The organism is Sphingomonas sp. PvP056, assembly GCF_040549155.1.
In the GTDB taxonomy this organism is placed as follows: Bacteria; Pseudomonadota; Alphaproteobacteria; order Sphingomonadales; family Sphingomonadaceae; genus Sphingomonas.
The window spans coordinates 57,672-159,979 of the sequence record NZ_JBEPST010000010.1; the positions used below are offsets into that span (position 1 = coordinate 57,672).

General features: G+C 66.7%; 92 protein-coding genes and 1 pseudogene (1 of these 93 only partly in view). 55 read left to right on the top strand and 38 right to left on the bottom strand.

Annotated elements, in window-relative coordinates; genetic code table 11:
• On the bottom strand, nucleotides 1-354 hold the start of the coding sequence (locus ABIC17_RS19290; RefSeq protein WP_354284679.1) for a diacylglycerol/lipid kinase family protein. It extends 543 nt beyond the left edge of the window; 354 of the gene's 897 nt are visible here — the first part of the coding sequence; its start codon is at nucleotides 352-354; its stop codon lies beyond the left edge, outside the window.
• 112 nt (nucleotides 355-466) lie between these two features.
• Here ABIC17_RS19290 and ABIC17_RS19295 point away from each other — a divergent pair, with 112 nt between their 5' ends.
• Nucleotides 467-1,834: an MFS transporter gene (locus tag ABIC17_RS19295; RefSeq protein WP_354284681.1), complete on the top strand. Its 1,368-nt coding sequence runs from the start codon at nucleotides 467-469 to the stop codon at nucleotides 1,832-1,834.
• 3 nt (nucleotides 1,835-1,837) lie between these two features.
• Here ABIC17_RS19295 and ABIC17_RS19300 read toward each other — a convergent pair whose 3' ends face one another.
• A complete protein-coding gene (locus ABIC17_RS19300; RefSeq protein ID WP_354284683.1) occupies nucleotides 1,838-4,132 on the bottom strand; it encodes a glycoside hydrolase family 3 N-terminal domain-containing protein in 2,295 nt (764 codons plus the stop codon).
• A gap of 193 nt (nucleotides 4,133-4,325) precedes the next feature.
• Here ABIC17_RS19300 and ABIC17_RS19305 point away from each other — a divergent pair, with 193 nt between their 5' ends.
• From ABIC17_RS19305 to ABIC17_RS19330, 6 genes are all read left to right on the top strand, one after another.
• Entirely contained in the window at nucleotides 4,326-5,318 is a 993-nt protein-coding gene (locus ABIC17_RS19305) for a LacI family DNA-binding transcriptional regulator (protein ID WP_354284685.1), read from the top strand.
• A 32-nt stretch (nucleotides 5,319-5,350) separates the two neighbouring features.
• On the top strand, nucleotides 5,351-8,293 hold the full coding sequence (locus ABIC17_RS19310) for a TonB-dependent receptor (RefSeq protein ID WP_502958510.1): 2,943 nt from the start codon (nucleotides 5,351-5,353) through the stop codon (nucleotides 8,291-8,293).
• Between the two features lie 77 nt (nucleotides 8,294-8,370).
• Entirely contained in the window at nucleotides 8,371-9,795 is a 1,425-nt protein-coding gene (locus ABIC17_RS19315; RefSeq protein ID WP_354284857.1) for a glucoamylase family protein, read from the top strand.
• Between the two features lie 185 nt (nucleotides 9,796-9,980).
• A complete protein-coding gene (locus ABIC17_RS19320) occupies nucleotides 9,981-10,583 on the top strand; it encodes an alpha/beta hydrolase (RefSeq protein ID WP_354284689.1) in 603 nt (200 codons plus the stop codon).
• Nucleotides 10,584-10,674: 91 nt separating this feature from the next.
• Nucleotides 10,675-13,782, top strand: coding sequence for a PAS domain-containing protein (locus ABIC17_RS19325; RefSeq protein ID WP_354284691.1), 3,108 nt, complete (start codon nucleotides 10,675-10,677; stop codon nucleotides 13,780-13,782).
• A gap of 93 nt (nucleotides 13,783-13,875) precedes the next feature.
• Complete coding sequence (locus ABIC17_RS19330) at nucleotides 13,876-15,327, top strand: carboxylesterase/lipase family protein (protein ID WP_354284693.1); 1,452 nt, start codon at nucleotides 13,876-13,878, stop codon at nucleotides 15,325-15,327.
• Here ABIC17_RS19330 and ABIC17_RS19335 read toward each other — a convergent pair.
• Nucleotides 15,324-15,884 carry a GNAT family N-acetyltransferase gene (locus tag ABIC17_RS19335; protein WP_354284695.1) on the bottom strand — a complete coding sequence of 187 codons (561 nt, stop codon included), beginning with the start codon at nucleotides 15,882-15,884 and terminating at the stop codon, nucleotides 15,324-15,326. The two genes, ABIC17_RS19330 and ABIC17_RS19335, sit on opposite strands and share 4 nt — an antisense overlap.
• A gap of 139 nt (nucleotides 15,885-16,023) precedes the next feature.
• Here ABIC17_RS19335 and ABIC17_RS19340 point away from each other — a divergent pair, with 139 nt between their 5' ends.
• Nucleotides 16,024-16,314, top strand: a complete 291-nt coding sequence (locus ABIC17_RS19340) for a DUF6916 family protein (RefSeq protein ID WP_354284697.1) — start codon at nucleotides 16,024-16,026, stop codon at nucleotides 16,312-16,314.
• Here the strand turns inward: ABIC17_RS19340 and ABIC17_RS19345 are convergent, their stop codons facing one another.
• The gene (locus ABIC17_RS19345; RefSeq protein WP_354284699.1) at nucleotides 16,315-16,950 is read right to left on the bottom strand and encodes a phage tail protein; all 636 of its coding nucleotides are present in this window, start codon (nucleotides 16,948-16,950) and stop codon (nucleotides 16,315-16,317) included.
• 285 nt (nucleotides 16,951-17,235) lie between these two features.
• Here ABIC17_RS19345 and ABIC17_RS19350 point away from each other — a divergent pair, with 285 nt between their 5' ends.
• Complete coding sequence (locus tag ABIC17_RS19350; RefSeq protein WP_354284701.1) at nucleotides 17,236-27,141, top strand: Ig-like domain-containing protein; 9,906 nt, start codon at nucleotides 17,236-17,238, stop codon at nucleotides 27,139-27,141.
• A gap of 11 nt (nucleotides 27,142-27,152) precedes the next feature.
• Here the strand turns inward: ABIC17_RS19350 and ABIC17_RS19355 are convergent, their stop codons facing one another.
• The 5 genes from ABIC17_RS19355 to ABIC17_RS19375 form a co-directional block, all read right to left on the bottom strand.
• The gene (locus ABIC17_RS19355) at nucleotides 27,153-27,941 is read right to left on the bottom strand and encodes an ABC transporter permease (protein WP_354284703.1); all 789 of its coding nucleotides are present in this window, start codon (nucleotides 27,939-27,941) and stop codon (nucleotides 27,153-27,155) included.
• Entirely contained in the window at nucleotides 27,938-28,870 is a 933-nt protein-coding gene (locus ABIC17_RS19360) for an ABC transporter ATP-binding protein (RefSeq protein WP_354284705.1), read from the bottom strand. The genes ABIC17_RS19355 and ABIC17_RS19360 overlap by 4 nt, the downstream gene beginning before the upstream one ends.
• Nucleotides 28,871-29,101: 231 nt before the next feature.
• Nucleotides 29,102-29,827: a DsbA family protein gene (locus tag ABIC17_RS19365; protein ID WP_354284707.1), complete on the bottom strand. Its 726-nt coding sequence runs from the start codon at nucleotides 29,825-29,827 to the stop codon at nucleotides 29,102-29,104.
• Nucleotides 29,827-31,182: a M48 family metalloprotease gene (locus ABIC17_RS19370; RefSeq protein WP_354284709.1), complete on the bottom strand. Its 1,356-nt coding sequence runs from the start codon at nucleotides 31,180-31,182 to the stop codon at nucleotides 29,827-29,829. Before ABIC17_RS19370 ends, ABIC17_RS19365 begins: the two co-directional genes overlap by 1 nt.
• Nucleotides 31,183-31,317: 135 nt before the next feature.
• Entirely contained in the window at nucleotides 31,318-34,218 is a 2,901-nt protein-coding gene (locus ABIC17_RS19375) for an Rne/Rng family ribonuclease (protein ID WP_502958511.1), read from the bottom strand.
• A 646-nt stretch (nucleotides 34,219-34,864) separates the two neighbouring features.
• Between ABIC17_RS19375 and ABIC17_RS19380 the strand changes: the two are divergent.
• The 4 genes and pseudogenes from ABIC17_RS19380 to ABIC17_RS19395 all read left to right on the top strand — a co-directional run.
• A pseudogene (locus ABIC17_RS19380) lies at nucleotides 34,865-35,680 on the top strand (N-acetylmuramoyl-L-alanine amidase family protein); the annotation flags it as partial.
• Between the two features lie 97 nt (nucleotides 35,681-35,777).
• Entirely contained in the window at nucleotides 35,778-38,312 is a 2,535-nt protein-coding gene (locus tag ABIC17_RS19385) for a penicillin-binding protein 1A (protein WP_354284713.1), read from the top strand.
• Nucleotides 38,313-38,438: 126 nt separating this feature from the next.
• Nucleotides 38,439-39,566, top strand: coding sequence for a peptide chain release factor 2 (gene prfB, locus ABIC17_RS19390; protein WP_354284715.1), 1,128 nt, complete (start codon nucleotides 38,439-38,441; stop codon nucleotides 39,564-39,566).
• Between the two features lie 146 nt (nucleotides 39,567-39,712).
• The gene (locus ABIC17_RS19395; protein WP_354284859.1) at nucleotides 39,713-40,432 is read left to right on the top strand and encodes a class I SAM-dependent methyltransferase; all 720 of its coding nucleotides are present in this window, start codon (nucleotides 39,713-39,715) and stop codon (nucleotides 40,430-40,432) included.
• Between the two features lie 12 nt (nucleotides 40,433-40,444).
• Here ABIC17_RS19395 and ABIC17_RS19400 read toward each other — a convergent pair whose 3' ends face one another.
• A complete protein-coding gene (locus tag ABIC17_RS19400) occupies nucleotides 40,445-40,861 on the bottom strand; it encodes a JAB domain-containing protein (protein ID WP_354284717.1) in 417 nt (138 codons plus the stop codon).
• Nucleotides 40,862-41,053: 192 nt separating this feature from the next.
• Here ABIC17_RS19400 and thyA point away from each other — a divergent pair, with 192 nt between their 5' ends.
• Both thyA and ABIC17_RS19410 read left to right on the top strand, forming a co-directional pair.
• Entirely contained in the window at nucleotides 41,054-41,950 is an 897-nt protein-coding gene (thyA, locus tag ABIC17_RS19405) for a thymidylate synthase (protein ID WP_354284861.1), read from the top strand.
• A gap of 167 nt (nucleotides 41,951-42,117) precedes the next feature.
• The gene (locus ABIC17_RS19410; protein ID WP_354284719.1) at nucleotides 42,118-42,642 is read left to right on the top strand and encodes a c-type cytochrome; all 525 of its coding nucleotides are present in this window, start codon (nucleotides 42,118-42,120) and stop codon (nucleotides 42,640-42,642) included.
• On the opposite strand, the gene ABIC17_RS19415 is transcribed toward ABIC17_RS19410, so the two are convergent.
• From ABIC17_RS19415 to ABIC17_RS19445, 7 genes are all read right to left on the bottom strand, one after another.
• Nucleotides 42,621-42,905, bottom strand: a complete 285-nt coding sequence (locus ABIC17_RS19415; protein WP_354284720.1) for a hypothetical protein — start codon at nucleotides 42,903-42,905, stop codon at nucleotides 42,621-42,623. The genes ABIC17_RS19410 and ABIC17_RS19415 overlap by 22 nt on opposite strands.
• A 56-nt stretch (nucleotides 42,906-42,961) precedes the next feature.
• Complete coding sequence (locus ABIC17_RS19420) at nucleotides 42,962-43,465, bottom strand: TspO/MBR family protein (RefSeq protein WP_354284722.1); 504 nt, start codon at nucleotides 43,463-43,465, stop codon at nucleotides 42,962-42,964.
• Nucleotides 43,462-44,646: a geranylgeranyl diphosphate reductase gene (locus ABIC17_RS19425; protein ID WP_354284724.1), complete on the bottom strand. Its 1,185-nt coding sequence runs from the start codon at nucleotides 44,644-44,646 to the stop codon at nucleotides 43,462-43,464. The genes ABIC17_RS19420 and ABIC17_RS19425 overlap by 4 nt, the downstream gene beginning before the upstream one ends.
• A complete protein-coding gene (locus ABIC17_RS19430; protein ID WP_354284726.1) occupies nucleotides 44,643-45,980 on the bottom strand; it encodes a BCD family MFS transporter in 1,338 nt (445 codons plus the stop codon). Before ABIC17_RS19430 ends, ABIC17_RS19425 begins: the two co-directional genes overlap by 4 nt.
• 2 nt (nucleotides 45,981-45,982) lie before the next feature.
• On the bottom strand, nucleotides 45,983-46,894 hold the full coding sequence (chlG, locus tag ABIC17_RS19435) for a chlorophyll synthase ChlG (RefSeq protein WP_354284728.1): 912 nt from the start codon (nucleotides 46,892-46,894) through the stop codon (nucleotides 45,983-45,985).
• 62 nt (nucleotides 46,895-46,956) lie between these two features.
• Nucleotides 46,957-48,381 (bottom strand): transcriptional regulator PpsR, encoded by a 1,425-nt coding sequence (gene ppsR, locus ABIC17_RS19440; RefSeq protein WP_354284730.1) that lies wholly within the window; start codon nucleotides 48,379-48,381, stop codon nucleotides 46,957-46,959.
• Between the two features lie 66 nt (nucleotides 48,382-48,447).
• Nucleotides 48,448-49,362, bottom strand: a complete 915-nt coding sequence (locus ABIC17_RS19445) for a cobalamin B12-binding domain-containing protein (protein WP_354284732.1) — start codon at nucleotides 49,360-49,362, stop codon at nucleotides 48,448-48,450.
• 211 nt (nucleotides 49,363-49,573) lie between these two features.
• Here ABIC17_RS19445 and bchF point away from each other — a divergent pair, with 211 nt between their 5' ends.
• Genes bchF through hemA form a run of 14 tightly spaced genes read left to right on the top strand, consistent with a single transcriptional unit; the run spans nucleotide 49,574 to nucleotide 65,371 of the window.
• The gene (gene bchF, locus ABIC17_RS19450; protein WP_354284734.1) at nucleotides 49,574-50,104 is read left to right on the top strand and encodes a 2-vinyl bacteriochlorophyllide hydratase; all 531 of its coding nucleotides are present in this window, start codon (nucleotides 49,574-49,576) and stop codon (nucleotides 50,102-50,104) included.
• Entirely contained in the window at nucleotides 50,101-51,399 is a 1,299-nt protein-coding gene (locus ABIC17_RS19455; RefSeq protein ID WP_354284736.1) for a ferredoxin:protochlorophyllide reductase (ATP-dependent) subunit N, read from the top strand. The genes bchF and ABIC17_RS19455 overlap by 4 nt, the downstream gene beginning before the upstream one ends.
• Nucleotides 51,400-51,439: 40 nt before the next feature.
• Nucleotides 51,440-53,239: a ferredoxin:protochlorophyllide reductase (ATP-dependent) subunit B gene (gene bchB, locus ABIC17_RS19460; protein ID WP_354284863.1), complete on the top strand. Its 1,800-nt coding sequence runs from the start codon at nucleotides 51,440-51,442 to the stop codon at nucleotides 53,237-53,239.
• Entirely contained in the window at nucleotides 53,229-56,930 is a 3,702-nt protein-coding gene (locus ABIC17_RS19465) for a magnesium chelatase subunit H (protein ID WP_354284738.1), read from the top strand. The genes bchB and ABIC17_RS19465 overlap by 11 nt, the downstream gene beginning before the upstream one ends.
• Nucleotides 56,931-56,941: 11 nt before the next feature.
• On the top strand, nucleotides 56,942-57,832 hold the full coding sequence (gene bchL, locus ABIC17_RS19470) for a ferredoxin:protochlorophyllide reductase (ATP-dependent) iron-sulfur ATP-binding protein (RefSeq protein WP_354284740.1): 891 nt from the start codon (nucleotides 56,942-56,944) through the stop codon (nucleotides 57,830-57,832).
• 55 nt (nucleotides 57,833-57,887) lie between these two features.
• Nucleotides 57,888-58,574: a magnesium protoporphyrin IX methyltransferase gene (gene bchM / locus ABIC17_RS19475; protein ID WP_354284742.1), complete on the top strand. Its 687-nt coding sequence runs from the start codon at nucleotides 57,888-57,890 to the stop codon at nucleotides 58,572-58,574.
• Nucleotides 58,571-60,082, top strand: a complete 1,512-nt coding sequence (locus ABIC17_RS19480) for a BCD family MFS transporter (RefSeq protein ID WP_354284744.1) — start codon at nucleotides 58,571-58,573, stop codon at nucleotides 60,080-60,082. The genes bchM and ABIC17_RS19480 overlap by 4 nt, the downstream gene beginning before the upstream one ends.
• Nucleotides 60,083-60,097: 15 nt before the next feature.
• Nucleotides 60,098-60,868 carry a photosynthetic reaction center subunit H gene (puhA, locus tag ABIC17_RS19485; RefSeq protein ID WP_354284746.1) on the top strand — a complete coding sequence of 257 codons (771 nt, stop codon included), beginning with the start codon at nucleotides 60,098-60,100 and terminating at the stop codon, nucleotides 60,866-60,868.
• Nucleotides 60,865-61,515: a photosynthetic complex putative assembly protein PuhB gene (puhB, locus tag ABIC17_RS19490; RefSeq protein WP_354284748.1), complete on the top strand. Its 651-nt coding sequence runs from the start codon at nucleotides 60,865-60,867 to the stop codon at nucleotides 61,513-61,515. The genes puhA and puhB overlap by 4 nt, the downstream gene beginning before the upstream one ends.
• A complete protein-coding gene (gene puhC, locus ABIC17_RS19495; protein ID WP_354284750.1) occupies nucleotides 61,512-61,991 on the top strand; it encodes a photosynthetic complex assembly protein PuhC in 480 nt (159 codons plus the stop codon). Before puhB ends, puhC begins: the two co-directional genes overlap by 4 nt.
• Nucleotides 61,988-62,284, top strand: a complete 297-nt coding sequence (locus ABIC17_RS19500) for an O2-dependent cyclase accessory protein (protein WP_354284752.1) — start codon at nucleotides 61,988-61,990, stop codon at nucleotides 62,282-62,284. The genes puhC and ABIC17_RS19500 overlap by 4 nt, the downstream gene beginning before the upstream one ends.
• A complete protein-coding gene (gene acsF / locus ABIC17_RS19505; RefSeq protein WP_354284754.1) occupies nucleotides 62,281-63,357 on the top strand; it encodes a magnesium-protoporphyrin IX monomethyl ester (oxidative) cyclase in 1,077 nt (358 codons plus the stop codon). The genes ABIC17_RS19500 and acsF overlap by 4 nt, the downstream gene beginning before the upstream one ends.
• A complete protein-coding gene (puhE, locus tag ABIC17_RS19510; RefSeq protein ID WP_354284757.1) occupies nucleotides 63,354-64,133 on the top strand; it encodes a putative photosynthetic complex assembly protein PuhE in 780 nt (259 codons plus the stop codon). The genes acsF and puhE overlap by 4 nt, the downstream gene beginning before the upstream one ends.
• A 17-nt stretch (nucleotides 64,134-64,150) precedes the next feature.
• Nucleotides 64,151-65,371, top strand: a complete 1,221-nt coding sequence (gene hemA / locus ABIC17_RS19515) for a 5-aminolevulinate synthase (protein ID WP_354284759.1) — start codon at nucleotides 64,151-64,153, stop codon at nucleotides 65,369-65,371.
• 96 nt (nucleotides 65,372-65,467) lie between these two features.
• Here hemA and ABIC17_RS19520 read toward each other — a convergent pair whose 3' ends face one another.
• The 6 genes from ABIC17_RS19520 to pufB form a co-directional block, all read right to left on the bottom strand.
• Entirely contained in the window at nucleotides 65,468-66,727 is a 1,260-nt protein-coding gene (locus ABIC17_RS19520) for a DUF3422 family protein (protein ID WP_354284761.1), read from the bottom strand.
• Between the two features lie 61 nt (nucleotides 66,728-66,788).
• Nucleotides 66,789-67,886 (bottom strand): photosynthetic reaction center cytochrome PufC, encoded by a 1,098-nt coding sequence (pufC, locus tag ABIC17_RS19525; protein ID WP_354284763.1) that lies wholly within the window; start codon nucleotides 67,884-67,886, stop codon nucleotides 66,789-66,791.
• Nucleotides 67,883-68,857, bottom strand: coding sequence for a photosynthetic reaction center subunit M (pufM, locus tag ABIC17_RS19530; protein ID WP_354284765.1), 975 nt, complete (start codon nucleotides 68,855-68,857; stop codon nucleotides 67,883-67,885). The genes pufC and pufM overlap by 4 nt, the downstream gene beginning before the upstream one ends.
• A gap of 12 nt (nucleotides 68,858-68,869) precedes the next feature.
• Nucleotides 68,870-69,709 (bottom strand): photosynthetic reaction center subunit L, encoded by an 840-nt coding sequence (gene pufL / locus ABIC17_RS19535; protein ID WP_354284767.1) that lies wholly within the window; start codon nucleotides 69,707-69,709, stop codon nucleotides 68,870-68,872.
• Between the two features lie 116 nt (nucleotides 69,710-69,825).
• Nucleotides 69,826-70,008: a light-harvesting antenna LH1, alpha subunit gene (pufA, locus tag ABIC17_RS19540; protein ID WP_354284769.1), complete on the bottom strand. Its 183-nt coding sequence runs from the start codon at nucleotides 70,006-70,008 to the stop codon at nucleotides 69,826-69,828.
• Nucleotides 70,009-70,039: 31 nt separating this feature from the next.
• On the bottom strand, nucleotides 70,040-70,201 hold the full coding sequence (gene pufB / locus ABIC17_RS19545; RefSeq protein WP_354284771.1) for a light-harvesting antenna LH1, beta subunit: 162 nt from the start codon (nucleotides 70,199-70,201) through the stop codon (nucleotides 70,040-70,042).
• A gap of 15 nt (nucleotides 70,202-70,216) precedes the next feature.
• Here pufB and ABIC17_RS19550 point away from each other — a divergent pair, with 15 nt between their 5' ends.
• Nucleotides 70,217-70,348 (top strand): hypothetical protein, encoded by a 132-nt coding sequence (locus tag ABIC17_RS19550; RefSeq protein WP_354284773.1) that lies wholly within the window; start codon nucleotides 70,217-70,219, stop codon nucleotides 70,346-70,348.
• On the opposite strand, the gene bchZ is transcribed toward ABIC17_RS19550, so the two are convergent.
• The 5 genes from bchZ to ABIC17_RS19575 form a co-directional block, all read right to left on the bottom strand.
• The gene (bchZ, locus tag ABIC17_RS19555; RefSeq protein WP_354284775.1) at nucleotides 70,326-71,771 is read right to left on the bottom strand and encodes a chlorophyllide a reductase subunit Z; all 1,446 of its coding nucleotides are present in this window, start codon (nucleotides 71,769-71,771) and stop codon (nucleotides 70,326-70,328) included. The genes ABIC17_RS19550 and bchZ overlap by 23 nt on opposite strands.
• 184 nt (nucleotides 71,772-71,955) lie before the next feature.
• Nucleotides 71,956-73,554 (bottom strand): chlorophyllide a reductase subunit Y, encoded by a 1,599-nt coding sequence (gene bchY, locus ABIC17_RS19560; protein ID WP_502958509.1) that lies wholly within the window; start codon nucleotides 73,552-73,554, stop codon nucleotides 71,956-71,958.
• Nucleotides 73,544-74,527 (bottom strand): chlorophyllide a reductase iron protein subunit X, encoded by a 984-nt coding sequence (locus ABIC17_RS19565; protein ID WP_354284777.1) that lies wholly within the window; start codon nucleotides 74,525-74,527, stop codon nucleotides 73,544-73,546. Before ABIC17_RS19565 ends, bchY begins: the two co-directional genes overlap by 11 nt.
• Nucleotides 74,524-75,450, bottom strand: a complete 927-nt coding sequence (bchC, locus tag ABIC17_RS19570) for a chlorophyll synthesis pathway protein BchC (RefSeq protein WP_354284779.1) — start codon at nucleotides 75,448-75,450, stop codon at nucleotides 74,524-74,526. The genes ABIC17_RS19565 and bchC overlap by 4 nt, the downstream gene beginning before the upstream one ends.
• Nucleotides 75,451-75,538: 88 nt before the next feature.
• Entirely contained in the window at nucleotides 75,539-76,684 is a 1,146-nt protein-coding gene (locus ABIC17_RS19575; protein WP_354284781.1) for a methyltransferase, read from the bottom strand.
• A gap of 56 nt (nucleotides 76,685-76,740) precedes the next feature.
• Here ABIC17_RS19575 and crtD point away from each other — a divergent pair, with 56 nt between their 5' ends.
• Nucleotides 76,741-78,333 carry a 1-hydroxycarotenoid 3,4-desaturase CrtD gene (gene crtD, locus ABIC17_RS19580; protein ID WP_354284783.1) on the top strand — a complete coding sequence of 531 codons (1,593 nt, stop codon included), beginning with the start codon at nucleotides 76,741-76,743 and terminating at the stop codon, nucleotides 78,331-78,333.
• Between the two features lie 44 nt (nucleotides 78,334-78,377).
• Nucleotides 78,378-79,166: a carotenoid 1,2-hydratase family protein gene (locus ABIC17_RS19585; RefSeq protein ID WP_502958512.1), complete on the top strand. Its 789-nt coding sequence runs from the start codon at nucleotides 78,378-78,380 to the stop codon at nucleotides 79,164-79,166.
• On the opposite strand, the gene ABIC17_RS19590 is transcribed toward ABIC17_RS19585, so the two are convergent.
• The 4 genes from ABIC17_RS19590 to ABIC17_RS19605 are packed head-to-tail and all read right to left on the bottom strand — an operon-like array spanning nucleotide 79,113 to nucleotide 82,952.
• Nucleotides 79,113-79,313, bottom strand: a complete 201-nt coding sequence (locus ABIC17_RS19590; protein ID WP_354284787.1) for a hypothetical protein — start codon at nucleotides 79,311-79,313, stop codon at nucleotides 79,113-79,115. The genes ABIC17_RS19585 and ABIC17_RS19590 overlap by 54 nt on opposite strands.
• The gene (gene bchO / locus ABIC17_RS19595; protein WP_354284789.1) at nucleotides 79,310-80,191 is read right to left on the bottom strand and encodes an alpha/beta fold hydrolase BchO; all 882 of its coding nucleotides are present in this window, start codon (nucleotides 80,189-80,191) and stop codon (nucleotides 79,310-79,312) included. Before bchO ends, ABIC17_RS19590 begins: the two co-directional genes overlap by 4 nt.
• On the bottom strand, nucleotides 80,188-81,975 hold the full coding sequence (locus tag ABIC17_RS19600; RefSeq protein ID WP_354284791.1) for a magnesium chelatase subunit D: 1,788 nt from the start codon (nucleotides 81,973-81,975) through the stop codon (nucleotides 80,188-80,190). Before ABIC17_RS19600 ends, bchO begins: the two co-directional genes overlap by 4 nt.
• Nucleotides 81,972-82,952, bottom strand: a complete 981-nt coding sequence (locus ABIC17_RS19605) for a magnesium chelatase ATPase subunit I (protein ID WP_354284793.1) — start codon at nucleotides 82,950-82,952, stop codon at nucleotides 81,972-81,974. The genes ABIC17_RS19600 and ABIC17_RS19605 overlap by 4 nt, the downstream gene beginning before the upstream one ends.
• A 77-nt stretch (nucleotides 82,953-83,029) precedes the next feature.
• Here ABIC17_RS19605 and ABIC17_RS19610 point away from each other — a divergent pair, with 77 nt between their 5' ends.
• Nucleotides 83,030-83,500 (top strand): TspO/MBR family protein, encoded by a 471-nt coding sequence (locus tag ABIC17_RS19610; protein WP_354284795.1) that lies wholly within the window; start codon nucleotides 83,030-83,032, stop codon nucleotides 83,498-83,500.
• Here the strand turns inward: ABIC17_RS19610 and ABIC17_RS19615 are convergent.
• Nucleotides 83,478-84,125, bottom strand: coding sequence for a tetratricopeptide repeat protein (locus ABIC17_RS19615; RefSeq protein WP_354284797.1), 648 nt, complete (start codon nucleotides 84,123-84,125; stop codon nucleotides 83,478-83,480). The genes ABIC17_RS19610 and ABIC17_RS19615 overlap by 23 nt on opposite strands.
• 107 nt (nucleotides 84,126-84,232) lie before the next feature.
• On the opposite strand from ABIC17_RS19615, the gene ABIC17_RS19620 reads away from it, so the two are divergent.
• The 7 genes from ABIC17_RS19620 to ABIC17_RS19650 all read left to right on the top strand — a co-directional run bounded on the left by ABIC17_RS19620 (nucleotide 84,233) and on the right by ABIC17_RS19650 (nucleotide 88,749).
• Nucleotides 84,233-84,358 (top strand): hypothetical protein, encoded by a 126-nt coding sequence (locus ABIC17_RS19620; protein ID WP_354284799.1) that lies wholly within the window; start codon nucleotides 84,233-84,235, stop codon nucleotides 84,356-84,358.
• Entirely contained in the window at nucleotides 84,355-84,825 is a 471-nt protein-coding gene (locus tag ABIC17_RS19625; protein WP_354284801.1) for a dihydrofolate reductase, read from the top strand. Before ABIC17_RS19620 ends, ABIC17_RS19625 begins: the two co-directional genes overlap by 4 nt.
• Before the next feature lie 107 nt (nucleotides 84,826-84,932).
• Entirely contained in the window at nucleotides 84,933-86,105 is a 1,173-nt protein-coding gene (locus ABIC17_RS19630) for a dipeptidase (RefSeq protein ID WP_354284867.1), read from the top strand.
• A 33-nt stretch (nucleotides 86,106-86,138) separates the two neighbouring features.
• The gene (locus tag ABIC17_RS19635) at nucleotides 86,139-87,071 is read left to right on the top strand and encodes a bifunctional riboflavin kinase/FAD synthetase (protein ID WP_354284803.1); all 933 of its coding nucleotides are present in this window, start codon (nucleotides 86,139-86,141) and stop codon (nucleotides 87,069-87,071) included.
• Nucleotides 87,072-87,240: 169 nt separating this feature from the next.
• Nucleotides 87,241-87,564, top strand: coding sequence for a glycine zipper 2TM domain-containing protein (locus ABIC17_RS19640; protein ID WP_354284805.1), 324 nt, complete (start codon nucleotides 87,241-87,243; stop codon nucleotides 87,562-87,564).
• 93 nt (nucleotides 87,565-87,657) lie between these two features.
• On the top strand, nucleotides 87,658-88,086 hold the full coding sequence (locus ABIC17_RS19645) for an OsmC family protein (protein WP_354284807.1): 429 nt from the start codon (nucleotides 87,658-87,660) through the stop codon (nucleotides 88,084-88,086).
• 114 nt (nucleotides 88,087-88,200) lie between these two features.
• Nucleotides 88,201-88,749, top strand: a complete 549-nt coding sequence (locus tag ABIC17_RS19650) for a glycine zipper 2TM domain-containing protein (protein WP_354284809.1) — start codon at nucleotides 88,201-88,203, stop codon at nucleotides 88,747-88,749.
• Between the two features lie 60 nt (nucleotides 88,750-88,809).
• On the opposite strand, the gene ABIC17_RS19655 is transcribed toward ABIC17_RS19650, so the two are convergent.
• A complete protein-coding gene (locus ABIC17_RS19655) occupies nucleotides 88,810-89,040 on the bottom strand; it encodes a hypothetical protein (RefSeq protein WP_354284811.1) in 231 nt (76 codons plus the stop codon).
• Between the two features lie 122 nt (nucleotides 89,041-89,162).
• Between ABIC17_RS19655 and crcB the strand changes: the two genes are divergently transcribed.
• From crcB to ABIC17_RS19685, 6 genes are all read left to right on the top strand, one after another.
• Complete coding sequence (gene crcB, locus ABIC17_RS19660; protein ID WP_354284813.1) at nucleotides 89,163-89,537, top strand: fluoride efflux transporter CrcB; 375 nt, start codon at nucleotides 89,163-89,165, stop codon at nucleotides 89,535-89,537.
• Entirely contained in the window at nucleotides 89,534-90,658 is a 1,125-nt protein-coding gene (locus ABIC17_RS19665; protein ID WP_354284815.1) for an RluA family pseudouridine synthase, read from the top strand. Before crcB ends, ABIC17_RS19665 begins: the two co-directional genes overlap by 4 nt.
• 40 nt (nucleotides 90,659-90,698) lie before the next feature.
• Nucleotides 90,699-91,298, top strand: a complete 600-nt coding sequence (locus tag ABIC17_RS19670; RefSeq protein ID WP_354284817.1) for an FMN-binding negative transcriptional regulator — start codon at nucleotides 90,699-90,701, stop codon at nucleotides 91,296-91,298.
• Between the two features lie 142 nt (nucleotides 91,299-91,440).
• Nucleotides 91,441-92,115, top strand: a complete 675-nt coding sequence (locus tag ABIC17_RS19675; protein WP_354284819.1) for an HAD-IA family hydrolase — start codon at nucleotides 91,441-91,443, stop codon at nucleotides 92,113-92,115.
• On the top strand, nucleotides 92,115-92,336 hold the full coding sequence (locus tag ABIC17_RS19680; protein WP_354284821.1) for a hypothetical protein: 222 nt from the start codon (nucleotides 92,115-92,117) through the stop codon (nucleotides 92,334-92,336). The genes ABIC17_RS19675 and ABIC17_RS19680 overlap by 1 nt, the downstream gene beginning before the upstream one ends.
• On the top strand, nucleotides 92,333-93,025 hold the full coding sequence (locus ABIC17_RS19685) for an ATP12 family chaperone protein (RefSeq protein WP_354284823.1): 693 nt from the start codon (nucleotides 92,333-92,335) through the stop codon (nucleotides 93,023-93,025). The genes ABIC17_RS19680 and ABIC17_RS19685 overlap by 4 nt, the downstream gene beginning before the upstream one ends.
• Nucleotides 93,026-93,175: 150 nt before the next feature.
• Here the strand turns inward: ABIC17_RS19685 and gmk are convergent, their stop codons facing one another.
• The 4 genes from gmk to ABIC17_RS19705 all read right to left on the bottom strand — a co-directional run bounded on the left by gmk (nucleotide 93,176) and on the right by ABIC17_RS19705 (nucleotide 96,085).
• Complete coding sequence (gene gmk, locus ABIC17_RS19690; protein WP_354284825.1) at nucleotides 93,176-93,832, bottom strand: guanylate kinase; 657 nt, start codon at nucleotides 93,830-93,832, stop codon at nucleotides 93,176-93,178.
• 46 nt (nucleotides 93,833-93,878) lie between these two features.
• Nucleotides 93,879-94,103 (bottom strand): hypothetical protein, encoded by a 225-nt coding sequence (locus ABIC17_RS19695; protein ID WP_354284827.1) that lies wholly within the window; start codon nucleotides 94,101-94,103, stop codon nucleotides 93,879-93,881.
• A 67-nt stretch (nucleotides 94,104-94,170) separates the two neighbouring features.
• Nucleotides 94,171-95,556: a class II fumarate hydratase gene (gene fumC / locus ABIC17_RS19700; protein WP_354284828.1), complete on the bottom strand. Its 1,386-nt coding sequence runs from the start codon at nucleotides 95,554-95,556 to the stop codon at nucleotides 94,171-94,173.
• A 46-nt stretch (nucleotides 95,557-95,602) separates the two neighbouring features.
• On the bottom strand, nucleotides 95,603-96,085 hold the full coding sequence (locus ABIC17_RS19705; protein WP_354284830.1) for an SspB family protein: 483 nt from the start codon (nucleotides 96,083-96,085) through the stop codon (nucleotides 95,603-95,605).
• Between the two features lie 71 nt (nucleotides 96,086-96,156).
• Between ABIC17_RS19705 and hisB the strand changes: the two genes are divergently transcribed.
• The 9 genes from hisB (at nucleotide 96,157) to ABIC17_RS19750 (ending at nucleotide 102,042) form a co-directional block, all read left to right on the top strand.
• The gene (gene hisB, locus ABIC17_RS19710; RefSeq protein WP_354284832.1) at nucleotides 96,157-96,744 is read left to right on the top strand and encodes an imidazoleglycerol-phosphate dehydratase HisB; all 588 of its coding nucleotides are present in this window, start codon (nucleotides 96,157-96,159) and stop codon (nucleotides 96,742-96,744) included.
• A gap of 1 nt (nucleotide 96,745) precedes the next feature.
• Entirely contained in the window at nucleotides 96,746-97,060 is a 315-nt protein-coding gene (locus ABIC17_RS19715; protein ID WP_354284834.1) for a YciI family protein, read from the top strand.
• On the top strand, nucleotides 97,057-97,662 hold the full coding sequence (hisH, locus tag ABIC17_RS19720) for an imidazole glycerol phosphate synthase subunit HisH (protein ID WP_354284836.1): 606 nt from the start codon (nucleotides 97,057-97,059) through the stop codon (nucleotides 97,660-97,662). Before ABIC17_RS19715 ends, hisH begins: the two co-directional genes overlap by 4 nt.
• Nucleotides 97,659-98,393: a 1-(5-phosphoribosyl)-5-[(5-phosphoribosylamino)methylideneamino]imidazole-4-carboxamide isomerase gene (gene hisA / locus ABIC17_RS19725; RefSeq protein ID WP_354284838.1), complete on the top strand. Its 735-nt coding sequence runs from the start codon at nucleotides 97,659-97,661 to the stop codon at nucleotides 98,391-98,393. The genes hisH and hisA overlap by 4 nt, the downstream gene beginning before the upstream one ends.
• Nucleotides 98,394-98,640: 247 nt before the next feature.
• Nucleotides 98,641-99,411 carry an imidazole glycerol phosphate synthase subunit HisF gene (hisF, locus tag ABIC17_RS19730; protein ID WP_354284839.1) on the top strand — a complete coding sequence of 257 codons (771 nt, stop codon included), beginning with the start codon at nucleotides 98,641-98,643 and terminating at the stop codon, nucleotides 99,409-99,411.
• A 23-nt stretch (nucleotides 99,412-99,434) separates the two neighbouring features.
• The gene (locus ABIC17_RS19735) at nucleotides 99,435-99,653 is read left to right on the top strand and encodes a hypothetical protein (RefSeq protein ID WP_354284841.1); all 219 of its coding nucleotides are present in this window, start codon (nucleotides 99,435-99,437) and stop codon (nucleotides 99,651-99,653) included.
• Between the two features lie 32 nt (nucleotides 99,654-99,685).
• Nucleotides 99,686-100,009 (top strand): phosphoribosyl-ATP diphosphatase, encoded by a 324-nt coding sequence (locus tag ABIC17_RS19740; protein ID WP_354284843.1) that lies wholly within the window; start codon nucleotides 99,686-99,688, stop codon nucleotides 100,007-100,009.
• A 12-nt stretch (nucleotides 100,010-100,021) separates the two neighbouring features.
• Nucleotides 100,022-100,399, top strand: coding sequence for a histidine triad nucleotide-binding protein (locus tag ABIC17_RS19745; protein ID WP_354284845.1), 378 nt, complete (start codon nucleotides 100,022-100,024; stop codon nucleotides 100,397-100,399).
• 89 nt (nucleotides 100,400-100,488) lie between these two features.
• On the top strand, nucleotides 100,489-102,042 hold the full coding sequence (locus ABIC17_RS19750; RefSeq protein ID WP_354284847.1) for an amino acid permease: 1,554 nt from the start codon (nucleotides 100,489-100,491) through the stop codon (nucleotides 102,040-102,042).
• Nucleotides 102,043-102,308 lie beyond the last annotated feature (266 nt).

Genomic DNA, 102,308 nt, shown 5'->3' on the forward strand with positions numbered 1-102,308 from the left:
GGCGATCACGTCGATCGCGCCGTCCAGATCCAGCGGCAGATGCAGCGACCGCGCAAAGCTGTTCGCAGTGCCGAGCGGGAGCACGGCGAAGACGCAATCCTTCCCCACCACCTCGTCGACGACGCCCGAAAGCGACCCGTCCCCACCGCCGACGATCACCATGGGCACACCGCTGGCGACGACAGTGCGCATCGTTGCTTCCATCTCGTCGGGATCCTTGACCGCATGGCAGGCGGTGAGGATGACGCCTGCAGCCACCAGCTTGTCGCGCGCGGTCTCGAACAGATCCTGGCCCTTGCGCGAATGCGCGTTGATGATCAGCGCAGCTTCGCGCGGCAGGGGCTTTGTTTCCATTTCGCAACAACACATGAACTGCGCGGTTGCTCCGGCATCGTGCAGTTAAACCGATCGGGCCTCCCGCACGGCACGGTTGACCGGCGCAACCGCAATCGTCAGGCGGACGATCATGCCACGCCCGCTTGAGAACCCGGCAATAGACCGCAGCCAGAACCGCCCCGGCGCGATGCAGTTCGTGGTGTTCGGCGCGGGGGATTTCGCGTGCAATCTCTACTGGCAGAGCGTCTCGCTGTACCTGTTGTTCTTCTACACCGACGTGCTCGGCGTGTCGGCAGCGCTAGGCGGGACGCTGTATATGATTGGCGCGTTGTGGGACGGGATTGCCGACCTGCTCGTCGGGATTGCGGCACAGCGGCCGGCGGTGCGGTATCGGCGGTTCATCGCTTGGGGGGCGGTGCCGTTGGGGATTGCGTTCGTACTGCTGTACTCTGCGCCGGACCTGACCGGAGCGTGGCTGGCGGGGGTGATCGGCGCGACGCAGATCCTGTTTCGCACGCTCTATGCGCTGGTCAACGTGCCGTATGCGGCCTGGACCGCGCGGTTCAGCCCCGACAGTCGCGATCGCACGATGCTCGCGGGGGTGCGGATGCTGTTCGGGACGATCGCGGCGCTGGTCGTGACAATGGGGACGCCGTGGATCGCGCTGCGCGTGACGGGCGATGCGACCAGTCAGGCGGGGTTCGCGAGCGCGGCGATCGTTTACGGCGTCGTTGGTGCGGGGCTGTTGCTGGTGCTCGCTTGTAGCGCACGGGAGGCTTTGCCAGCGGCGACGTCCCGGGCGCAGGTGCCGCTGCTGACGTGCCTGCGGTTGCTGCTCGCCAATCGGGCGTTCGTGACGCTCAATCTGGCGGCGATGGTCGCGGGGCTGGCGGCGGCGGTGCTGACGCAATCGGTGCTCTATTATTTCAAGCACGTAGCAGGGCAGCCCGCGCAGGGGCCGCAGACGCTTGCGCTGATGGCGGTTGCGGGGACGATCGCGGTGCCCGTTTGGTTGCTCGTGACGCGCTGGATCGGGTTGCGCGGGGTCTGGTTCGCGGCGGTCGGCTGGGGGCTGATTTGCCTCGCTATATTCGGCATTTCGCCGGGCGGCGCGGGGACGATCGCGGTGCTCGCCTTGCTGCAGGCGGCGTTTACCGGGTTCAATCTGGTGTTCTGGTCGATGCTGCCCAACACGGTCGAATATGGCGAAGATCGCACAGGCGCGCGGGTGGAGGCGCTGGCGTTCGGGGTCGCGGCCTTGTGGCAGAAGATCGGGCTTGCCGCAGCGGCGGGAGGACTTGGCTTGTTTTACAGACACATAGGCTATGTCGCAGGCGCAACCCAGAGCGCGGCCACCGCCGCCGGGATTCGCGACCTGATGCTGTATGCCTGTTCGGCGGGGTTGGTGGCGTCGGCGCTGGTCATGCTGGGCAATCCGCTCAAGCGCGGGGTCCATGCCGCGCTGGTCGAGGATTTGGCACGCCGCGCCGACGTCTGAAGATCAGGCCGCAACCAGTTCGAAGGTGGCGCTAACGCCTTCCGCTTGCGCCGAAGGGGCGACCCACAGGCGGAACTGGCCCGGCTCGACGGTCGGCTTGAGGTCGAGCCCGACGAACTGCAGGTCGCTGCGCTTGAGCGTGAACACCACCTCCTGCCGCGCGCCCGCAGCGAGGCGGACGCGGCGGAACGCCTTCAGTTCGCGCACCGGGCGCGTGATGCTGGCCGCAACGTCGTGAATATAAAGCTGAACGACTTCCTCCGCCGCGCGCGTGCCGCTGTTGGTGATCGTCGCGCGGACTTCGAGCGTTCCGTCCCACGCCAGCTTGCCGCCCGCCAGTTGCAGGTCGGAATAACCGATCTTGCCGTAGGTCAGCCCGTGCCCGAACGCGAAGCGCGCGGCGTTGGGAACCTCGCGATACTGCGCTTTATAGTCGACCCGCGGCCCGTCAGGGTTGGGACGACCAGTCGATTTGTGCGCATAATGGTACGGTTCCTGCCCGGTTGCATACGGAAAACTGACGGGTAGACGCGCAGATGGCGCAACGATTCCGAACAATATGTCGGCGATGGCCGGGCCGGATTGTGACCCGAGGAACCACGTTACCAGGATCGCGGGCGCATCGAGCACCGCACCCGACAAGGCCAAAGCGCGCCCGTTGCGCAAAGCGACGACGATCGGCTTGCCCGTCGCCGCAACCGCCGCGGCGAGCGCCATTTGCGCCGCCGGGACGACGATATCGGCCCGCGATTGCGCCTCGCCCGACATGTTTTGCGCCTCGCCGACCGCAAGAACGACGATATCGGCGGCATTTGCCGCCGCGACTGCCGCCTCGATCCCGCCGGGAAGCGGCGCATCGATCCCGGATCCGTCGGTCGCGGTGACCGAGGCGGGGTCAGCGACCAGCGCGCGAACCCCGCTCAACAGGTCGACCGCTTCCTTGTCCGATCCGTAGACGTTCCACGGGCCGATCAGTTCACGCTGGCCTTGCGCGAACGGCCCGATCAGCGCGATCCGCTTTCCCGACCGCGGCAGCGGCAACAGGTCGCCGTCGTTCTTGAGCAGCACGATCGAGCGCCGCCCCGCATCGCGTGCGAGCGCAAGATGCGCCTTGGTCCGCACGCGGGTGCGTTCGCGCTTGGGGTCGATGCGGCGGAACGGATCGTCGAACAGGCCGAGCGCCTGCTTCGCCAGCAACACCCGCCGCACCGCCTGGTCGATCCGTGCCATCGGCACCGCGCCCGATGCCACCAGCGCCGGCAGATGATCGCGGTAGAAGTTGCTTTGCATGCTCATGTCGACGCCAGCCATGAACGCCAGCCGCGTCGCCTCGCGGGCATCGGCGGCAAAACCGTGCGCGATCAATTCCTCGTCGCCGGTGTAATCCGACACGACCAGTCCGCCGAAGCCCCATTCCTTGCGCAAGACCGTGTCGAGCAGCCACGGGTTGGCGGTTGCGGGAACGCCCGAGATTTCGTTGAACGACGCCATCGTCGACCCCACGCCAGCGCCGAACGCCGCCTGGAACGGCGGAAAATAGACGTCGCGCAGCGTCCGTTCGGACACGTCGACCGAATTATAGTCGAGCCCCGCCTCTGCCGCACCGTAGGCCGCGAAGTGCTTGGCGCAGGCCATCACCGCGTCGTCGGCGGTGAGCCCCTTGGTCCCCTGGAACCCACGGACTCGCGCGGCGGCCATCATCCGGCCGAGGAATACGTCCTCGCCCGCACCCTCGACCGCCCGTCCCCAGCGCTGATCGCGCGCGATGTCGACCATCGGGGCGAAGGTCCAGTCGATCCCGGCGGCGGACGCCTCGACTGCAGCCGCGCGCGCGGTCTGTTCGGCGAGATCGGGGTCGAAGCTTCCCGCTTCGGCCAGGGGCACGGGGAAAACGGTGCGGAAGCCGTGGATGACGTCGGCGGCGAAGATCAGCGGGATCTTGAGCCGCGCCTCGCGTATCGCGACGGTCTGCATCCGCTGCGCCATGTCGGTGCCGTGGCCGTTGAACACGCCACCGAGCTGGCCGGCGCGGACTTCGCCCAGTTGCGCGTCGAACGTCGCACCAGCCTTGGTCGGGTTAAGCGCGTTGGCCGCGCCCCCCGCCCAGGCGGCGGCGTTGAGCGTCAATTGCCCCGCTTTCTCCGCAACTGTCATCCGCGCGAGTAACGACTCGATCATCGGAGACGCCGCCATCGCGTCGACTCCTGCCAAAAGCGCCCGCGCGGGACTCGCCGCCCACGCCGTCACGGCCCCTGCCCCCAGCAGCATTGCGCGGCGTGAAATGCCCGACGATTCCATTGCTTAACCTCCTGTTGGGGGGACCTTCCGCCGCCCTGCCCGTGCCCCGAAACGCCCGGTCTTGAACACGGTTAATGAATGATGTAACCGGTTACATCAAGCAGGGAGATCGGCAGGGCCACTGTCCCAGTCGGCGGAATGTGACGCGGGGGAGCATCCTTCGCATCGCTCAAAGGAAGGGTGTTCTCGAACAATGGCGCATGCCACGATCCGCGATGTTGCGCGCGAAGCCGACGTATCGGTCGCGAGCGTGTCGCGTGCGCTGAACGGGCACAGCAACGTCCGGCCCGAACTGCGCCGCCATGTCGAAACGGTTGCCGCCGCGCTCGGGTACGTGCCCCACGCCGGCGCGCGCAACCTCAGCATGGCGCGCGCGAATGCGATCGGCGTGGTCCTGCCCGACCTGCACGGCGAGTTCTTCTCGGAGACGCTGCGCGGGATCGACCGCGCCGCGTCCGAACGCGGGCTGCACCTGTTGCTGTCGAACCTGCACGACGGCGACCGCGCGGTCGGGATGCTGCACACGATGCGTGGGCGGGTCGACGGGCTGATCATCATGGCACCGCATATCGACCCCGCGCTGTTGCTGGCCGGTATCCCGCCGAGCATCCCCGCGGTGCTGGTCAATTGCGCTGCGCCGGGGAAGGATCGCCCGACGTTGCAGGTCGACAATGTCGCGGGTGCGCGCACGATGACCGAGCATCTGATCGCGACCGGGCGGCGTGCGATCGTCCATCTGTCCGGACCGGAGAGCAATGCCGAGGCGCGCGAGCGTATCGCCGGATACCGCACCGCGATGGATGCCGCCGGGCTGCCGCAGCGGATCATCGAGGGCGACTTCATGCAGGAGACCGGCGCCGCGCTGACGCCGCAGATCCTGCACGACCACCCCGACGCCGACGCGATCTTTGCCGCCAATGACATGATGGCGATCGGCGCGATGATCGCGCTTCGCGCGGCAGGCGTCGACGTGCCCGGGCGGATCGCGCTCGCTGGCTTCGACGACATTCCGCTGTCCCGCCTGATCTCGCCTTCGCTCACCACGATGCACGTCGACATCGCCGGGATCGGGGAGCGCGCGGTCGCGCGGCTGACCGAAGCGATCGCAGGATCAAAGGATCACCAGCTCGAGATGTCGTTGCCCGAGCTGATGTTGCGAGAAACGACACAAAAAAAGCCCGCGTAAGTCGGGCGTAAGCAGGGAACACGAGTATGAGTATGCGTAACCAGAAGTTTCTCCGGCTGTTGCTCGCAAGCGCAGCCGTCTCCGCCGCGAGCGTTGCCGCGGTCCCCGCCTTCGCACAGACCAGCACTGCCGCGATCCGCGGGCAGGTCACCGATGCGGCAGGCTCCCCCGTCGCGGGCGCGAGCGTCGCAGCCGTCAGCAGCGACACCAACCAGACGGTCCGCGCGACCACCGATGCCACCGGCAATTACAGCCTCAACGGCCTGCGTCCCGGATCGTATCAGGTCACCTCAACCGCGACCGACGGGCAGACCGCGACCCAGCTCATCACCGTCGCGATCGGCCAGACCGCCTCGCTCGACGCGACCGTCGCGCCCCCCGGCTCGACGCCGGATGCGGCAGGCGGCAGCGGCAAGGACATCGTCGTCACCGGCAGCCGCCTGACCGAGACGCGCACCAGCGAAATCGCGACCAACGTCAGTCAGGCGCAGATCCGCGCGCTGCCGCAGACCGACCGCAACTTCCTGTCGTTTGCCGCGCTCGCGCCGGGCGTGAAGTATAATGACGGCGAGACCGGCAAAGGGATCCAGTCGGGCGCATCGACCGCGAGCCAGGTCAACGTCTTCATCGACGGCGTCAGCCTGAAGAACAAGCTGAGCGAAGGCGGTATCGCCGGGCAGCAGAACAGCCGCGGCAATCCGTTCGGGCAGCTCGCGGTGCAGGAATTCCGCGTGCTGACGCAGAATTACAAGGCTGAGTATGAGCAAGCCGGGTCCGCGATCATCACCGCGGTGACCAAGTCGGGCACCAACGAGTTCCACGGCGAAGTGTTTGGCCAATATACCGGCAAGGGCCTGTCCGAGACGTCATTCATCGACAAGCGCGATGGCAACCCCAAGCCCGATTTCACGCGCAAACAGTACGGCATCGCGCTCGGCGGCCCGATCATCAAGGATCGCCTGTTCTTCTTCGGCACATACGAGGGCAACGACCAGAACCGTGCGCTCAACGTCAAGAGCACGGGTTCGGCGGATGCGGTCAACGAATTCAACCAGGTTTCGGGCCGCCGGCTCTCCGACTTCGAGGCCCCGTTCATCAGCCCGTTCCGCGGCGATTTCTACTTCGGCAAACTGACGCTGACCCCGGACGATCGCCAGACCTTCGACGCGTCGTTCAGCCGCCGCCAGGAAACCGATATCCAGAATTTCGGCGGCAACGTGTCGTTCGAGAACGCCGAGAACAAGCGCAACACGATCGACACCTATCAGTTCAAATGGGCGTATAAGGGCGACAAGTTCGTCAACGAATTCAACGCCAACTACCTGTCCTATACGTTCAACCCGACGTCGCTCAATCCCGATCTGCCGACCTATGACTATAGCGGCGTGATCATTTTCGGCGGCAAGGATGCGACCCGCAAGCAAGTCCAGCAAAGCTATACGCTGCGCGACGACTTCACCTATTCGGGGATCGACAGCCATACGTTCAAGGTCGGCGGCCGGGTCGAGATCACCGACATCACGTTCGACAACCGGCTGTATGTCCAGCCGCGCTACTCCTTCCTGCGCGAGCCGCAGAACAACCTCAATTTCACCTTCCCGGGCGAAGCGCGGCTTGGTCTCGGCAACGGGCTGATCCAGGGGTCGAACACGCAGATCGGCCTGTATGCGCAGGACGATTGGGACATTACCGGGCGGCTGCAGCTCAATCTCGGCGTGCGCTGGGATTATGAGACGAACGCGGTCAACAACGACTATGTCACGCCCGTCGCGGCGGCGGCGGCGTTGCGGTCGTTGCCGTCGACGTCCTACTTCAATCCCGAGAATTACATTTCGACTGGGACCAACCGCAAGCCGTTCGCCGGCGCGATCGCGCCGCGCGTCGGCTTCTCGTGGGACATCAAGGGCGACCGCACGACCGTGATCTTCGGCGGGTTCGGGCGCTATTACGATCGCAACAACTTCAACAACACCGTCGACGAGCTGTCGCGCGCGATCAATCCGGTCGGGATCTTCCGCTTCTCGGCGGACGGCCAACCGCGCAACGGCTTGCCGACGATCCAGTGGAATCCCGCTTATGGCACGCGGGAGGGCCTGCTCGCGCTGCGCGCGGCGTCGACCAGCGCGGGGGCACCGGAGCTGTTCGCGGTCCAGAACAACGCCAAGCCCCCGGTCAACGACCAGCTCAGCTTCGGCGTTCGCCAGCGGCTCGGGGTGTTCGAGGCGTCGATCACGGGGTCGTACCAGCGCGGGCGCAACGGTTACACCAACATCTTCGCGACCCGCAACAACGGCGGGTTCGGCACGTGCTGCAACACGTCGTCGCTTACCCAGTTCGGCTTCTCCAACGCGCTGATCGGGTTCGACGGGCTCGACACGCGCTACAAGGCGGTGTTCGTCACGCTCGACAAGAATTACACCAAGACCTCGGGCTGGGGCCTCAACATCGCCTATACGCTGTCGAAGGGCGAGCAGAACGGCGGCGACCTGTTCAGCCTCGATCAGGTCACGCCGGACGCCTATGGCTGGCGCCCGCGCGACGGCGACGAACGGCACCGTGTAGTGGTGTCGGGGATCGTCGACCTGCCGCTCGGCTTCCAGTTCGCCACGCTCACCACGCTCGGCAGCGGGCAGGCGTTCCGCGTGACCGACGGGACCAACGGCTCGACCTCGGGCTTCAACGATTTCAGCGCACGCTACCCGCAGAAGAACTGCATCGGCATGTTCGCCTTCTGCGAGGTCAACGTGACGCTGTCGAAGAAGATTCCGGTGTTTGGCAAGGATACGCTCGAGGCTGCGGTCGATGTGTTGAACGCGTTCAACAACAATAACTTCTCGGGCTTCGACGGCTTTTTCAACAACACCGTCAACCCTGCCACGGGCCGTGTCACCGACACGCTCGACCCGGCACGGATCGGCACGTCGCTGCTGACGCTGCCGCGGCGGATTCAGTTCCGGCTCGGGTATCGCTTCTAAGGCATCCCTGCCGAGCGGACGGCGTCGCAGCGCCGTCCGCTTCTTTTTGTCCGAATGTGTTGCGCGAGGCTCACCCGATGATCGACCGGCGGCATTTCCTCGGCTCCGGTGGGCTGGCGCTCGTCGGTCTGGCGAGCGGCGGGATCGCCGCGCCGCGGCGGCGGACGCGGCCCAAGGCGGTCATCGCGCCGCAGGAGCCGCTGATCGGCGACCTGCAACGCCGGACCTTCCAGTATTTCTGGGACACAACCGACGCCGCGACCGGGCTCGCGCCCGATCGCTGGCCGACGCCGTCCTTCGCGAGCATCGCGGCGACCGGCTTTGCGCTGACCGCTTATCCGATCGGGGTGGTCAACGGCTGGATCACCCGCGACCAGGCGCGCGCGCGGACGCTCGCCACGCTGCGCTTCTTCGCCAATGCGCCGCAAGGCCCTGCCCCCAGTGGTACTGCGGGGCACAAGGGGTTCTTCTACCATTTCCTCGACATGCAGAGCGGGACTCGCTTCCGCCAGACCGAGCTGTCGACGATCGATACCGCGTTGCTGCTCGGCGGGGTGCTGTTCGCGCAGAGCTGGTTCGACAGCGACCATCCGGGCGAAGCGCAGATTCGGGCGCTTGCCGAGCAAATTTATGCCGCGGTCGACTGGACGTGGTTCACCCCGCGCGCACCGTTCGTGTCGATGGGGTGGCACCCCGAACGCGGGTACATCCCGAGCGACTGGAACATCTACAATGAATCGCTGATGATGTACCTGCTAGCGCTCGGATCGCCGACGCATCCGCTGCCGGCCGACACTTGGAACGCGTGGACCGAGCGCTTCGCGCCGTCGTGGAGCGATCGCTGGGGGGAGCCGCACCTCGCCTTCCCGCCGATGTTCGGGCATCAATACAGCCAGACCTGGGTCGACTTTCGCGGCATCCGCGACCGCTTCATCGCGACCAAGGGCATCGATTATTTCGAGAACAGCCGCCGCGCGACCTACGGCCAGCGTGCCTATGCAATCGCCAATCCTGGCAAGTTCGCGGGCTATGGCGCGGACTGCTGGGGGCTGACCGCGTGCGATGGGCCGGGCGACTTCAAGCTGACGGTCGACGACGTTCCCCGCAGCTTCTTCAGTTACTCGGCGCGCGGCCCCGATGACCGCGACGACGGCACGATCGCGCCGACCGCTGCGCTCGGGTCGATCGCGTTCGCGCCCGAAATCGTCCTCCCCGCAGCGGGCGCGTTGCACGAGCGCTATGGCCGCGGAATCTACCAACGCTACGGCTTCATCGACTCCTTCAACCCGACGCTGACCACCGCGCGGCAGGACATGCGCCACGGCCACGTCGATCCCGGGATCGGCTGGGTCGACCGCGACTATATCGGGATCGATCAGGGGCCGATCGTCGCGATGATCGAAAACCGGCGGACTGGCTTGATCTGGCGGACGATGCATCGCAACCCGCATCTTCGGCGCGGACTCCAGCGTGCGGGGTTCACAGGTGGATGGCTCGCCTGAACAGAGCATTACGAAAGCGTTTCCCAACTGCGCGCGCCCTTTCGGTTCGGCGCAAATCGTCAGCATTTTGGCGCACGCCTATTGCCCATCGCCCGCGTAGGAATAGCCTCTGACATCCAAGCAGCGTTCGAGTCGGCCGCCATGCGACGGTCGATCGATATGCCGCGAGTGACAGGAGAGCGGTCATGGGCCTCGACGCCACGGAACATGCGGGAGAGCCACGCGCCATTCTGGTGAGCGTGGCAGGCGATCCGCCGGCGCAGGGCGGGATCGAGCAGGTGATGCTGGACCTCGCCAAATTTCATAACGGTCGCTGGGCTTTGCAACTGGACGCGGCATTCGCGCACCGCAAGACGCCGGTGGTGATCCTGGCACAGGGGCTGGCGTGTCTCGCCGTATCGTGGTGGGCGCAACTGTCGCCGCGCAGCTATCTGCGCTCTGTGCGGGGCGCGGTGTTCGATTCGCCGCTGTCGGTGGATTTCCCGCATGTCGCAGCGGCGGCGAGCTTTCGGACCGGCCCGACCTACCGCCTGCCCTTCCCCTCGGTGGTCGTCAGCGACGCGTCGTTCCAGATTGAGCAGGTTCTCGCGCTGGCCGACAAATGGGGCAGCCAGTTCGTCGCGCAGCCCTCAGACCTCGACGCGGATCATACCAACCGCCACGCCTCCTCGGACGGCGCCGCTGCGTTGCTGGCCCATGCCGGCTTGCTCGACCGTGCCGATACCGAATTGCAAGGACGCGCGAAGGGGCTCGGGCTGCGCCCGCTTCCCGCAGACGGCAGGGGGTGACATGATCCCGCCGTTCGGAGCCGCCACGTGCAAGGCAATCCTCACAAGCGGTTGATTGACAGCGGGTTTAACCTCACCCACACATTGTTCGATGCCCGCCTTGCCGCAGTCCACCCCCCTGGCGCTGCCGCCGGAATATGATCGCTTCGTCGAGGAGCAGATTGCCTCCGGTGCTTACCGCGATGCCGATGACGTCCTCGTGGCGGCAATGGCGTTGTTGCGGGCACGCGAGACGGCGAAACAGTCCGCCAGCCCGCATCCGCAATGGCCGCATGACGGTGGCACCTGCGGCAGCATCCTGCGCGCCCGCGACTGGAGCAAGACCGCGCTTGGCCCGATCGAGGATTGGCCGCCCGAACTGCGCACGACCGTCACCAACATCCTGCATTCTCCCGTCGCGAAGGTCCTGATGTGGGGGCCCGACCACGTCATGCTGTATAACGATCCCTATCGCGCGATTGCAGGGGATCGTCACCCGGCGGCGTTCGGGATGCCGGTGGCCACCGCCTTCCCCGACGTGTGGGACTGGAACCGTCCGATCCTCGAGGCCGGCTATCGCGGCGAACGTATGTCGCACCGCGACCAACCGATTGTATTCGACCGCCCCGACGGGCAGGAAACGATGGTCCTCGACATGTTCTATACCCCCGTTCACGATGCAGAGGGTCGCGTCGGCGGGATCATGTGCACGATGGTCGACAATAGTGCGCGGGTCGATGCCGAGCGCCTCGTTGCGGCGACGGCGGCGGAATTGCGCCGGATCACCGATGCGGTGCCGATGCTCGTCGCTTATGTCGATCGCGACCAGGTCTACCGGTTCGCCAACGGCTGCTACCGCGACTGGCTCGATATCGACCCCGACACGATGGTGGGAGAAACCGTCGAAACGGTACTGGGTTCGGATCTGTACGAACAGCGCCGTCCGTCGATCGAGCGTGCGCTGGCCGGCGAGCGTTTGTTCTCCGAAGCGATGCTGCAGCACCGCGACGGATCGTTCCGGCGCAGCGAGATCCGCTATATTCCGCATGTCGACCCCGACGGATCGATTCCCGGAGTCCATATCCTTGCGATCGACATTGAGGATCGCGCCCAGCGCGAAGACGCTCTGGCGGTCAGCAATGGCCGGTTTCGCACCGCGATGGATGCGATTCATGGAGTCCTCTGGACCAACAGCCCTGACGGACGGATGACCGGCGAACAGCCGGGCTGGGCTGCGCTGACCGGTCAGTTGACCGAAGCGTATCAGGACTATGGCTGGGCCGACGCGCTCCACCCGGACGACGTCACGCCGACCACACAGGCGTGGCGCGCTGCGCTCGCCGCCAAGGCGATGTTCGTGCACGAGCATCGCGTGCGGCATCATTCGGGCCAGTGGCGCAATTTCGTGGTGCGTGCGCTGCCGCTGCTCGACGATGCGGGCGAGATCCGCGAATGGGTCGGCGTCCATACCGACATCACGCACCAGCGCGCCGCCGAGGCGGCGCTGCGCGAACAGGCCGAGAAGCTCGCACGCGAGGCGCTCCACCGTCGCCGCGCCGAGGATCAGTTGCGCGTGCTCAACGAGGAACTGGAAGCGCGCGTGATCGCGGAGATCGACGAACGCCGCCAGGCCGAAGCAAAGCTTGCGCAGTCGCAGAAGATGGAGACCGTCGGCAAACTGACCGGCGGCGTAGCGCACGACTTCAACAATCTGCTCCAGGTCGTGTCTGGCAATCTGCAATTGCTGGCGAAGGACATCGCGGGCAACGACCGGGCCGAGCGGCGTGTCGCCAATGCGATGGCGGGTGTCTCGCGCGGTGCGAAGCTCGCCGCGCAATTGCTCGCGTTCGGCCGGCGGCAGGCGCTCGAGCCCAAGGTCGTCAACGTGACCCGCTTCGTGCGCGCGATGGACGACATGTTGCGTCGCGCGATCGGCGAAGGAATCGAAGTCGAGACGATCGTTGGTGGAGGCCTGTGGAACACTTTCATCGATCCCGCACAGGTCGAGAACGCCTTGCTCAACTTGGCGATCAACGCGCGCGACGCGATGGAAGGCCAGGGCAAGCTGACGATCGAACTCGGCAATGCGCATCTCGACGACGACTATGCCAAAGCGCATGATGACATCACACCGGGCCAATATGTCATGCTGGCGGTGTCGGATACGGGCAGCGGGATGCCGCCCGAAGTGATCGACAAGGTGTTCGAGCCGTTCTTCTCGACCAAGAGCGAAGGCAAGGGTTCGGGGCTGGGCCTGTCGATGGTGTACGGGTTCGTCAAGCAATCGGGCGGCCACGTGAAGATCTATTCGGAGGTCGGCGAGGGCACCACGATCAAGCTGTATCTTCCGCGCGCGATGCAGTCCGAGGACGTCGAGGTTGCGACGGTGATCGGGCCGATCGTCGGGGGCAGCGAAACCGTGCTGGTCGTCGAGGACGATACGGAGGTGCGCAACACCGTGGTCGAGATGCTGTCCGACCTGGGCTATCGCGTGCTCAAGGCGGTTGATGCGGCAAGCGGGCTCAGCGTGATCGAAAGCGGGATCCTGATCGACGTGCTGTTCACCGACGTGGTGATGCCCGGTACGCTGAAAAGCCCCGAGCTGGCGCGCAAGGCGCGCGAGCGGCTGCCCGACATCGCGGTGCTGTTCACATCGGGCTATACCGAGAATTCGATCGTCCACGGCGGCAAGCTGGATGCCGGGATCGAACTGCTGTCGAAACCCTATAGCCGCGAGGCCCTCGCCCGGAAGTTCAACCATGTTCTCGCCAACCAGCGCCAGCGCAAGGAAAACCGCGCTGCAATGGGTAATGTGGGCAGTTCGGTTGCCACCATCGCGGAACGCGTGACGCGCCGTACCATCCTGCTGGTCGAGGACGATGATCTGATCCGCATGAGCAGTGCCGAAATGCTGCAAGCCAGCGGCTTCGCCGTGATCGACGCAGCCAGCGCCGAGGAGGCGATCACGGCAATCTCGACCTTGCCGATTGACGTGCTGATCACCGACGTCAATTTGCCGGGAATGTCGGGCCCCGATCTCGCACGGACGGCGCGCGCCCAACGTCCCCAGCTCGGGATCGTGTTCGCCAGCGGCGACCTGACCGCGGTCGCGACGGACGTGCCTGCGGTGCAGCTTCCCAAGCCGTATCGACCGACGCATCTGATCGCCTCGGTCGAGCGTGCGCTCGCAATTGCCGAAGCTGCGACGACTTCGGACTGACTCCCCCGACGAATTACGCGGCGCAGGGGCGAAGTCCCTCTGTGATTCGCGCCATGTGCGATACACACACGCAAAAAGCGGAGGAGATGATTGATGAAAAGCCTGTTCCCCCTTGGTGCGGCCACCGCGCTTGTCGTTGCCGCCCCCTTCTCCATCGCCGTCGGTGCCACCCAACCGACCGCGCCGACGGTAACGATCGACAGCGGGGCGATCCGCGGCACGCTGACCGACGGCGTCGCAAGCTGGAAGGGGGTTCCCTTCGCCGCCGCACCGATCGGCCCATTGCGCTGGCGGGCACCGCAACCCGTGGCGGCATGGCGGACGGTGCGCGACGCCACGACCTATGCGCATGATTGCATGCAGGTCCCCTTCCCCAGCGACGCGGCACCGCTCGGCACGCAGCCCGCGGAGGATTGCCTGTACGCAAACGTCTGGAAACCGGCGCAGGCGCGCGGCAAGCTGCCGGTCATCGTGTGGATCTACGGTGGCGGCTTCGTCAACGGCGGGGCCTCGCCGCCGACCTATGCGGGGGCCAATGTCGCGAAACAGGGCGTCGTGTTCGTCAGCTTCAACTACCGCGTCGGGCGGTTCGGTACCTTCGCGCATCCGCAACTCACCAAGCAGAACCCCGATGGCGGGATGCTCGGCAATTACGGGTTCATGGACCAGATCGCCGCGCTGAAATGGGTCCAGCGCAACGTTGCGGCATTCGGCGGTGATCCGGCCAACGTGACCATCATCGGCGAAAGCGCGGGCGGCATGTCGGTCCATGCGCTGGTGACCTCGCCGCTGGCCAAGGGACTGATGGCGAAGGCGATCGTGATGTCGGGCGGTGCGGGCATGACCGCCCCGGATGCGATGCTCGCCTCGGCGGAACAGATCGGCGTCAATTTCGCGGCTGCGCACGGTGTGGCGGCGGGCGATGCCGACGCGATCGGCAAGTTGCGGGCGCTGACCGCGGAGCAAGTCACCGACGGACTGAGCATGATGCAATTGTTCCGCCCCGCCCCCGGGCCGAAGACCTTCACCGGTCCGGTCGTCGACGGCACCGTCCAGGTCGATATGGGCAAGGCCTATGCCAACGGCGCGTTTGCGCATGTGCCGATGATGATCGGTGCAACCAGCGCCGACATGGGGGGCAAGACCGGCTTCATGATCGGCGGTGCGCGCAGTGCGGCGATCGCGGTGTCGGACAAGGGCGTGCCGGTGTACGCATACCGCTTCTCCTATGTCGCCAATTCGGTCGACCGTCCCGGTGCGGACCACGCATCGGACATTCCGTTCTTCTTCGACAATGCCGGGGTCAAATACGGCCCCGCGACGACGCCGCGCGACGCCGCGATGGGCAAGACGATCAGCGCCTATATCGTCAACTTCGCGAAGACGGGGAATCCCAACGCGGCGGGGCTGCCGGTGTGGCCGGCGTACCGGCATGACAGCGACGCGCTGATGGACTTTTCGGCGGCGGGCACCGCGCAGCCGCAGAAGGACCCGTGGGGCGCGGAGATCGAGGCGGCGGCGGCCAAGCCCGGTTCGGGCAACTAGGGATTACGCCTGCCGTCGTCCTGCGCCTGTGTCTGCGGCGTCCAGCGCAGAAAGGCGTGGGTCGCAAAGCGCGACGGCTTCCGACCGAAGCCGGCGCGCGCATACAGGCGGATCGCCGCGGAATTGTCGATCTCGACATGCAGCCCCACCGCATCCGCCGCCCCTGCTTCCGCCGCCTGCTGGATCCAGCGGACCAGCGCGGTTCCACGTCCACAGCCGCGTTCCGCCGGAAGGAGCGACAGTTCGATCAGGTGCCATTCGCTTTCGCTGCGGTCGAGCGACAGCCGGCCGATCGGGATCCACGCTCCGCCCTCGTCGATGCGATCGACCACCCAATAGTCGGCGGCGGGGTGCGCGCGCCGGTAGTGCGCCTGTTGCAACCAGAACTGATCCGCAATGAACGCGTCTTTTTGCCGTCGCGACCACAGGCAGCCGCGCAGCTCGGGCGCGCGGACGCTACCGTATAGCGCCAGCAGGAAGGGATGATCGGCGCGCCGCACGGCGCGTAGCCGCACATCGCCGGAAGGACTTGCGTCCGGTGCGGGCGACGGGTGCATCGGAACGGTTGTCCGGGCGCGGGTCACGCGGTTGCGGGCCGACAACCATGTCCGTTGTCGTTCCATCCGCTTCTGAACACCCAGATTCTGCGGCACGAAGCGGTCGGACCGTCCTGTCCCGTCCGGAGGATATGATCGAATGCGCCTGGTGAAACCCGAAGACTTCCAACCCTGGGTGGGCCGCCGGGTCCGGGTCGATACCGCGCCTGCTCCGGTCGACCTGCTGCTCGTGCGGATCGAGCGGATGCCGCCGATCGTGGGCGCGGATTTCCGCGAGCCCTTTTCGATACTGTTCGAAGGATCATGGTTGGTGCTGCTGTTGGATGCGACCTACTGGTTCGACTGCGGCCGCGCAGGTCCGCATCCCTTCCACGTGACGCAGCTCATCCCGCAGGGGCGGACGCGACGGTATCAGGCGATCTTCACCTGATCAGGGTTGTTCGGGCCAGATCCCCACGGAGGCAATGATCGTGGTCACCGCCAGAAACGGCGGCATCGTCGCAAATGGTGCAGATGCGCCGGCCGACGCGACCGTTACCGCTCCCCCGCCGGCGGTGACGCTGCCCTGCACACCGGAAAGATTGACCGGGACCGCGCCCGGCTGCGTTGCGCTCGCCGCGGGGACGTACAGAACCGGCTGGGTATCCGTCTCGGCCGCCGAGCCAAGAAAACAGCCGTCCGTCGGGATCGCGATTTCCTGCGCCGCGGGAACCCCCGCAACGGCGGTCAACGTGCCGTGGAAAGCGCCGTTGGAGGTCGGGGTGAACGTCGCATTATGCGTATGCATAGGCAGTTGCGAGATACTGAGCGCAACGCCCTCAACACCGCCCGCCCCCCCCGGCAAGCGCGGGGTGAGTCCCGGCCCCGAGCCAGTCCCGATGAACGTCCGCCCGCGCGCGTCCGGGAGGCAAAAGGTGCTGTTCTGCGTGCCGCCGAAGGTGTTCCCAAGCAATGCGTACAGCGCCTGGTTCTGGCTTATCTGAAGCGGTGCCCCGTTGCAGGTAAGCCAGTTGACCGGCGCATACCGAAACCCGACCTGCATGATTTGTCCAATAAACGGATCCATAACCCCTCCTCATTCCGTTTACATAATACGCATCATGTACTGATCGATCCAATCGAGTTACGTCGCTTATGGAGCATAGTCGGGTTTGACCATCCCTGGCATTTTTAATGATTTTCAACGCTATAAATCATGTGTTCTGTCACTTTACTTCATTTGTAGTACAGCCTGAAGCATCAATTATGGTTCAGTTTATTATTAAATCCTTCGATTTTTAAAAATTAGTCGAAATATCCTAACCTGACGACAGAACAGTTCGATTGATCATCTAGTCAAGGGGGGGCGCGGATGCGGGGGGGTGTCGGGCTTCAGTTTCCCAGACTCGCGGTCGATGGACCGTCGCGCGTCCTCCGTGCCGTTCTGGCAGCGGCGGCGGCGGTCGCCTTGCTGCACCCTGCCGCGGCCATGGCGCAGAGTAGCGGATGCTCGGCGGTCAACGCCCGCTTGCTGGATTTCAACGCGGTCCTCGTGGGCCCCAACGCGAACCAGCCGGGGACCACGAGCGGCTACCGCGGGACTTCGGGCGCGCTTTCGATGATGCGGACGACCACGTCCTATACGGACAATGTCATTGGTTCGACCGGGTTCGTGCCCGACGACACAACGACGTACAGCTTCACGACGGGGGATCGTCTAGAATTCACCGCAGACGTCTCCGCGATCAGCGTCCTGGATCCTGCCCGCATCCGGTTCCGCGCCGGATTGAGCACTGGAGGCGGAGCGTATCAAGCCATCCCGGCACGCGCCAACGTCACGACGACGGGTACGTTCACCGGCTATTACGAGATTCCGAGCGGCTTGCGCGCGATCGCCATGACGATCGATAACCCGAACGGCAACAACGTCACCACGAGTATCTCCGTCCTCTGCATCCCCTTCGTCGACCCCGGCGTGTCGCTCGGCGTGACGATGGCGCACAGCGGTTCCCCGGCGCAGAACGGAACGGTCGACTATACGATTACCCCCAGCGCGAACGGGAACGCTACCGGGACCAATCTGACGCTCACCTTCACCTTGCCGACCGGACTGAGCTTCGTGTCCGGCACCGGATTGGGCTGGAGCTGCACGTCGACACGGTGTAGCTACACCAATACGATCGGTGCGGGCGGCACCGGCAACCCGCTGACGCTGCGCGCCAATGTCGCAATTTCCGCGAGCACCAGCCTGACCCCGAGCGTCTCGCTGTCGGGTGGCAACGCAGGGAGCGCCGCCACCGCGAGCGACCCGACCACGATCACGCAGGTCGCCGCAACGGTGACGGTTGCCGGGGGCAATTCCCAGAGCGCCGCAACCGGCACCGCTTTCGCCACCCCGCTGAGCGTCACGGTGCGCGATGCGGGGAGCGTGGTGATCCCCAACGCTACGGTCACCTTCACCGCGCCCGCGACGGGCGCCAGCGGGAGCTTCAGCAACACGAGCAACACGATCGCGGTTACCGCCTCCGGCACAGGCGTCGCCAGTTCGGGGACGTTCACCGCGAATGCGACCGCCGGGGCCTATTCGGTCTCCGCCGCTGCAGGGGCGGCGTCCGCGACCTTCGCGCTGACCAACACCGCTGCGACCGCGGTCCCGACGGTCACTGGCATCGCTCCGGCATCGGGCCCGCTGACGGGCGGCGGGCCGGTGGTCATTACCGGCACCGGTCTGACCGGCGCGACCGCGGTCTCCTTCGGATCGACCGCCGCCACCGGCTTCACCGTCGACAGCGCGACGCAGATCACCGCCACCGCCCCCGCCGCGAGCGCGGGCGTGGTAGACGTGACGGTCACTACCCCCGGCGGCACCAGCGCGACGAACGCCTCCACCCAGTTCACCTACGCACAGCCCCCCGCCGCGCCGACGATCACCGCGACGCCACCCACACTGTCGAACAGCACGAGCGCAACCTTCCAGTTCACGCTCGCCAGCGGCACGGCGGAATGCGCGATCGACAATGGCAGCTATGCCGCCTGCACCAGCCCGGTGACGCTGACCGGCCTGTCCGAGGGCGCACACAGCTTTCAGATCCGCGCGGTCAACGGCGGGCAGACGAGTTCGGCTGCGTCGCACAGCTGGACGATCGACTCCAATCCGCCCGCAGCCCCCGTCGTCACCACGCCCGCCAACGGATCGAACCGCGTGGTATCGTTGCGCAGTGTCACCGGCACGGCAGAAGCCGCGAGCACGGTCACGGTCTATCTCGACGGCGCGTCGGACGGGACGGCAACGGCGGACGTGTCAGGGAACTGGACCCATACGCTGACGACGCTGACCGCGGGTTCGCACGCCCTCAAGGCCCGCGCAAGCGATGCCGCGGGCAATAGCTCGACCGATTCCGCGACCAGCAGTTTCACCGCCGTGGCGGTGCTCGCCGCGGCGCAGGCATCCCCGAGCGTGACCGCGGTCATCAGCACCGCAATCACCACGGTCCAGCCGGTCACCGTCAGCGGCGGACTTGCGCCAATTTCCTACGCGCTCAGCGGCGGCACCTTGCCCAGCGGGTTGGCGTTCGACACCACCACCGGCCAGCTTTCGGGCACGCCCACGACCACGCTCGGGGCAACGACCTTCACCGTCACCGCAACCGATGCCCTGTCGCAGACCGCTGCGCGGACGTTCAGTCTGAGTGTCGGCAATGCCAGCCAGACGATCGCCTTCACCTCGACCGCCCCGGTCGCCGCAGTCATCGGCGGGGCGAGCTATACGCCGAGCGCGACCGCGACATCGAGCCTGACTGTCGCCTTCACGATCGATCCTGCGAGCAACAGCGTCTGCACCATCGCCGCTGGCGTCGTCAGTTTCACTGGTGCCGGGACATGCCGGATCAACGCCGACCAGCCGGGCAACGCCAGTTACGCCGCAGCCACGCAAGTCCAGCAGAGCTTCGCCGTTAGCGCGGCGAGTCAGACGATCGCCTTTACTTCGACCGCGCCCGTCGCTGCGGTTGTGAGCGGGGCCACCTATACACCGAGCGCGACCGCTACATCGAGCCTGACCGTCACGTTCACGATCGATCCTACAAGCAACAGCGTCTGCACCATCGCCGCTGGTGTCGTCAGCTTTACCGGTGCCGGGACATGCCGGATCAACGCCAACCAGCCAGGCAACGCCAGTTACGCCGCGGCAACGCAAGTCCAGCAGAGCTTCGCCGTTAGCGCGGCGAGTCAGACGATCGCCTTTACCTCGACCGCGCCGGTCGCCGCGGTCGTCGGCGGGGCGACCTATACGCCCAGCGCGACCGCCACATCGAGCCTGACCGTCGCCTTCACGATCGACCCCACGAGCAACGGCATCTGCACCATCGCCGGTGGCGTCGTCAGTTTCACCGGTACGGGAACCTGCCGGATCAATGCCGACCAGCCGGGCAACGCCAGTTACGCCGCGGCCACACAAGTCCAGCAGAGCTTCGCCGTTAGCGCGGGAAGCCAGACGATCGCCTTTACCTCGACCGCGCCAGTCGCCGCGGTGGTCGGCGGGGCGACCTATACGCCCAGCGCGACCGCGACATCGGCGCTAACCGTTGCGTTCACGATCGATCCTGCGAGCGACGGCATCTGCGCCATCGCCGCTGGCGTCGTCAGTTTCACCGGTGCCGGAACATGCCGGATCAACGCCGACCAGCCGGGCAACGCCAGTTATGCCGCAGCCACACAAGTCCAGCAGAGCTTCGCCGTTAGCGCGGGAAGCCAGACGATCGCCTTTACCTCGACCGCGCCAGTCGCCGCGGTGGTAGGCGGGGCGACCTATACGCCAAGCGCGACCGCGACATCGAGCCTGACCGTCGCCTTCACGATCGATCCGGCGAGCAACAGCGTCTGCACCATCGCAGCTGGCGTCGTCAGTTTTACCGGTACGGGAACATGCCGGATCAACGCCGACCAGCCGGGCAACGCCAGCTACGCCGCGGCCACGCAAGTCCAGCAGAGCTTCGCCGTTAGCGCGGCAAGCCAGACGATCGCCTTTACCTCGACCGCGCCGGTCGCCGCGGTCGTCGGCGGGGCGACCTATACGCCGAGCGCGACTGCGACATCGACCCTGACCGTAGCGTTCACGATCGACGCCACGAGCAACGGCATCTGCACCATCGCTGCTGGCGTCGTCAGTTTCGCTGGCACGGGAGCATGCCGGATCAACGCCGACCAGCCGGGCAACGCCAGTTACGCAGCCGCAACCCAGGTTCAGCAAAGCTTCACGGTCAGCGCGGCGAGTCAGACGATCGGCTTTACGTCGACCGCCCCCGTCGCCGCAGTCATCGGCGGAGCGACCTATACGCCGGGCGCGACCGCGACATCGGCACTGACCGTCGCGTTCACAATCGATCCTGCCAGCAACGGCATCTGCGCCATTGCCGCGGGCGTCGTCAGTTTCACCGGTACGGGAACCTGCCGGATCAACGCCGACCAGCCGGGCAACGCCAGTTACGCCGCAGCAACGCAGGTCCAGCAGAGCTTCACTGTGAGCGCGGCGAGCCAGACAATCAGCTTTACCTCGGTCGCGCCGGTCGCTGCGGTCGTTGGCGGGGCGACCTATACGCCGAGCGCCACCGCGACATCGAGCCTGACTGTCGCCTTCACGATCGATCCCGCGAGCAACGGCATCTGCACCATTGCCGCTGGCGTCGTCAGTTTCACCGGTGCGGGAACATGCCGGATCAACGCTGACCAACCCGGCAACGCCAGTTACGCGGCGGCAACGCAGGTCCAGCAGAGTTTTACCGTGAGTGCGGCGAGCCAGACGATCGCCTTTACCTCGACCGCGCCAGTCGCCGCGGTCGTCGGCGGGGCGACTTATACACCGAGCGCGACCGCGACATCGGCCCTGACCGTCGCGTTCACGATCGATCCTGCGAGCAACGGCATCTGCACCATCGCTGCGGGCGTCGTCAGTTTCACCGGTGCCGGGACATGCCGCATCAACGCCGACCAGCCGGGCAACGCGAATTATGATGCGGCAACGCAGGTTCAGCAGAGCTTTGCGGTGACCGTGGCCAGCCAGACGATCAGTTTTACGTCGAACGCACCGGGCAGTGCCCGCGTCGGCGGCGCGCCGTACACACCGGCCGCGACCGCGACATCAGGGCTTCCGGTCGACCTGACGATCGCCCCTGCCAGCAGCGCCATCTGCACGCTGTCCGGTGGCAACGTCACGTTTAGTGCGGCGGGGACGTGCCTGATCGACGCCAATCAGGCGGGCAACGCCAGTTACGCCGCCGCATCGCTCGTGCAGCAGAGCGTCACCGTCGCAAAAGGCGACCAGACCGTCAGTTTTGCGGGATTGTCCGACGCCTCGCTGTCGGCATCCCCGCTGACCCTGTCGGCCACCGCAGGGTCAGGACTGGCGGTGGAGTTCGCGAGCGGCACGGCGGGGATCTGTACGGTTGCAGGGACGACGCTCTCGCTGATCGCGCAAGGCACGTGCACCGTGACCGCGGACCAGCCGGGCAACACCAACTGGAACGCCGCGCCGACGGTGACGCGCAGCTTCTCCGTGCTGCCGGCTACGCTCGCGCTGTTGAGCAATCCGTCGGCAAGCGCTGTCGTCGGCGCGGCGTTCAGCCAGGACAATACGGTGACGGGCGGGGTTGCGCCGTACCAGTTCACGCTCGCAAGCGGTGCGCTGCCGGCGGGGGCCAGCCTCAATGCCGCGACCGGGGCGGTGCGGGGCACCCTCACCAGCGCCGGGGCGTTCAGTTATGCCATCACGGTCGCCGACTCCGCCAGTCCGCCGACGACCGCCACCGGCAGCACGGTCAGCGGCACGGTCGGCAAGGGCAGCCAGACGCTCGGCTTCACCTCCACGCCCCCTGCCCCGGCGATCGTCGGCGGGACCTATACGGTGGCCGCACAATCGTCCGCGACCCTAACGCCGGTCTTTACGATCGCGCCCGCCAGCGCGGGCCTATGTGCCGTAACCGGGGCGACCGTTAGCTTCACCGCAGCAGGAAGCTGCGTCATCCTCGCCGATCAGGCCGGGACGAGCGATTACGATGCCGCTCCCCAGATCAGCCAGTCGGTTACGATCCTCGCCGCGCCAACCGCCGCCGACCGCACCGCGTCGATTGCCTATGACAGCACCGGCACCGCGATCGACCTCACGGCGAGCATTGGCGGGGGTGCGCACGATGGCGTCGCGATCGTCACTGCGCCAGCGCATGGCACCGCGAGTGTCGCCGGTGACATCGTAACCTATACGCCGACGGCGGGATATTTCGGTGCGGACAGCTTCACGTACAGCGCAACCGGGCCGGGTGGCACGTCTGCGCCAGCAACCGTCAGCCTGACGGTCGCCACGCCTGCCGTTCCAACCGCCGCGGCGGGCACTGTGGACGTCGGGTACGATAGCGCCGGACAGGCGATCCCGCTCCAACCAAGTGGAGTCTACACGACCGTAGCGATCGCTACCGCCCCGACAAAGGGAACGGTGACGCTGAGCGGCGCGACGGCGACTTATGTGCCGACCCCCGGCAACTTTGGCACGGACAGCTTCACCTATACTGCCACCGGGCCCGGTGGGACGTCTGCACCTGCCACCATCAGCGTGACGATCGCCACTCCTGCCACCCCGGGCGCGGCGGGGAGCACGGTCGACGTTGCGTACGACAGCGCGGGACAGGCGGTCACTTTGCAGCCGAGCGGCGTCTATACGACCGTAGCGATCGCTTCAGCCCCGACAAAGGGAACGGTGTCGCTGAGTGGCACGACGGCGACCTATGTCCCGACCCTAGGCAGTTTCGGGGCGGACAGCTTCACCTATACCGCGACCGGGCCGGGCGGCACCTCAGCGCCAGCGACCGTCAGCGTGACGGTCGCCACACCCGCCACGCCGGGCGCGGCGGGGAGCACGGTCGATGTTGCGTACGACAGTGCCGGACAAGCGGTCACGTTGCTGCCGAGCGGCGTCTATACGACCGTCGCGATCGCGACCGGGCCGACCAAGGGAACGGTGACGCTGAGCGGCACGACGGCGACCTATGTGCCAACCCCAGGCAGTTTTGGCGCGGACAGCTTCACCTATACCGCGACCGGACCGGGCGGCACCTCAGCGCCAGCGACCGTCGGCGTTACGATCGCCACACCCGCCACACCGGGTGCGGCGGGGAGCACGGTTGACGTTGCGTACGACAGTGCCGGACAGGCGGTCACATTGCAGCCGAGCGGCGTCTATACGACCGTCGCGATCGCGATCGCCCCAACCAAGGGAACGGTGACGCTGAGCGGTACAACCGCAACCTACATACCGACCCCCGGCAGCTTCGGCGCTGACAGCTTCACTTATACCGCGACCGGGCCCGGTGGGACGTCTGCGCCTGCCACCGTCAGCGTGACGATAGCCACGCCTGCCACCCCGGGCGCGGCGGGGAGCGCGGTCGACGTTGCGTACGACAGTGCCGGACAGGCGATCGCTCTGCAGCCTAGCGGCGTCTACACCACCGTCGCGATCGCGACCGCCCCGACCAAGGGGACCGTGACGCTGAGCGGGACGACGGCAACCTATGTGCCGACCCCCGGCAGCTTCGGCGCCGACAACTTCACTTATACCGCGACCGGGCCGGGCGGCACCTCAGCGCCAGCGACCGTCAGCGTGACGATCGCCACACCCGCCACCCCGGGCGCGGCGGGAAGCATGGTCGACGTTGCGTACGACAGTGCCGGACAGGCGATCGCTGTGCAGCCGAGCGGCGTCTATACGACCGTCGCGATCGCCACCGGCCCGACCAAGGGAACGGTGGCGTTGAGCGGCACGACCGCAACCTACATACCGACCCCCGGCAGTTTCGGCGCGGACAGCTTTACCTATACCGCGACCGGGCCGGGCGGCACCTCGGCACCCGCAACGATCAGCGTGACGATCGCCACGCCTGCCACCCCGGGCGCTGCGGGGAGCACGGTTGACGTTGCGTACGAGAGCGCGGGACAGGCGATCGCCCTGCAGCCGAGCGGCGTCTTTACCACCGTTGCCATTGCTACCGCCCCGACCAAGGGAACGGTGACGCTGAGCGGTACAACCGCAACCTACATACCGACCCCCGGCAGCTTCGGCGCGGACAGCTTCACCTATACCGCGACCGGGCCCGGCGGCACCTCGCCGCCTGCAACCGTCAGCGTGACGATCGCTACCCCCGCCACGCCCGGCGCGGCGAACCTGTCCGCCGACGTCGCGTTCGACAGCGCCGGGCAGGCCATCGTGCTTCAACCGAGCGGCGTCTATAGCAGCGTCACGCTCGCCACTGCGCCCACCAAGGGTAGCGTGACGATCAGCGGCGCGACCGCAACCTATGTCCCGACCGCCGGCAGCTTTGGCAGCGACAGCTTCAGCTACATCGCGACCGGCCCCGGGGGGAATTCCCCCGCGGCAACGGTAAGCGTGACGATCGCGGCACCCCCAGTGCCGGTCGCCGAACCCGTCAACGTCGACACCGCGGGCACTACCGTCGAAGGCGGCGCGAGCGTGGGGATCGATCTCGGCAAGCTCGTTTCGGGCACTTTCGCCACGATCGAAATCGCCGCGCCCCCCACGCACGGAACCGTCACGCTGCGCGGAACGACAGCCGCCGCGCGAAGCACGGGCGGGGCACGCGCTCTCGCCGTGAACGACTGGACCGCCACTTATGAACCCAACCCGGGCTATGCAGGCAAGGACAGTTTCCAGTTCGTCGCGGTCGGGCCCGGCGGACGATCGGCGCCGGCAACCGTGGAGATCACCGTCACCGGCCAGCCCCCGACCGCGCTGGCCAAGTCCGCCAGTATCGGGGACGCGCAGACCGTATCGGTCGAACTGACCGAAGGCGCGATCGGGGGCCCGTTCACCACCGCGACGATCGACGCGGTGAGCCCCGCAGAGGCCGCTACCGCCCGCATCGTCCAGGGCGGCACCGCGGCGCAACCGAGCTACCGGCTCGACGTGACGACGGCAGCACATTTCGGCGGAACGGTGGTCGTGCGCTATCGTCTTGGCAATGCCTTCGGCATGTCCGCCGCCGCCACGGTGACGATCACGGTAACCGCGCGTCCCGACCCGTCCGCCGACCCGGTCGTACGCGCGATTTCGGACGCGCAGGCCGAGATCGCGCGGCGGTTCGCGCGCACGCAGGTCTCCAATTTCATGGCCCGCGCGCAGCAACTCCACCACGGTGGCGGCGCGACCAATCCGCTGGGGATCGCGGTCAATCTGCGCGATGCGGTACTGACCCCCGGCGACCCGCGTGTGTCCGGACGGGACCCGGCGCTATCGCCGGACGGGCTCGACCGTGACCGCTTCGTGTCCAGAAGCGTCGCGGAAGCCACCCTGCCCGGACGGGCGATCGGCAGCGGGCGGGGGAACGATCTGCCCGAGCGCGACGACGCGCCGCACAGTGACGCGGCGACTGTCGGGCCGCGTCCGGTCGGCGACATCGCGCTATGGACCGGCGGGTCGATCGAAGTCGGGACGCTCGACCGGCGATCGGGCCGGGCAAAGATCACGCTGGCAAGCGGCGGGCTCTCGACCGGTGCCGATCTGCGCATCGCCGATTGGGCGACGATCGGCCTCGGTGGCGGCTATGGCAGCGACGTCAGCCGGATCGACGGCGAGGCGGCGCGCATCCGCAGCGAAACCAAGGTCTTCGCGGCGTACGGCAGCTTCGCGCCTGTGGACGGCACGTTCGTCGATGCGATGATCGGCCACGGCACCCTCGATTACCGGACACGGCGGGCGGTTGCGGCAACGGGCGAGGTCGCGCTGGGCAAGCGCGAGGGCGGCATGACGTTCGGCGCGGTATCGGCCGGCGTCGACCGCCAGAACGACGGTCTGCGCTGGTCGGGCTACGGTCGCCTGGAATGGTTGGACGGAACGCTCGACGGCTATTCCGAAACAGGCGTCGCACGCTACGCGCTGCGGTTCGACGACCGCAGTGTGCGATCGTTGACCGGGGTCGTCGGTGGCCGGTTCGAGATCGCGCACGACCTCGGCTTCGCGCGGGTCAGCCCGCGGATCGCGGCGGAATGGCTCCACGAATTCCAGACCGCCGGGGTGCAAAGCCTCGACTATGCCGATTTCAGCGGCCTGGCGACCTATCGCATCCGCGGCACCGGCTGGCAGCGCGAGCAATATCAGCTGTCGCTCGGAAGCCGCTGGAGCCTGATGCTGCAATGGATGGTCGACATGGAAATCGGCTTGCGCGGCGCGGCGGGGGAAAGCGCGGCGCAAGGCCGGTTGCGGATCAGCAAGCGGTTCTGACCCGCCCCCCGTCAGTTCTTGAGCCGCCATCCGCTGCGGAAGATCCATCCGACCACGCCGAGGCACACCACCAGGAACAGCGCGGTGACGCCGAGGCTCAGCCCGACCGACACATCGCCCTTGTCGAAGAACGCCCAGCGGAACCCGCTCACCAGATAGACCACCGGATTGAACAGGCTGATCGTCCGCCACGGCTGCGGCAGCATGTCGATCGAGTAGAAGGCACCGCCGAGGAAGGTGAGCGGGGTGATCAGCAGCGCGGGGATGAAGTTCAATTGCTCGAACCCCTTCGCCCAGATGCCGATGATGAAGCCGAACAGGCTGAAGGTCACGCTGGTCAGCACCAGGAATGCAATCATTGCGAGCGGGTGGACGATCTGCAACGGAACGAACAGCGCCGCGGTCGCGAGAATGATCAGTCCGATCACGATCGATTTGGTTGCGGCTGCACCGACATAGCCGACCACCATCTCCATCGCCGAGACGGGCGCGGAGAGAAGCTCGAACATCGTGCCGGTGAACTTGGGGAAATAGATGCCGATCGAGGCATTGGCGATGCTTTGCGTCAGCAGCGACAGCATGATCAGCCCGGGCACGATGAAGCTGCCATAGCCGACCCCGCCGACCGTGCTGATCCGCGACCCGATCGCGCCGCCGAACACGACGAAATAGAGCGAGGTGGTGATCACCGGAGTGACGAGGCTCTGCCACAAGGTGCGCAAGCCCCGTGCCATCTCGAAGCGGTAGATTGCCCAGATGCCGTTGAAGTTGATCGCGGGGGCTTTGTCGGTGCCGCTCATGCCGCGTCCTTCTTTTCGACCAGGTCGACGAAAATATCCTCGAGGCTCGATTTCGAGGTTTCGAGATCCTTGAACCCGATCCCGAGCTCCGCAAGCTTGCGCAGCAGCGAGGGGATGCCGGTATGCTCGGCCTGCGCGTCGAAGATGTAGCGCAGCGTCTTGCCGTCATTCTCGAGCGCGACGTCCCAGTCGGACAGGTCGCCCGGCATCGCGTCGAGCGGCTCCTGCAACGCAATCAGCATCTGGCGCTTGCCGAGCTTCTTCATCAGTTCGGCCTTGCCTTCGACGAGGATCAACTGGCCCTTGTTGATGACGCCAACACGGTCGGCCATTTCCTCGGCCTCCTCGATGTAATGCGTCGTCAGGATGATCGTCGTGCCCTTTTCGCGCAGCCGGTGGACGAGCTTCCACATGTCGCGGCGCAAAGCGACGTCGACGCCCGCGGTGGGTTCGTCAAGAAACAGGATGTCGGGTTCGTGGCTGAGCGCCTTGGCGATCAGCACGCGGCGCTTCATGCCCCCCGACAGTTCCATGATCTTGGCGTTACGCTTGTCCCACAGCGACAGGTCGCGCAGCACCTGTTCGAGATACGCCTCGTTCGCGCCGCGCCCGAACAGGCGGCGGCTAAAGCGGACGGTGGCGATGACGGTCTCGAACATGTCGACCGACAGCTCCTGCGGGACGAGCCCGATCGCGCGACGTGCGCTGCGGAAATCGGTCAGCGCATCGTGGCCAAGCACGGTCACGCTGCCGGTCGTGGGCGTGACAATGCCGCAGATGATCGAGATGAGCGTCGTCTTCCCCGCGCCATTGGGGCCAAGCAGCGCAAAGATCTCGCCCCGGTTGATCGACAGGTCGATCGGTTGGAGCGCGTGATGGCCTGATGCGTAGGTCTTCGAGACCCCCGCGACCGAAAGTATACTGTCCATCAAGCCCCCGTTTGTTGTGCGGGAGATAGGGCGGCTGGTGCGGTGCAACAAGGTTGCGGGTCGGTTCAAGCCATTCCCTCCCTCCCTTCACGCGCTTCCCCGGCGAAGGCCGGGGCCCAGTAGCGAAGGTCGAGGTTATTGAGCGCAGCACACGCCACTACCCGCCCTCGACTGGGCCCCGGCCTTCGCCGGGGAAGAAATGCAGAGGAAAAGGCGGAGGCGATGCCGCCCCTATTTCGCGGCGCGAGCCGTTGCGACCGCCTTCTGCAACGCGTCCAGCGTCAGCGCGGACGACACCACGGTGTTCCCGATCACCCAGCTCGGCGTCCCCGTCAGGCCCAATTGCCGCGCGATGCCCATGTTGGAGGCGATCTCCGCCTCGGCCTGCGGCGTGAAAGCCGCGGCCTTGGCAAGATCGACCCCCGCCGTCTTGGCCGATGCCGTGATCGTTTCGCGCGATACCGGTCCGGCGGCGTAGAGCGCATCGTGGAAGCGCTGGAACTTGCCCTGGTTCGCCGCTGCAAGGCTCATCCGTGCGGCATCGACGCTTGCGTCGCTCAGCACCGGGAATTCGCGGAACACGACGCGGAGCTTGGGATCGCTCTTGAGCAATGCCGTGATCGTTGGGAGGCTGGCGCGACAGTAGCCGCAATTATAGTCGAAATATTCAACGAGCGTGACGTCGGGATTGGCGCTGCCCATCCAGGCGCTGCCGACCGGCTTCAGGATCGCATCCTTGTTGGCGGCGATCGCGTCGGCATGCGCGCGGTCGCGCAGCGCGTCCATCGCCTGCGGGATGATCTCGGGGTGGCTCAGCAGATAATCGTGGACGACCTGCTCGGTCCGGGCAGCATCCGGCGCGCTGGCGGGAACGAGCCGTTCGACCGCCCAGAACAGCGCCGCACCGAGAATGGCGGCGACGAACGCCACCGCGAAGGAACCTGCATAAGGGCGCATCAACGTCTTTTCTTATATTTCTTGGGGTTGTCGGACATTTCGTTCTGCGCCGCCATTGCGATGTCCTGCGCACGGATCCAATCGGTCGAATTGGGCGGCAGACCCTGCATCGCGCCCCGCGCGCTATAGGCGGCAGTGCGCTGGTCCCCGGTCAGGCTCGCCTGCTCGGCGGTGGCGAGCAGCGCGCGGGTCTGATCGCCCGACGCCTCGTACACCGTCCCCAGTTGATACCAGGCGAACGGATTGTCGTCATCGCGTGCGACCGCCTGGCGCAGCACCTTGATTGCTTCGGGATAGTTGGCCTTGTCCTCGGTCGCGATCAGCGCGTGGCCGAAGGTGGTCGCGATCAGCGGGCTGTTGCGCGACTGGTCGGTCGCCTCACGCAAGGGCACCAACGCCGCCACCGGCTTGCCCGCCTCGAGCAGGATCTGTCCCTGGATCTCGAGGAAATACGGGTCGTGCGGGTACGCTTTGATCAGCGCGTTCGCCTCGGCATCCGCCTTTTCAGGGTAGCCCGATTTGTGCCACGCATAAGCCCGCGCATAATGCGCGTACAGGGTCTGGTCCTGCTCGGGATAGACGTTGAGCGTCGTCTTGGGGTCGGCGACATAGCCGAGCAGCTTGGCTTTCACCCGCTTGAACCGCTCCTCGAGTCCGGGGTCGGGCTTGGTGTTGTACGCCGGCGACGATTGCACGTCGGCGGTCAACGCCGAGATGCGGTCACCCGACAGTGGATGGCTCTGCGCGAACGGATCGATGTTCTTGAGGCCATACGCATATTCCTCGTTCTGCAACTTCTTGAAGAACGTCAGCATCCCCTTCCCGCTGATCCCGGACTGGCGCAGGAACCGGGCACCGGTCGCATCCGCGGTCGATTCCTGGACGCGCGTGAAGGCAAGGAACTTGCCTTGCGCGGCACTCGTTCCCGCGGAAAGGATCCCCGCCCCGGCTTCGGGCGCGCCCGCGGCGATGGCCGCGACGCCGAGTACCATGCTGAGGATCGATATGCCCATCGCGGGCTTTGCGCCGCGGTCCATCAGGATGACATGGCCATCGGCGACGTGGCCGAGTTCGTGCGCGATCACGCCCTGCACCTGATTGGCATTGTCGGCGGCGCGGATCAGCCCCGAATGCACGTAGACCGTCTGTCCGCCGGCAGTGAACGCGTTGATCGAATCGTCGTTGATCAGCACGATCTTGACCGCCGCGGGCGACAGGCCCGCCGCCTTGATCAGCGGGAGCGACATTTCGTTGAACATCGCTTCGGTTTCGGCATCGCGCAGGATCGATTGCGCGGTTGCCGGTTGTACGAGGAGCAGGAGAGAGGCCGCGAGTCCCGCGATGTACCGCTTCATGGTGCTTCTATCCCCGAGTTTCGCCGTGCGGGCAACCGGGGCTGCGGTGAACGCGCGGCACTGAACCCCGCGTGAAGCGGTGCCACGTCCCCCGGTGCCACATCAAGGGACGTGGGCCGAGGGACGTGGTTCGGATCAGGCCCCGAAGGTCCGCTGCCACCAGCCGCGACGCGGCGTACCGGCTTCGCCCGGATCGGGATCGATCGCGGTCGGCGCAGGCGCAGGCGCGGCACGTTCGCTGTCCGCGACCGGCGCGGCGGCTTCGGGCGCCGGTTCGATCGCCGGGGTCGACTCGACCGCGACGACCGGATCGATCGGCGCTTCAGCGGCTACCTCGGCCTTCGCCTTGGGGCGACGGGCGCGCTTGGGCTTGGCGGCAGGCTCTTCGGCAACGGGCGCGACCGGTGCTTCGACCACAGCCTCGGCGGGTGCCTCGGCGGGAGCGTCGGCAACGACCTTCTTGCTGCGGCGACGCTTCGGCTTGACCTCTGCCTCGGTATCCGCAGCAGGTGCCTCGACCGGCGCCGGCTCGGCCGGGGCCGCTTCGACCGGAGCAGCCTTCGTCCGCGCCGTCTTGGCAGCCGGAGCGACCGCTGCGTCGTCCTTGCGCGCCTTGGGACGACGACGGCCCTTCTTGGGCGCATCCGCTTCTACCGGGGCTTCTACGGCGGATTCATCGCTGACCTCGGACGGAGCCTCGGCTTCGGACAAGGCGACCATGGTCTCGACGTCCACCGCAGGCAGGTCCGCCGCGATGATCAGGCCAGGTGCTTCGCCACCGGCGTCGTCCGTTGCCGGCTCGGCCGTGGTCTGCTCGCCCTCGGCGCGACGTCCGCCGCGACGACCGCGACGACCGCGACGGCGCTTGCCGCCCTCACCCGTTGCTTCGCCTTCGGCAACCGCCGCGATGTCCTCGGCTCCGGCATCCACATCATCCGCAGCCACGAGGTCTGCAGGAGCGAGTTCGTCGCCGAGCAGTTCGGCAACGTCCGACACTTCCGTGCCTTCATCGCCGACGTCCTCGCCAGCTTCGATCGCGCCTTCGCCCTCACCCTCGGGACGGTTGCGACCGCGACGACCGCGACGGCGGCGACGGCGGCGCGAGCCGCTGTCGTCGTCGCCCGCACGCTCGGCCCGCTCGGGACGCTCGCGCGGTTCGCGGACGGCCTTGGGCTCTTCCTCTTCCTCGACCACGTCGTCGATTTCGTCCTCAACCTCTTCCTCGATGAAATCTTCCTCGATTTCCTCGATCGGCGCGTCGAAGCGCGGCGTGTAGGCGGGCGGCGGTCCGGAGACCTCGACCGACATGCGCGCGCCTTCCTGCTCGCCGTCGGGCGAGACTTCGATCATCACGCCGTAGCGTTCCTCGATCTCGGCGAGTTCGGCGCGCTTGCGGTTGAGCAGGTAGAAGGCGGCTTCCTGGCTCGCGCGCAGCAGAAGCTGCGACCCGCGACCCTGGGCAGCTTCGTCCTCGAGCAAACGCAGCGCCGACAGGCCCGACGACGAGGCGGTACGGACAAAGCCCGAGCCTTCGCAATGCGGGCACGGACGCGTCGATGCTTCGAGCACGCCGGTGCGCAGGCGCTGGCGGCTCATTTCCATCAGCCCGAACGACGAGATGCGACCGATCTGAATGCGTGCGCGATCGTTCTTAAGCGCTTCCTTCATCGCCTTCTCGACCTTGCGGACGTTCGAGCCGTTATCCATGTCGATGAAGTCGATCACGACGAGACCCGCCATGTCGCGCAGGCGCAACTGGCGCGCGATCTCGGCAGCGGCCTCGAGGTTGGTCGCGGTCGCGGTCTGCTCGATCGAATGCTCGCGGGTCGAGCGCCCCGAGTTGATGTCGATCGACACCAGCGCCTCGGTCGGGTTGATCACGAGATAGCCGCCCGACTTGAGCTGGACCACCGGGTGATACATCGCGGACAGCTGCTCCTCGACGCCCGCGCGCTGGAACAACGGCACGGGGTCGCTGTAATGCTTCACCTTGCGCGCATGGCTCGGCATTAGCAAACGCATGAAATCCTTGGCGTGCTGATAGCCTTCGGTGCCCTCGACGATGACCTCGTCGATCTCGCGATTGTAGATATCGCGGATCGCGCGCTTCATCAGGTCGCTGTCGCCGTACACCAAAGCAGGCGCGGACGAGGAGAGCGTCGCCTCGCGGATCCCGTCCCACAGGCGGGCGAGATAATCGAAGTCGCGCTTGATCTCCTGGCGCGTGCGCTGGAGCCCCGCGGTCCGCACGATGCAGCCCATCGACGGGGGCAGCTTCATGTCCGCCATGATCGACTTCAGACGCTTGCGATCGCCCGCGTTCGAAATCTTGCGGCTGATCCCGCCGCCGTGCGACGTGTTGGGCATCAGCACGCAATAGCGACCCGCCAGCGACAGATACGTCGTCAGCGCAGCACCCTTGTTGCCGCGTTCTTCCTTGACAACCTGGACGAGCAGCACCTGCCGACGCCGGATGACGTCCTGGATCTTGTAGCGATGGCGCAAATTGGTGCGACGCTCGCGCAGATCGTCGGCGGCATCGTCCGATGCCGAGCGCTTGCGACGGCGACGGCCGCGGCCTTCGCCGGGGTTTTCGCCTTCAGATGCGACTTCGCGGTCGGGGATGATCTCGTCGGACTCGTGCCCGCCGTCATCCTCGTAGCGCTCGATCGATTCTTCGTCGGGCTCGAACCCGTCGTCTTCCATCTCCAGATCGTCGTCGGCGTCCTGCTGGGCGCGCAAGGCAGCTTCTTCAGCGGCATGCTCGGCCTCTTCGCGCAGGAGCGCGTCGCGGTCTTCCTTCGGGATCTGGTAATAGTCGGGGTGGATTTCGCTGAAAGCGAGGAAGCCGTGGCGGTTGCCACCGTAATCGATGAAAGCGGCCTGGAGCGACGGCTCGACGCGCGTCACCTTGGCGAGATAGATATTCCCCTTGAGCTGCTTGCGCTCAGCGGATTCGAAATCAAACTCTTCGATCCGGTTTCCCTTGACGACGGCAACACGGGTTTCTTCCCGGTGCCGTGCGTCGATCAGCATACGCGTGGTCATGTAATTGTCTCCGGACACGCGGCCGGCTGCGCCATGGCGCTGGCCGCGCGAAATAAAGGTACGCGGAGCGAGGGGCGGTAACGCCGCCGGATTCGCTCGCACGGTGGGTTGCTAAAATCGCCTCTGTTCGCTCTGCACGCCCGGCCTTCCGGCCCTGGGCATCCCGCGCAGTCGCGTTCCCGCCGGTAGCAACCGGGGGAAACGAGAAACGGGAACCATGCATCATGCGAACGTCAACCTGGATAGGCCGCGGCCAGAGAACACCGGGGCGGCCGAGTGGACCTGTCGCATCCGTAACTTGGGTAACGATCAGGTACTGGTTATTGCCTAGCACCGACCTGCGCGCGCAGCAACCGGCACGTGAAGCGACGATATCGGGTAATTCTATGGTTGGACGACACGTTAACGTTTCTGCGCTATCGTCTGCGAAATGTTCATCGGGGGTTCCGGGAAAGTGTGCGTAGTGCGCAAAATGCAGGCGTTTTATGCCATTTTTGCGTCGATCCGTGCCCGGTTTGCACCCGCCTGCGACCGCAATGGCCCTGTTCGTAGCGCGATTGCCGCCGGTTTGGCCCTGACAATAGCATCCCTGACGACGACCCCTGCGGTTGCCGAAAGGATCGTACAGGATTCAGATCGTGTCGCGGCCAGCGCGATCAAGATGGCGTCGCCCAAAAAGCCCCCAGCCCGCCAACCCGCCGCGGTGCCCGCGACCCAGCGCCACGGACGGTTGCCGCGGATCTATGGGGATGACGACCGCCGCCCACTGGTCGTGATCGATGCGGGCCACGGCGGGGTCGACCCCGGCGCGATCTCGCCGATCGACGGGCGACGCGAGAAGGACGTGACGCTGAAGATCGCGCGCGCGATCCGCGACGAACTGGTCCGCGCGGGGCGCGTGCGCGTCGCGTTGACGCGCGAGGACGACCGCTTCCTGATCCTGCGCCAGCGGTACGGGATCGCCCGTCGGCTCGGCGGAGCCTTGTTCATCTCGATCCATTGCGACAGCGTCGGCTCGGGTGCGGCCACGGGGGCATCGGTCTACACGCTGTCCGAGGTCGCCTCCGACCGCGAGTCCGCACGGCTGGCGGCGCGTGAGAACAAGTCCGACATCATCGCGGGCGTCAATCTCGCTTCGACCAACGCCGATATCTCCTCGATCCTGATCGACCTGACGCAGCGCGAGACGATGAACGCGTCGGCGGGGTTCGCACGGCTGCTCGGGCGCGAGGCGCGCGACCGCGTGCCGCTCAAGCCCAATTTCCACCGCATGGCTTCGTTGATGGTCCTGAAAGCACCCGACATGCCGTCGGTGCTGTTCGAGACCGGCTATATTTCCAACCCCGCCGACGCCGAATTCATCGACAGCGAGGACGGCCGTCGCCGCATCGCCCAAAGCGTCGAGCGCGCGGTCGAAGTGCATTTCGCGCGGCGCATGGCGAACCGCTGAAACCAGCGACACGACGCCGTGCGATGCGACGGCCCCGGCACCGCGCGGGATAAGGCGGCTGGCAAGCGACGCGAAAGTTGCTAGAGCCTCGTGGCTTATGGCCGAGCCCAACTCCACCGTGACATTCCGTATTCGTCGGGAAGACGGGAGCTCCGAAGGCTTTCTCCGCCGTGCCTGGGGGCGCTGGTGGGTCAAGACGCTGGCGGTTCTCGCGCTGCTGGGCTCGATCGGTGCCGGGATCGGCTGGTATGTTTTCGCTTCCGACCTGCCTTCGGTCGACAAATTGCGCACCTATGAGCCACCTTTGCCGACCAACGTGCGCGGAACCGACGGAACACCGATCTACACCTACGCCCGCGAGCGCCGCGTCGAGCTGAGCTACGGCGAATATCCGCCGATGCTCGTCCGTGCGTTTCTCGCCGCCGAGGACAAGTCGTTCTTCGAGCATCACGGTGTCGATTATCTCGGCATTGCCGGCGCGGCCTTTCGCAATCTGAGCACGGGGCGGCGTCCGGCGGGCGCATCGACCATCACGCAACAGGTCGCCAAGAACCTGCTGATCGGCAATGCGCCCAATTACAGCCGCAAGATCAAGGAAGCGATCCTCGCGTACAAGATCGAGGGGACGCTGACCAAGAAGCAGATCCTCGAACTGTACCTCAACCAGATCGCGCTGGGGCGCAACGCGTTCGGCGTGGCGGCGGCGAGCTACGCCTATTTCGGCAAGGACCTGAACAAGCTCGATCTCGCGCAGATTGCGTATTTGGCGATTTTGCCCAAGGGGCCGGCGAATTACGATCCGGTCCGCCATACCCAGCGCGCGCTCGACCGGCGCGCCTATGTGCTGCGCGAGATGCTCAAGAACGGGTTCATCACGCAAGGCCAGCACGATGCCGCGATGGCGGAGCCGCTCGGGACGGTGCCGCGTCAGACGCCCAAACGCGAGACGGCGGGCGCAGGCTATTTCGTCGAGGAAGTCCGTCGCCAGTTGATGGGCAAGTTCGGCGAGGATGCGCTCACCGGGCCGTACAGCGTCTATGCGGGCGGTCTTTGGGTCCGGACCTCGCTCGACCCGAAGATCCAGGATTACGCGCAGACCGCGCTGCGCGAGGGGTTGCTCCGGTTCGACCGAGGGCGGGGATGGTCCGGGCGGATCGATCATGCCGACATCGACGGCGACGCGTGGCAGAGCGCGTTCCTCAACAAGAACATCGGGCTCGATTACGACGACTGGCGCGCCGCGATCGTGATCGATCTGGACACCAGCCGTGCGACGCTCGGGTTTGGCGACGGCACGACCGGTGAGATGCCCCGTTCCGCCGCACAGACCCCGGTCCGTGGCAAGGGCGGCACCGCTTATGCGGCGCTCAAGGTCGGCGACATCATCGCGGTTGCCCCCGAAGGCGGCAGCTTCGCGCTGCGGTCGGTGCCCAAGATCTCGGGCGCGTTCGTCGTCGAGGAACCGCAGACCGGCCGCGTGCTGGCGATGCAGGGCGGGTTCGACTCGCGGCTCCAGGCGTTCAATCGCGCGACCCAGGCGCAGCGCCAGCCGGGTTCGACGATCAAGCCGATCGTCTATGCCGCCGCGCTGGAAGGCGGGATGACGCCGGCCTCGATCATCGTCGACGGGCCGTTCTGCGTCTATCAGGGCGCGCGGCTCGGGCAGAAGTGCTTCCGCAACTTCGGCAACATGCGCGGCGCCGGACCGCACACGATGCGCTGGGGCGTCGAGCAATCGCGCAACCTAATGACGGTGCGCACCGCGGCCACCACCGGAATGCCGCGGATCGTGTCGCTGATGGACCGGATCGGCGTCGGCAAATACCCGCCCTATCTGTCCTATGCGCTCGGCGCCGGCGAGACGACCGTGTCGCGGATGGTCAACGCCTATGCGATCCTGGCGAACCAGGGGCAGTCGCATCCCGCCTCGCTGGTCGATTTCGTCCAGGACCGGCACGGCAAGGTGATCTGGCCCGAGAACTGGCGCGCATGCGACCGCTGCAACGCACCCAACTGGAACGGCAAGGCGATGCCGCGTCCGGTCGTCCGCGGGAAACAGATCCTCAGCGCGATGAGCGCGTATCAGATGATCCACATCGCCGAGGGCGTGATCCAGCGCGGCACCGCGACCGTGCTGCGTGATCTCGACCGACCGATGTTCGGCAAGACGGGTACGAACTCGGGGCCGACCGACGTGTGGTTCATCGGGGGCACGCCGCAGATGATCGGCGGGCTGTACATCGGGTATGACCAGCCGCATTCGCTGGGCGGTGCGGCGCAGGGCGGCACGGTCGCCGCGCCGATCTTCAAGGCGTTCGCGGTCAAGGCGTATGAGGGTCTGCCCAAGCTGCCGTTCCGCGCGCCCGCGGGGATCCGCATGGTCCGGATCGATCGCGGGAGCGGGCGCCCGGTGTTCGGCGCGTGGCCGACCGACGACCCCAAGGCCCCCGTCATCTGGGAAGCGTTCAAGCCCGAGAGCGAGCCGCGCCGCGTGATCCACCGCGACATGACCGCGCCCGATCCCGCCGCCGCGGCGGCTGCCGCCGCCGCAAAGGCGCGCGCGGCGAGCGAGGCCCAGAAGGAGACACGCAAGGACAGCGATTTCTTGCAAAGACAGGGTGGTATTTACTAGCACCACCTGCGGCCCATATACGTCATCCCCGCGCCGGCGAGGGATCCATTCCCTCAACGCGTTGGAGATGATGGATTCCCGTCCCCCTCGGGAATGACGAAACGATGTATTCTGGAAGGTTTTCCCATGCGCGCTGAAGCGCAGGCTCATATCGACTCGATCAAGGACGCGCTCGCGCTGCTCCGCCGGTTCCTCGACTGGGACCGCGCGCTGCGTCGGCTCGACGAGCTCAACGCGCGCGTCGAGGACCAGGCCTTGTGGAACGATCCCAAGGCCGCGCAGGCGGTGATGCGCGAACGGCGGCGTCTCGACGAGGCGATCACCGCGACGCGCGCGATCGAGAGCGAACTCAACGACACCGCCGAACTGATCGAGATGGCCGAAGTCGAGGGTGACACCGAGATGGAGAGCGAGGGCGTCGCCGCGCTCGCCGATCTCGCGCGCCGCGCGGACACCGACAAGGTCAAGGCGCTGCTCGCGGGCGAAGCCGATGGCAACGACACCTACATTGAAGTCAATGCCGGCGCCGGCGGGACCGAGAGCCAGGACTGGGCGGGGATGCTCAGCCGGATGTACTCGCGCTGGGGTGAACGCCACGGCCTCAAGGTCGAGCTGATCGACCAGCATTCGGGCGAACAGGCCGGGATCAAGTCCGCGACGCTGCTGCTCAAGGGCGAGAACGCCTATGGCTATGCCAAGACCGAAAGCGGCGTCCACCGCCTCGTCCGCATCAGCCCGTATGACAGCGCGGCACGTCGCCACACCTCGTTCGCAAGCGTGTGGGTCTATCCGGTCGTCGATGACAATATCGAGGTCGAGTATAACGAGAGCGACCTGCGGATCGACACGTACCGCGCATCCGGCGCGGGCGGGCAGCACATCAACACGACCGATTCGGCGGTGCGCATCACGCACATCCCGACTGGGATCGTGGTGCAGTGCCAGAACCAGCGGTCGCAGCACAAGAACAAGGCCGAGGCGTACAACCAGCTCCGCGCGCGGTTGTACGAGCGCGAACTCGCGATTCGCGAAGCCGCCGCCAATGCCGAGAATGCGGGCAAGACCGACATCGGCTGGGGCCACCAGATCCGCTCCTATGTCCTCCAGCCGTATCAGATGGTGAAGGATTTGCGCACGGGCGTCACCTCGTCGAGCCCGTCGGACGTGCTCGACGGCGATCTCGATGCGTTCATGGCGGCGGCGCTATCGCAGCGTGTCACCGGCGAGACGGTCGAGGTCGAGGACGTCGAATAGTGGGGGACAGACGTCCGGCACCGGGTGCTACCGCTTCCCCGGCGAAGGCTGGGGCGCAGTTCCGCTGGCCGGGGCAAGCGAAAGCTGCGCCCGGTCAACGGGCGGTCCACGACCGGGCCCCGGCCTTCGCCGGGGAAGTGCGAATGATGACGATCCTCCGACGCGCCACGCTCGCTGGCTTCCTGCTCGTCTCAGCGTGCGACGGCGGCCCGGCTAGGGTTCCCGACCGCACCGAAAAGGCAGGCCCCTTCCCCGCGCCCGACCGGCCCGTTGCCCCCGTGGTATCATCGCGCTGGTCGACCGAGGAGGAGCGCGACCGGCTCAACGAAGCCAGCGAAGTGATGGCCAAGGCCGGAATCAAGCGGGGGATGACCGTCGCCGACATCGGCGCGGGCGAAGGCTATTACACGATGCGTCTGGCCGCGCGGGTCGGCAAGGATGGGCGTGTGCTGGCCGAAGACATCTTCCCCGCGGTGCGCGACACGCTCGCGCTGCGCGTCGCGCGCGAGCGGGTTGAATCGGTCAGCGTCCGGCTCGGTGCGGTCAACGATCCGCGCTTGCCCGATGCGAGCTTCGATCGTGTGCTGATGGTGCACATGTACCATGAGATCGAACAGCCATACGAGTTTCTGTGGCGGCTGCGCCCGTCGCTGCGCCCCGACGGGCTGGTCGTCGTGGTCGATGCCGCCCGCCAGACGCAGAACCACGGCACCCCGCCGGCATTGCTGAAATGCGAATTCGCCGCGGTCGGCTACGTTCCGGTCGCGACCTATGACATGCCCTCGGCCGGGGGATATCTCGCGACGTTCCGGCCGAAGGGTCCCCGCCCCGACCCGAGCGCGATCAAGCCCTGCCGCAACGGCTGACGTTTCGAACGCCTACAGCAACCCCAGGTCACGGAAGCGTACCGTGCCATCCCGCGCGAGCACGACGTGCTCGACCAGCCGCACGCCCACCGCATCGAGCGTGCGCGCCAGGCGCCGGGTCAGCCGATAGTCCGCGCTGCTCGGTGTCGGGTTGCCGCTCGGATGGTTATGCGCCAGCACGACCGCCACCGCATCCAGCGCGATCGCGTCCGCCACCACGCTGCGCACGGGCAACAGCAGCGACTGCGTCTGGTCCGCGGCATGATGGCGCATCCCGAGAAGCCTCCATTCCGGATCAAGATAGGCCATGATCGCAATCTCCTGCGCCGCGTCCGCGATCGGCGCAAAGTGCCGGTCGAGCGCGCGCAGGGCGGCGAGGATCCCGTTTTCGCCCCGGTCTTCGGCAATTTCGGGGAGCCCCGCGATCATTCGCCATCAAGACGCCATGCCACCGCATCGGCCCAGCCGAGCCGTATCCGTTACGGAGGATCTGGGGCGGCGCAAAACCGGCGATGGCCCCCTGCCCGAAAGCTGCTAGGTCGGCAGCGAAGGACCGACACGCGACCGATCGTGCGGGGCTGGACCGCCGCGCGCCGATCGACACGAGAATGAGGCACGATGATGCGACACCCGGAATATCAGTATCTCGACCTGATCGAGCGCGTGCTCGACCACGGCGACGAGCGCGTCGATCGGACGGGTGTTGGCACGCGGTCGATCTTCGGCGCTATGGTCCGGTTCGACCTGTCGGGCGGGCAGGTGCCGATCCTTACGACCAAGCGCGTTTACTGGAAGACCGCGGTCAAGGAGATGCTGTGGTTCCTGACCGGCGGCACCAACATCCAGGCGTTGTTGCGCGACAATGTACGGATCTGGACCGACTGGCCGCTGGCGACGTATCGCCGCGAGACGGGCGAGCAGATCGACCAGGAGACGTTCGAACGCCGGATCGTCGAGGACGATGCCTTCGCCGCGCGCTGGGGGGAATTGGGACCCGTGTACGGCAAGCAATGGCGGCGCTGGCTCGGCACCGACGGGCAGGAACACGACCAGATCGCGACGCTCGTCGAGACGCTCCGCACCAATCCGGCGAGCCGCCGGATGCTGTTTCACGCCTGGAACGTCGGCGAACTATCGGGGATGGCGCTGCCGCCGTGCCATATGGTGTATCAATATCATGTCACGTCGGACGGACGCCTCAACTGTCTGATGTTCCAGCGATCGGTCGATCTGCTGCTGGGCGCGGCGTTCAATTACGTCGGGGCGACCGCGTTACAGTTGATGCTCGCGCAGCAGGCGGGTCTGCAGCCCGGAGAGCTGGTGTGGGTTGCGGGGGATGCGCATCTGTATCTCAATCACCTCGACCAGGCGCGCGAACAGATCACGCGCACCCCGCATCCCTTCCCGACGATGCGACTCGTCCGTCACGCCGACAGCATCGACAACTACCGGATCGAGGACTTCGTGGTGGAGGGTTATGCGCCGCACGCCGCCATCAAGGCGGACGTTGCGGTGTAAAACATTGAGGGACTGTCCTTTTTACGGGAATGGTCGATCGTCAAAAACTATGGACAGTCGGGGGCCGGTCGTGAGAAACAGGACTGCGGGAGAAGTCGTAACCGACCAATAGGAGCAGGATGATGTATCGAGGATCGACAACGTCTTTCGGGACGTCTTTTGGACGATTGGGTTTGGGCCTTGCCTGTGCCGCGTTCGCGCTGAGCGCGTGTGGCAAGAAGGCGGAAACCACCGAAACCAGCACCACGACCACGACTGAGTCCACACCCGCCGCAACCGCGTCCACCGAAACGGCACCCGCCGCCGCGCCTGCTGCGGCAGCCGCCAAGGCCCCGGCCCCCGACAACACCGACACAATCGCGGGCGTCAAGCTGGCGGCCTATACCGGCGATGCCGCCAAGGGCGCGACCGCGTTCGTCACGTGCAAGACGTGCCACGCGATCGAGGAAGGCGTGAACCGGATCGGACCGTCGCTGCATGCAGTGGTCGGTCGTGCCGCGGGGACGATCCCCGGCTACACCTATTCCGCCGCCAACAAGAATAGCGGCATCACCTGGAGCGAAGACAAGCTGTTCCAGTATCTCGAAAATCCCCAGCGCGTCGTGCCGGGGACCAAGATGAGCTTCGCGGGCTGGCCGACCGATCCACAAAAGCGTGCGGACGTGATCGCCTATCTCAAGACGCTGTCCTGATCTGCGTCGACAGGGTCCGGCAGGTTTGCCGGATCCTGTCGGCCAACCGACCTGACGTACCCTAACCCCCGCCGTCGCGCGAGATCGGCAAGATGCGGCGGAAAGGACGCCGCAAGCGCCAGCGCGATCCAGGGCCAGGCGAGCCCCGCCAATGCCGCCCGCAGCGCCAGCAGCATCAGCGCCCCCGGCAGCAGACGCATCGTCGCATCCCACGCGGTCCACCCAAGCCGCCGGGTCAATATCCCCCATTCGATCAGCAGCACGGCCAGGAGCAGGTCGACGGCATGGCCCTGCCCGAACAGCCAGAAACCGATCGCGCTCAGCCGAACGGTCCGTTGAGCCGGACGATCGTCATCGTCAGATACCCGGCATAGGTCACCCAGGCGAGATACGGCAGCAATAACAGCGCCGTAGCGAACGAGCGGGGCCAGATGACGTAGATCCACGAGGCGATCGCGACCCACCACGCAACCGCCTCGACCATCGCCCAGTCCGGACGATGGAGCTTGAACAGCAACAGGCTCCACAGGATATTGAGGAACCCGTTAAGCGCGAACAGCCCAATCATCCATTCCGCCGCCGACTGGTTCGGCATCGCGCGCCACCCCGTCACCGCCGCGAGCGCGGTGCACAGATAGATCGCGGTCCACGCCGAACTCGAGATGCGCTCGGGGAGCGCCCAGTCGGGTTGGACGAGCGTGCGATACCACGGGTCGATGTCGGTGATCGTTGCGCCCATCGCGACCACCGCGACCGCGGCGACCGCCGCCATGCCGATCGGCAGGCCCCAGGACCGATGCACCACGGGCGCACGGACCTTCATGCCGGGGCCAGCCCGAGCAGGTGCCGGACATCTTTCAGGAAGATACGAACATGCGCGATCGGTTTGGCGCGCACCAGCCGCTTGTTCATATAGGCGTCCCAGGTCAGCCGCTGGACGTCGGGATCCTCGCAGATCTTGACGAAGCGCTCGCGGCGCTTGTCGCTCGAATACCAGAAATACTGCATCATCCCGAGGATCCAGAACACCCGGCCATGCTCGCGCATGAAGCGTTTGCGCGCGAGCCGAAGCGCGGACGCCTTGCCCGTCGCGAGGAACAGCGTCACCGCTTCGGCGGCGTGGCGCCCGCCGACCATCGCGTAATAGATCCCCTCGCCCGACGCCGGCGCGACCACGCCGGCGGCATCGCCCGCGACGATCACGTCGCGACCATTGTCCCACCGACGCAGCGGCTTGAGCGGGATCGGCGCACCTTCACGGCGAAGCGTCGCGCAAGCGTCGAGCCCGGTCTGGCTGCGCAGCGCGGCAATCTTGTCGCGCAACGCCAGTCCTTTCTGCGCGCTGCCGACGCCGATGCTTGCGGTGTCGCCGTGCGGGAATACCCAGGCGTAGAAATCGGGGGAATGCTTGCCCTGATAGAAGACGTCGCACCGCGCGCGATCATAGTCGGCGCTGCCCTCCACGGGGGAAGCAACGATCTCGTGATAGGCGAAGACGTAGCGCATCTTGTCCGCGCTCTTGAGTTCGGCCCGCGCCACGCCCGAGCGCGCGCCGTCCGCGCCGATCACGACGCGCGCGGTGACACGGTGTTCGGGCTCGCCGCGATCGGTTCGATACACCACCACCGCGCGGCCCTCCGCGTCGCGTTCGATCCGCTCGAACGTGCCGTTACGGCGTTCCGCCCCGGCAAGCGCGGCGCGGGCGCGGAGCCATTCGTCGAACGTCTCGCGATCGACCAGCCCGACGAAGCCGTCGCCAACCGGCATGTCGACGGTCTTGGCGGAGGGCGCGACCATTCGTGCCATCGTCGCCTTGCCGACCAGCAGATGCTCGGGAATCGCGAAATCGGCGATCGCACGCGGCGGGATCGCGCCGCCGCACGGCTTGATCCGGCCCGCACGGTCGAGCAGCAACACCGAATGCCCGGCGCGTGCCAGATCGGTCGCGGCGGTCGCGCCCGACGGCCCCCCGCCAACCACGATACAGTCGTATGCAGCGTTCACAGCACAACCTCCCGATCGAAATGGACTTCGCGTAGCGGCGGGCGAAGCGCCAGCACGGCCGCGACGAGAAAAAGCAAAGCCTCCGCCCCGAAAACGAGCATGAATGTCTGCGGCAGCGACCCGGTAAGCGCGCGTCCCGCATCGACCGCGACCGCGCCGGTCAATCCGCCAAGCCCGAACGCGATCGCCTGCGCCGCACCCCAGATGCCCATGCGGATGCCCGCACTATGCGTTCCGGTCGCTCCGCCATCCGCGAGCGCCATCATCGCGCCGATCGCGGCAACCGCAAACACGCCATTGGCGAACCCCAGCGCGAAGATGTTGGCGAGGATCGGCCATCCCGGACCGACCCGCGCCGCCATCACCAGCCCACACAAGGCGACCGCAGACCCGACGCATCCCCCGACGATCCAGTGCCGCATCCCCCCGCTGGCACGACCGCCGAACCCGCTGCCCGCGATTCCGGTGAGGATCATCCCGAGCAGGACCCCGCCATGCTGGATGCCCGAAACCTGGGTCGACTGGCCCGGTGTCAGCCCGAAACGCAATCCGGTAAAGGGTTCGAGGATCAGATCCTGCATCGCATAGGCGAGCATCGACAGGAAAACGAAGCCCGTGAAGCGGCGCGCCTCGGTGTCCGCCCACAAAGCGCGCAAGGCATCGCCGAAAGACGGATCGCCCGACGGAGGCGTCGACATCAGATCGAAGCGATCGACCGGGTCCGGTGCGCCACGCTCGACACCGCGCACTGCCAGCGTTGCGGCCAACACCGCACCGGCCGCCACGCCCGCAACGACCTGCAGCAAGCGACCAAAGGAGAAGGGATCGAGCAACGCCCCCGCGCCCGCCGCCGACAGCGCGATCCCGGCCACCATCATGATCCAGGTCACCGCTGCCGCCGCCGCGCGGCGCTCAGGCGCGACACGGCTGGCGAGCAGCGCGAGCAGCGACGTGCCCGCCGCCCCTACGCCCGCACCGATCATCGCAAACGCGAGCACCGCGAGCGCATAGCCAAGCGTCGCCCCACCCGTAATCACGCCCAGCGCCCAGACCGCGACGATCGCGCCCGCCGCCAGCAGCGCCATGCCGGCGATGATCCACGGCGTCCGGCGGCGTCCGCGGTCGGATCCGTGCCCCCACACCGGCCGCGACAACTGGACCGCATAATGCCACGCGACCAGTCCCGCGGGCAGCGCGGCGGGCAACGCATATTCGACGACCATGACTCGGTTGAGCAGCGACGTCGCCAGCATCACGATCGCACCGATCGCGGCCTGCACCACGCCAAGGCGAACGATCCCGACCCAGCCAAGCGCGGGGATCGGCGACCGCATCGTCACAACCCCAACACCCGCCCGAGCCCGAAGGCCGACGCCAGCATTCCGAGCACGTAGAGGCTCGTCCCCGTCGCATTGTACCACGGTGTCTGTCGCACCGGATCGCGCAGCAGGCGCGGCATCAGCGCGCATTGCCCGACGAGCAGCGCGGCAACGACCGCGGCGACGAGCATATGGCCCCACGCCCAGAGCAACAGGACAACCGCGATTTGCGGCACGGCCATGACCACGCACGCAATCCGCGCTGCGGGACCGACCCCGAGCGTCGCGGGCAGCGACCGGATCCCCATCGCCCGGTCCCCGGCAACCGCCTTGAAATCGTTAAGCGTCATGATGCCGAACGCACCCGCGCTGTACAGGCCGAGAATGAGCAGGATACGCCAGCCCGGCAGCGCCCCGGCCATGACGCTCGCCCCCGTGAACCAGGTCAGCCCTTCATAGGTCAGCGCGACCGCGCTCGGCCCCCAGACGCCGCTCATCTTCAACCGGAAGGGCGGCGCGCTGTACGCCCAGGCGAACAGCAGGCCGACGCAGGTGGCCGCGAATACCCAGGGTCCGGTCACGGCAGCCACCCCGAGCGCAAGCGTGGTGCCCACGATCGCGATCCACAGTCCCCATCGTCCGCCGATGCGACCCGACGGGATCGGGCGTCCGGGTTCGTTGATCGCATCGACATGCCGGTCGAACCAGTCGTTGACCGCCTGGCTCGTCCCGCAGACGAGCGGGCCGACCAGCAGCACCCCGGCGATCAGGAACGGAACGCGGCTCGCCACAGGAACACCCGAGGATACGACCCCGCACAGGAACGCCCAGATCGGCGGAAACCATGTGATCGGCTTGAGCAATTCGACGATGTCGCGCAGCCGCGGAACGGATGGAGATGCCAGCGGAGGAGTCGCCACGCGTGCCATGGCCGGAAGCTAATATGGACACACCGTAGCGTCAAATGGAATTGACGTCTTGCAGGTGGCGGTCAGTTGTCCCCGGACACCAGATTGCCCAACCCGTGCCGGTGGAGCTTGGAATACAGGCTTTGCCGACTGATCCCGAGGATCTCGGCGGCCGATGCGCGATTGTCCGACGTGTATGCAAGCGCGGCCTCGATACAGAGCCGCTCGATCAGATCGGTCGATTCGCGCACGATGTCCTTCATCGACATGCGCCCGACCAGTTCGGTCAGTTGCTCGACCGAACGCGGCAGATCCCGCTCCGTCGTGGGAACGCTGCGCAACCGGCGCGCGACGTTGCGGATCGTGAAACCGTAGCACTGCCCTTCGCCCTTTGGCGCGACGACGCCCGAAATCTCGATCTCTTCCTGCCCACCGCCTGCGCCACGCAGGATCGTCGCGACGTTGCGGACGACCCCATGCTCGCGGAGTTGCCCGATGATCAGGTCAAGGTCGATCCCCGGCCGCCCGAGCCAGGTCGCAAGCGGCGCGCCGACGACGCGCGCGACCGACGCGGCGCCCGCCAGCTCGACGAACGCCGCATTGGCGGTCAGGACATCGAGCGCGGCGTCGACCAGGACGAACGCATCGGGCATATGCTCGATCACGTCCGCCATCGACGTGGCATGGTCCGCCGCTTCGGTCGGGGATTGCGTGGGGAGCAGCCGGACGAGCAACAAGGCCGCGCGCCCCTGACGGAACAGGCGCGCCGACACCGCGACGGACTGACCGCCCGCCAAACGCACCGAAATCGGCGACAGGTCGTCGCTTGCCCCTGCCGCACCGAGATGCGCGATCAGTTCCTCGCGGTCCGCGGCGTCGACGATCGCGCCGATCGGCTGGTCGGTCAGCGCATCGACCTTTGCGCCGATCAGCTGCGCGGCGGCCGGGTTGATCTCGCGGACACGGCGACTCGCGGCATCGACGATCAGCACCGGTTCGGTGCCGAGGTCGAACAACAGGCGATACCGCGCCTCCGCCTGACGCAGCTTGATGTAATCGCGCTCGAGCGATTGCTGGGTCTGCAGCAATCGTTGCTGCATCGCCGCGGTCGCGCGCATGTCGCGTCCGATCGCGATCGCCCCGCCCTGCGACAGTTGCATGACCAGATACCGGACGGGAACGTCGCCGCCATGCGTCGGGTGGTTGACTTGACGCCAGCGCGCCGGTTCTACCCCCGCGCTATCCGCAAGCATCTGCGCGACCTTGGCCTTGCTTTCGGTCGTGACGGTATCGAGCCAGGTCTGGCCGATCCAGTCGCCGAACCCCTGTGCCACCAGATCGGCGTTGCTGATCGCGATGTCACGGATCACGCCGCCGGAATCGATCACCAGCGAAATGTCGCCTGCGGACGCGAGCAAGGATGCGGCGACGTCGGGCGCAAGGCTGCTCGCGACAGCGTCCGGGCTGGAAAAGGCATGCGGGGCGAAGAGGATGGGACGATCGTTCATCGACGAACAACTTGCTCCTGCAATAGGTGTCGCGGTTCGTACCCTGCCCGCGAAACCCGATCGGGATCAACCGGTCATAGCCGAAACCGCCTCCCGCGCGACCGCATCGACCAGTGCCCCGGCAACGCGAACCGCGACCCTTGCGTCGGGCGCTGTCCCGTCCGCGCCGACCGCGGCGGCAAGGTCCGCATTCTGGGCGAAGACCCTTCCGCCGACCATCACACAAATCCGGGGATTTCTGGACGACGCCCGTACGGCACGGACGATCGAGGGCAAGGGGGCGATATGGCAGTCGCAAGTGATCGTCAATCCAATCAGATCGAACGCGTCCTGGCGAACGTGCCGCAACAAGTCCTCGGTCGTCGCTTCGTTGAGGCGATCGGTGATCCACCCGTTCGTGCAGAACATCTCGTCGATCACCACCGTGCCGAAACTATGTTGATCGCCCTCGAGCGACGCGAACAATGCGCGGCGAACGTGCTGGTCCCCGTGCACGATCTTGGCGGGACAGCCCGACAGTTCATGGACCACTTCCTGCAACCGCCACAGGCCCATCGTCACGTCGACGAAATCGCAACGATCGTCGTCCCACAATTCGCCGAGGTGGCGTGCCGCCGGGGCGAGCAGGTCGACCAGCAGCGTCTCGAACGACACCCCGCGCGCGACGAGCCCCTCGACATATTGCAGCAGCTCATCCGCTTCTACGTGCAACGCGAGCGGGGCGAACGCCTCGACTTCGGCCCGTGAGATCGTCGCGTCGGGTTCGGCCGGGACCACGGCTTGCGGTTCACCGGCATGCGCGACCAGCAACCGCGGGATGATCTCGCATTCGATCAGGCGGCTCAACGACCGGGCCTGCTCGCCGACGGCGTTGCGCTGTCGGTCGGCGGCGGTAGGACCGCTCAACGTACGGCTCAGCTCCGGATCGGGCCACCCCCCGTTGTTTCGGAAGAAATGTTCAATTCCGGTAAGCGAAGTCATCCTGACCCCCTCCGGCCTGGTTGAACATGCGAAGCGGTCGAACCCGCCATATTTGGCTAGCCCGGCGACTCGCATCGTATCCCTCTCGAAACGACCTTGCAACGGACAAACGATGCTGCAGCACAGCATGTGTCTTTGTTTCTTTACGTCAAGACAGGTTGACACTTTTGGGGCTGTGGCTTTACGTTGCGCAGCGAGAGGCGAGGCAACCATGCGGCCAAACAGTCCAGTCCCGGCACCGATCCCACGGCGATCCGCCGCGGCCCCGCTGTACACGCCCGACCAGAAGCGCCGTCGCGACTCCAGCGTCTGGACGACGGTCCAGGCGATCCTCGCGCCACTGCAGTTCGCGATCTTCCTGGTCAGCCTGGTGCTGGTGCTGCGCTACCTTGCGACCGGTGACGGGGCGCAGGCGGCGACGGTGTCGATCGTGATCAAGACGATCGCGCTCTACACGATCATGGTGACCGGCTCGATCTGGGAGAAGGTCGTGTTCGATCGCTGGCTGTTTGCGGACGCCTTCTTCTGGGAGGACGTGTTCAGCTTTGCGGTCCTTGCGCTGCACACTGCCTATCTGGCGATGCTGATTGGGGGTTTGGGGACCGAGCGCGACCGGATGCTGCTCGCGCTCGCGGCCTATGCAACCTATGCGATCAACGCGACGCAGTTCCTGCTCAAGCTGCGCGCCGCCCGTCTGCAAAGCGCGCGCGCGCTGTCCGCGCACAATGCGGTGGCGGCATGAGCGGGATCGCGCCTCTGGCTGTTCCCGGCAGGACAGATGCCGCGCCCGTTACGCTGCCCGCGATCCTGCGCGAACGCGGGCAACGCGAAGTGTTCTGCGGGCTCACCGGGATCATCTGGCTGCATCGCAAAATCCAAGATGCGTTCTTCCTCGTCGTCGGATCGCGCACCTGCGCGCATCTGCTGCAATCCGCGGCGGGGGTGATGGTGTTCGCCGAACCTCGCTTCGCGACCGCGATCATCGAGGAGCGCGACCTTGCCGGCATGGCGGACTGCAACGATGAACTCGACCGCGTGGTCGACCGGCTGTTGCTGCGCCGTCCCGACATCAAGCTGCTGTTCCTCGTCGGATCGTGCCCGTCCGAAGTGATCAAGCTCGATCTCGCGCGCGCGGCACACCGTCTGTCGGTCGAGCATGCGGGCAGCACGCGCGTGCTGCACTATTCCGGCAGCGGGATCGAGACGACCTTCACCGAGGGCGAGGACGCGTGCCTGGCGGCACTGGTGCCTGACCTCGTCGCGTCCGCGCCCGATGCGGCACCCGAATTGATGATCGTCGGTGCGTTGCCGGATGTGGTCGAGGACCAGTTTCTCAGGCTGTTCGCGCAGATGGGGATCGCCACGGTGCACAGTTTCCCGGCGCGCCGCGCGGGTGCGATGCCGCCGGTCGGACCCAATACGCGCTTCCTGCTCGCGCAACCCTTCCTGGGGGACACCGCGCGCGCACTGGCGGATCGCGGCGCGGTGCGACTCGAGTCGCTGTTTCCGTTCGGGGCGGAAGGGACGAGCGACTGGCTGCATGCCGCCGCGCGCGCGTTCGGGATCGACGAAATGCATTTCCGCTCGGTCATCGCGCCGGGCCGCGAACGCGCCAAGCGCGCGATCGCGCACGCGCGCGACCGGCTAGAGGGCAAAAGCATCTTTTTCCTCCCCGATTCGCAGCTCGAACTGCCGCTCGCGCGCTTCCTTTCGCAGGAATTGGGGATGATCCCGATCGAAGTCGGCACGCCGTATCTCCACCGCGCGCACATGGCGCCGGAACTGGCGCTGCTGCCTGCCGGGACGGTGATCAGCGAAGGTCAGGACGTCGATCGCCAGCTCGACCGAGTCCGCGCCGCCCGCCCCGACTTGACGGTGTGCGGGCTGGGGCTCGCGAATCCGCTCGAGGCGGAGGGGCTGACGACCAAATGGGCGATCGAACTGGTGTTCTCGCCGGTCCACGGCTTCGACCAGGCGGGCGATCTTGCCGATCTGTTCGCGCGTCCGCTGCGGCGGCGCGACGTGTTGCGGGTATGACGGCCGTGTCCGCCCTTGCGCCGCGCGATCGGTGGCTGCCATGCAGCTGACCGTCTGGACCTATGAAGGCCCGCCGCATGTCGGCGCGATGCGGATCGCGACCGCGATGGAGGGCGTCCATTACGTGCTCCACGCGCCGCAGGGCGACACCTATGCCGACCTGTTATTCACGATGATCGAACGCCGCGACAAGCGGCCGCCAGTGACCTTCACCACCTTCCAGGCGCGCGATCTGGGGAGCGACACCGCCGCTTTGTTCCAGACTGCGGTGCGCGAGGCGGTCGACCGCTTTTCGCCGCAGGCGTTGCTGGTCGGCGCTTCGTGCACCGCAGAGTTGATCCAGGACGATCCGGCGGGGCTTGCGGCGGCGCTGCGCTTGCCGATCCCGGTGATCGCGCTCGAACTGCCGAGCTATCAGCGCAAGGAGAATTGGGGCGCGGCGGAGACTTTCTACCAGTTAGTGCGTGCGCTGGCGGTGCCGCCTGCGGACGTTTCCGCAACTTTTGGGGCTTCATCAACCTTTGGCGCGCTTATCAACAATGCCACTTCCCCGGCGAAGGCCGGGGCCCAGGAGCGGGACGATGGAAACGAAGCACTGCCCCCGGTTACCGCCGACATCTCGACTGGGCCCCGGCCTTCGCCGGGGAAGAAAGAAAGAATAAAGCGCCCCAGCGCCAACATTCTCGGGCCGACCGCGCTCGGTTTCCGTCACCGCGATGACGTCGTCGAGATCACGCGCCTGCTGGAAACGCTCGGGATAGACGTCAACGTCGTCGCCCCGCTCGGCGCGACTCCGGCGGACCTGGCGCGGCTTGGTGCGGCGGATTTCAACATCTGCCTGTACCCCGAGATTGCCGATACCGCATGTCGCTGGCTCGAACGGACGTTCGCACAGCCAACCGTCCGCACCGTCCCGATCGGCCACGGCGCGACGCGCGATTTCATTGCCGAGGTCGCGGCGCTTGCCGGGGTCGATCCCGCCGCCGCGCTCGACACGTCGCGGTTGCCGTGGTGGAGCCGCTCGGTCGACTCGACCTATCTGACCGGCAAACGCGTGTTCGTTTTCGGCGACGCGACCCATGCGATCACCGCTGCGCGGATCGCGCGCGACGAGTTCGGGTTCGAGGTGGTCGGGATCGGTTGCTACAACCGCGAATTCGCGCGCGAGATGCGGGCTGCCGCGGCGCTGTACGGGCTCGAGCCGCTGATCACCGACGATTATCTCGCGGTCGAAGACGCCATCGCCAAGCTGCAGCCTGAGCTGGTGCTCGGCACGCAGATGGAGCGGCACATCGCCAAGCGGTTGCGGATCCCGTGCGCGGTCATCTCCGCCCCGGTGCATGTCCAGGATTTTCCTGCGCGCTACAGCCCGCAGATGGGGTTCGAGGGTGCGAACGTGCTGTTCGACACCTGGGTCCACCCGCTGGTGATGGGGCTGGAAGAACATCTGCTGACGATGTTCCGCGAGGACTTCGAGTTTTCGGACGCGGCGGGGGCGAGCCATCTGGGGCACGGCGCGGCGTCGATCCTCCCCCGGGAACCGGGGGAGCGGGACCTTGAGCATTCAGCGAACGGTGGAGGGGGAGCGACGGCGGCGGTCGCGCCCAGCCCCCGCCCCCTCCACCACTCGGCTGAAGAAGCCGAGCGGTCCCCCTCCCCCGCTGAAGCGGGGGAGGAACGGCGCGGCTGGTCGCCCGACGCCGAGCGCGAACTCCTCAAGATCCCGTTCTTCGTCCGCGGCAAGGCGCGGCGCAATACCGAGCGCTATGCCGCAGAGCAGGGCATCGCCGCGATCACGCTCGACACGCTTTATGACGCAAAGGCGCATTATGCCCGCTAGCGCACCCCTTCCCGCCACCGGAAACCCGGCTGTTCGCGTCGTGATCGTCACGCTCGACAACCATCTGTCGGGCGCGGTGGAGCGCGCGCAGGTGCGGCTTGCGCGCGAAAATCCGGGCGTGACGATCGGCTTCCACGCCGCCGCCGACTGGGACGAAAAGCCCGAAACGCTCGAGGCCACGCGCGCGGACATTGCGCGGGGCGACATCGTGCTGCTGACGATGCTGTTCCTCGAGGATCATATTCGCGCGGTGCTGCCGCAGCTCCAGGCGCGGCGCGATTCGTGCGACGCGATGGTCGGGCTGATGTCGGCGGGCGACATCGTCCGGCTGACGCGGATGGGCGACTATCGCATGGACAAGCCGAGCGGGGGGATGCTCGCGTTGCTCAAGAAGCTACGCGGATCGCCCAAGCCCGGCGCGAGCGGCGGCGCAAAACAGATGGCGATGCTGCGGCGGTTGCCCAAATTGCTCCGCTTCGTCCCCGGCACCGCGCAGGACGTCCGCGCCTATTTCCTGACGATGCAATATTGGCTCGCGGCATCGGACGATAATGTCGTCGACATGGTCCGTGCGCTGGTCGATCGCTATGCCGCCGGGCCGCGAATGCGGCTGCGCGGGACGATGCGCGCGCAGGGGCCGCGCGATTATCCCGAGGTCGGTGTCTATCATCCTGCGCTGCCGGGGCGGATCGCCGCGACCACGACCGAGCTTCCGCGCCGCCGCGGTGCGACGGGCACGGTCGGGCTGCTGATGCTGCGGTCGTACGTGCTCGCCAACGATGCGGGGCATTATGACGGGGTGATCGCCGCGCTGGAGGCGCGCGGACTCGACGTGATGCCGGCGTTCGCGGGCGGACTCGACGGGCGCCCCGCGATCGAGGCGCTGTTCCTGCGCGACGGCGCGCCGATCGTCGACGCGGTAATCAACCTCACCGGGTTCAGCCTCGTCGGCGGACCCGCCTATAACGATGCCGCCGCCGCCGAGGCGATCCTGGCGCGGCTCGATCTGCCGTATATCGCGGCGCATCCGGTGGAATTCCAGACGTTGCAGGCGTGGGGCGCCAACCGGCAGGGGCTGCTCCCGCTCGAGGCGACGATGATGGTCGCGATCCCCGAACTCGACGGCGGGACGGTGCCGATGGTGTTCGGCGGGCGCTCCGACGGGTCGGATTCGGCGTGCACGGGCTGCGCGCGGGGCTGCACCTTCCCCGCGACCGGTGCGGTGCGCGCGATGCAGGCGTGCGGCGACCGCGCGGACATGCTCGCCGCGCGCGTGCTCAAGCTGATCGCGCTGCGCCGCGCCGAGAACGCCGAAAAGCGCGTCGCGGTCGTGCTGTTCAACTTCCCACCCAATGCGGGTGCCGCGGGGACCGCGCAGTTCCTCAGCGTGTTCGCATCGCTCCATGCCACGCTCGGGCGGCTTGCGCGCGAAGGGTATCGGGTCGAACTCCCTGCGACGGTCGATGCGCTGCGCGAGGCGATCCTCGGCGGCAATGCCGCGCGCTTCGGGACCGAGGCGAATGTCCATGCGAAGGTCAGCGCGGACACGATCGTTGCGCGCGAGGCCTGGCTCGCCGAGATCGAGGCGAGCTGGGGGCCGGCACCGGGCAAGCTGCAATCGGACGGCACATCGGTGCAGATCCTCGGGCGGCAGTTCGGGAACGTCTTCGTCGGGCTGCAACCCGCGCTGGGGTATGAGGGCGATCCGATGCGGCTGCTGTTCGCCGGGCGCTATGCACCGACGCATGCCTTCGCCGCCTTCTACCGCTGGCTGCGCGAGGATTTCGCGGCGCATGCGGTGCTGCATTTCGGGACGCATGGCAGCCTCGAATTCATGCCGGGCAAGCAAAGCGGGCTGAGCGCCGAGTGCTGGCCCGACCGGCTGATCGGTGATCTGCCCAACATCTATTTCTATGCCGCGAACAACCCGTCGGAGGGTGTGCTCGCCAAGCGGCGTTCGGGCGCGACCCTGGTATCCTATCTGACGCCTGCGTTGACCAACGCGGGGGTGTACAAGGGTCTCGCCGCGCTCAAGGCGTCGGTCGAGCGGTGGCGTGTAGCCGATCCGGCAAGCGACGAGGCGCACGATCTGGCGGAACTGATCACGGATCAGGCGACGGCGCTCGACCTGGGGGGTGGCCCTGCAGAGGCGACCGGGTGGATCGCCGACCTCGCCGCCAAGCTTTACGAGATCGAGCGCGAGCTCATCCCGCAAGGGCTTCACGTCGCGGGCGAAGCTGCGTCGCGCGAGGAGCGGATCGCGATGATCGCGGCGTCGTCGGACGCGCGCGGCGAGGCGCTGCCGCACGACACGATCGTCGCTCTGGTCGACGGGACCGTCACGCCCGACACACAGCTGTTACAGGACATGGCCGCGCTCGACCGTGCGCTGTCGGCGAATGGCGAGATCGACGGCATCGTCGCCGCGCTCGCCGGGCGTTACATCCACCCGGTCACCGGCGGCGATCTGTTGCGCAATCCCGAGATCCTGCCGACCGGGCGCAACATCCACGGCTTCGACCCGTTCCGCATTCCCTCGGCCTTCGCGGTCAAGGATGGCGCGGCGCAGGCGCAGCGGCTGCTCGATCGCAGCCTCGCGGATTCGGGGCATCTGCCCGAGACGGTCGCGATGGTTCTGTGGGGCACCGACAATCTGAAAAGCGAAGGCGCGCAGATCGCGCAGGCCCTGGCGCTGCTCGGTGCGCGGCCGCGGTTCGACAGTTACAACCGGCTGGCGGGCGCGGAACTGGTGCCGCTCACCGAACTCGGGCGGCCGCGGATCGATGTCGTGGTCACCTTGTCGGGGGTCTTCCGCGACCTGCTCCCGCTGCAGACGCGGATGCTCGCGCAGGCGGCGCTGCTCGCGGCGGAGGCGGACGAACCCGACAGCGACAATTTTGTCCGTCGCCATGCGCGCGCACACGCCGCGGCGCAGGGCTGCGACCTCGAAACCGCCGCTTTGCGCGTCTTCTCCAATGCCGAAGGGGCATATGGCGCGAACGTCAATCTGATGATCGACACGGGTGCATGGACCGACCCAGACGAGCTGGCGGACAGTTTCGAGCGGCAGAAGGGCTATGCCTACGGCGTCAAGGGCGCACCGGTGCGCCAGCCCGACGTGCTCAAGGCAGCCCTCCAGACGGTCGATTGCGCGTATCAGAACCTCGAGAGCGTCGAGCTCGGCATCACCAGTATCGACCAATATGTCGATGCGCTTGGCGGGATCAGCCGCGCGGTGACTCGGGCGAAGGGCGGACAGACCGCACCGGTCTATATCGGCGACCAGACGCAAGGTGTCGGCAAGGTGCGCAGCTTGCAGGAACAGGTCGCGCTAGAGACACGGACGCGGGTGCTCAACCCGGTGTGGACCGAGGCGCTGCTGCGCCACGGTTATGAAGGCGTCCGCCAGATCGAGGGCAGCGTCACCACGACGATGGGCTGGTCGGCGACCACCGGCGAAGTCGATCCGTGGGTCTATCAGCAGATCAGCGAAACCTATGTGCTCGACGCGGCGATGCGGGAACGGATCGCCGCGCTCAACCCCAAGGCCTCCGCGCGCGTCGCCAACCGCCTGATCGAGGCGAGCGAGCGCAAATACTGGTCCCCCGACGCGGCGACGCTCGCCGCACTCCATGCCGCCAGCGACGACCTCGAGGACCGCCTCGAGGGGATCGTGGCGGTGGCGGCTTGAAGGAACAGATGATGGCATTGCTCGATCCCCCAGTCCGCGGACTTGACGGCGAAGGCTCGCTCCAGGTGGGGCTCGATCCGAACGACCGGATCGGCAACGCGAAGGTGTTCGCGGTGTACGGCAAGGGCGGGATCGGCAAATCGACCACCTCGTCCAACCTGTCCGCCGCCTTCTCGCTGCTCGGCAAGCGCGTGCTGCAGATCGGCTGCGACCCCAAGCACGACAGCACCTTCACGCTGACCAAAAAACTGATGCCGACCGTGATCGACGTGCTCGAGACGGTGCAGTTCCACGCCGAGGAACTGCGGCCCGAGGATTACATGTTCGAGGGGTATAATGGCGTCATGTGCGTCGAGGCGGGCGGTCCGCCCGCGGGGACGGGGTGCGGCGGCTATGTCGTCGGGCAAACGGTCAAATTGCTCAAGCAACATCATCTGCTCGAGGAAACCGACGTGGTGATCTTCGACGTGCTCGGGGACGTGGTGTGCGGCGGGTTTGCTGCCCCGCTCCAACATGCCGAGCGCGCGGTCGTCGTTGCGGCGAACGATTTCGACAGCATCTTCGCGATGAATCGCATCGTCGCGGCGATCAAGGCGAAGGCGAAGAATTACGACGTGCGGATGGCGGGCGTGATCGCCAACCGCTCCGCCGCGACCGACGAGATCGACCGGTTCAATGCGGCGACGGGGCTCAAGCGGCTCGCGCATTTCCCCGATCTCGACGCGATCCGGCGCTCACGGCTCAAGAAATGCACGCTGTTCGAGATGGACTCGACCCCCGAAGTCGATGCCGCCTGTCTCGAATACAAACGCCTCGCCGCGCAGATGTGGGCGGGGTGCGAACCGCTCGACGCGCAGCCGATGAAGGATCGCGAGATCTTCGAATTCCTGGGGTTCGAATGATGCCATCCCGTTCCCATCCGCTCACCGTCATCCCGCTGCGAACGGAGGACGCGCGATGACCACCGCGACCTACCATCGTTATCGCGGCGCGCTCGAAACCTATTTCGACCGCACCGCCGCCAAGGCGTGGGAACAGCTCACCTCCGACGCCCCCGTCAGCGGAATCCGCGCGACGGTGCGCGCGGGGCGGACCGACATGCGCGACACGCTGCTGTCATGGCTCCCCGCGGACATGACCGGGCTGCGGCTGCTCGATGCCGGGTGCGGGACCGGCGCGCTCGCGGTTGCGGCGGCGGAACGCGGTGCGCAAGTGGTGGCGATCGACGTCGCGGGCAGCCTGGTCAAGATCGCGCGCGACCGTGCGCCCGCTACGCTGGCGATCGACTGGCGCGTCGGCGACATGCTCGACCCTGCGCTCGGACAGTTCGATCATGTCGTCGCAATGGACTCGCTGATCCATTATCCCGCGTTCGAGATCGTCAGTGTATTGGAGCGGCTCGCCGAACGGACGCGCGGGTCGATCGTCTTCACCTTCGCACCGCAGACCCCGTTGTTGATGGCGATGCTCGGCATAGGCCGGCTGTTCCCGCGCAGCGACCGTTCGCCTGCGATCCTGCCGGTGCGCGACCGGTTGCTCCGCACGCTGATCCGCACCGCGCTGCCTTCCGCCGAAATCGGGCGTGACCGGCGCGTTTCGGCGAGCTTCTACACCAGCCACGCGATTGAGGTGGTGACGCGGTGAGCGACCTGTCCGCCCTCAAGAGATCGCTCCAACCGCACGCGGACCGCAGGCAGTCCGTGCGGGGCGGAGGGTTTCGCACGGGTGCATTCTGGAACCAGGTCGGGGCACGGTTCCTGCCGTTTGCGGATGCGGCGAGCGTGGAATTGCCGCTTGGTCGGCTCCTGCGGTTGTCGCTGTTCCAGGTATCGGTCGGGATGGCGGCGGTGCTGCTGACCGGCACGCTCAACCGCGTGATGATCGTCGAACTCGGCATGGCGAGCTGGGCGGTGGGCGCGATGGTATCGTTGCCGCTCGTCTTCGCGCCGCTGCGCGCGCTGATCGGGTTCAAGTCGGATCACCACCAGTCGCTGCTCGGGTGGAAGCGCGTGCCGTATCTGTGGTTCGGGACGTTGCTCCAGTTCGGCGGGTTCGCGTTGCTGCCGTTCGCGTTGCTGGTGATGACCGGGCTGGGGAATGGCCCCGCGATCGTCGGGCAGGTCGGCGCGGGGATCGCGTTTCTGATGGTCGGTGCGGGGATGCACACGACGCAGACCGCGGGCCTCGCGCTCGCGACCGACCTCGCACCGCCCGACAGCCGACCTCGCGTCGTTGCGCTGCTGTATGTCATGCTGCTGATCGGCATGATGGTCAGCGCGATCGTGATCGGGCGCCTGCTCAACCATTTCACCCCGACGCACCTCGTGCAGATCGTCCAGGGGGCCGCGGTGCTGACGGTCGTGCTCAACATCACCGCCTTGTGGAAACAGGAGCCACGACGGCGTGGCGGCCCCGTGGCGGACGACCGCCGCGAGAGCTTCCGCGAGATGTGGGCGATCTTCATCGCACGCCCGCGGACGATGCGGCTGCTGGTCGCGACCGGGCTGGGGTCCGCAGCTTTCTCGATGCAGGACGTGCTGCTCGAGCCGTATGGCGGGCAGATCCTGGGGCTGTCGGTCGGCGCGACGACGTCGCTGACCGCCTTGTGGGCGATCGGGATGCTGAGCGGTTTCGCGCTCGCCGCGCGTGCGCTCGGCAAGGGTGCCGAGCCGCACCGACTGGCGGGGTTCGGCGGGGTTGCGGGGATCGCAGCGTTCCTGGGCGTGATCTTCGCCGCACCCTTGCACGCCGCCGCGCTGCTCGCGGTCGGGGCCGCGATGATCGGATTTGGCGGGGGGCTGTTTTCGGTCGGCACGCTGACCGCGGCGATGGCGATTTCGGACGCGCGCGACCTCGGCGGACGGACCGGCCTGGCGCTCGGGGCGTGGGGTGCGGTGCAGGCAACGTGCGCCGGGTTGGCGATCGCGATCGGCGCGATCCTGCGCGACGTGACGTCCGCGGCGGCGATCCGCCACGCGCTCGGGCCGACGCTGGCCGATCCCGCGACCGGCTACGGCGTCGTCTACGCGCTCGAAATCGCGCTGCTGCTCGCGACGCTGATCGTCCTCGGGCCGCTCGTCCGCCCAGCGACCGATCCGGCCGCGATCCGCTTTGGCAAAACCCGTTTCGGCCTCGCCGAATTTCCGGCTTAATTGGGGAGACAGACCATGCACCCGACCCTAACCCCCGGCATCGATGTCGCGCTGCTGGTCTTCTACGCGTTCGTCCTGTTCTTCATCTGCCTCGTCTTCTATCTCCGCCGCGAGGATCGGCGCGAGGGCTATCCGCTCGAGCATGAGTTCACCGGGCGGCTCGAATCCGAAGGCGGACCGTTCCTCACCGCGCTCCCCAAGACGTTCAAGCTGTCGTTCGGGCGCGGCACCGTGACCACCCCGACGCAGGGGCGCGAACCGGTCGAGATCGCGGCGCGCTTCACCGATCGCTTTCCGGGCGCGCCCTATGCGCCGACCGGCAACCCGCTGGTCGACGGGATCGGCCCCGCGGCCTACGCCAACCGCGCAAAACATCCCGACATCGACATGGAAGGGCATCCGCGGATCGTGCCGATGGGCAGCGCGCTCGATTTTGCAATCGAACGCCGCGATCCCGATCCGCGCGGGATGCCGGTGCTGGGGTGTGACGGTGCGCTCGCGGGGACGGTTTCGGAACTGTGGATCGACCGCGCAGACCGGCTGATCCGCTATCTCGCGGTCGACCTGACCGTCGGCGGCACGGTGCTCGTGCCGATGATGATGACCGATATCCAGCGCGGTAACCGCCGCGTGGTGTGCGACGCGGTCACCGCCGCGCAATTCGCGGATGCGCCACGGATCGAGGCGACCGACCGGATCACCCTGTACGAGGAGGACCGTATGCTCGGCTATTTCGGCGGCGGCTATCTCTACGCCACGCCCGATCGTCAGGAGCCGTTGCTGTGACCGAACATGACCACGAACCGATCCCGGGGCTGCCGGGGCTGCTCCCCAAGGACGAGCGAATCCTGTGGCAGGGTGCCCCCGACTGGCGCGTGCTCGCGCGGACCGCTTATCATACGCGGATCGTGACCGGCTATTTCGTCCTGCTCGCGGGATGGTCGCTCGGCGAAGCGCTGGCGCGCGGCGTGGATGCAATCGGCGACTTGTCGGGAGTCGGACTGACCGCCGGGTTCGGTGCGGTCGCAGTGGGGCTGCTCAACCTGCTTGCCTGGGGCGCCGCGCGGACGACGCTGTATACGCTGACCAACCGCCGGATCGTGTTCCGCGTCGGAATCGCTTTCTCCAAATGCATCAATCTGCCGCTGCGCCGGATCGCAAGCGTCGGGCTGGCGGTGCAGGCGGATGGCTCGGGCGACTTGCCGCTCGCGCTCGAGAGCGAACGCAAATTGGGGTTCTTGGCGCTGTGGCCGCACGCGCGACCCTGGCGAGTCGCGACCCCCGAGCCGATGCTGCGCGCGGTGCCCGATGCGCGCCACGTCGCAGCCCTCGTCGCGCGCGCGTGTCTTTCGGTCCATCCGCAGGGCACCGTCGCGCAGCCCGCACTCGTGACGGTGGCCGAGCCGGCGTTCGGCCAGGCGGTGGCGGCATGAGCCGGACGCACCCCGAACAGCTCCCGCGTGGTGCGCTGATCCTCGGCGGCACGCTCGTCGCCTTTGCCTTCACGCTGACCGCGATGATGCGGATCGCGCAGGTTCCGCCCGGGGCCTCGCCCGTGCTGTTGCGCAGCGCGGACCATGTTGCTCCCGTCCGGTCGCGCACGTTGCGGTTCGTCGATGCGCCCGATCGCGGGGTGCGGATCGAGGATGCGGGCACCGGCCGCACCGCCTCTGTCATCGTGCCCGATCAGAAGACCGGGTTCATTCGCGGCGTGATGCGCGGGCTTGCACGCGAGCGGCGGATGCGCGGGATCGGCAGCGCGCCGCCCTTTACCCTCACCCAGTGGCAGGACGGCGAACTGACGCTCACCGACACCGCAACCGGGCGCTCGATCGAACTCAACGCGTTCGGCACGACCAACCGCGCAGCGTTCGCGGCCTTGCTCGAAACCCCGGAGACAGGCCGATGATCCCGTTCCGCCGCACCGCCTTCGACACGCCGTGCCGCGTGCTGGTCGAGCATAGCGACGAATTCCTGTGCGCGCATGTCGAGCTCGCGGGCGGCGTGGCGATCAACCCGGGCGACCGGGTGCGGGTCCACGGCGACCCGATCCACGTCGCGTTCGGCGATTCACGCGTGTTCGAGCGGCTCGCCACGGTCGAACGTGCAAGCGCGGTCGAGCGGTTGTGGACCAAGCTTTGCGGCCATTTCGAGATGACCGAACTGTACGAAGTCAGCTTTTCGGATCGGAGACTGTCATGAACGCCATCACCGCGATCGCGCCCGCCGATATTCCACCAACCGATACGATGCGGATCGCGCGCGAGGATACGGTGCTGTCTCCCCGCTTCTATACGACCGATTTCGCGGCGATGGACCGGATCGACGTGTCGCCGGTGCGCGCCGAATGGGACCAGCTGATCGCCGAAATGGTCGCCGATCCCAACCGTCGCCATTTCCGCCGGACCAATGCGTTCGACGGCGTGATCGAAAGCCTGCCCGATGGCCTGCGCGAGGAATTCATCGATTTCCTGGTGAGTTCGCTCACCGCCGAATTTTCGGGCTGCATCCTTTACGCCGAGATCCAGAAGCGCGCGCAGAACCCCGATATCAAGATGCTGTTCAAGCTGATGAGCCGCGACGAAAGCCGCCACGCAGGCTTCATCAACGATACGCTCAAGGATGCCGGGATCGGGGTTAACCTCAGCTTCCTGACCAAGACCAAGAAATACACCTATTTCCGCCCGAAGTTCATCTTCTACGCGACCTATCTGTCGGAGAAGATCGGTTATTCGCGCTACATCACGATCTTCCGGCATCTCGCGCAGCACCCCGAATGGCGCTTCCATCCGATCTTCAACTGGTTCGAGGAATGGTGCAACGACGAGTTCCGCCACGGCGAGGCGTTCGCGATCCTGATGCGCACCGACCGCAAACTGCTGCGCGGACATAACGTGCTGTGGATCCGGTTCTTCCTAGTTGCCGTCTATACGACGATGTATGTCCGCGACCACAATCGCCCCGCCTTCCACAAGGCGCTCGGGATCGACCCGACCGACTATGACCAGCGCGTCTTTAAGGTCTGCTCGCAGATCACGCGGCAGGTCTTTCCGGTCGTGCTCGATACCGATGCGCCCGCGTTCCGCGCCGGGCTGGAGCGGATGCGCCGGATCGCCGCGGGGATCGATGCCGCGAAGGAACAGGGCGGCGTGACCGGCTGGATCAAGCGCACCGCGCTGGTCGGCGCGGCGGGCGTCGCGTTCGCGCGGCTGTACTTCACGCCGGTGCAGCGCAACGCGATCCCGGCCTCCGCGCGGCTGGTCCCGGCCTGGTGACGATCCCGCCGCTCCTGTTCGCGCTGGTGCTGTGGTTCATCGGGACGGCGGCGGTGGTGTGGCTCGACAGCCGCCCGCGCGCGACCTTCCGCACGAGCTTCACGCTGGCGGGGGTGCTCGCCCTCGTCGCGACGGGTGCGGTGTGGTGGAGCGCGGACGATTCGAGCTGGGGCGGCGCGTATCTCGGTTTCGCGGCGGCGATCGTGATCTGGGGCTGGCATGAAATGGGGTTCCTGATGGGGTTCGTCGCCGGGCCCAATCGCCTGCCCTGCCCGCCAGATGCCGCCGGATGGGACCGGCTTCGGCTTGCGACCGCGACGGTGATCCATCACGAAGTTGCGATCGCCGCGACCGCGCTGCTGCTGTTCGCGCTGACCTGGGGCCAGCCCAACCAGTCGGCACCGCTCACGTTCCTGTTGCTGTTCGTCCTGCGGCTGAGTGCCAAGTTCAACCTGTATCTCGGCGTGCCCAATCTCAGCGACGAAGTGTTTCCGGCGCATCTCGCCTATCTCAAGAGCTATTTCCGCAAGCGCGCCGGCAATGCGCTGCTGCCGGTATCGCTGATCGGGTCGGGCGGGCTCGCGATCTGGGCGTGGACCGTCGCCGAAGCCGCGCCGCTGCGCAGCGGCGTGGGCGTGACCGCGAGCTTGCTTGCCGGGCTCTCGGCCCTTGGCATGATCGAGCATCTTTTTCTTGTCCTGCCGCTCAGAGATGCCAAGATGTGGCATTGGGCGTCGGCCAGAAACAAAGCGGCAAAAGCCGCTGCCAACGACTAGACGCGGGAGGGTATGCGATGGATTACGAGGCATTCTTTCAGGTTCAGCTCGATACGCTGAAAGAGGACGGGCGCTATCGCACCTTTGCGGAACTGGAGCGCAAGGCCGGGCACTTCCCGCGTGCGCGGCACCATGCCGAGGGTGGAGTCGACGAGGTCACGGTGTGGTGCTCGAACGACTATCTGGGCATGGGGCAACACCCCAAAGTCCTCGCCGCGATGCACGAGACGCTCGATGCGTGCGGCGCGGGCGCAGGCGGGACGCGCAACATCTCTGGCACCACGCACGCGCATGTCGTGCTCGAGGCCGAACTCGCCGACTTGCACGGCAAGGAAGCCGCGCTGCTGTTCACTTCGGGCTATGTGTCCAACTGGGCGGCGCTGAGCACGCTCGCCGCGCGGCTGCCCGATTGCGTCGTGCTGTCGGACGAACTCAACCACGCCTCGATGATCGAGGGGATCCGGCACAGCCGCGCGCAGTGCATCCGCTTCAAGCATAACGACGCAGCGGATCTCGACCGCCGCCTGTCCGAAATCCCCGCGGACCGGCCCAAGCTGGTCGCGTTCGAAAGCGTCTATTCGATGGACGGCGACATCGCGCCGATCGCGGAAATCCTCGACGTGTGCGAGCGGCACGGCGCGATGTCCTATCTCGACGAAGTCCACGGAGTCGGGCTGTACGGCCCGCGCGGCGGCGGGGTGGCCGAACGCGAAGGGCTGATGGACCGAGTCACGCTGATCGAGGGAACGCTGGGCAAGGCGTTCGGGGTGATGGGCGGCTATATCGCGGGCTCGGCCGCTTTGTGCGATTTCATCCGCAGCTTCGCGAGTGGGTTCATCTTCACCACCGCGCTGCCGCCCGCACTTGCCGCGGGGGCGACCGCGAGCATTCGTCATCTCAAGCACAGCGACGCGGAACGCGCGCAGCATCAGGCGCGTGTGGCGCAGGTGCGCCGGCGGCTCGACGCGATCGGCATCCCGACGATCGACAACCCGAGCCACATCATCCCGGTGATGGTTGGCGATGCGCACAAGTGCAAGATGATCAGCGACTGGCTGCTCGAACATCACGGTATCTATGTCCAGCCGATCAACTACCCGACCGTTCCGGTCGGCACCGAGCGGCTGCGGCTGACACCCTCGCCGGTCCATTCGGACGGCGATGTCGACAAACTGGTGAGCGCGCTGTCGGAAATCTGGTCGCAATGCGCGCTGGCGCGGCGCGCGTTGGCGGCGTGAGAGTACAACCGGAATAGAACCGCCTGCACCTCCCCGTTCGTTTCGAAATTAGCCGAGAAACGAACGGGGGAAGCGCCGCGCCGCAAAGCCGTACCGCTATTCCGCCAGCCCCTGGCGCAACCGCCGCGCGAACAGCCACGCGCCCGCGAACACCGCGGGCACCGCGGCGACCATCACCCATTCCTTCCAGGCATGCGCCGGCGCCGCGAGATACCCGATCAGTGCGACCGCATAATAACTGATCGCGACGACCGACAAGCCCTCGACCGTCTGTTGCAGGCGCAGTTGCAGCTGCGTTCGGGTGTTCATCGATTCGAGCAGGTCGCGATTCTGCTTGGCGAGCGCGATGTCGATCCGGGTGCGGAGCAGTTCGCTGGTCCACGCCGCGCGCTGCGACAGGTCCGCCAGCCGCGCCGAGAAGCTGTCGCACGTCCGCACCGCCGGGGTCAGCCGCCGCTCGGTAAAGTCGGCAAGCGTCTGATAGCCGGGGATCCGCCCGATCCCGAGCGTCTCGAGCCGGTCGAGGCTCAGTTGCGCATACGCGCGCGTCGCGCTCATCCGGTAGCGGGTTTCCGCGAGCAATCGCGCGAGTTCGGCGGACAGGTAAGTCAGTTCATCGAGCAGGCTGTCGTCCTGCGACACGCGTTCGGACACCGATGCGGTGAGCCCCGCGAGCCGCGCCTCGAGCCGCGATACGTCCGGCGTCAGCCGCTGCGCGAGCGGCAAGCCGAGCAGCGCCATGTTGCGGTAATTGCCCAATTCCTGGATACGCAACACGAGTTGCGCGGGCTCGTCGCGGAGCAACCCCTGGTCGAGCAGCAGCAGACGGCCGAAGCCGTCGGGGTTGAGCCGGAAATCGGACATCACCCGCGCCTTGCCCCCCGCGACGTCGCACAGGATCAGCGCCTCGGGGACGAACAGCGTGTCGAGCGTTGCTTCGTCGGGGGGATCGGTCCCTGCGGGATAGAGGGCGATCTGCGTCGCGCGAATGACGTCGCCGGGCATGTCCGCCAGGATGCTGGTCGCGGCGGGATCGAACACGCCGCTGGCGAAAGGCTGGTCGAACGCGCCCTCGCGCACGAAGGTGTAGCTCGCGAACTCGGTATGTCGCTCGAGCACGAGCTTCATGCCCCCGAGATCGACCACCGCATATTTGGTCGCGGGGGCGAGCGTCAGTCCGAGCCGCATCGCCACCGCCTCGAAATGAGCGCCGGCGCTCCCCGCCCCCGCTTCGCCCAGCACCGTGACGATCTGCATCAGCCGGCATGGCGCGGTAAAACGCGGCAGCCGCCGGACGTGCATCTCCTCCGCCAGCGCGGCGCGTAGCGGATGGCTGCGCAGACTTAGCCCGTCCATGATGGCGCTCCCGACCGTGGGGCAAGGCGTACGCAACCGCCCGGCTGCGCACGCGCGCGCCTCATTGCCGTTTCGTCATTGCCTGCGGATTGGCCAACACCGCGGGCACCGCCGCCCCTGCCGCGCCGCCTTCGGGGGCGGCGGTGGGAACGGGCGGCCCCTTCAGCGTCGGATTGTCCGCGAGCATCGAATAGCCGCCGAGCGGCTTGGACTGGCCCTGGTGGCAGGTCTGGCAATTGATCTTGTACGGATCGCCATGCGGCCCCTTGCGATACGCCGGGAACACCGCGGTCAGCGGCGTGATATACCCCTCGTTCGAATCGCGGACCATGCGGATCCCGTAATAAGCCGTCGCGCGCTGCGGGCGGCTGAGGCTCCACGACCGGAACGACTGGCTGTTGTGGCAATAAGTGCAATTGACCCCGAGCGCGGTGCTCATGTGCATCATCAGGCCGTAGCTCTTCTCGGCATCCTTGATCGACACGACATGGTTGGGCGAGGGATATTGGCTGCTTGACGCGACGCGGATCTGCGCCTTGCCTGCGAGATAACTTTGGAACGGATCGTACGGGAGCGATGCGTAGCCGACGCTGACATTGGGGGTGTTCTGCCCGTGCTTGTTGCGCACGATCGTGTCGGGATCCTCGACACCCTCCGCGATCGCCCATTTGTACGTCGGCACCGCATTGCCGCGGTGGCAGGTGTAGCAGGTCACGCCCGTCTTCTGGACGTGGCTCGACCATTTGCCGTTGATGTTGCGCGTCATCTGCAACATCCGCCGCGCGACGACCTTGGTGTATTTCTCGTCCGAGGCCATGTTCTCCGGGTTGTGGCAGTAATTGCAGCCTTGTTCGGGCGGCGCGACCCATTGGTTCATCGCTGCCATCAGATGGTTGAACCGCTCCGCCGACACGTCGCCCAGCACCTGGACATTCTGATAGGCCTCGCGTGCGCGCGGACCGCTATCGTCGGGGAGCGCATAGGGCGGCGGAGGAATCGCGCCGAGCTTGACGACATGATCGGGATCGACGATCTGCGCCATACCGGTGCCGCGGAAGCCCGTCTGTTGCGATTGCTTGGGCCCAAGTTCGCACCCGCCAAGCACGACGGTCGCGCCGATCAGCCCCGTTACCGCGACTATTCTGCCAAGACCGCTCATTGCGATGCTCCCGGAAGCGTGGCGGGATCGATTACGCCCGTGCCCGGATAATCGGGCGCATAGCCGTGCTGGATCGCCCACAGATACCAATTGTCGACCACGGTGCCGGTGAGCAGGATCCCGATCCCGCCGGTCAGCGTCGTCAGCACCGCGAACCACCAGGCCCAGCGATGGATCGATTCGTAGGTCGCGTTGAACCCCATGGTCCAGCGCCAGAACAGCGCCGCGCGTTCGGCCGCGGTGCCGCGATCGGTGATATGCTCGATCTCGCGTTCCCCGCCATAGCGCCCGACCGCGAGGATCGTCGCGCCGTGCATCGCGAACAGCAGCGTCGAGCCGTACAGGAACACGATCGAGAGGCAGTGGAACGGGTTGTAGAAGAGATTGCCGTAGCGGATCGAAAAAGCCGCGGTCCAGTCGAGGTGCGGGAAGATGCCGAACGGTACCGCTTCCGCCCAGCTGCCCATCAGCATCGGACGCAGGAAGCCGAGCACGACCATCAGCCAGATTGCGCTGGCGAACGCCCAGGGGACATGCGTCCCCATTCCCAGCGCCTTTGCGCGGCGGAAGGTGCGCAACCACCATAGCAGCACCGAGGTCGTCATGCTGAACCCGGCGAGCTGCCACCAGCCGCCCTTGGCGAGCGGCACGAACAGCTGGAAGCCATATTCCGGCCCCGGCGGCTCTAAAGCGAGCCACGGCAATTGCCGCGCGAACTGAATCGGATCCCAGCCGACCGACGCCCACATGTTGAGCCCGACGATCTCGAACGCGAGAAAACCGAACATCAGCGACAGGATGCCGAGCCCGCCCAGATAGATCGGGCCGATCTGCGCATTGCCGATCTTGCCGATCCAGTAGGAAAAACCGGGCTCGCCCAGTCGCGGAAAATCATAGGCGCCGAGCGCCGGCCCCATTTCGGGGGCCCCGCGCAATTGCACCTGGGTGAAGATGTTCTGATAGCGTGCCATCGTCTTTCCCCCTCACGACCAGATCGGCAGGTTGAGCCACCACGTCCACCATTCGGGCCAGCCGCGAGTCCACAGCGGCCCTGAGATGATGATGCAGATCGCGCTCCAGAACCCGGCGCTCAGCGCGAGGAACAGCCCGAGCCGGTGGATGCCGAGCGTCCCGATCGAATAGCCGATCGTGTCGCGGAAGAAGGCGTCCTCATATTCGGGCGACTTGACCTCGCCTTGCGACCCGTCGGGGTTCTTCGCGGGATTGACCGCGGACAACACCAGCCCGCCATGCAGCGCGAGCGCGAGCGTTGTCGTGAAGAAGAAGCTCACCGCGAGCATGTGCGCGGGATTGTAGTGGAAATGGAGATATTGGTAGCCGGTGTTCGACACCCAATCGAGGTGGCTGAAAATGCCGTACGGGAAGCCGAAGCCCCACGCCCCCAGCAGCCACGGGCGGATCACCACCAGCGAGACATAGGCGAAGATCGCGACCCCGAACGCGATCGGCACATGATAACTGATCCCGAGCTTGCGGCAGATCTCGACCTCGCGCAGCGCCCAGGACACGAACGCCCCGACCGCGCAGATCGTGATGACCTGCCAGAATCCACCTTCGCGCAGCGGCGCGAGCGACAGACCGTAGGACAGGTCGGGCGGCGCAATGCTGATCAACCAGATGTTCCACGTCGGTCCGAGCGACGCGGCATAGACGATCAGTCCCGTGCCGAGCAGCGAGAAGATCGCTGTCGTCACCCCGAAGAAGCCGACGTAAAAGGGGCCGACCCAGAAATCGAAAAGATCCCCGCCGAGCAGCGTGCCGCCGCGGACGCGATATTTCCGTTCGAAACTCAGCAACGCCATGACGACTCCCTCCTCCCCCCGCAGGCCGCATGCGGCCTGGGCGCGGGGTCACGGTCCATCGGGTTCAAGATGACGGGAACCGTTGTCCTGCCCCCGTCATCCTGAAACGGTACGCTTCACTGCGCGGGCGGCGCCGCCGGTGCGCTTGCCGCCGCGGGTGCGTGGCGCGGCCCGTCGAGCCAGTTGAACTTGTCGGTGCTGAGCAAGATGAAATGAATCAGCAGCGCCAACACGAACAGGAACGAAAACAACGCGACGAGCGTCCGTCGCGGATCGAAAATCAGCCAAATTCTCCACATGGCGTGGGCTCCTCTTGATGATGTCGGGCAATCAGTCGATCCAGGGTTTCCACGTCCACATCAGGAAGTGCGCAACCACCGCGATCGCCGTGAACAGCGCGAAGCTGGTCAGGAAGATCTTGTGGAATTCCTTGGCTTCTTCGGGCGTCAGATAGGTTCCTGGTCCGAACCGCTCGTCTCGTTTGTCGCTCATTGCTCCGTCTCCTTGGTGACGATCGACAGGAGCGTCGCAGGCGCTCCCCGGCTGCATCCGCGCGGCATGGTGCCGTGGGGATCGAGTGTCCGCGTCGACGCGGAATGGCTGGTTGAGGTGCGCGTCATCCGCCGCGGCTTTCGCTGATCGCGTTCGCGAGGCGGCGCGCGGTGACCGAGGCTTCGCCTGCACGGCGTGCGCCGCGTTCGGCGGCGTCGCGGATCCGCTTGGCTGCGGAAATCCGCACCAGTACCGGCTCGCGTTCGATCACCGCGTCGAGCGCGGTCTTGGCGTCATCGTCCCACGCGACGTCGCGATCGACCCGCGCGGGCGTTGCCTCGACCTGGTCGAGCTGCCCGGCGAGCGGGAGGATGTGGAAAAGCGCGTCGAACAGCGCGTTGCACACTTCCTGGATCAGATAGGTCGCGCCGGCATAGCCCATGAACGGCGTGCCGGTGTGCCGCCGGATCACCGCGCCGGGGAAGCTCGCGGGGATATAGACGCCGCGCGCGCCGGTCTCGGCCATGTACATGCGTTCGTTGAAGCTGCCGAACACGATCAGCGGCGGATTGCTGCGGATCGCGTCGATCACTGCCTGATTGTCAGGCTTGACCCCCGCCGAGCGACCGAACGCGAAATGGCAGGGCAACCCCATGTCGGTTTCGAGGAAGTTGCGGATGCCGCGCGCATAGGTTTCGGTCGCGACGATGCCGAAGCTCGCGGTTCCGAAGAAATCCTGCGTGACCGAACGCCACAGGTCCCACAGCGGCTTGATCGTGGTGTGCTTCTCGCGTTCGATGAACGGCTCTGGGTCAAGACCGAGCAGTTCGCCGAGCGTGCGCAGGAACAGCGTCGTGCTTTCCAGGCCGATCGGTGCCTGGAGATACGGGCGCTCGAGCATCTCGCACAGCCCGCGCCCGAATTCGCGGTACAGGCAGACATTGGCCTGCGCGTCGGCGAGCTTGCGGACATCGGCGAGATGGCTGCCGAGCGGGAAGACCATCCCGACCTCGGCGCCGATCCCCTCGATCAGGCGGCGGATCTCGGCAAGATCGGAGGGCATGTTGAAACTGCCGTACATCGGGCCGATGATGTTGACCTTGGGGCGCTCGCCGGGCTTGAGCGGACGCGGTGCGGGCACTTTCTTCGGCCCGAACTGAGTCCACAGCCAGATCAGCGCACGGTCGCCCGACTGCCACTGGTCCTCGTCGATCGTGCGCGGCAGGAACCGCTGGATGTTGGTGCCTTCGGGCGTGACGCCACCGCCGATCATCTCGGCGATCGAGCCGGTCACCACCACTGCGGGCAGATCCGGATCGAGCGTCGCCCAGGCGCGCTTCATCGCGCCCTCGGTGCCGTCGCGGCCAAGCTCCTGCTCGCCGAGCCCGGTCACGACGACCGGCAATTCATGCGGCGGGAGCGCGTCGGTATAGTGCAGCACCGAGGTGACGGGGAGGTTCTCGCAGCCGACCGGGCCGTCGATGATGACCTGCAGCCCCTTGATCGCGGTGAAGGCGTAGACCGCGCCCCAATAACCGCCGGCGCGGTCGTGATCGAGGATGAGGGTCATCGGATCGCCCCCGTTGCGTGCGCTGCAAAGCGGGCTGGCCTCACGCAAAGGCGCAAAGACGCAAAGCAGGATATCTTCCAGGAAAGCACGGCGTCGACCTTCGGTGTCCGCGCGCTTTGCGCCTTTGCGCCTTTGCGTGAGGCCAATTTGACGCAAGCCCTGCTACGCGGGGTAGGTAAACCGCTCATGACCCCACGCTTTCTTCGGCCTTGGCCGCAGCGATGCGTTTGGCGGCGTATTTCGCCTTGAACTCGGGCCGGTCGACCGGCGTATTTTCCCACACCCCCGCGGTCGGACCAGCGCCAACGCCTTCGAAGAAGGCGGTCATCTTGTCGAAGCGCGCCTGGTTGGCGAGCGCTGCATTGACCACCAGCGCGAGGCTCCCCGCCCCCGCCGGCCCCATCAGCGGGCGCGCCGAGATGAGGTTGGTGAAATAGAGCGCCGGGATCGATTTCTGCTTGGCGTGCTGGACAACGGGCGTAGTGCCGATCGCGAGATCGGGGCCGAATTCCTCGACCGCGGCGATGTCCTGCTCGAGGCTCGCGCGATACTGGACCTGGACGCCGCGGCTCACCAGCCAGTCGCGGTCGGGCTCCGACCAGGGCGTGCGCGGGCAGGCGGTGCCGACATAGGGCACGTCCGCGCCGCTCTCGATCAGCAACCGCGCGACGAGCAGTTCGGAGCCTTCATAGCCCGACACGGTGATCCGCCCGGCGATCGGTCGCGCGGCAAGTGCACCACGGATCGCGGGAAGGAAGCGGTTCTTCGCCGCATCGACCTTATCCTGCGCGATCCCGCACGCCGCACCGATCGCGTCTAGCCAGGCCGCGGTGCCGTCCGCGCCGACCGGGGCCGACCCGACCACCGTGCGCCCCGCCGCCTCGAATTCGCGGACGCTCGCGGTGTAGAAGGGGTGGATCGCGGCGACCGCCGCGCAATCGAGCGCCGCATACAGTTCGCGCCATTCGCGTGTTGGTACGACCGGGCCTGCCGCAAGGCCCAGCGGTTCGAGCAATAGCCCGATTCCTGGCGGGTCAGCCGGGAACATCTCGCCAAGGAGAGTCACGCTCGGCCGGTCCGGTCGTTGCTTGGGCGCGGCGACGGGGCCTAGCTCGGCCTCCTTTCGCGCATAGGCGAGCATCGCGCCCGCGAGGACGTCCTTCGCCTCGGCATGCGTCGGCACGCCGAAACCGGGGACGTCGATCCCGATGATCCGCACCCCGTTGATCTGGTCGGGGAGCAATTGCAGCGGCACGCCGCTTGCGGTGGGGACGCAGAGGTTGGTGACGATGATCGTGTCGTACAGCGCGGGGTCGGCGAGCTGGTGGACCGCGTCGCGAATGTCCTCGAACAATTTGCCCGTCACCAGCGTCTCGGACGAGAAGGGGACGTAGCCGACGCTGCGTTTGGCGCCGTAGAAATGCGAGGTGAAGGTGAGGCCGTAGACGCAGCAGGCCGAGCCCGAGAGGACGGTGGCGGTGCGGCGCATGCGGAGGCCGACGCGGAGGGAGCCGAAGGCGGGGCACATGGATTGCGGCTGGTCGTGGGGGCCCTTGGGGTAGTCGACGTCGTAGCGGGCTAGGATGTCGGATTTTCCGGCTAGTTCTGCGGACTCACGAAGCGTGGTGCCGTTCGAACACGTAAGCCCCTCCCCTTCAGGGGAGGGGTTTGGGGTGGGGACGCTTGAAATCACGTCGCGGACGCGGTCTGACGTCCCCACCCCAACCCCTCCCCTGAAGGGGAGGGGCTTAGCAGAAGAAGGAGGGCCAGCTTCAGACGGCATCGTACACCACCTCAAGCGTCGGCTTCGCCACATAGGCGACCCCGCGCATGTCCGCCTGGCTCGCGGGTTTCAGCGCGTAATCCGCCCCCGTAACATCCGCCGAGAACAGCCCGAGCAACCCGTCCTGGTCGAGCGGCGACGGCCGCAGCGGCGGGGCTTCTGCCACGTTGACCGCGAGTTCCTCGAACAGGCTCGCCCATTGCCCGCCGGGTTTGCCGATGATCTGGTAATTCGCGCTTTTCTTGCGAATGTCCTCGTTCGCGGGGATCGCGGTCAGCACCGGGATGCCGACTGCCGCGGCGAACGCCTGCGCCTCGCCGGTGCCGTCGTCCTTGTTGAGGATCATCCCCGCGACGCCGACATTCCCGCCCATCTTGCGGAAATATTCGACCGCCTTGCACACGTTATTGGCGACATAGAGCGATTGCAGGTCGTTCGAGGCGACCACGATCACCTTCTGGCACATGTCCCGCGCGATCGGCAGGCCGAAGCCGCCGCACACCACGTCGCCGAGGAAATCGAGCAAGACATAGTCGAAGCCCCATTCGTGGAACCCGAGTTTCTCGAGCGTCTCGAACCCGTGGATGATCCCGCGCCCGCCGCAGCCGCGCCCTACCTCGGGGCCGCCGAGTTCCATCGCGAACACCCCGTCGCGCTGGAAGCAGACGTCCTCGATCCCGATCTCCTCGCCCGCGAGCTTCTTGCGCGAGCTGGTCTCGATGATCGTCGGGGTCGATTTGCCGCCGAACAGCAGCGAGGTCGTATCGCTCTTGGGGTCGCAACCGATCAGCAGCACGCGTTTGCCCTGTTGCGCCATCATGTAGCTGAGGTTCGCCAGCGCGAACGACTTGCCGCTGCCGCCCTTGCCGTAGATCGCGATGATCTGCGTTTCCTTGGTGATGGGCCCGGTTGGAACGGGGTCCGGCTCCTGCTCGGCTTCATGCCGCAGTGGTCCGGGATCGAGCATCGTCATGCAGCCCTCCAGTCGAGCACCATCTTGAGACACGCCGGATCGCCAAATGCGGCGGGATAGGCATCCGCCGCCTCGGTCGCCGGGCGCATGTGGCTGATCAGCCCGCCAAGCCGGAGCGCACCCGATGCGACCAGTGCGGTCGTTGCGGCGACATCGGCGGGGGTGAATTCGGCAGAGATGCGGAGCCGCGCCTCACGCTGGAAGGCGGGCGGGAAGCCAAAGCTCAGCCGGTCGTAAAACCCCGCGAGCACGATCTCGCCGCGCTTGGCGAGCCGCGGGATCGCGGTGTCGAGAATGTCGCTGGCCCCGCTCGCGTCGCAAATGGTTGCATAGTCGCGGCGATCGTCCTGCGCCGGATCGATGACGGGATAGCCATCCGCATCTCGACGATCCGAATTGGTTTCCCAGACCGTCGGCGCGGGCGCGCCAAGGGCGATCGCGATCCGCGCAATCAGCCGCCCGACGATGCCGTGCCCGATCACCAGATCGGGCGCATTTCCCCCTGCGACCGCATGATAGGCCGTGGCCGCGAGCGCGATCAGGATCCCCTCCGCGCCAAGCGACTCGTCGATCGGCAGCGCGCGTGCCGAGGGCAGCACGACGCGCTGCGCCGTCCCCCCGAACAGCCCGCGCGCCTTCTGATAGCAATTGGCCCCGGGAACGAAGACCCATTCGCCGATCCGCCCGCGGACATCGGCCCCGGCGTCGACGATCCGCCCGACCGATTCATACCCCGGCACCAGCGGATAACCCATCCCCGGAAACGCCGGCATTCGCCCCGACCACAGCAGCTTCTCGGTCCCTGAACTGATCCCGCTCCAGGCGATGTCGATCAGCACGTCGGCAGCGGCGACCGGGTTGAGCGCAAGCGGACGGAGGACCAGCCGTTCAGGTGCCTCCAATACCACTGCCAGCGTTTCCACCGTGCTTCTCCCCGAGCAACGTTCAAGAGGACGTCGCTTCGAGTGTCAGTCTAATTGGACACTTATGATTGTCAATCTGTTTGATCGGTCAATCGTGTCGAGCGACGATGACACGGCAGGTGAGCGGCATCGGGGTGGGCAAGGTTCGTACCGCGCCGAACCCGGCAGCGCGCAGCATGGCACCGATTTCCGTGGGCGTGCGGGGGCGGCCCGATCCCATCGCGAGCAGATACAGCCCGAAATATGCGTCTCCGGACGGTTCGGCACCGGGCGTTTGCGCCATCGGTTCGGCGATCAGCACCCGTCCGCCGCGTGGCAGCGCGGCGTGGATCGCGCGCAACAGCGTCAGCGCTGGGCCATCGTCGTGATCGTGGAGGACGCGTACCAGCGTAATCATATCATAACCGTGCGGCAGCGGGTCGTGCAGGAAGCTCCCCGCATGGACCATGGTCCGTGCCCCCAACCCAGCGACGGCGAGTCGTTCTTGCGCCCGCGCCGCGACCGCCGGCAGATCGAACAGCCCGAGGTCGAGCGCCGGCACTGCCGCCGCGACCGCCTCGAGAAACCGGCCCTCCCCACCCCCGACGTCGAGCATCCGGCGATGCCGGGCAAACCGATAGGATTGCAGAATTTGCGTCGCCACAAGCGGTTGCGATGCGGCCATTAGGCCGGAATATGCGCGGACGTCCTCCGCAGCGCCGTTTCCGGGCTGTTCGGCATAGGTCCAGTACCGCGCAAGCGCTCCGCCGCCGCCACCTCGCCGAAGCAGCGCGACCGGATCGGCCAGGTCGGCATAGAGCAAGGGATGATGCGCGATCATCTCGGCGATGCCCGCGTTCCCGCGCAGCGCCGCCCCGGCGCTGCCGAGCGCCCAATCGGCCCCTACCCTTTCAACCAGCCGAATCGCGGCCGCCGCGCGTAACAGGCGCAGCGCACCATCCGGCGGCAACCCGCAGTGATCCGCCACGGACTCGATCCTGGTCGGTCCGCGCGCCAAAAGGTCGAGCACACCGGTTTCGACACAGGCTGCAAGCGTCTGGCTGTAGACGAATCCCGCGACCAGATCGAACAGCGCACGCGCACGGACCCGCGCTACCGGACGCGTGAGCCAGAAGCGGGTCGCGAACTGCTGAAATCGCGGGGACGACAGCATCGTGTTGCGCCACGCAATCCACGCACCGTGAAGACGCGGCAAATAGCCCTTTGACTTATCGCTCGATCTGGACGACATCATATGTCCAGTTGAATGGACACTTGCTCGCGTCCGGTCAACAGGCTGGAGCCGGACGGATGGCAACGCAGGACAAGATCGTCGTCATTGGTGCCGGGATCGGTGGGCTGGTCAGCGCCGCTCTGCTCGCGGCGCGCGGCCTTGGGGTCACGGTCCTCGAAGCCGCCACCGCGCCGGGGGGCAAGATGCGCGAAGTCCAGACAGGCACGGGCCTGGACAGCGTGGCGATCGACGGTGGACCGACGGTCTTCACGCTGCGGCATGTGTTCGACGAGATTTTCGATCGTTGCGGGGCATCGCTCGACGACGCGCTGACGCTTGTCCCCGCGACGATCCTTGCGCGCCACGCATGGGGCACGGACCGGCTCGACCTGTTCGCCGACCCCGCCGCGAGTGAGGGCGCAATCGGTGACTTCGCCGGCGCACGCGAGGCGGAGGGATACCGGGCGTTTCGTGCCGAAGCGCGGCGGATCTTCGAAACGCTCGACCGCCCCTTTCTGCAGGCACCGCAGACCAATCCGCTCGGGCTGACATGGCGCATGGGCTGGCGCGGGTTTGCCGATCTCAACCGGATTCGTCCGTATGAAAGCCTGTGGCGCGCGCTCGGCGACCATTTCCGCGATCCGCGATTGCGCCAGTTGTTCGGTCGCTACGCGACCTATTGCGGCTCTTCGCCCTTCCGGTGCCCCGCGACGCTGATGCTGATCGCGCATGTCGAGGCATCGGGCGTGTGGCTGATCGACGGCGGCATGCACCAACTCACGCGTGCGCTCGAAGCGTTGGCGCTGCGCAACGGCGCGATCTTTCGCTACGCCGCGCCGGTCGCCGAAATGCTGGTCGAACATGGACGCGCGGCGGGGGTGGTGCTCGCATCGGGCGAACGGATCACGGCGCGGGCGGTGGTGTGCAACGCGGATCCCGCCGCGCTGGCAGCGGGTACGTTCGGCGCGGCGGTGCGACGCGCGGTCCCTGCCGTGCCCCTCAGGCGCCGCTCGTCCTCGGCGATGGTCTGGTGCGCGCGGGGTACCGCGAGCGGGTTCCCGCTGGTGCGGCACAATGTCTTCTTTTCGGGCGACTCGCGCGCAGAATTTGCGGCGCTTGCGGCGGATCGGCTCGCGCACGATCCGAGCGTCTATGTCTGCGCGCAGGATCGCGGCGCGGATGACGCGCGCGCAGGCGACGGCCCCGAACGCTGTCAGATCCCCGAACGCTTCCAGATCATCGTGAATGCGCCCCCCACCGGAGACACCCACCCCCTCACTCAAGCGGAGACGGACCAATGTACCCAGTCGATGCACGCAACGCTCAGCCGGGCCGGACTGACGCTGGATTTGCCGGCGCAAGCAACGGTGCTGACCACACCGGCCGACTTCGCCACCCTCTTCCCATCGACGGGTGGAGCCCTTTATGGACAGGCCTCGCACGGGTGGGCGGCGTCCTTCCGGCGCCCCGGCAGCCGGACGCGGATCCCTGGGCTCTATTGCGCGGGCGGGAGTACCCATCCGGGCGCGGGCGTCCCGATGGCGGCCTTGTCCGCCCGCCTAGCCGTCGACTCCCTGCTCAGGGACCACGCTTCGATGGCGCGGTCGCACCCGGTGGCTATGCCTGGTGGTATGTCGACGCGTTCAGCGCGGACCGTCGCTTCGGCCTGACGATCATCGCCTTCGTCGGGAGCGTCTTCTCGCCCTATTACAAGCTGTCGGGGCGGGCGCGGCCGGACAATCACTGCGCGATCAACGTAGCGTTGTGCGGTCCGCGCGGGGGTGCCTGGGCGATGACCGAACGCGCCGAGAAGCGCGTCCGGCGCGACGCCGATCATTTCGCGGTCGGGCCGAGCGCGCTGAGCTGGGACGGCGACACGCTGGTGATTGACATCGCCGAGATTTCCGCCCCGCTGCCTTATCCCGTGCGCGGGACGGTGCGGGTGCGGCCCGAGATGATCGGCACGACCGCCTTCGCGCTCGACCCCGATCTGCGCCACCGCTGGCACCCGGTCGCGCCGCGTGCCCGGGTCGAGGTCGACATGGTGCATCCGGGGATGCGCTGGTCGGGGGATGGGTACTTCGACTCGAACTTCGGCGATGAACCGCTCGAGGCGGGGTTCGACGACTGGCATTGGGCACGCGCGCATCTGAAGAATGACGTCGCGGTGCTGTACGAAGGGCGCCGCCGCAATGGCGATCCGTTCGACCTCGCGCTAAAGTTCGATCGGCAGGGGCGCTGGCACGATGTCGCGCCGCCGCCGCGCGTGGTGCTGCCGCGGACAGGCTGGCTGGTGCAGCGCGCGACTCGCGCCGATCCGGGATCGGTGCCCAGGGTCGCGAAGACGTGGATCGACGCGCCTTTCTACGCGCGTTCGGCGCTCGACACGCGGTTGTTCGGCGAGTCCGTGCGCGCGGTACATGAAAGCCTGTCGCTCGGGCGGTTCCGCTCACCGATCGTCCAGTCGATGCTCCCCTACCGGATGCCCCGCGCTTTCTGGTGAGTCGTCGGGTGGGGCGGCTTGCTTTGCCTTGTCCTTCGCGATCTCGCGATTGATCGACACGAGCTGCCAGACAATAAAAAGGACGGTCGGCACACCGACGATCGCCATGTCGAGCAAGGCAAACAGGTTGGCGTTCGAGGCGTTCATGCCGACGTCCCCTTCGCCGCGAAACCGCTGATCAGCGCTGCAATGTCGGCTGGCCGTTCCTCGTGCGCGAGATGGCCGAGCGCGGGCAACAGTTCGACTTGGCAGTCGGGGATCAGCGCCGCCGCGCCGTTCACCGATGACAGCGGGATCGCCGCATCCGCCGCACCGTGGATCAGCAGGCTCGGCACGCCGACCCGCGGCAGATCGCGCGCGAGCGCGTCGAGGTCCCACGCCGCCATCATCGTCAGCGCGCCCGCGACATGATCGGAGGTGGAGAACAGTCGTCGATAATATCCCACCCCGACGGGATCGATCCGCGACCCCGTCGCCCGGGTGACATAGCGCCCCGCATCCCCCGGCCCGCGCGCCAGCCCGGCAACGACATGCGGCGCGAACGGATTGACGAACAGCATTCGCGCAAGCGTCGGGAACAGTTTGGCCGCAAGTCCGGGGAACGGCATCAGCGCCGGGTTGAGCCCGACGAAGGCGCGCGGCCGGGCATGACCGTCAAGCACCATCCGCAACGCGATCGCCGCCCCCGCCGAGTGACCGACGAGCAGATCGGGCGTAAGGCCAAGCGTGCCGAGCAGATCGCCGACCGCACGCGCCATCGCGGGCATCGCCAGCCCGCCGACCGGACGCCCGGTAGTGAAGCCATGCCCCGGCAGGTCGGGCGCGACGACGGTGAAACGTTCGGCGAGCAACGGCGCGAGATCGCGCCAGCTATGCGTCGCGGCCCCCGTGCCGTGGAGCAGCAGCACCACCGGTCCCGCGCCCATCACCTGCACGTGCCAGCGGATGCGTGCGGTATCGACGAACCGGCTGCTTGCGTGATTGGGCCAGTCGCGCCCCTCGACCGACCAAGTCGCGCGGCTCATGCTGCCTGCACCGCACTGACCGCACGGTGCATCGCCGCGGCATCCGCGCGCGGCAACGGCAGGTAGCGCGCACCCATCGCCAGCGCGAGCCGTGCGCCTTCGGGGCGTGGCCGCGCGGATGTATCGACGAACGCCGCGCCGATCCCCGCCTGGCCGATCGCGCGCGCGGCCTGTTCGGCGTCTTGCTCGGCGCGCTCGCGTACTGCGCTGCCATCCAGCGCGATGTTGCCGCGCCCGTCGGTCAGCACGACGAGGAACGGCGTCCGCCCGCGCGCACGCGCTGCTTCGGCGAGCGTGCGCGCCGCCTCCAGCCCGGCGGCAAGCGGCGTCCCCCCGCCCCCCGGCAGTTCCGCCAATGCGCGGCGTGCGCGGGTGAGCGAGCGTGTCGGCGGCAGCAGCAGCTCCGCGCCGGCCCCGCGAAACGCGATGAGGGCGACCTGCGCGCGTTTGACGTAAGCCTGTGCAAGCAACAGCTCGACCGCACCCTTGGCTTCCGCCAGCCGCGCGACCGCCGCCGAGCCCGACGCATCGACCACGAAGATCGTCAGCGTTTCCGCACGCGTCTCGAACCGGCGAATGCGCAGGTCGTCGCGGCGGATGTGGACCGGTCCGTCCCCGCGCGCACGCAGTGCCTGCCACGGCGCGGCGGCGCGCAGCGTATCGATCAGGCTGAGCCGCAGGCCCCCGCGCGGCACTCCGGCGCGCGCGCCGAGCGGGCGCCCATGCAGGGGTGACTTGCGCCGCTCGCCCGCGCCACGCGCGCGCTTGCCGCCGCGTCTGCCGCGCCCGGCGGCAAGCTGCTCGAGGACGTCGCGCGGGAGCGTTGCGAGCGCGGCCTCGAGGATCATGTCTTCGGGGAGATCGGGGGTGGCCCGTTCCTCCTCGCTCGAGTCGCTCTCGGGCGGCGGCGGTGGATCACTGGCGTTGTCCGCCTCGAGTGGCGCAGGTAGCCGGGTTGCGCGCGCAGCGAGGACGAGGCGGACCGCGAGGATCAGATCGTCCGCGTCGATCGTCTCGCGCCCGGACAGCGCTGCGGCCGCGCGCGCAGCGCGGAGCGCAAACAACGGAGCGCGCGCGGACTCCACGCCCAGCGCGAGCGCGGTGGCCGCAAGGATCGCGTGCGGATCGATCGTGCTTCGCGATCCGGCATTGCGATCCTGCGCTTCATCCTTCCCCCCTTCGTCCTTCCCCGGCGAAGGCCGGGGCCCAGTCGCGCAGCGTTCGGTCATCGCGCGCTGCGCCATGCCCCCATCGTTCCTCGACTGGGCCCCGGCCTGCGCCGGGGAAGCGTCGACATCCAACACCCGGCACCCTGATAGATCGATCCGAAACGACAGCCGCTCCGCCAGCGCGGGCGGCACCGATTCGTCCTCCACCCCGTCGTCGAGCGCCACCACCGCGATCCGCACGGTCGCATCCTCCACCGCACCCGCGTCGAGCGCCGCCGCGATTCGTGCTGCGGTCGCATCGGTCATCCGTTCCGCCATCGGCAACACGACCAGCCCGCCGTCCGCCGCCGCCAGCACGCCGCGCTGACGCACCGGGCGACCCAGGGCGAGCGTCGCCCCGAGATCCAGCCCGCCTAACAGCGCGTCATCATCGACATGGACGGGAATCCGGCGCGACGGTGCGCCGTCGGGCAATCCGGCACGCAGCGCAGCAACTACTTGATCGCGCACTGCACCTCCGCCGCGCAGGATCAGCCCCCCCAGCCCGACCGGATCGACGGCACATAACCGCGCCGCCAGCAGTGCATCGTCCAGCGCCGATGGCGCGTCGCTCATGCCGCCGCCAGGTCTTCCAGTGCGCGCTCGATCCGCACGGTCGAGCCAGTCTCGTCGAGCACCCCGCGCCGCAACCGATGCCGCAGCGCCAGCGGCGCGATCCGCGCGATGTGCTCCGCGGTGACCGCCGACGCACCTTCCAGCGCGGCAAGCGCGCGACTGGCGCGCATCAAGGTCAGCTCGCCGCGCAACCCGTCCGCGCCGACCGTCATGCACAGCGTCGCCGCGCGCGCCAGCATAGCGTCGGGCACCACCACCGCCGACAGCCCGGCACGACCACGCGCGATCCGCTTGAGTGTCTTGCGTTCGGCGCTGCGCCACGTGTCCACAAAGGCGTCCGGCGTGCGTTCGAACGCATCGCAGCGTTTGAGGATCTCGATTCGGCTCGTCAGATCCTGCGGGGTGCGCACTTCGACCGACAGGCCAAAGCGATCGAGCAATTGCGGGCGCAACTCGCCTTCCTCGGGATTGCCGCTCCCGACCAGTACGAACCGCGCCGGGTGGCGCACCGACAATCCTTCGCGCTCCACCACGTTTTCGCCCGACGCCGCGACGTCGAGCAACAGGTCGACGATATGGTCCTCGAGCAGATTGACCTCGTCGATATACAGGAAGCCGCCGTTCGCGCGCGCAAGCAGGCCCGGCTCGAACGCCTTGACCCCCGCCCCCAGCGCGCGTTCGAGATCCAGCGCACCGACCACGCGATCCTCGGTCGCGCCGAGCGGAAGATCGACGAACGGCACCGGCACGGTCGCCTTGGCAGGCGGCGGTGGCATTCCTTCGGGATGATACCCCGCAAGCGCGGCGGGCATCGGCGGCAGCAACGCCGCCAATGCGCGTACGGCGGTCGACTTGCCCGTCCCACGATCGCCGAACACCATCACCCCGCCGATCCGCGGATCGACCGCCGCGATCAGCAGCGCGAGCTTCATCTCGTCCTGACCGACGATCGCCGAAAAGGGGAAGGCCCTGCCCATTGCTAATGTGTACCACGTACTTGACACGCGGCAAGTGGACACTGGCTATTCCCGGGCCGATGGACCATGAAATGCGGATGAACCCGCTTTATGTATCCGGCGCAGGTGCGATCGTGCTGCTCGTCGTCGGCGGTCTCGCGACGCCGATCGGTTCCTGGTATCACGATCTGCGCAAACCGAGCTGGCAACCGCCCAACTGGCTGTTCGGTCCCGCATGGACGATCCTGCTGGGGCTGGCGGCATGGTCGGCGGCGATCGCCTGGACCGCCGCACCGGATGCAGCCGGACGCCGCGCGGTCGTCATTTTGTTCTCGGTCAACGCGCTGTTCCATTTCCTGTGGAGCCCGCTGTTCTTCGCGCTGCGTCGGCCGGACTGGGCGCTGGTCGAGGTCGTTTTTCTATGGGCATCACTGGTGGCGCTGCTGGTCGGGCTTGCGCCGATCTCTGCGTTCGCCGCCTGGCTGATCGTGCCGTATTTCCTGTGGGTCAGCTTTGCCGCCGCGCTCAACCGGGCGATCGTCCGGCTCAACGCGCCGTTCGGGCAGTAGATCGGTTCGTCGTCATCCGCGCGAACTGGTCGACTGCGGCAATCCGTTCGGCAATGTCACCGCGATAAGGCGCATCCTTCGGCGTCACGGCCAGCGCATAGCTCCAATACGGGCGTGCCGCCGCAACGTCTCCGGCATCGACATACGCCATTCCCAGAAAGAAAGCGGGCCCGGGCGTGTCCGGCGCAAGCGTCACCGCGCGGCGGAACGCAAACTTGGCGGCAGGCGACACGGCATGGTCGTGCAGCGACACCACATACCCCAGTTCGGTCCATAGCGCGGCATCGTCAGGACGCATCATGAGGTCGTGCAGCAGTCCCTGTGCCGCGGCGTGGGTGTCCCCCATCCCTACTCGTCCGTCCGCACTGGCCAGCGCCAAAACGTCCTGTTGTCCCGGCAGGAACACCGCATTGCGGAACGCAACCATGCCGGGATCGACCATGATCGGCGCGCTTTGAGCGCGAATGGACGTCCCCGGCTGATGCCGGGCGCTCTGGAAGACGAAGCCCGTTGCCCCGAGCATCAACGCTGCCCCGACCAGCGTCCATAAGGACCGTCCGATACCGCACCACCACAGCAGCGCCGCGGTCGCCATTCCCACCACCCCGAGCGTCACGAGATTCATCGCAGCACGTCCCAAGAATGCGTCGGCCGGATACAGCCCCGGTCTCGAGCCCCGCGCCCGAGCCAGGACATTTCGACACCGCTGAGTCATACGCGGTTGATGGCCCGATGGCTATCCACCGCCAGCGCATCGCCCCCGATCCAGGGGTCGACCCCAACGCGCGTGGTCCGCTAAGACCGCAGCAGGAGGACCGTGGGATGATCGAGACACGCAAGACGATGGCGACGCGATGATCACGCTGATCCTGGCGCGCGCCATCAACGGGGTAATCGGTCGCGACGGCGCGCTGCCGTGGCATCTTCCTGCCGATCTCAAGCGCTTCAAGGCGCTGACGATGGGCAAGCCGATGATCATGGGGCGCAAGACATTCGACAGCTTTCCCGCGCCGCTCCCCGGACGACGCCATATCGTGCTGACACGCGACCCTGCCTGGCGTGCGGACGGGGCAGAACCTGTCGACAGCGTGGAAGCGGCGATTACGTCCGCCGGCGAGGGCGAGATCATGGTGATCGGCGGGGCGGAAGTGTTCGCGCTATTCGAGCCCCGCGCAGACCGGATCGAACTGACCGAGGTCCATGCAGCACCTGATGGGGACGCAGTGGTCCCGCGCTACACGGGTTGGCGCGAGAGTGCGCGCTACGACCATCCCGCGATCGATACGCGCCCGGCATACAGCTTCGTCACCCTCGCAAGATCCTGAGACCCAACGGGCTTGTCCCAGCAGCCTGCGCACCGCATACCGGGTGGGTGACCGGACCCGGCATCGCTGATGCCGCATGAAGTCCAGCATTTTGGAGAGCGATGGTGATGCGCAAAGTCCTGGGAGCCGTGGTGGTCCTCGCCACGCTTGCCGTGGTCCTGTTCTTCACGCTGGCTCCGGGTATGATCGAGCGTAGCATGAACCGCGTCGCGCCGGTCGCATTGCGCATCACACCGCAGGCGCGGGCATTGCACGCGCGATTGCCTGTTGCCGACATGCACGCCGATACCTTGCTGTGGAAACGCAGCCTGCTCGATCGCTCCGGGCAAGGACAGGTGGACGTGCCACGGCTGCTGGCGGGCAATTATGCGCTGCAGGTGTTCTCGTCGGTTACCAAGACGCCAGAACACCAGAATTACGATTCGAACCCCGCCGATACGGACAATATCACCGCCCTGACGATCGCCGAACTGCAGCCGCCGCGCACCTGGGACTCGCTGTTGCAGCGCTCGCTATGGCATGCACAGAAGCTCGATCGCTACGCTGCTGCGTCCAACGGGCAATTGCGCGTGATCCGTTCTGCCGCACAATTCGATCGCCTGCTCGCCGACCGGATCGAAGGCGCGAAAGTGGTCGGCGCAATGCTGTCGATCGAGGGGTTGCAGGATCTTGAGGGTAAGCTCGCCAATCTCGATGTGCTGCATGGCGCGGGCTTTCGCATGGCCGGGCTGACCCATTTCTTCGACAATGACGTCGCGGGATCGATGCACGGTGAGCGCAAGGCGGGCCTCACCCCGCTGGGACGACAGGTCGTGCGGCGGATGGAAACGCTCGGGATGATCATCGACGTCGCGCATTCGAGCCATGCGACGATCGCCGAAGTGCTCGCGATGGCGCGCCGTCCGGTGGTCGCCAGCCACGGCGGCGTACAGGCGACGTGCAAGGTCAACCGCAATCTGACCGACGGCGAGATCCGCGGAATCGCGCGGACCGGCGGAGTGATCGGCATCGGCTATTGGGATGCCGCGATCTGTTCGACCCGGCCCGAGGCGGCGGCAGCGGCGATCCTGCATGTGCGCAATCTGGTCGGCGTCGATCATGTGGGTCTTGGGTCCGATTTCGACGGGGCCGTCACGACCGGGTTCGATTCGGCCATGGTCGTCGCGATCACGCAGGCGTTGCTCGATCGCGGGTTCAGCGAAGCGGAAATCGCCAAGGTGATGGGGGGCAACGTGCTACGCGTGATCCACGCCGGGATCGTCCCGAACGAACCCGCCTAGCGCAGCCGCTTTACCGCGCTTATAGGCCGGTCCATGGAGCGGCTCGACGGCAGCTCGGCGGTTCCGGAGCGCTTGCGCGGCGGGATCATCGCGCTTGGTAATTTCGATGGATTTCACCTTGGGCATCAGGCCGTGGTCGGCCGTGCGGTCGAACGCGCGCGTGCTGAGGGTCGTCCGGCACTGGTCGGCACGTTCGATCCGCATCCGATCCGTCATTTCGTCCCCGACAGTGCGCCGTTCCGGCTGACCACGCTCGACCAGCGGCAGCGCCTGTTCGCGGACGCCGGGGCGGATGCGATGGTGGTGTTCCACTTCGACACCGCGCTGGCCGCGCTGACGGCGGATGCCTTCATCGAGCAATTGCTGATCGACTCGATCGGGATCGCGGGAGCAGTCACCGGCGAAGACTTCACTTTCGGCAAGGGCCGTAGCGGCTCGGTCGCGGTGCTCCGCGCCGCCGGCGCGACACGCGGTTTCTCGGTCGACACGGTCGCCCCCGTAACGCTGGACGATGCACCGGTTTCGTCCAGCCGTATCCGTGCCTTGCTCCAGCAAGGCGATCCGCGCGGTGCTGCGCGCCTGCTCACGCGTCCCTTCGCGATCGAGGGCATCGTGCAGCATGGTGACAAACTCGGCCGGACGATCGGCTATCCGACCGCCAATCTCGACATGGGCCACTATGTCCGCCCCACTTACGGCATCTACGCGGTCCGCGGCCGCCTGGCCGATGGGCGGATCGTGGATGGGGCCGCCAACCTCGGCATCCGCCCGAGCTTCGATCCGCCCAAGGAACTGCTCGAACCGTTCTTCTTCGATTTTTCCAGCGATCTGTACGGACAAGCGATCGAGGTCGCGTTGATCGATTATCTGCGTCCGGAAGCCAAGTTCGATACGCTCGATGCGCTCACGACGCAGATGGATGCCGACTGCGCGCGGGCCAGACAGTTGCTCAAGACAGCGCGCTGATCCTGTAACGCCAAGGTTTCGTTGGACGTTTTGAAGTAATCCCACCCTCGCCCGAGACCCTGCACGTTGCTGAACGCGCGGTTGTTTCAGGTTCATGCAACGTTGCTAGAACAGCGATCGTTCCTGCTGTGGAATTGATCCAAGCACGATGTAACTGGGAGATACTTTCATGCGTACGTTCTTGATGGCCCTCAGCGCCGCCTCGCTCGCGATCCCCGCAACCATGGCGTTCCCGACCGCAGAGGCCAGCGCGCGCGACCATCATCGCCGTTATTCCCCGCGTGTCTACGAGGGCCGTGACGGTCGCCGCTATTGCCGCCACTCGGACGGCACGACCGGCCTGCTCGTCGGCGGTGTCGGCGGTGCATTGCTCGGCAACCAGATCGCCGGCCGCGGCGACAAGACGCTCGGCACGGTGCTTGGTGGCGTGGCGGGTGCGTTCGGCGGACGCGCGATTGATCGCGCCAGCACGGCGGATCGTCGCTGCCGCTAACCGCGCGTCCCTCGCGACCCTATATGCAGCGCGGGCCCCGACGGGCCCGCGCTTTTTTCATGTCCAGATTTCTGGTCCAGACGGAGAATGACGATGACGACACGTAGCGGATCGGCCACGTACGAAGGCCTCGGCAAAGACGGCAAGGGTCATGTCTCGACGCAGACGGGCGTCCTGTCGAATGCGCAATACGGCTTCGGCAGTCGTTTCGAGGAAGGTACCGGCACCAACCCCGAGGAACTGATCGCCGCTGCGCACGCGAGCTGCTTCACGATGGCGCTGAGTTTCGCGCTTGCGAAAGCCGGCTTCACCGACGGCAAGCTCGAGACCACCGCCAAGGTGACACTCGACAAGGACGGGGATGGTTTCACCATCACCAAGTCGGCGCTGGACCTCAAGGCGACGATCGAAGGCATTGATCCGGCACAGTTTGAGGAGATCGCAGCAGGCGCGAAGGCCAACTGCCCCGTCTCCAAGCTGCTTAACGCTGAGATTACATTAACCCATTCTCTTAACGCCTGATTTTTCTTACGTTTGCGTGAACGATTGGTAGTTTCCGGTTCACGCAACTTCGGCGCATGGGATGAGTTCTGTATTCCGATCCACACTATGGATTGGTTCAAGGAGCTCATCCCAATGCGCAATTTCATTCTGGCAGCGGCCATCGCGGCAACGACGCTGACCGCCATTCCGGCAGTCGCCCAGAACAACCCCAACCGCGAATACCGACAGGACGTCCGCGACGCCCGGCAGGACTATCGCCGCGACCTACGAAATGCGGACTCGCGCGCCGATGTCCGCGATGCGCGCCAGGATTACCGCCGCGACGTGCGCGACGCGCAGCGCGATCGTAACCGGGATTGGCGCCAGTATCGCAACTACGACTACAACCGGTTCGAGGGCGGGCAGCGTGCCTATTATGCCGAGAATTATTACCGCGACGGGCAGTATTACCAGCCACGCCGCCTGACGCGGAACGACCGTATCTATCGTGGTCGCGACAATCGCTATTATTGCCGCCGTGGTGACGGCACGACCGGTCTGATCATCGGCGGTCTGGCGGGCGGTGCGCTCGGCAACACGATCGCGGGCGGCGGTTCGCGCCTGCTGGGCACGCTGATTGGTGGCGGCGCGGGTGCGTTGCTCGGCCAGTCGGTCGATCGCGGCAACGTCGTCTGCCGCTGATCTAGCGGAATGTCCAAAAGGGCCCGGTGCGCAAGCGCCGGGCCTTTTGCGTGTGCGGGTTTAGAGCAACCCGCCGCCAAGCATCAGCCGGATTGCCGCGACGATCAGCACGAAGATGTTGAAGTTCCGACCGCTCTTATGCCCGGACAGCATTCCGATCACGGCACCGACGACGGCGATCGGGATCGCCAGATAATTGGCAATGCCGAAGAACGGCACCAGTCCGACGAGCGCCACCGGCAAGGCCAGCAGGCCGAACAGAACCGAGATAATGTTGAAGATCATTCCCATGACGTGAACATGACGTCGCGACGCTCCGTGTGCAAGGTGTGGCGGTACCCGTCCGATGCGACCGAAACGCGTTTCTCAGCCGCGGGGTGACGCACGGCTGATTCCGCGCTAACGCAGCCGCAATGATTCAGCTTTTTCTCGTCATGGTCGGCGGTGCCTTCGGTACCGCGGCGCGCTATCTCGTCGGACGCGGCGCGGTGGCGGCGTTCGGCCCGATGTTTCCCTACGGTACGCTCGCGGTCAACGTGATCGGCGGGTTCGCGATGGGCGTGCTCGCAGGCGTGCTTGCGCGCATCGGCGGGAATGAGAACACGCGACTCCTGCTCGGTGTCGGCGTGTTGGGCGGATTCACCACTTTCTCCTCGTTCTCGCTCGAGGTCGTGACGATGGTCGAGCGGGATGCGTGGGCAACCGCGCTCGGCTACGTCCTGGCGTCCGTCCTCGGCGCGGTGCTGGCGCTGTTCGCCGGCCTTTGGCTTACCCGGATCGCAGCATGACAACCAAGACACCCGACAAGACGAGCGGCAAGGCGACCAGCGACGTTCGCCAGTTCAGCGTGGGGCCCGACGATGACGGGATCCGGCTCGACCGCTGGTTCAAGCGGCATTTGCCCGACACGAGCTACACCACCGTCGCCAAATGGGCGCGCACCGGGCAGCTTCGCGTCGACGGCGCGCGCGCCAAGCCGGGCGACCATGTCGTCACCGGCCAGGCGATCCGCGTTCCCCCGGCGGAACCGATCCGCGTCGATGCCCCGCTAAAGCGCGAACGCCCGCCGCTCAGCGACGACGAGATCACCTTCGCGCAGGAAATGGTGATCCACCGCGACGCGCAGGCGATCGTCCTCAACAAGCCCCCCGGTCTCGCGACGCAGGGGGGAACCAAGACGATCGAGCATGTCGATGGCTTGCTCGATGCGCTGCAGGACGATCTCGATGGGCGCCCCAAGCTGGTCCACCGGCTCGACAAGGATACGTCGGGCGCGTTGCTGATCGCACGGACCACGCGCGCGGCGGCGTATTTTGCCAAGTCCTTCTCCTCGCGCACCGCACGCAAAACCTATTGGGCGCTGGTCGTCGGCGTGCCGTCGATCGAAGACGGCATGATCGAACTGCCGATCGCCAAGCAACCCGGCACGGGTGGCGAGAAGATGCACGTCGACGAGAAGGAAGGCAGCCCCGCGCGTACGCGGTATCGCGTGATCGAGATGGCGGGCACGACGACCGCCTGGCTCGAGCTGATCCCGCACACTGGTCGCACGCATCAGTTGCGCGTCCATCTCGCGGCGATCGGGCATCCGATTGTCGGCGACGGCAAGTACGGCGGGCAGGCCGCGTTCCTCACCGGCAACATCAGCCGCAAGATGCACCTCCATTCGCGCCGGATCCGGATCGATCATCCCGATGGCGGCGAGATCGACGTCCAGGCCGAACTGCCGACGCATTTCGCCGAGAGCCTCAAGCAACTCGGGTTCGACGAGATGCTCGGCAACACGATGCCGCTCGAATCGCCCCCGCCGCCCAGCCGCGAAGTGAAGAAGCAGCAGGCGCGCCAGCACGCCAAGACCTACCGCAAGGATCGCAAGGGCGAACGGCGGCGGCGCGGTTCGGCGACGTGAGCGGAGGCGGACGTCCGCGCGCAATGGCGCCGCTCGGCTGATGCACCCCGACCCCGCGTTCCGTTGGGAGGATCGCGTGGCGATGCGCGCGCTGGTCAGCGAACTGAGCCTCGGCGCGCTGTTCTGCGGGACACCGGACGGGCCACGCGTCGCGCATGTCCCGGTCGTCTGGAACGACGACGATACGCTTGCCTTCCACGTGTCCCGCGGCAACGGAATCGCGCGTCATCTGGATGGCGCGACCGGGTTGTTCGTCGTGCAGGGCCCGGACGGGTACATCAGCCCGGACTGGTACGGACTAGGCCCCGATCAGGTGCCGACGTGGAATTATGTCGCGGTCGAGCTCGAAGGGAAGATTACCCGCACCGGACACGATGCGCTGGTCGAGCAGGTCGACCGGGTCGCGGCAGCACAGGAGCAACGATTGACGCCCAAGGCGCCCTGGACGCGCGACAAGATGGACCAGGCGCGCTTCGACGGGATGACGCGCGGGATCATCGGGTTCACGCTGACCGTCCAGGCATGGCGCGGGACGCTCAAGCTCGGGCAAAACAAGCCCGAAGCCGCGCGGCTAGCGGCAGCGGATGGCGTCGAGGCGGCGGGTCGGCGCGGGATCGCGCATTGGATGCGGAACGTATGATGGGCGGCCGGTCCTACCCCCTTGCGCCCTTCCCCGGCGCAGGCCGGGGCCCAGTTGCGCCGTCCATCGGCATCGAACGCAGCATGCGCCCCATCCGCCAGCACGACTGGGCCCCGGCCTTCGCCGGGGAAGGAAATACTCTATGACAGCCCCAATCTCTCCCGCCCGCCTTGCGCTGTTCGATTGCGACGGCACGCTGGTCGACAGCCAGGACAATATCTGCCGATCGGTCGAGGAAGCCTTCGCCGGCGTCGGCCTCGTCGCGCCGGACCGCACCGCCATCCGCCGGATCGTCGGGCTGAGCCTCGTCGAAGCGATGGAAATGCTGCTGCCCGACGCCGAGGCGAAGCTCCACCAGGCCTTGGCCGACGATTACAAGGCGGCGTTCTTCCGGATGCGGACCTCGGGCGCGATGAGTGCGGAACCGCTGTATGATGGCATCCTCGATGTGCTCGATCATCTCGCGGCGGACGGCTGGATGCTGGGCGTCGCGACCGGCAAGTCCGATCGCGGGCTTGCGCATATCTTGGCGCATCACGGGATCGCTGCGCATTTCATCACGCTGCAGACCGCCGACCGCCACCCGTCGAAGCCGCATCCCTCGATGATCGAGACGGCCATGGCCGATGCAGGCGCGACTCCGGAGACGACCGTGATGATCGGCGACACGAGTTACGACATGCTGATGGCCCGCGCCGCGGGAACGCGTGCGCTGGGTGTTGCCTGGGGCTATCACCCCGCCGACGAACTGACCGCAGCGGGTGCCCATGCGGTCGCGCCTACGGTGCGTTCGCTGCCCGCGCTGATGGAGAAATGATGAGCGATCCCGACACGACCGCGCGCAACCGCTATTTCCTGATGGCAGGCTCGCGCCTGCTCGGCGTGGCGGGCGCGCTGCTCGGGCTGTTCCTGATCGCGCGCGGCGATGCGACCGAACCCAAGGCGGTTGGCACCGCGCTGGTGATTTCCGCGCTGCTGCTGATCGCGATCGTTCCGCGTGCGCTCGCGCGGCGCTGGCGGACGCCGCCGCAGCCATGAAGCGGTTCTGGAAAACGGTCGTTATCGACGACCAGCGCGGCATCCGGCTCGACGATCGCCCGGTCCGCACGCCGGGGCGAGTCGCGCTCGCGCTGCCGACCGATGCGCTGGCGCAGGGGGTTGCCGACGAATGGCGTGCGATCGGCGAGGGCGAGGAGATCGACCCACGCGCGATGCCGCTGACCGGTCTGTCAAACGCCGCGATCGACCGGGTCGGTGCCGATCGGGCGCTGTTTGCCGCGGGCCTGGCGCAATATGGCGAAAGCGATCTGCTCTGCTACCGCGCCGATTCCCCCGACGATCTGGTCGCGCGGCAGGCGGCAGCGTGGGATCCGCTGCTCGACTGGGCGCGGACGCGGTATGACGTGCACATCGAAGTCGCTACGGGGATCCTGCATCGCTCGCAGCCAGACCAGACGCTGGCCCGCCTAAGCGATGCAATTGCGGCACGCGATGCGTTCGAACTGGCGGCCTTGTCGCCGGTCGTCACCATCGGGGGTTCGCTGATCGCGGCACTGGCGCTCGCCGAACGCGCGGCGACGGCAGAACAGTTATGGGACGCGATCACGCTCGACGAGGAATATCAGGCCGAACGCTGGGGCCGCGATCCATTGGCCGAGGCTGGCATCGCCGCGCGGCGGCGCGATTTTGGTGCAGGCGTGCGGATGCTGGAGTTGCTGGCAGGCTGATTGCGCTGCGGCCTGCCCCCACCGTCATCCCCGCGGAGGCGGGGATCCATACTGGCTGACGGCGCAGTACACGACGGACGGCGCTAATGGATTCCCGCCTACGCGGGAATGACGGCACGGGGAAAGGAAACACCAAACCCCAACCGGTGCTTACTTCTCGGGCAACCGCCGAATGAACCCGATCATCCCGCGCTGGCGTGAGCGCTTCAGGCGTTCAGCGGTCAGGATCGTCTGGACGCACTCGTAACAGTCATCCAGATCATCGTTGACCAGCACATAATCATAGCCGTCCCAGTGGCTCACCTCGGCGAGCGCACGGTCCATGCGGCGATCGATGACCTCCTGCGAATCGGTAGCGCGCTTCTCGAGCCGGTCGCGGAGTGTCTTCAACCCCGGCGGCAGAATGAAAACGCGCACCACATCGCCGCCCGCCAGCTGGAACAATTGCTGCGCTCCTTGCCAGTCGATGTCGAACAGAATGTCCTGTCCGTGCTCTAAATCCTTGAACACCGTGTCGCGCGGCGTGCCGTAGCGTTCATCGAACACGCGCGCCCACTCGAGGAACTGGTCGTCTTCCGCCATATTACGGAAGGTTTCCTTGTCGACGAAGTGATAGTCGCGTCCCTCGACTTCGCCTTTTCGCATCGGGCGAGTCGTATAGGACACCGACATCTTGAGCTTGTTACGCTCTTCCTTCAGCAGGCGGTTGGCGATCGTCGACTTGCCCGCGCCCGAAGGCGAGGACAGGACGAACATCAATCCGCGGCGTTTGAAGTTCTTTGGCTGGGAGGAACGATGGTCGGGCATGGCCGCTAGTGGCGCGCACGCCCGGAGGCGTCAACCCATCGGTCGCTCAGCGGCGTACGGGTTCGTCCGTGCCGAACACTTCGTCCTTGAGCTTGCCGATGCCGCGCAGCACGAACCAGCCGGTCGCGAAGGTCAGCGCGAGCGGGATCACCGCGGTGACGACCTTGGCCGCGATCGCGCCGCCGATCGCGCCGTCGAGGTTGCTGTCGTCGCCGTCGGAACCGTCGATGGCCGCGCCGATGGCCGCGCCGATAAGGGTCGTTACGCTCATGATGATCTCCTTTGGTGCTACGTAGCGCGCGGGCGAAGAGATGGTTCCCCGCCCGCGTCCGCCCACGTCACACCATGGTTTCGGGCCGCACCAGCCGGTCGAAGGTCGCATCGTCGACCAATCCGAGCGCACGGCCTGCCTCGCGGAGCGTCAGGCCCTCGTGGTGCGCATGCTTGGCGATCTTGGCGGCATTGTCGTAGCCGATCTCGGGGGCGAGCGCGGTGACGAGCATCAGCGAGCGATCGACCAGCTCGGCGATTCGCGTCTCGTCGGGTTCGATCCCCTCGACGCAGCGCTCCGCGAAGCTCTCCATCGCGACCGCGAGCAGGTCGATCGAGCGGAGCAACGCGGCACCCAGCATCGGCTTGAAGACGTTCAGTTCGAGATGACCCTGCATTCCGCCGATCGTGATCGCCTGATGATTGCCGATGACCTGCGCGGCGACCATCGTCAGCATCTCGCACTGGGTCGGATTGACCTTGCCGGGCATGATCGAGCTGCCCGGCTCATTCTCGGGCAGGTGCAATTCGCCCAGCCCCGAGCGCGGGCCGGAGCCCAGCAGGCGGATATCGTTGGCGATCTTCGTCAGCGCGACCGCCAGCGTGTTGAGCGTGCCCGACAGCTGGACGATCGGGTCGTTCGACGCCAGCGCCTCGAAGGCGTTCTCGGCGGGATGGAACGGCAAGCCGGTAATCGTCGCGATCGTCGCACAAACGGCGGTCGCGAAGCCCTCCGGTGCGTTGAGGCCGGTGCCGACCGCGGTGCCACCTTGGGCAAGCCGGTTGGTGCCGTGGGTGACGGCGGGCTCGATCCGGCGGCGGCAGCGGTATAACTGGTTGGCGTAAGCCGAAAATTCCTGGCCGAGCGTGATCGGCGTCGCGTCCTGGAGATGCGTCCGGCCGATCTTGACGATCCCGCTCCACGCGCTTGCCTTGGCGTCCAGCGCGGCCTGCAGCCGGTCGAGGGCGGGGAACAGCCGCTCGACCACGCCGATCGACGCGGCGATGTGCAAAGCGGTTGGAAAACTGTCGTTCGACGACTGGCTTTTATTGACGTGATCGTTCGGGTGGACCGGCGTTTTGCCGCCGCGTGTGCCGGTTAATTGCTCGTTTGCGCGCCCCGCGATCACCTCGTTGAGGTTCATGTTGGTCTGCGTGCCCGACCCGGTCTGCCAGATCACCAGCGGGAACTGGTCGTCGAGCTTGCCCGCCGCAACCTCCGCCGCCGCCGCGTTGATCGCGTCGGCGATGCCGCCGTCGAGCCCGTGGTCACGGTTGACCCGCGCGGCGGCCTGTTTGACGATCGCCAGCGCGTGGACGATCGCGAGCGGCATCCGCTCGGTCGCGGGGAAGGGAAAATTCTCGATCGATCGCTGGGTCTGTGCGCCCCAATAGGCGCTTGCCGGAACCTCGACGGGGCCGAGCGAATCGGTTTCGGTGCGGGTGTCGTTCATCGCCAGTCTCCAACGCCCCCGCTCCCATCAGCGGGGACCGGACGGCTCATTTCTTCCGTTTGAAATCAACGGCGACGACGTTCGATCCATCCTCGATCGGAGTCGCGGTCGGGCCGTCATTCTCGGCTTCCTCATGCGGCTCGGGGCCTTCGGGACCCTCTGCAGCCTGGAAACGCAGCTCGAAATTGACCGCGGGATCGTGGAAACCGGTGATCGCCGAATAAGGAATGACCAGTTTGGACGGCACCTGGTTGAAGCTCAAGCCTACCGAGAACTTGGTCTCGTCGACCAGCAGATCCCAATAGCGGTTCTGCATGACGATCGTCATCTCGTCGGGGAAGCGCTCCATCAGCCGGGTCGGAATGTCGACACCCGGCGCCTGCGTCTTGAAGGTGATGTAGAAATGATGCTCGCCGGGCAAGCCGCCGCTTTCTGCGACCGAACCGAGAACACGGCCGACCACGGCACGCAGCGCTTCCTGGACGATATCGTCGTAGGGAATCAGGCTATCGGGAAGACCATCACTCATGCGCCCTTGGGTAGCGCCCTTTGGTCCCCGGTCAAGATTGCACGGGTGCAAAGAAGCGTTATGGGAAGGCCATGCGCATCGCCACCATCAGCCGCCGTACCAGCGAAACCTCGATCGACGTCACCGTCAACCTCGACGGAACCGGGCGTTTCAACGTCTCGACCGGGGTCGGGTTTTTCGATCACATGCTCGAGCAACTCTCGCGCCATTCGTTGATCGACATGGACATCAAGACCGTCGGCGACTTGCACATCGACCAGCATCATACGGTCGAGGACACGGGGCTCGCGATCGGCGAAGCGGTGCTCAAGGCATTGGGCGAGAAGCGCGGAATTCGCCGCTACGCCGATGCGCTGTCGCCGATGGACGAGACGCTGACTCGCGTGGCGATCGATATCTCGGGCCGGCCGTATCTGGTATGGAAGACCGAATTCTCGCAGAAGCGCCTCGGCGAGATGGATACCGAGATGTTCGAGCATTTCTTCCACTCGTTCGCGCAGACTTCGGGCGTCACGCTGCACATCGAGACGCTTTACGGCAGCAATAATCACCATATCGCCGAAGCCGCGTTCAAGGGCGTCGCGCGCGCTTTGCGGGAAGCGGTCGAGATCGACCCGCGCAAGGCCGATGCGATCCCGAGCACCAAGGGGACACTCTGACATGGCCACTTCGTTTCGCGCCGAGGGGCCGCTGTGCCTGATCATCGTTGAATACGGCCCGTCGATCGAGGCGATCGATGCGCAGTTGAAGGATCATGTCGCCTGGCTCGAGAAGGGCTTCGCCGAGGGCGTGTTCCTCGTCGCTGGACGGCAGGATCCGCGCACCGGCGGCGTGATCGTCACGCGCGGTCGCAAGGCCGAGGCGGAGGCGCTCGCCGCGACCGATCCGTTCATCACCAGCGGGGTCGCGACCGCACGAGTCATCCAGTTCAACGCGAGCTTCGCCGCACCCGAGATCGCGGCGCTGCTGGCATGACGCTCGCGCTGATCGATTATGGCGCGGGCAACCTCCATTCGGTCGCCAATGCGCTCAAGGCGGCGGGCAGCAGCGACATCCTGATCACCGCCGATGCGGATGCGGTCGCCACGGCCGACCGGATCGTCCTTCCGGGCGTCGGTGCGTTCGCCGCCTGCGCTGCCGCCTTGCGCGCGGTGCCGGGAATGGTCGCGGCGCTCGAACAGCGTGTGCGCGGCGACGGGGTGCCATTCCTCGGGATTTGCGTCGGGATGCAGTTGATGGCGGAGACGGGCGAGGAACATGGCACGCACGCCGGACTTGGCTGGGTCCACGGGACGGTGCGCCACCTGACCCCCGACGATGCGACCGCCAAGGTGCCGCACATGGGGTGGAACGACGTGGTGCCGAGCCGGGATCACCCATTGATCGTGCCGGGGGAAGCCTATTTCCTCCATTCCTACGGCTATGAAGGTGACGACGTGATCGCGGGCACCGACCATGCCGGGCCGGTCACAGCGGCGATCGGACGCGACAATATGCTCGGCGTGCAATTCCATCCCGAAAAGAGCCAACGCTATGGGCTCGATTTTCTCACCCGCTTCTTGAGCTGGAAACCATGAGCCTGATCGTATTCCCCGCCATCGACCTCAAGGGAGGCCAGGTCGTCCGCCTCGCCGAGGGCGATATGGACCGCGCCACCGTCTATGGCGACGATCCCGCCGCGCAGGCGATGCTGTTCGCGCAGGCCGGCGCGGAGCATTTGCACGTCGTCGATCTCGACGGCGCGTTTGCAGGAGAATCGGTCAATGGCGACGCGGTGCGTGCGATCGTTTCGCAATTCCCGGGGCATGTGCAGCTTGGCGGCGGAATCCGCGACCGTGCTGGGATCGAACGCTGGTTCGATCTTGGCGTGTCGCGCGTGGTGATCGGCACAGCGGCGCTCGAGAACCCGGAGCTGGTGCGTGAGGCTGCGCGCGATTTTCCGGGCGGGATCGTCGTCGCGGTCGATGCGCGCGACGGGTTCGTCGCGACCAAGGGCTGGGCGGATGTCTCTACGGTCGAGGTGATCGACATGGCGCGGCGGTTCGAGGATGCGGGCGTGGCTGCGCTGCTCTTCACCGATGTCGGGCGCGACGGGATGCTCAAGGGCTGCAACGTCGAGGCGACGGTCGATCTGGCACGGGCTGTGCGGATTCCGGTGATCGCGAGTGGCGGGGTCAAGGGGATCGCGGAGATTCACGTGCTGGCTTTGCATAACCGTGATGGGGTGGAGGGCGTGATTACGGGCCGCGCGTTGTATGACGGGCGGCTGGATCTGGCCGCGGCGCTGGCTGTGGCGGGGGCGGCGTGAGGGGGGCAATGCTTCTCCCTCTCCCCGCTTGCGGGGAGAGGGTCGGGGAGAGGGGCAGTATCGGGCGCGGCGCTGCTGGTCTGCCCCACCCCAACCCCTCCCCTGAAGGGGAGGGGCTTTTTAGTGCGCGCAACATACTCATCCCCCTCCCCTTCAGGGGAGGGGCTAGGGGTGGGGCTGTGTCTCACCGAGAGGCTGGCCTGCTGGACTCGCGAACCCCTCACCTGACGGCAAAGGGCCTTTCGGCATGACCGTCCGCGCGCGCGTCATTCCCTGCCTCGATGTCGCGAACGGGCGCGTCGTGAAAGGCGTCAATTTCGTCGAACTGCGCGATGCGGGTGACCCCGTCGAACAGGCGCGCGCTTATGATGCGGCGGGGGCGGACGAGCTTTGCTTCCTCGACATCACCGCGAGCCATGAGGCGCGCGGGACGATCCTCGACGTCGTGCGCCGCACCGCCGAGGTATGCTTCATGCCGCTGACCGTCGGCGGCGGGGTCGGATCCGTCGCGGATGCGCGCGCGCTGCTGCTCGCGGGTGCGGACAAGGTCGCGGTCAACAGCGCGGCGGTCGCGCGGCCCGAGCTGGTCGGCGACATGGCGGACCGCTTCGGCAGCCAGTGCGTCGTCGCCTCGGTCGATGCGCGGCGCGTACCGGACGGCTGGGAAGTCTTCACCCACGGCGGCCGGCGCGCGACCGGGATCGACGCGGTCGCGCACGCGCTGCGGCTGGCGGAGCTGGGCGCGGGCGAATTGCTCGTCACTTCGATGGACCGTGACGGGACGCGCGGCGGCTATGATCTCGAGCTGATTCGCACGATCGCGGACCAGGTCCGCGTACCGGTCGTCGCGAGCGGCGGCGTCGGCGGGCTGGACGATCTGGTCGCGGGAATCGCGGAGGGGCACGCAAGCGCCGTGCTCGCGGCGTCGATCTTCCACTTCGGCGAGTCGAGCATTGCGGAGGCGCATGCGGCGCTGGCGGCGGCGGGCATTCCCGTGCGGCGGCCGGTGGCGGGGTGAGGCCTCCGTTCCAACGCCCCCTATTGGACCCCCGCTTTCGCCGGGGTGGTACGGTAGGGGCGGTTGCCATCGTACTCGTTGGATGGACGACCCAGGCGCTCGCCACCCCACCCGGCAGTGTACCCCCGCGCCCCGGCCTCACGCCGATCGAACTCGCGCTGCTCGTTGCCGCGGCGTTCGGTGTGTTCCTCATCCGCCGCGCGTTGCGCAAACGCTTCCTGAAGCGCCCACCCAAGGATTGACGCGCGCGCGCGGTTGCGCCAGCCCCGATCCCATGGCCGACGATATCCTCGACACGCTCGCCGCGACGATCCTTGCCCGCAAGGATGCCGACCCCGCGACCTCCTACACCGCCAAATTGCTCGGCAAGGGCCGCCGCAAGATTGCGCAGAAGGTCGGCGAGGAAGCGGTCGAGACCGTGATCGCTGCGCTGACTGAGGATAAATCGGCGCTGATCGGCGAGGCGACCGATCTGGTCTTCCACCTGCTCGTGCTGCTCGCGGATTGCGACGTGACGCTCGACGATATCCGCGCCGAGATCGCGCGGCGCGAAGGGGTGTCGGGGATCGACGAAAAGGCCGCGCGCAAGAAGAATTGAGAGGAAGCCCCCATGCCCGTCGACGCCACCCTGCCCTATGACGACCAGAACGTCTTCGCCAAGATCCTGCGCGGCGAGATCCCGGCCAAGCGTTTGTACGAAGACGATTTCGCAATCGCCTTCCCCGACATCAACCCGCAAGCACCGACGCACATCCTGGTAATCCCCAAGGGCGCCTATGTTTCGTGGGACGATTTCAGCGCACGCGGCTCCGACGCGGAAATCGCAGGCTTCGTCCGCGCGGTCGGCACGGTCGCGCGCGATGCGGGGCTGGTCGCGCCGGGGTATCGGCTGCTCGCCAACGCCGGGACCGATTCGATGCAGGAAGTCCCGCATCTCCACGTGCATATCTTTGCCGGTCGCGCGCTCGGGCCGTTGCTCGCACGCTAAGCCTCTTGCGCGAGGGTAATTTGCAGCTAGGCTCGCGCACAATCATTGCGCGGCGACAGACCGCGCACATCCCCAGGGGAAGTCACCGCATGCTATTTGGGCGTATCAAGTCTCTCGACGCCATTCTTGCGACAGCCGAAAAGAAGTCGCTGCACCGCTCGCTCGGGTGGTTCCAGCTGACCTTGTTCGGGATCGGCTGTGTCATCGGCACCGGCATCTTCGTTCTGACCGCCGCGGGCGCGCAAAAGGCCGGTCCCGGCCTGATGCTCGCCTTCGCCATCGCCGGCGCGATCTGCATCGTCGCCGCATTGTGCTACGCGGAAATCGCCGCGATGATCCCGGTCGCCGGGTCCGCTTATACTTATACCTATGCCTCGATGGGCGAATTTCTCGCCTGGACGGTCGGCTGGGCATTGATCCTCGAATATGCGGTCGCCGCCAGTGCGGTCGCGGTCGGCTGGTCGGGATATTTCTCGGGCACGATCCTGCAACATACGTTCGGGATACATCTGCCACCGTTCCTTGCGGCGGGGCCGCTTGCGCTCGGCGGCGCGCCGGGCGGGTTCATCAACCTTCCCGCGGTGGCGATTTCGCTGCTGGTGACGTGGCTGTTGGTGATCGGGACGAGCGAGAGCGCCAAGGTCAATGCGGTGCTGGTGATGATCAAGATTGCCGCGCTGCTGGTGTTCATGTTCCTGACCGTGCCGCGGATCGACGCTGCGCAGTTCAACCCGTTCCTGCCCGCGGGCCTGTTCGGCGGATTCGGCACCGGCGTCGGTGCGGTCGGCGCGGCGGCGACGATCTTCTTCGCATACGTCGGGTTCGATTCGGTCTCGACCGCTGCGGAAGAAACCAAGGATCCGCAGCGCAACGTGCCGATCGGGCTGATCGGCAGCCTGCTGTTCTGCACGATCTTCTACATCGTCGTCGCGGCGGGTGCGATCGGCACGATCGGCGGCCAGCCGATCATGGGGCCGAACGGTATCCCCTTCCCCACTGGCTCCGAAGAACTCGCGCGGCAGTGCACGATGGCGATCCATGCCGACAAGCTGGTTTGTTCTAACGAGGCGCTCGCGCACGTGCTGCGCCAGATCGGGTTCGGTCCGGTCGGCAACATGCTGGGCTATGCGGCGTTCATCGCGCTGCCGTCGGTGATCCTGGTGCTGCTGTTCGGCCAGACGCGCATCTTCTTCGTGATGAGCCGCGACGGGCTGCTGCCGGCGGCGTGGAGCAAGGTCCATCCTAAGTGGAAGACCCCGCATATCGTCACGATGATCACGGGCGTCGCGGTGTCGTTTGCGGCGGCGTTCCTGCCGGTCGGGCAGCTGGCGGATTACGCCAATGCCGGGACGCTGTACGCGTTCATGATGGTCGCGATCGCGCTGCTGGTGCTGCGCAAGGTGCAGCCCGAGCGCAAGCGCGCGTTCCGCACACCGTTCGCCTGGGTGGTTGCGCCGCTGACGATCGTCGGGTGCCTGTTCCTGTTCTTCAACCTGCCGCTGATCGCGATGCTGGTGTTGCCGGGTTGGGGGCTGCTCGGGTTGCTGATCTATTTCCTCTATAGCCGGCAGCGTAGCCATGTCGGGCGCGGGATCGATGATCCGGAAGAAGCCGAACTGGCGGGGATGCCGCCGCCGCGGTGATTTTCGCGGGTTGCGGATATGAGAAAGGCCGGGGAGCGATCCCCGGCCTTTTTTGTATTCTAAGCCCCTCCCCTTCAGGGGAGGGGTTGGGGGTGGGGCGTGCCTCGCAGAGAGCGATGTTCTGCTGGACTGGGCCCCCCCCCCCCCCCCCCCCCCCCGGGGGGGGGGGGTGGGGGGGGGCGGCCCCCCCCCCCCCCCCCCCCCCGCGGGGGGGGGAATCACAACAACAGGGGCCGTGGGGGGGGGCCCCGCCCCCCCACCCACCC

Bases quoted from the DNA above. Each gene is read 5' to 3' on its own strand.
- ABIC17_RS19615 (WP_354284797.1), bottom strand. From the start codon at position 84,125: ATGAATCTCGTGACGCTCGGGGTGGTGGGAATGGCGACCGCGGCGCTG.
- bchB (WP_354284863.1), top strand. From the start codon at position 51,440: ATGCAGCTGACCGTCTGGACCTATGAAGGCCCGCCGCATGTCGGCGCG.
- ABIC17_RS19430 (WP_354284726.1), bottom strand. From the start codon at position 45,980: ATGCGGTCGCCGATCCCCGCGCTTGGCTGGGTCGGGATCGTTCGCCTT.
- ABIC17_RS19630 (WP_354284867.1), top strand. From the start codon at position 84,933: ATGCGCAAAGTCCTGGGAGCCGTGGTGGTCCTCGCCACGCTTGCCGTG.
- pufB (WP_354284771.1), bottom strand. From the start codon at position 70,201: ATGAGCGACAAACGAGACGAGCGGTTCGGACCAGGAACCTATCTGACG.
- gmk (WP_354284825.1), bottom strand. From the start codon at position 93,832: ATGCCCGACCATCGTTCCTCCCAGCCAAAGAACTTCAAACGCCGCGGA.
- ABIC17_RS19590 (WP_354284787.1), bottom strand. From the start codon at position 79,313: ATGAACGCCTCGAACGCCAACCTGTTTGCCTTGCTCGACATGGCGATC.
- fumC (WP_354284828.1), bottom strand. From the start codon at position 95,556: ATGAACGACACCCGCACCGAAACCGATTCGCTCGGCCCCGTCGAGGTT.
- ABIC17_RS19520 (WP_354284761.1), bottom strand. From the start codon at position 66,727: ATGGACGGGCTAAGTCTGCGCAGCCATCCGCTACGCGCCGCGCTGGCG.
- ABIC17_RS19745 (WP_354284845.1), top strand. From the start codon at position 100,022: ATGCCCGTCGACGCCACCCTGCCCTATGACGACCAGAACGTCTTCGCC.
- thyA (WP_354284861.1), top strand. From the start codon at position 41,054: ATGCGACACCCGGAATATCAGTATCTCGACCTGATCGAGCGCGTGCTC.
- ABIC17_RS19640 (WP_354284805.1), top strand. From the start codon at position 87,241: ATGCGTACGTTCTTGATGGCCCTCAGCGCCGCCTCGCTCGCGATCCCC.
- acsF (WP_354284754.1), top strand. From the start codon at position 62,281: ATGAACGCCATCACCGCGATCGCGCCCGCCGATATTCCACCAACCGAT.
- ABIC17_RS19340 (WP_354284697.1), top strand. From the start codon at position 16,024: ATGCGCCTGGTGAAACCCGAAGACTTCCAACCCTGGGTGGGCCGCCGG.
- ABIC17_RS19610 (WP_354284795.1), top strand. From the start codon at position 83,030: ATGAACCCGCTTTATGTATCCGGCGCAGGTGCGATCGTGCTGCTCGTC.
- hisH (WP_354284836.1), top strand. From the start codon at position 97,057: ATGACGCTCGCGCTGATCGATTATGGCGCGGGCAACCTCCATTCGGTC.
- ABIC17_RS19455 (WP_354284736.1), top strand. From the start codon at position 50,101: ATGAGCGGGATCGCGCCTCTGGCTGTTCCCGGCAGGACAGATGCCGCG.
- ABIC17_RS19685 (WP_354284823.1), top strand. From the start codon at position 92,333: ATGAAGCGGTTCTGGAAAACGGTCGTTATCGACGACCAGCGCGGCATC.
- puhC (WP_354284750.1), top strand. From the start codon at position 61,512: ATGAGCCGGACGCACCCCGAACAGCTCCCGCGTGGTGCGCTGATCCTC.
- ABIC17_RS19600 (WP_354284791.1), bottom strand. From the start codon at position 81,975: ATGAGCGACGCGCCATCGGCGCTGGACGATGCACTGCTGGCGGCGCGG.
- pufM (WP_354284765.1), bottom strand. From the start codon at position 68,857: ATGGCACGCTATCAGAACATCTTCACCCAGGTGCAATTGCGCGGGGCC.
- ABIC17_RS19680 (WP_354284821.1), top strand. From the start codon at position 92,115: ATGAGCGATCCCGACACGACCGCGCGCAACCGCTATTTCCTGATGGCA.
- ABIC17_RS19575 (WP_354284781.1), bottom strand. From the start codon at position 76,684: ATGATGTCGTCCAGATCGAGCGATAAGTCAAAGGGCTATTTGCCGCGT.
- bchY (WP_502958509.1), bottom strand. From the start codon at position 73,554: ATGCCGTCTGAAGCTGGCCCTCCTTCTTCTGCTAAGCCCCTCCCCTTC.
- ABIC17_RS19315 (WP_354284857.1), top strand. From the start codon at position 8,371: ATGATCGACCGGCGGCATTTCCTCGGCTCCGGTGGGCTGGCGCTCGTC.
- ABIC17_RS19375 (WP_502958511.1), bottom strand. From the start codon at position 34,218: ATGCTGATCGACGCACGGCACCGGGAAGAAACCCGTGTTGCCGTCGTC.
- bchZ (WP_354284775.1), bottom strand. From the start codon at position 71,771: ATGACCCTCATCCTCGATCACGACCGCGCCGGCGGTTATTGGGGCGCG.
- puhA (WP_354284746.1), top strand. From the start codon at position 60,098: ATGCACCCGACCCTAACCCCCGGCATCGATGTCGCGCTGCTGGTCTTC.
- ABIC17_RS19420 (WP_354284722.1), bottom strand. From the start codon at position 43,465: ATGAAGGTCCGTGCGCCCGTGGTGCATCGGTCCTGGGGCCTGCCGATC.
- hemA (WP_354284759.1), top strand. From the start codon at position 64,151: ATGGATTACGAGGCATTCTTTCAGGTTCAGCTCGATACGCTGAAAGAG.
- ABIC17_RS19345 (WP_354284699.1), bottom strand. From the start codon at position 16,950: ATGGATCCGTTTATTGGACAAATCATGCAGGTCGGGTTTCGGTATGCG.
- ABIC17_RS19465 (WP_354284738.1), top strand. From the start codon at position 53,229: ATGCCCGCTAGCGCACCCCTTCCCGCCACCGGAAACCCGGCTGTTCGC.
- ABIC17_RS19400 (WP_354284717.1), bottom strand. From the start codon at position 40,861: ATGATCGCGGGGCTCCCCGAAATTGCCGAAGACCGGGGCGAAAACGGG.
- ABIC17_RS19715 (WP_354284834.1), top strand. From the start codon at position 96,746: ATGGCCACTTCGTTTCGCGCCGAGGGGCCGCTGTGCCTGATCATCGTT.
- crtD (WP_354284783.1), top strand. From the start codon at position 76,741: ATGGCAACGCAGGACAAGATCGTCGTCATTGGTGCCGGGATCGGTGGG.
- ABIC17_RS19335 (WP_354284695.1), bottom strand. From the start codon at position 15,884: ATGCACCCGTCGCCCGCACCGGACGCAAGTCCTTCCGGCGATGTGCGG.
- ABIC17_RS19325 (WP_354284691.1), top strand. From the start codon at position 10,675: ATGCCCGCCTTGCCGCAGTCCACCCCCCTGGCGCTGCCGCCGGAATAT.
- ABIC17_RS19385 (WP_354284713.1), top strand. From the start codon at position 35,778: ATGGCCGAGCCCAACTCCACCGTGACATTCCGTATTCGTCGGGAAGAC.
- ABIC17_RS19645 (WP_354284807.1), top strand. From the start codon at position 87,658: ATGACGACACGTAGCGGATCGGCCACGTACGAAGGCCTCGGCAAAGAC.
- ABIC17_RS19320 (WP_354284689.1), top strand. From the start codon at position 9,981: ATGGGCCTCGACGCCACGGAACATGCGGGAGAGCCACGCGCCATTCTG.
- ABIC17_RS19675 (WP_354284819.1), top strand. From the start codon at position 91,441: ATGACAGCCCCAATCTCTCCCGCCCGCCTTGCGCTGTTCGATTGCGAC.
- ABIC17_RS19300 (WP_354284683.1), bottom strand. From the start codon at position 4,132: ATGGAATCGTCGGGCATTTCACGCCGCGCAATGCTGCTGGGGGCAGGG.
- bchF (WP_354284734.1), top strand. From the start codon at position 49,574: ATGCGGCCAAACAGTCCAGTCCCGGCACCGATCCCACGGCGATCCGCC.
- ABIC17_RS19355 (WP_354284703.1), bottom strand. From the start codon at position 27,941: ATGAGCGGCACCGACAAAGCCCCCGCGATCAACTTCAACGGCATCTGG.
- ABIC17_RS19740 (WP_354284843.1), top strand. From the start codon at position 99,686: ATGGCCGACGATATCCTCGACACGCTCGCCGCGACGATCCTTGCCCGC.
- bchM (WP_354284742.1), top strand. From the start codon at position 57,888: ATGACCACCGCGACCTACCATCGTTATCGCGGCGCGCTCGAAACCTAT.
- ABIC17_RS19365 (WP_354284707.1), bottom strand. From the start codon at position 29,827: ATGCGCCCTTATGCAGGTTCCTTCGCGGTGGCGTTCGTCGCCGCCATT.
- ppsR (WP_354284730.1), bottom strand. From the start codon at position 48,381: ATGAACGATCGTCCCATCCTCTTCGCCCCGCATGCCTTTTCCAGCCCG.
- ABIC17_RS19445 (WP_354284732.1), bottom strand. From the start codon at position 49,362: ATGACTTCGCTTACCGGAATTGAACATTTCTTCCGAAACAACGGGGGG.
- bchO (WP_354284789.1), bottom strand. From the start codon at position 80,191: ATGAGCCGCGCGACTTGGTCGGTCGAGGGGCGCGACTGGCCCAATCAC.
- ABIC17_RS19295 (WP_354284681.1), top strand. From the start codon at position 467: ATGCCACGCCCGCTTGAGAACCCGGCAATAGACCGCAGCCAGAACCGC.
- ABIC17_RS19635 (WP_354284803.1), top strand. From the start codon at position 86,139: ATGGAGCGGCTCGACGGCAGCTCGGCGGTTCCGGAGCGCTTGCGCGGC.
- ABIC17_RS19655 (WP_354284811.1), bottom strand. From the start codon at position 89,040: ATGGGAATGATCTTCAACATTATCTCGGTTCTGTTCGGCCTGCTGGCC.
- pufC (WP_354284763.1), bottom strand. From the start codon at position 67,886: ATGAGCGGTCTTGGCAGAATAGTCGCGGTAACGGGGCTGATCGGCGCG.
- hisB (WP_354284832.1), top strand. From the start codon at position 96,157: ATGCGCATCGCCACCATCAGCCGCCGTACCAGCGAAACCTCGATCGAC.
- prfB (WP_354284715.1), top strand. From the start codon at position 38,439: ATGCGCGCTGAAGCGCAGGCTCATATCGACTCGATCAAGGACGCGCTC.
- ABIC17_RS19360 (WP_354284705.1), bottom strand. From the start codon at position 28,870: ATGGACAGTATACTTTCGGTCGCGGGGGTCTCGAAGACCTACGCATCA.
- ABIC17_RS19395 (WP_354284859.1), top strand. From the start codon at position 39,713: ATGACGATCCTCCGACGCGCCACGCTCGCTGGCTTCCTGCTCGTCTCA.
- ABIC17_RS19650 (WP_354284809.1), top strand. From the start codon at position 88,201: ATGCGCAATTTCATTCTGGCAGCGGCCATCGCGGCAACGACGCTGACC.
- pufA (WP_354284769.1), bottom strand. From the start codon at position 70,008: ATGTGGAGAATTTGGCTGATTTTCGATCCGCGACGGACGCTCGTCGCG.
- ABIC17_RS19620 (WP_354284799.1), top strand. From the start codon at position 84,233: ATGGCTATCCACCGCCAGCGCATCGCCCCCGATCCAGGGGTCGACCCC.
- ABIC17_RS19565 (WP_354284777.1), bottom strand. From the start codon at position 74,527: ATGACGATGCTCGATCCCGGACCACTGCGGCATGAAGCCGAGCAGGAG.
- hisF (WP_354284839.1), top strand. From the start codon at position 98,641: ATGACCGTCCGCGCGCGCGTCATTCCCTGCCTCGATGTCGCGAACGGG.
- bchL (WP_354284740.1), top strand. From the start codon at position 56,942: ATGGCATTGCTCGATCCCCCAGTCCGCGGACTTGACGGCGAAGGCTCG.
- chlG (WP_354284728.1), bottom strand. From the start codon at position 46,894: ATGGCACGCGTGGCGACTCCTCCGCTGGCATCTCCATCCGTTCCGCGG.
- ABIC17_RS19500 (WP_354284752.1), top strand. From the start codon at position 61,988: ATGATCCCGTTCCGCCGCACCGCCTTCGACACGCCGTGCCGCGTGCTG.
- ABIC17_RS19350 (WP_354284701.1), top strand. From the start codon at position 17,236: ATGCGGGGGGGTGTCGGGCTTCAGTTTCCCAGACTCGCGGTCGATGGA.
- ABIC17_RS19370 (WP_354284709.1), bottom strand. From the start codon at position 31,182: ATGAAGCGGTACATCGCGGGACTCGCGGCCTCTCTCCTGCTCCTCGTA.
- pufL (WP_354284767.1), bottom strand. From the start codon at position 69,709: ATGGCGTTGCTGAGTTTCGAACGGAAATATCGCGTCCGCGGCGGCACG.
- ABIC17_RS19705 (WP_354284830.1), bottom strand. From the start codon at position 96,085: ATGAGTGATGGTCTTCCCGATAGCCTGATTCCCTACGACGATATCGTC.
- ABIC17_RS19305 (WP_354284685.1), top strand. From the start codon at position 4,326: ATGGCGCATGCCACGATCCGCGATGTTGCGCGCGAAGCCGACGTATCG.
- ABIC17_RS19665 (WP_354284815.1), top strand. From the start codon at position 89,534: ATGACAACCAAGACACCCGACAAGACGAGCGGCAAGGCGACCAGCGAC.
- ABIC17_RS19695 (WP_354284827.1), bottom strand. From the start codon at position 94,103: ATGAGCGTAACGACCCTTATCGGCGCGGCCATCGGCGCGGCCATCGAC.
- ABIC17_RS19330 (WP_354284693.1), top strand. From the start codon at position 13,876: ATGAAAAGCCTGTTCCCCCTTGGTGCGGCCACCGCGCTTGTCGTTGCC.
- ABIC17_RS19625 (WP_354284801.1), top strand. From the start codon at position 84,355: ATGATCACGCTGATCCTGGCGCGCGCCATCAACGGGGTAATCGGTCGC.
- ABIC17_RS19605 (WP_354284793.1), bottom strand. From the start codon at position 82,952: ATGGGCAGGGCCTTCCCCTTTTCGGCGATCGTCGGTCAGGACGAGATG.
- ABIC17_RS19670 (WP_354284817.1), top strand. From the start codon at position 90,699: ATGCACCCCGACCCCGCGTTCCGTTGGGAGGATCGCGTGGCGATGCGC.
- ABIC17_RS19750 (WP_354284847.1), top strand. From the start codon at position 100,489: ATGCTATTTGGGCGTATCAAGTCTCTCGACGCCATTCTTGCGACAGCC.
- hisA (WP_354284838.1), top strand. From the start codon at position 97,659: ATGAGCCTGATCGTATTCCCCGCCATCGACCTCAAGGGAGGCCAGGTC.
- crcB (WP_354284813.1), top strand. From the start codon at position 89,163: ATGATTCAGCTTTTTCTCGTCATGGTCGGCGGTGCCTTCGGTACCGCG.
- ABIC17_RS19310 (WP_502958510.1), top strand. From the start codon at position 5,351: ATGCGTAACCAGAAGTTTCTCCGGCTGTTGCTCGCAAGCGCAGCCGTC.